Annotated in this window: 127 protein-coding genes, 1 tRNA gene and 1 riboswitch (1 of these 129 running past the window's edge); of the genes, 52 read left to right on the top strand and 76 right to left on the bottom strand. The window is 45.5% G+C overall.

Going from position 1 to position 115343, the window contains the following annotated elements; translation table 11 throughout:
- The first annotated feature begins 295 nt into the window (after positions 1-295).
- On the top strand, positions 296-481 hold the full coding sequence (locus QNI08_RS14460; RefSeq protein WP_285768125.1) for a hypothetical protein: 186 nt from the start codon (positions 296-298) through the stop codon (positions 479-481).
- Between the two features lie 31 nt (positions 482-512).
- On the opposite strand, the gene QNI08_RS14465 is transcribed toward QNI08_RS14460, so the two are convergent.
- Positions 513-1418: a DMT family transporter gene (locus tag QNI08_RS14465; protein WP_285768126.1), complete on the bottom strand. Its 906-nt coding sequence runs from the start codon at positions 1416-1418 to the stop codon at positions 513-515.
- A gap of 156 nt (positions 1419-1574) precedes the next feature.
- Between QNI08_RS14465 and QNI08_RS14470 the strand changes: the two genes are divergently transcribed.
- The 3 genes from QNI08_RS14470 (at position 1575) to QNI08_RS14480 (ending at position 3233) form a co-directional block, all read left to right on the top strand.
- Positions 1575-2282 (top strand): MgtC/SapB family protein, encoded by a 708-nt coding sequence (locus tag QNI08_RS14470; protein ID WP_285768127.1) that lies wholly within the window; start codon positions 1575-1577, stop codon positions 2280-2282.
- A 116-nt stretch (positions 2283-2398) separates the two neighbouring features.
- Positions 2399-2471 (top strand) — tRNA-Ala (locus QNI08_RS14475).
- 228 nt (positions 2472-2699) lie between these two features.
- Positions 2700-3233 carry a serine O-acetyltransferase gene (locus QNI08_RS14480; protein WP_285768128.1) on the top strand — a complete coding sequence of 178 codons (534 nt, stop codon included), beginning with the start codon at positions 2700-2702 and terminating at the stop codon, positions 3231-3233.
- A gap of 306 nt (positions 3234-3539) precedes the next feature.
- Here QNI08_RS14480 and QNI08_RS14485 read toward each other — a convergent pair whose 3' ends face one another.
- Together QNI08_RS14485 and QNI08_RS14490 are read right to left on the bottom strand one after the other, a co-directional pair.
- Positions 3540-4778 carry an aminotransferase-like domain-containing protein gene (locus QNI08_RS14485; RefSeq protein ID WP_285768356.1) on the bottom strand — a complete coding sequence of 413 codons (1239 nt, stop codon included), beginning with the start codon at positions 4776-4778 and terminating at the stop codon, positions 3540-3542.
- Positions 4779-4939: 161 nt separating this feature from the next.
- Entirely contained in the window at positions 4940-5335 is a 396-nt protein-coding gene (locus QNI08_RS14490) for a VOC family protein (RefSeq protein WP_285768129.1), read from the bottom strand.
- Positions 5336-5545: 210 nt separating this feature from the next.
- On the opposite strand from QNI08_RS14490, the gene QNI08_RS14495 reads away from it, so the two are divergent.
- Entirely contained in the window at positions 5546-5776 is a 231-nt protein-coding gene (locus QNI08_RS14495; RefSeq protein ID WP_285768130.1) for a helix-turn-helix domain-containing protein, read from the top strand.
- A 166-nt stretch (positions 5777-5942) separates the two neighbouring features.
- Here the strand turns inward: QNI08_RS14495 and QNI08_RS14500 are convergent, their stop codons facing one another.
- Positions 5943-6107, bottom strand: a complete 165-nt coding sequence (locus QNI08_RS14500; protein WP_285768131.1) for a hypothetical protein — start codon at positions 6105-6107, stop codon at positions 5943-5945.
- Between the two features lie 323 nt (positions 6108-6430).
- Between QNI08_RS14500 and QNI08_RS14505 the strand changes: the two genes are divergently transcribed.
- The 4 genes from QNI08_RS14505 to QNI08_RS14520 all read left to right on the top strand — a co-directional run bounded on the left by QNI08_RS14505 (position 6431) and on the right by QNI08_RS14520 (position 11935).
- Entirely contained in the window at positions 6431-7348 is a 918-nt protein-coding gene (locus QNI08_RS14505; RefSeq protein WP_285768132.1) for a proline dehydrogenase family protein, read from the top strand.
- 55 nt (positions 7349-7403) lie between these two features.
- Complete coding sequence (gene pruA / locus QNI08_RS14510; RefSeq protein ID WP_285768133.1) at positions 7404-8945, top strand: L-glutamate gamma-semialdehyde dehydrogenase; 1542 nt, start codon at positions 7404-7406, stop codon at positions 8943-8945.
- Between the two features lie 164 nt (positions 8946-9109).
- Entirely contained in the window at positions 9110-10582 is a 1473-nt protein-coding gene (putP, locus tag QNI08_RS14515; protein ID WP_285768134.1) for a sodium/proline symporter PutP, read from the top strand.
- 132 nt (positions 10583-10714) lie between these two features.
- Positions 10715-11935 carry a PucR family transcriptional regulator gene (locus QNI08_RS14520; RefSeq protein WP_285768135.1) on the top strand — a complete coding sequence of 407 codons (1221 nt, stop codon included), beginning with the start codon at positions 10715-10717 and terminating at the stop codon, positions 11933-11935.
- A 96-nt stretch (positions 11936-12031) separates the two neighbouring features.
- On the opposite strand, the gene QNI08_RS14525 is transcribed toward QNI08_RS14520, so the two are convergent.
- The 6 genes from QNI08_RS14525 to QNI08_RS14550 all read right to left on the bottom strand — a co-directional run bounded on the left by QNI08_RS14525 (position 12032) and on the right by QNI08_RS14550 (position 18573).
- Positions 12032-12739, bottom strand: coding sequence for an MBL fold metallo-hydrolase (locus tag QNI08_RS14525; protein ID WP_483313780.1), 708 nt, complete (start codon positions 12737-12739; stop codon positions 12032-12034).
- Between the two features lie 135 nt (positions 12740-12874).
- Positions 12875-14515, bottom strand: a complete 1641-nt coding sequence (locus QNI08_RS14530; protein WP_285768136.1) for a glycerol-3-phosphate dehydrogenase/oxidase — start codon at positions 14513-14515, stop codon at positions 12875-12877.
- Between the two features lie 411 nt (positions 14516-14926).
- Positions 14927-16417 carry a glycerol kinase GlpK gene (glpK, locus tag QNI08_RS14535; RefSeq protein WP_285768137.1) on the bottom strand — a complete coding sequence of 497 codons (1491 nt, stop codon included), beginning with the start codon at positions 16415-16417 and terminating at the stop codon, positions 14927-14929.
- Between the two features lie 20 nt (positions 16418-16437).
- Positions 16438-17262 carry an MIP/aquaporin family protein gene (locus tag QNI08_RS14540; RefSeq protein WP_285768138.1) on the bottom strand — a complete coding sequence of 275 codons (825 nt, stop codon included), beginning with the start codon at positions 17260-17262 and terminating at the stop codon, positions 16438-16440.
- Between the two features lie 219 nt (positions 17263-17481).
- Positions 17482-18024, bottom strand: a complete 543-nt coding sequence (locus QNI08_RS14545) for a glycerol-3-phosphate responsive antiterminator (protein WP_285768139.1) — start codon at positions 18022-18024, stop codon at positions 17482-17484.
- Positions 18025-18135: 111 nt separating this feature from the next.
- Positions 18136-18573, bottom strand: a complete 438-nt coding sequence (locus QNI08_RS14550) for a hypothetical protein (protein ID WP_285768140.1) — start codon at positions 18571-18573, stop codon at positions 18136-18138.
- Between the two features lie 182 nt (positions 18574-18755).
- Positions 18756-18856: riboswitch (SAM riboswitch) on the top strand.
- A gap of 83 nt (positions 18857-18939) precedes the next feature.
- On the opposite strand from QNI08_RS14550, the gene QNI08_RS14555 reads away from it, so the two are divergent.
- Positions 18940-20043 (top strand): 5-methyltetrahydropteroyltriglutamate--homocysteine S-methyltransferase, encoded by a 1104-nt coding sequence (locus tag QNI08_RS14555; RefSeq protein ID WP_285768141.1) that lies wholly within the window; start codon positions 18940-18942, stop codon positions 20041-20043.
- A gap of 21 nt (positions 20044-20064) precedes the next feature.
- On the opposite strand, the gene QNI08_RS14560 is transcribed toward QNI08_RS14555, so the two are convergent.
- The 5 genes from QNI08_RS14560 to QNI08_RS14580 all read right to left on the bottom strand — a co-directional run bounded on the left by QNI08_RS14560 (position 20065) and on the right by QNI08_RS14580 (position 25416).
- On the bottom strand, positions 20065-20619 hold the full coding sequence (locus QNI08_RS14560; protein WP_285768142.1) for a PadR family transcriptional regulator: 555 nt from the start codon (positions 20617-20619) through the stop codon (positions 20065-20067).
- Positions 20620-20659: 40 nt separating this feature from the next.
- Positions 20660-21829 (bottom strand): YhgE/Pip domain-containing protein, encoded by a 1170-nt coding sequence (locus tag QNI08_RS14565; protein WP_285768143.1) that lies wholly within the window; start codon positions 21827-21829, stop codon positions 20660-20662.
- 127 nt (positions 21830-21956) lie between these two features.
- Positions 21957-22460, bottom strand: a complete 504-nt coding sequence (locus QNI08_RS14570) for a hypothetical protein (RefSeq protein ID WP_285768144.1) — start codon at positions 22458-22460, stop codon at positions 21957-21959.
- A gap of 174 nt (positions 22461-22634) precedes the next feature.
- Positions 22635-23831, bottom strand: a complete 1197-nt coding sequence (locus QNI08_RS14575) for a CaiB/BaiF CoA transferase family protein (RefSeq protein ID WP_285768145.1) — start codon at positions 23829-23831, stop codon at positions 22635-22637.
- A 97-nt stretch (positions 23832-23928) separates the two neighbouring features.
- Positions 23929-25416, bottom strand: a complete 1488-nt coding sequence (locus tag QNI08_RS14580; RefSeq protein ID WP_285768146.1) for an amino acid permease — start codon at positions 25414-25416, stop codon at positions 23929-23931.
- Positions 25417-25879: 463 nt separating this feature from the next.
- On the opposite strand from QNI08_RS14580, the gene QNI08_RS14585 reads away from it, so the two are divergent.
- Together QNI08_RS14585 and QNI08_RS14590 are read left to right on the top strand one after the other, a co-directional pair.
- A complete protein-coding gene (locus QNI08_RS14585) occupies positions 25880-27508 on the top strand; it encodes a M4 family metallopeptidase (RefSeq protein ID WP_285768147.1) in 1629 nt (542 codons plus the stop codon).
- Positions 27509-27711: 203 nt separating this feature from the next.
- Positions 27712-28113 carry an SET domain-containing protein gene (locus tag QNI08_RS14590; RefSeq protein WP_061143936.1) on the top strand — a complete coding sequence of 134 codons (402 nt, stop codon included), beginning with the start codon at positions 27712-27714 and terminating at the stop codon, positions 28111-28113.
- Between the two features lie 76 nt (positions 28114-28189).
- Here the strand turns inward: QNI08_RS14590 and QNI08_RS14595 are convergent, their stop codons facing one another.
- Entirely contained in the window at positions 28190-28378 is a 189-nt protein-coding gene (locus tag QNI08_RS14595; protein WP_285768148.1) for a hypothetical protein, read from the bottom strand.
- 80 nt (positions 28379-28458) lie between these two features.
- Complete coding sequence (locus QNI08_RS14600; RefSeq protein WP_285768149.1) at positions 28459-29670, bottom strand: glycoside hydrolase family 3 N-terminal domain-containing protein; 1212 nt, start codon at positions 29668-29670, stop codon at positions 28459-28461.
- A 158-nt stretch (positions 29671-29828) separates the two neighbouring features.
- On the opposite strand from QNI08_RS14600, the gene QNI08_RS14605 reads away from it, so the two are divergent.
- On the top strand, positions 29829-30176 hold the full coding sequence (locus QNI08_RS14605; RefSeq protein ID WP_285768150.1) for a hypothetical protein: 348 nt from the start codon (positions 29829-29831) through the stop codon (positions 30174-30176).
- A gap of 77 nt (positions 30177-30253) precedes the next feature.
- Here the strand turns inward: QNI08_RS14605 and QNI08_RS14610 are convergent, their stop codons facing one another.
- Positions 30254-31036: a TrmB family transcriptional regulator gene (locus tag QNI08_RS14610; protein ID WP_285768151.1), complete on the bottom strand. Its 783-nt coding sequence runs from the start codon at positions 31034-31036 to the stop codon at positions 30254-30256.
- Positions 31037-31193: 157 nt separating this feature from the next.
- On the opposite strand from QNI08_RS14610, the gene QNI08_RS14615 reads away from it, so the two are divergent.
- Both QNI08_RS14615 and QNI08_RS14620 read left to right on the top strand, forming a co-directional pair.
- Complete coding sequence (locus tag QNI08_RS14615) at positions 31194-31964, top strand: TSUP family transporter (RefSeq protein ID WP_285768152.1); 771 nt, start codon at positions 31194-31196, stop codon at positions 31962-31964.
- A gap of 104 nt (positions 31965-32068) precedes the next feature.
- Positions 32069-33013, top strand: a complete 945-nt coding sequence (locus QNI08_RS14620; protein ID WP_285768153.1) for an oxidoreductase — start codon at positions 32069-32071, stop codon at positions 33011-33013.
- 48 nt (positions 33014-33061) lie between these two features.
- On the opposite strand, the gene QNI08_RS14625 is transcribed toward QNI08_RS14620, so the two are convergent.
- Entirely contained in the window at positions 33062-33502 is a 441-nt protein-coding gene (locus QNI08_RS14625) for a peptidylprolyl isomerase (RefSeq protein ID WP_285768154.1), read from the bottom strand.
- 160 nt (positions 33503-33662) lie between these two features.
- Here QNI08_RS14625 and QNI08_RS14630 point away from each other — a divergent pair, with 160 nt between their 5' ends.
- Positions 33663-34655: an acrylyl-CoA reductase family protein gene (locus tag QNI08_RS14630; RefSeq protein ID WP_285768155.1), complete on the top strand. Its 993-nt coding sequence runs from the start codon at positions 33663-33665 to the stop codon at positions 34653-34655.
- Between the two features lie 182 nt (positions 34656-34837).
- On the opposite strand, the gene QNI08_RS14635 is transcribed toward QNI08_RS14630, so the two are convergent.
- A complete protein-coding gene (locus QNI08_RS14635; RefSeq protein ID WP_285768156.1) occupies positions 34838-35266 on the bottom strand; it encodes a cell wall hydrolase in 429 nt (142 codons plus the stop codon).
- Positions 35267-35625: 359 nt separating this feature from the next.
- Complete coding sequence (locus QNI08_RS14640) at positions 35626-35895, bottom strand: DUF1292 domain-containing protein (protein ID WP_285768157.1); 270 nt, start codon at positions 35893-35895, stop codon at positions 35626-35628.
- 164 nt (positions 35896-36059) lie between these two features.
- Between QNI08_RS14640 and QNI08_RS14645 the strand changes: the two genes are divergently transcribed.
- Positions 36060-36473, top strand: a complete 414-nt coding sequence (locus QNI08_RS14645; RefSeq protein ID WP_285768158.1) for a VOC family protein — start codon at positions 36060-36062, stop codon at positions 36471-36473.
- A gap of 80 nt (positions 36474-36553) precedes the next feature.
- Here the strand turns inward: QNI08_RS14645 and rpsN are convergent, their stop codons facing one another.
- From rpsN to purT, 9 genes are all read right to left on the bottom strand, one after another.
- Entirely contained in the window at positions 36554-36823 is a 270-nt protein-coding gene (gene rpsN / locus QNI08_RS14650; RefSeq protein ID WP_285768159.1) for a 30S ribosomal protein S14, read from the bottom strand.
- A gap of 43 nt (positions 36824-36866) precedes the next feature.
- Entirely contained in the window at positions 36867-37016 is a 150-nt protein-coding gene (gene rpmG / locus QNI08_RS14655) for a 50S ribosomal protein L33 (RefSeq protein ID WP_053348792.1), read from the bottom strand.
- 27 nt (positions 37017-37043) lie between these two features.
- Positions 37044-38267: a GTP-binding protein gene (locus QNI08_RS14660; protein WP_285768160.1), complete on the bottom strand. Its 1224-nt coding sequence runs from the start codon at positions 38265-38267 to the stop codon at positions 37044-37046.
- Between the two features lie 191 nt (positions 38268-38458).
- Positions 38459-38839, bottom strand: a complete 381-nt coding sequence (locus QNI08_RS14665) for a nucleotide excision repair endonuclease (protein WP_285768358.1) — start codon at positions 38837-38839, stop codon at positions 38459-38461.
- Complete coding sequence (locus tag QNI08_RS14670; protein ID WP_285768161.1) at positions 38833-39033, bottom strand: hypothetical protein; 201 nt, start codon at positions 39031-39033, stop codon at positions 38833-38835. The genes QNI08_RS14665 and QNI08_RS14670 overlap by 7 nt, the downstream gene beginning before the upstream one ends.
- Before the next feature lie 30 nt (positions 39034-39063).
- On the bottom strand, positions 39064-39216 hold the full coding sequence (locus QNI08_RS14675; protein WP_081092541.1) for a YpzG family protein: 153 nt from the start codon (positions 39214-39216) through the stop codon (positions 39064-39066).
- Positions 39217-39321: 105 nt separating this feature from the next.
- Positions 39322-39966 (bottom strand): DUF4352 domain-containing protein, encoded by a 645-nt coding sequence (locus QNI08_RS14680; protein WP_285768162.1) that lies wholly within the window; start codon positions 39964-39966, stop codon positions 39322-39324.
- 25 nt (positions 39967-39991) lie between these two features.
- A complete protein-coding gene (locus QNI08_RS14685; protein WP_285768359.1) occupies positions 39992-41332 on the bottom strand; it encodes an alkaline phosphatase in 1341 nt (446 codons plus the stop codon).
- 265 nt (positions 41333-41597) lie between these two features.
- On the bottom strand, positions 41598-42755 hold the full coding sequence (gene purT / locus QNI08_RS14690; RefSeq protein ID WP_285768163.1) for a phosphoribosylglycinamide formyltransferase 2: 1158 nt from the start codon (positions 42753-42755) through the stop codon (positions 41598-41600).
- A gap of 342 nt (positions 42756-43097) precedes the next feature.
- Between purT and QNI08_RS14695 the strand changes: the two genes are divergently transcribed.
- Positions 43098-43352, top strand: coding sequence for a hypothetical protein (locus QNI08_RS14695; RefSeq protein ID WP_285768360.1), 255 nt, complete (start codon positions 43098-43100; stop codon positions 43350-43352).
- 412 nt (positions 43353-43764) lie between these two features.
- On the opposite strand, the gene QNI08_RS14700 is transcribed toward QNI08_RS14695, so the two are convergent.
- From QNI08_RS14700 to QNI08_RS14710, 3 genes are all read right to left on the bottom strand, one after another.
- Positions 43765-44958: a M14 family metallopeptidase gene (locus QNI08_RS14700; protein ID WP_285768164.1), complete on the bottom strand. Its 1194-nt coding sequence runs from the start codon at positions 44956-44958 to the stop codon at positions 43765-43767.
- Positions 44959-45105: 147 nt separating this feature from the next.
- Positions 45106-46560 (bottom strand): catalase KatA, encoded by a 1455-nt coding sequence (gene katA / locus QNI08_RS14705; RefSeq protein WP_285768165.1) that lies wholly within the window; start codon positions 46558-46560, stop codon positions 45106-45108.
- Positions 46561-46758: 198 nt separating this feature from the next.
- Positions 46759-46896: a hypothetical protein gene (locus QNI08_RS14710; protein ID WP_285768166.1), complete on the bottom strand. Its 138-nt coding sequence runs from the start codon at positions 46894-46896 to the stop codon at positions 46759-46761.
- A gap of 196 nt (positions 46897-47092) precedes the next feature.
- Between QNI08_RS14710 and QNI08_RS14715 the strand changes: the two genes are divergently transcribed.
- The 4 genes from QNI08_RS14715 to QNI08_RS14730 all read left to right on the top strand — a co-directional run bounded on the left by QNI08_RS14715 (position 47093) and on the right by QNI08_RS14730 (position 51553).
- Complete coding sequence (locus QNI08_RS14715; RefSeq protein ID WP_285768167.1) at positions 47093-47983, top strand: TetR/AcrR family transcriptional regulator; 891 nt, start codon at positions 47093-47095, stop codon at positions 47981-47983.
- 177 nt (positions 47984-48160) lie between these two features.
- Positions 48161-48508, top strand: a complete 348-nt coding sequence (locus QNI08_RS14720; protein ID WP_285768168.1) for a phage holin family protein — start codon at positions 48161-48163, stop codon at positions 48506-48508.
- Between the two features lie 205 nt (positions 48509-48713).
- On the top strand, positions 48714-49868 hold the full coding sequence (locus QNI08_RS14725; RefSeq protein ID WP_285768169.1) for an endonuclease: 1155 nt from the start codon (positions 48714-48716) through the stop codon (positions 49866-49868).
- A 317-nt stretch (positions 49869-50185) separates the two neighbouring features.
- Positions 50186-51553, top strand: coding sequence for an amino acid permease (locus QNI08_RS14730; protein ID WP_285768170.1), 1368 nt, complete (start codon positions 50186-50188; stop codon positions 51551-51553).
- Between the two features lie 46 nt (positions 51554-51599).
- On the opposite strand, the gene QNI08_RS14735 is transcribed toward QNI08_RS14730, so the two are convergent.
- The 5 genes from QNI08_RS14735 to QNI08_RS14755 all read right to left on the bottom strand — a co-directional run bounded on the left by QNI08_RS14735 (position 51600) and on the right by QNI08_RS14755 (position 58528).
- Positions 51600-52466: a DUF4349 domain-containing protein gene (locus tag QNI08_RS14735; protein WP_285768171.1), complete on the bottom strand. Its 867-nt coding sequence runs from the start codon at positions 52464-52466 to the stop codon at positions 51600-51602.
- Positions 52467-52622: 156 nt separating this feature from the next.
- The gene (locus QNI08_RS14740) at positions 52623-56438 is read right to left on the bottom strand and encodes a bifunctional 2',3'-cyclic-nucleotide 2'-phosphodiesterase/3'-nucleotidase (RefSeq protein WP_285768172.1); all 3816 of its coding nucleotides are present in this window, start codon (positions 56436-56438) and stop codon (positions 52623-52625) included.
- A gap of 227 nt (positions 56439-56665) precedes the next feature.
- On the bottom strand, positions 56666-57127 hold the full coding sequence (locus tag QNI08_RS14745) for a DinB family protein (protein ID WP_285768173.1): 462 nt from the start codon (positions 57125-57127) through the stop codon (positions 56666-56668).
- Between the two features lie 15 nt (positions 57128-57142).
- Complete coding sequence (locus tag QNI08_RS14750; RefSeq protein ID WP_352231224.1) at positions 57143-57976, bottom strand: GNAT family N-acetyltransferase; 834 nt, start codon at positions 57974-57976, stop codon at positions 57143-57145.
- 390 nt (positions 57977-58366) lie between these two features.
- Positions 58367-58528 (bottom strand): YvrJ family protein, encoded by a 162-nt coding sequence (locus QNI08_RS14755; RefSeq protein WP_081092540.1) that lies wholly within the window; start codon positions 58526-58528, stop codon positions 58367-58369.
- Positions 58529-58685: 157 nt separating this feature from the next.
- On the opposite strand from QNI08_RS14755, the gene QNI08_RS14760 reads away from it, so the two are divergent.
- Both QNI08_RS14760 and QNI08_RS14765 read left to right on the top strand, forming a co-directional pair.
- Positions 58686-59309 carry a sigma-70 family RNA polymerase sigma factor gene (locus QNI08_RS14760; RefSeq protein WP_285768174.1) on the top strand — a complete coding sequence of 208 codons (624 nt, stop codon included), beginning with the start codon at positions 58686-58688 and terminating at the stop codon, positions 59307-59309.
- Positions 59302-59520 (top strand): hypothetical protein, encoded by a 219-nt coding sequence (locus QNI08_RS14765; RefSeq protein ID WP_285768175.1) that lies wholly within the window; start codon positions 59302-59304, stop codon positions 59518-59520. Before QNI08_RS14760 ends, QNI08_RS14765 begins: the two co-directional genes overlap by 8 nt.
- A 51-nt stretch (positions 59521-59571) precedes the next feature.
- Here QNI08_RS14765 and QNI08_RS14770 read toward each other — a convergent pair whose 3' ends face one another.
- The 6 genes from QNI08_RS14770 to QNI08_RS14795 form a co-directional block, all read right to left on the bottom strand.
- Complete coding sequence (locus tag QNI08_RS14770) at positions 59572-61941, bottom strand: penicillin acylase family protein (RefSeq protein WP_285768176.1); 2370 nt, start codon at positions 61939-61941, stop codon at positions 59572-59574.
- A gap of 87 nt (positions 61942-62028) precedes the next feature.
- Positions 62029-62286 carry a hypothetical protein gene (locus QNI08_RS14775; RefSeq protein ID WP_285768177.1) on the bottom strand — a complete coding sequence of 86 codons (258 nt, stop codon included), beginning with the start codon at positions 62284-62286 and terminating at the stop codon, positions 62029-62031.
- A gap of 24 nt (positions 62287-62310) precedes the next feature.
- Entirely contained in the window at positions 62311-62517 is a 207-nt protein-coding gene (locus tag QNI08_RS14780; protein WP_285768178.1) for a hypothetical protein, read from the bottom strand.
- A gap of 60 nt (positions 62518-62577) precedes the next feature.
- On the bottom strand, positions 62578-62721 hold the full coding sequence (locus tag QNI08_RS14785; RefSeq protein ID WP_285768179.1) for a hypothetical protein: 144 nt from the start codon (positions 62719-62721) through the stop codon (positions 62578-62580).
- Positions 62722-62824: 103 nt separating this feature from the next.
- Positions 62825-63265, bottom strand: a complete 441-nt coding sequence (locus QNI08_RS14790) for a hypothetical protein (protein ID WP_285768180.1) — start codon at positions 63263-63265, stop codon at positions 62825-62827.
- Between the two features lie 74 nt (positions 63266-63339).
- Positions 63340-64203 (bottom strand): STAS domain-containing protein, encoded by an 864-nt coding sequence (locus QNI08_RS14795; protein ID WP_285768181.1) that lies wholly within the window; start codon positions 64201-64203, stop codon positions 63340-63342.
- A 145-nt stretch (positions 64204-64348) separates the two neighbouring features.
- Between QNI08_RS14795 and QNI08_RS14800 the strand changes: the two genes are divergently transcribed.
- Positions 64349-64492 carry a hypothetical protein gene (locus QNI08_RS14800; protein ID WP_285768182.1) on the top strand — a complete coding sequence of 48 codons (144 nt, stop codon included), beginning with the start codon at positions 64349-64351 and terminating at the stop codon, positions 64490-64492.
- Positions 64493-64539: 47 nt separating this feature from the next.
- Here QNI08_RS14800 and QNI08_RS14805 read toward each other — a convergent pair whose 3' ends face one another.
- The 4 genes from QNI08_RS14805 to QNI08_RS14820 all read right to left on the bottom strand — a co-directional run bounded on the left by QNI08_RS14805 (position 64540) and on the right by QNI08_RS14820 (position 68804).
- Positions 64540-64869 (bottom strand): hypothetical protein, encoded by a 330-nt coding sequence (locus QNI08_RS14805; protein WP_285768183.1) that lies wholly within the window; start codon positions 64867-64869, stop codon positions 64540-64542.
- Between the two features lie 79 nt (positions 64870-64948).
- The gene (locus tag QNI08_RS14810) at positions 64949-66148 is read right to left on the bottom strand and encodes an MFS transporter (RefSeq protein ID WP_285768184.1); all 1200 of its coding nucleotides are present in this window, start codon (positions 66146-66148) and stop codon (positions 64949-64951) included.
- Between the two features lie 160 nt (positions 66149-66308).
- Positions 66309-67622: an APC family permease gene (locus QNI08_RS14815; RefSeq protein WP_285768185.1), complete on the bottom strand. Its 1314-nt coding sequence runs from the start codon at positions 67620-67622 to the stop codon at positions 66309-66311.
- 354 nt (positions 67623-67976) lie between these two features.
- The gene (locus QNI08_RS14820; protein WP_269800031.1) at positions 67977-68804 is read right to left on the bottom strand and encodes an undecaprenyl-diphosphate phosphatase; all 828 of its coding nucleotides are present in this window, start codon (positions 68802-68804) and stop codon (positions 67977-67979) included.
- 151 nt (positions 68805-68955) lie between these two features.
- On the opposite strand from QNI08_RS14820, the gene QNI08_RS14825 reads away from it, so the two are divergent.
- Positions 68956-69699, top strand: a complete 744-nt coding sequence (locus tag QNI08_RS14825; RefSeq protein WP_285768186.1) for a glycerophosphodiester phosphodiesterase — start codon at positions 68956-68958, stop codon at positions 69697-69699.
- 60 nt (positions 69700-69759) lie between these two features.
- On the opposite strand, the gene QNI08_RS14830 is transcribed toward QNI08_RS14825, so the two are convergent.
- Positions 69760-69969 carry an alpha/beta-type small acid-soluble spore protein gene (locus QNI08_RS14830; protein ID WP_057912178.1) on the bottom strand — a complete coding sequence of 70 codons (210 nt, stop codon included), beginning with the start codon at positions 69967-69969 and terminating at the stop codon, positions 69760-69762.
- Positions 69970-70124: 155 nt separating this feature from the next.
- On the opposite strand from QNI08_RS14830, the gene QNI08_RS14835 reads away from it, so the two are divergent.
- Complete coding sequence (locus tag QNI08_RS14835; protein WP_285768187.1) at positions 70125-71411, top strand: glycoside hydrolase family 18 protein; 1287 nt, start codon at positions 70125-70127, stop codon at positions 71409-71411.
- Between the two features lie 230 nt (positions 71412-71641).
- A complete protein-coding gene (locus QNI08_RS14840; protein ID WP_285768188.1) occupies positions 71642-72634 on the top strand; it encodes an ion channel in 993 nt (330 codons plus the stop codon).
- Here the strand turns inward: QNI08_RS14840 and QNI08_RS14845 are convergent.
- The 4 genes from QNI08_RS14845 to QNI08_RS14860 form a co-directional block, all read right to left on the bottom strand.
- Entirely contained in the window at positions 72631-73035 is a 405-nt protein-coding gene (locus tag QNI08_RS14845) for a YugN-like family protein (protein WP_285768189.1), read from the bottom strand. The genes QNI08_RS14840 and QNI08_RS14845 overlap by 4 nt on opposite strands.
- 68 nt (positions 73036-73103) lie before the next feature.
- Positions 73104-73445, bottom strand: coding sequence for a hypothetical protein (locus QNI08_RS14850; protein ID WP_285768190.1), 342 nt, complete (start codon positions 73443-73445; stop codon positions 73104-73106).
- Between the two features lie 116 nt (positions 73446-73561).
- Positions 73562-74908 (bottom strand): glucose-6-phosphate isomerase, encoded by a 1347-nt coding sequence (locus QNI08_RS14855; protein ID WP_285768191.1) that lies wholly within the window; start codon positions 74906-74908, stop codon positions 73562-73564.
- Positions 74909-75059: 151 nt separating this feature from the next.
- Positions 75060-76223 (bottom strand): iron-containing alcohol dehydrogenase, encoded by a 1164-nt coding sequence (locus QNI08_RS14860; RefSeq protein ID WP_285768192.1) that lies wholly within the window; start codon positions 76221-76223, stop codon positions 75060-75062.
- A gap of 212 nt (positions 76224-76435) precedes the next feature.
- On the opposite strand from QNI08_RS14860, the gene QNI08_RS14865 reads away from it, so the two are divergent.
- Positions 76436-76669, top strand: coding sequence for a DUF378 domain-containing protein (locus QNI08_RS14865; protein WP_285768193.1), 234 nt, complete (start codon positions 76436-76438; stop codon positions 76667-76669).
- A 103-nt stretch (positions 76670-76772) separates the two neighbouring features.
- Here QNI08_RS14865 and yugI read toward each other — a convergent pair whose 3' ends face one another.
- The gene (gene yugI / locus QNI08_RS14870; RefSeq protein WP_061143894.1) at positions 76773-77177 is read right to left on the bottom strand and encodes a S1 domain-containing post-transcriptional regulator GSP13; all 405 of its coding nucleotides are present in this window, start codon (positions 77175-77177) and stop codon (positions 76773-76775) included.
- 365 nt (positions 77178-77542) lie between these two features.
- Between yugI and QNI08_RS14875 the strand changes: the two genes are divergently transcribed.
- Positions 77543-77896 carry a helix-turn-helix domain-containing protein gene (locus QNI08_RS14875; RefSeq protein ID WP_285768194.1) on the top strand — a complete coding sequence of 118 codons (354 nt, stop codon included), beginning with the start codon at positions 77543-77545 and terminating at the stop codon, positions 77894-77896.
- Between the two features lie 157 nt (positions 77897-78053).
- On the opposite strand, the gene QNI08_RS14880 is transcribed toward QNI08_RS14875, so the two are convergent.
- Both QNI08_RS14880 and QNI08_RS14885 read right to left on the bottom strand, forming a co-directional pair.
- A complete protein-coding gene (locus tag QNI08_RS14880; RefSeq protein ID WP_285768195.1) occupies positions 78054-79223 on the bottom strand; it encodes an aminotransferase in 1170 nt (389 codons plus the stop codon).
- Entirely contained in the window at positions 79220-79720 is a 501-nt protein-coding gene (locus tag QNI08_RS14885) for an Lrp/AsnC family transcriptional regulator (RefSeq protein WP_285768196.1), read from the bottom strand. The genes QNI08_RS14880 and QNI08_RS14885 overlap by 4 nt, the downstream gene beginning before the upstream one ends.
- A gap of 264 nt (positions 79721-79984) precedes the next feature.
- Here QNI08_RS14885 and QNI08_RS14890 point away from each other — a divergent pair, with 264 nt between their 5' ends.
- The gene (locus tag QNI08_RS14890; RefSeq protein WP_285768197.1) at positions 79985-80854 is read left to right on the top strand and encodes an alpha/beta fold hydrolase; all 870 of its coding nucleotides are present in this window, start codon (positions 79985-79987) and stop codon (positions 80852-80854) included.
- A gap of 50 nt (positions 80855-80904) precedes the next feature.
- Here QNI08_RS14890 and QNI08_RS14895 read toward each other — a convergent pair whose 3' ends face one another.
- Positions 80905-81165, bottom strand: a complete 261-nt coding sequence (locus QNI08_RS14895; RefSeq protein WP_285768198.1) for a DUF1871 family protein — start codon at positions 81163-81165, stop codon at positions 80905-80907.
- Positions 81166-81258: 93 nt separating this feature from the next.
- On the opposite strand from QNI08_RS14895, the gene QNI08_RS14900 reads away from it, so the two are divergent.
- The 5 genes from QNI08_RS14900 to QNI08_RS14920 all read left to right on the top strand — a co-directional run bounded on the left by QNI08_RS14900 (position 81259) and on the right by QNI08_RS14920 (position 86091).
- Positions 81259-82443 carry a MalY/PatB family protein gene (locus tag QNI08_RS14900; RefSeq protein ID WP_483313782.1) on the top strand — a complete coding sequence of 395 codons (1185 nt, stop codon included), beginning with the start codon at positions 81259-81261 and terminating at the stop codon, positions 82441-82443.
- 352 nt (positions 82444-82795) lie between these two features.
- Positions 82796-83779 (top strand): ABC transporter substrate-binding protein, encoded by a 984-nt coding sequence (locus QNI08_RS14905; protein ID WP_285768200.1) that lies wholly within the window; start codon positions 82796-82798, stop codon positions 83777-83779.
- A 26-nt stretch (positions 83780-83805) separates the two neighbouring features.
- A complete protein-coding gene (locus QNI08_RS14910) occupies positions 83806-84792 on the top strand; it encodes a FecCD family ABC transporter permease (RefSeq protein ID WP_285768201.1) in 987 nt (328 codons plus the stop codon).
- On the top strand, positions 84793-85593 hold the full coding sequence (locus QNI08_RS14915) for an ABC transporter ATP-binding protein (RefSeq protein ID WP_285768202.1): 801 nt from the start codon (positions 84793-84795) through the stop codon (positions 85591-85593). It begins immediately after the preceding gene.
- Positions 85594-86091 (top strand): HugZ family pyridoxamine 5'-phosphate oxidase, encoded by a 498-nt coding sequence (locus QNI08_RS14920; RefSeq protein WP_285768203.1) that lies wholly within the window; start codon positions 85594-85596, stop codon positions 86089-86091. It abuts the gene before it with no gap.
- 55 nt (positions 86092-86146) lie between these two features.
- On the opposite strand, the gene QNI08_RS14925 is transcribed toward QNI08_RS14920, so the two are convergent.
- The gene (locus tag QNI08_RS14925) at positions 86147-86902 is read right to left on the bottom strand and encodes a TraR/DksA C4-type zinc finger protein (protein WP_285768204.1); all 756 of its coding nucleotides are present in this window, start codon (positions 86900-86902) and stop codon (positions 86147-86149) included.
- Between the two features lie 145 nt (positions 86903-87047).
- Between QNI08_RS14925 and QNI08_RS14930 the strand changes: the two genes are divergently transcribed.
- On the top strand, positions 87048-87905 hold the full coding sequence (locus tag QNI08_RS14930) for a manganese catalase family protein (protein WP_285768205.1): 858 nt from the start codon (positions 87048-87050) through the stop codon (positions 87903-87905).
- 40 nt (positions 87906-87945) lie between these two features.
- Here the strand turns inward: QNI08_RS14930 and QNI08_RS14935 are convergent, their stop codons facing one another.
- The 4 genes from QNI08_RS14935 to QNI08_RS14950 form a co-directional block, all read right to left on the bottom strand.
- Positions 87946-88560: a PH domain-containing protein gene (locus QNI08_RS14935; protein ID WP_285768206.1), complete on the bottom strand. Its 615-nt coding sequence runs from the start codon at positions 88558-88560 to the stop codon at positions 87946-87948.
- A 43-nt stretch (positions 88561-88603) separates the two neighbouring features.
- The gene (locus QNI08_RS14940) at positions 88604-89080 is read right to left on the bottom strand and encodes a GNAT family N-acetyltransferase (protein ID WP_285768207.1); all 477 of its coding nucleotides are present in this window, start codon (positions 89078-89080) and stop codon (positions 88604-88606) included.
- 101 nt (positions 89081-89181) lie between these two features.
- Entirely contained in the window at positions 89182-89406 is a 225-nt protein-coding gene (locus QNI08_RS14945; RefSeq protein WP_285768208.1) for a hypothetical protein, read from the bottom strand.
- Positions 89407-89542: 136 nt separating this feature from the next.
- A complete protein-coding gene (locus QNI08_RS14950; protein WP_285768209.1) occupies positions 89543-90133 on the bottom strand; it encodes a peptidylprolyl isomerase in 591 nt (196 codons plus the stop codon).
- 175 nt (positions 90134-90308) lie between these two features.
- Here QNI08_RS14950 and kapB point away from each other — a divergent pair, with 175 nt between their 5' ends.
- Positions 90309-90695 carry a kinase-associated lipoprotein KapB gene (kapB, locus tag QNI08_RS14955; RefSeq protein WP_285768210.1) on the top strand — a complete coding sequence of 129 codons (387 nt, stop codon included), beginning with the start codon at positions 90309-90311 and terminating at the stop codon, positions 90693-90695.
- A gap of 40 nt (positions 90696-90735) precedes the next feature.
- On the opposite strand, the gene kapD is transcribed toward kapB, so the two are convergent.
- Entirely contained in the window at positions 90736-91359 is a 624-nt protein-coding gene (kapD, locus tag QNI08_RS14960; protein WP_285768211.1) for a 3'-5' exonuclease KapD, read from the bottom strand.
- Between the two features lie 261 nt (positions 91360-91620).
- On the opposite strand from kapD, the gene QNI08_RS14965 reads away from it, so the two are divergent.
- Positions 91621-93483, top strand: coding sequence for a transglycosylase domain-containing protein (locus QNI08_RS14965; RefSeq protein WP_285768212.1), 1863 nt, complete (start codon positions 91621-91623; stop codon positions 93481-93483).
- Positions 93484-93715: 232 nt separating this feature from the next.
- Complete coding sequence (locus tag QNI08_RS14970; RefSeq protein WP_285768213.1) at positions 93716-94453, top strand: hypothetical protein; 738 nt, start codon at positions 93716-93718, stop codon at positions 94451-94453.
- 85 nt (positions 94454-94538) lie between these two features.
- On the opposite strand, the gene QNI08_RS14975 is transcribed toward QNI08_RS14970, so the two are convergent.
- Entirely contained in the window at positions 94539-95096 is a 558-nt protein-coding gene (locus QNI08_RS14975; RefSeq protein WP_285768214.1) for a DUF5366 family protein, read from the bottom strand.
- Positions 95097-95417: 321 nt separating this feature from the next.
- On the opposite strand from QNI08_RS14975, the gene QNI08_RS14980 reads away from it, so the two are divergent.
- The 7 genes from QNI08_RS14980 to mnhG are packed head-to-tail and all read left to right on the top strand — an operon-like array spanning position 95418 to position 101146.
- Positions 95418-97823 carry a Na+/H+ antiporter subunit A gene (locus QNI08_RS14980; protein WP_285768215.1) on the top strand — a complete coding sequence of 802 codons (2406 nt, stop codon included), beginning with the start codon at positions 95418-95420 and terminating at the stop codon, positions 97821-97823.
- Entirely contained in the window at positions 97820-98242 is a 423-nt protein-coding gene (locus QNI08_RS14985) for a Na(+)/H(+) antiporter subunit B (protein WP_285768216.1), read from the top strand. Before QNI08_RS14980 ends, QNI08_RS14985 begins: the two co-directional genes overlap by 4 nt.
- The gene (locus QNI08_RS14990) at positions 98242-98583 is read left to right on the top strand and encodes a Na(+)/H(+) antiporter subunit C (protein ID WP_285768217.1); all 342 of its coding nucleotides are present in this window, start codon (positions 98242-98244) and stop codon (positions 98581-98583) included. Before QNI08_RS14985 ends, QNI08_RS14990 begins: the two co-directional genes overlap by 1 nt.
- Entirely contained in the window at positions 98576-100057 is a 1482-nt protein-coding gene (locus QNI08_RS14995; RefSeq protein WP_285768218.1) for a Na+/H+ antiporter subunit D, read from the top strand. The genes QNI08_RS14990 and QNI08_RS14995 overlap by 8 nt, the downstream gene beginning before the upstream one ends.
- Positions 100058-100063: 6 nt before the next feature.
- Positions 100064-100540, top strand: a complete 477-nt coding sequence (locus QNI08_RS15000; protein WP_285768219.1) for a Na+/H+ antiporter subunit E — start codon at positions 100064-100066, stop codon at positions 100538-100540.
- Positions 100540-100824 (top strand): Na(+)/H(+) antiporter subunit F1, encoded by a 285-nt coding sequence (locus QNI08_RS15005; RefSeq protein ID WP_285768220.1) that lies wholly within the window; start codon positions 100540-100542, stop codon positions 100822-100824. Before QNI08_RS15000 ends, QNI08_RS15005 begins: the two co-directional genes overlap by 1 nt.
- Complete coding sequence (gene mnhG, locus QNI08_RS15010) at positions 100808-101146, top strand: monovalent cation/H(+) antiporter subunit G (RefSeq protein WP_285768362.1); 339 nt, start codon at positions 100808-100810, stop codon at positions 101144-101146. The genes QNI08_RS15005 and mnhG overlap by 17 nt, the downstream gene beginning before the upstream one ends.
- Positions 101147-101221: 75 nt before the next feature.
- Here the strand turns inward: mnhG and QNI08_RS15015 are convergent, their stop codons facing one another.
- The 6 genes from QNI08_RS15015 to QNI08_RS15040 all read right to left on the bottom strand — a co-directional run bounded on the left by QNI08_RS15015 (position 101222) and on the right by QNI08_RS15040 (position 106065).
- Positions 101222-101941, bottom strand: coding sequence for an MOSC domain-containing protein (locus QNI08_RS15015; protein ID WP_285768221.1), 720 nt, complete (start codon positions 101939-101941; stop codon positions 101222-101224).
- Between the two features lie 80 nt (positions 101942-102021).
- The gene (locus tag QNI08_RS15020) at positions 102022-102414 is read right to left on the bottom strand and encodes a hotdog fold thioesterase (protein WP_285768222.1); all 393 of its coding nucleotides are present in this window, start codon (positions 102412-102414) and stop codon (positions 102022-102024) included.
- 134 nt (positions 102415-102548) lie between these two features.
- The gene (locus tag QNI08_RS15025) at positions 102549-103112 is read right to left on the bottom strand and encodes a 5' nucleotidase, NT5C type (RefSeq protein WP_285768223.1); all 564 of its coding nucleotides are present in this window, start codon (positions 103110-103112) and stop codon (positions 102549-102551) included.
- Between the two features lie 15 nt (positions 103113-103127).
- Entirely contained in the window at positions 103128-104222 is a 1095-nt protein-coding gene (locus QNI08_RS15030; RefSeq protein WP_285768224.1) for an FAD-dependent monooxygenase, read from the bottom strand.
- A 23-nt stretch (positions 104223-104245) separates the two neighbouring features.
- Complete coding sequence (gene ribD, locus QNI08_RS15035; RefSeq protein WP_285768225.1) at positions 104246-105343, bottom strand: bifunctional diaminohydroxyphosphoribosylaminopyrimidine deaminase/5-amino-6-(5-phosphoribosylamino)uracil reductase RibD; 1098 nt, start codon at positions 105341-105343, stop codon at positions 104246-104248.
- 14 nt (positions 105344-105357) lie between these two features.
- Positions 105358-106065 carry a GTP cyclohydrolase II gene (locus tag QNI08_RS15040; RefSeq protein ID WP_285768363.1) on the bottom strand — a complete coding sequence of 236 codons (708 nt, stop codon included), beginning with the start codon at positions 106063-106065 and terminating at the stop codon, positions 105358-105360.
- 287 nt (positions 106066-106352) lie between these two features.
- Between QNI08_RS15040 and QNI08_RS15045 the strand changes: the two genes are divergently transcribed.
- Positions 106353-106745: a YuzC family spore coat inner layer protein gene (locus QNI08_RS15045; protein ID WP_285768226.1), complete on the top strand. Its 393-nt coding sequence runs from the start codon at positions 106353-106355 to the stop codon at positions 106743-106745.
- Between the two features lie 55 nt (positions 106746-106800).
- Here QNI08_RS15045 and QNI08_RS15050 read toward each other — a convergent pair whose 3' ends face one another.
- Positions 106801-108300 (bottom strand): leucyl aminopeptidase, encoded by a 1500-nt coding sequence (locus tag QNI08_RS15050; RefSeq protein ID WP_285768227.1) that lies wholly within the window; start codon positions 108298-108300, stop codon positions 106801-106803.
- Positions 108301-108581: 281 nt separating this feature from the next.
- Here QNI08_RS15050 and QNI08_RS15055 point away from each other — a divergent pair, with 281 nt between their 5' ends.
- Positions 108582-109064, top strand: a complete 483-nt coding sequence (locus QNI08_RS15055; protein ID WP_285768228.1) for a divergent PAP2 family protein — start codon at positions 108582-108584, stop codon at positions 109062-109064.
- Positions 109065-109073: 9 nt separating this feature from the next.
- Positions 109074-109865, top strand: a complete 792-nt coding sequence (locus tag QNI08_RS15060; protein WP_285768229.1) for a cobalamin-binding protein — start codon at positions 109074-109076, stop codon at positions 109863-109865.
- Positions 109866-109930: 65 nt separating this feature from the next.
- On the opposite strand, the gene QNI08_RS15065 is transcribed toward QNI08_RS15060, so the two are convergent.
- From QNI08_RS15065 to QNI08_RS15080, 4 genes are all read right to left on the bottom strand, one after another.
- A complete protein-coding gene (locus QNI08_RS15065; protein ID WP_285768230.1) occupies positions 109931-110623 on the bottom strand; it encodes a 3D domain-containing protein in 693 nt (230 codons plus the stop codon).
- Positions 110624-110749: 126 nt separating this feature from the next.
- On the bottom strand, positions 110750-111067 hold the full coding sequence (locus QNI08_RS15070; RefSeq protein ID WP_285768231.1) for a YuiB family protein: 318 nt from the start codon (positions 111065-111067) through the stop codon (positions 110750-110752).
- A 108-nt stretch (positions 111068-111175) separates the two neighbouring features.
- On the bottom strand, positions 111176-111655 hold the full coding sequence (locus tag QNI08_RS15075; RefSeq protein ID WP_285768364.1) for an NUDIX domain-containing protein: 480 nt from the start codon (positions 111653-111655) through the stop codon (positions 111176-111178).
- Between the two features lie 118 nt (positions 111656-111773).
- Positions 111774-112991, bottom strand: a complete 1218-nt coding sequence (locus QNI08_RS15080) for an NAD(P)/FAD-dependent oxidoreductase (protein WP_285768232.1) — start codon at positions 112989-112991, stop codon at positions 111774-111776.
- Between the two features lie 398 nt (positions 112992-113389).
- Between QNI08_RS15080 and QNI08_RS15085 the strand changes: the two genes are divergently transcribed.
- Together QNI08_RS15085 and QNI08_RS15090 are read left to right on the top strand one after the other, a co-directional pair.
- Positions 113390-114382: an NAD(P)/FAD-dependent oxidoreductase gene (locus tag QNI08_RS15085; protein WP_285768233.1), complete on the top strand. Its 993-nt coding sequence runs from the start codon at positions 113390-113392 to the stop codon at positions 114380-114382.
- Positions 114383-114661: 279 nt separating this feature from the next.
- Entirely contained in the window at positions 114662-115303 is a 642-nt protein-coding gene (locus QNI08_RS15090; RefSeq protein WP_285768234.1) for an SDR family oxidoreductase, read from the top strand.
- Here QNI08_RS15090 and QNI08_RS15095 read toward each other — a convergent pair.
- Positions 115278-115343, bottom strand: partial view of a hypothetical protein gene (locus QNI08_RS15095; protein ID WP_285768235.1) — the 3' end only. 288 nt of this gene lie beyond the right edge of the window; only the last 66 of its 354 coding nucleotides appear in the window; its start codon lies beyond the right edge, outside the window — the gene reads right to left on this strand; its stop codon occupies positions 115278-115280. The two genes, QNI08_RS15090 and QNI08_RS15095, sit on opposite strands and share 26 nt — an antisense overlap.

The following is a 115343-nucleotide window of genomic DNA, read 5'->3' on the forward strand; positions in this document are numbered from 1 at the left end:
GTTGTCATTTCTCTCAGAAGCGACCTCTATAATGTAACATATTGCGTCACATTTCGTCAACATCTTTTTTTGTATTTTTTTCAACACCTTGTTAGCAGTTCGTGTTGCTGTCTTAGCGACAAGAAATAATATACCATGTACAAATTAGCTTTGCAATATACTTTTTAAACTTTTTTAAAAAAAAATGTTTTTTCTTATTTTTACCACATAAAGCCCTACAGTGCGCAAATCCAAGCATATTTCCAATCAAAGGAAAATAGACATATTAAAGATATCTTTTCCGTGAGGTGAAGCAATGAATCTAACATTATTCGGATTACTCGTTTCCTACAGCATGGCCCTATACTTATTCAGCACTGCTTTTTATGAAGCCATTAGGTTCAGCAGGGAACAAGGCAAGGTGAACGGGACAACGTTTTTATTCAGTTTCACTTTCGCATTGATTTTCATAAGGCTCACCTATTTGTTTCACCCTTATTAAATAAAGCAGTAAGTCGGTTCGACTTACTGCTTTATACGGAGACTGGCGATTCTTTAAGCACTTTGCTTTTCCTCTCGTCCCTTAGGAAAATCATTAAACCAGCCAAGATGATGGTCCCCCCGATAACCTGCGTCCAAAGGATCGGTTCATCCAATATGAAGTAAGCCAAAATCGTCGCTCCAACCGGTTCAAGTAGAATTCCCATCGAGATGGTGGAAGTGCTCAACCATTTTAATGACCAATTGAATAATGAATGTCCTAATAATGTAGGGAAAATGGCTAGCAGGATGAAATACATCCAATCCGCAGCAGGATATGGCGCAAGCGGCTCTCCCTTGAAGATCACATATAGGAACAAAGCGGCCGCACTAATCACATAGACGACAAAAGTATATGTTATAGAAGATATGCGTTTTCTAACATTTTGCCCGAATAGTAAATAACCGGTCACGAGCGCACATGCGATAAGTGAAAGAATGTCACCCCAAAGCGCCATGCCGCTGATTCTCAAATCTCCCCAGCTGATGACAAGACTGCCTGCAATCGCAATGACGCCGCTCAATATCGCCTTCATTGAAAATCTTTCTTTGAAAAAGAAGTACGCACCCACGAAAGCGAACAAGGGCTGCAGCGTGACCAGCACCGTGGAACTCGCGACCGACGTGTAATTGAGAGATTCGAACCATAAAATAAAATGAAAAGCCAGGAACACTCCTGACGCAATCGAATAAAGCCAGTCCTTTTTCTCGATGAATGCAAGCTCATGGCGGTATTTCATCAAGAAAACAGGCAGCATGATGAGAACGGTAAATAATAAACGGTAAAACGCTATGACACCCGATGGAGCAGTCGCCAATTTAACCAGGATGGCGGAAAACGAAACAGAAGCCACCCCAATCGCCAGCGCTGCATAGGGATTCAATTTTGGCATTTGCATACACATTCCTCCTTTCAGTTTGGAATCCCTCTCGATGAAGTATATTCTACTATGTTAAAATCATTGGAGTAAGCTTTTTTGAAAAAAGGGTACATGGTAACAGGTGGAAACAAATGATCTTTCTCTTCGATAATAGTTCGGAAGTGGTGAAACAGCATGGAATGGACATTCAATCCTCAATCAGAACTGCAAATCCTTATCAAATTAGGAATTTCGGCTCTCCTCGGACTCATTATCGGACTAGAGCGGGAAATGAAGCGGAAGCCCGTCGGCTTAAAAACTAGCCTGGTCATTTCCATCGTCAGCTGCCTGCTGACGATCGTTTCCATGGAATCCGCTTATAAGTTCCCGGGGAGTGACCACGTGAACATTACGATGGATCCTTTACGGCTGGCCGCCCAGATTGTTTCAGGCGTCGGCTTTATCGGGGCAGGCGTCATCCTCCGACGTGACAATAACAGCATATCCGGCTTAACGACCGCAGCCATCATTTGGGGAGCTGCCGGCATCGGGATTGCCGTTGGAGCAGGCTTCTTTCTTGAAGCGATAGCCGGTGTCATCCTATTGATCATCAGTGTGGAATTGGTTCCCGCAATCGTCACATGGCTCGGACCGATGAAATTGCGGCAAAAGGAAATCTTCCTGCAGCTGGTGGTACAAAACAAGGAAGACATCGAAATCGTGCTTAAAAAAATCAAAGACGAAAAGATATTCATCAAAAACCTTAGAATCAAGGATGTCGCAGAAGGCCATCACCTTTTGACACTCAAGGTTTTGGTCGACAATAAGGTCAGGACCTCGGAAGTCTATTACACCGTCTCCACCCTCAAGGAAATAGCCCGGGTAGAAATCGAAAATGCATAATCGCAAAAACCGTTTGGGTTCGCCTAAACGGTTTTTTACATCTTTTTTTAAAAAAACTCATTTTTCATATTGACTTTTTTTCAAATTCCGATAGAATAACTATTGTACCTTAACACGGGGCATTAGCTCAGCTGGGAGAGCGCTACGCTGGCAGCGTAGAGGTCAGCGGTTCGATCCCGCTATGCTCCATACTTGTAACTCTTAGATCTTTAGTGATTCTAAGAGTTTTTTATTTTAATTAAAATTAAAATAAATAAGTAATATAAAGGCGGCACTTAAATGGTGTCGTTTTTTCGTGGATACATAATCTAATTTTCATAGTAAGTTAATCCTATATATGATATTTTTATCTGATGTACTTAGGTTAATTTTTCTTAAAACACCACCATATAGAATTTCCACAACAAGGAGAAGGTAATGATAAAGTCGAAGAAGGATTATAGATTATATTTAAAAGAAGATTTAAAGGCACATAAGATAGCAAGGTGGAATTGGTACTTACGTTATCGTTTTCCTATTGTTCATTATCAAAGAACCCTAAGAAAAGTTGAATATAACATGAATTGCAAAAAGGGTATTTTAAATAAAATTTATCTAAAATGCCTTGAAGGTAGTTTGATAAACCAAGGAGTAAAACTAGGATTTTCAATCGGAAGAAATGTTTTTGGTCCAGGATTATGTTTGGCACATTGGGGAAGTATAGTAGTTCACAAGTCAACTGAAGTAGGGGAAAATTGCAAGATACACTCTGCAGTAAATATAGGAATTAAAAAAGGTAAGTGTCCTGTAATCGGAAATAATGTTTATATAGGTCCTGGTGCTAAATTATTTGGTGGAATAACAATTGGAGATAATGTAAAGATTGGTGCCAATGCTGTAGTAAACAAAGATGTTCCAAGTAATGTCACCGTTGTAGGAATACCAGCAAGAGTGGTTCCTGTAAAGCAGTAGAGTCATGATGAAAGTGTAGGCATCCATTCATTTGGGTCCTTTTTTTATTTATCTAAATTATTTTCACCTTAATAAGTACAATAGATACGAATATTTTGATTTCCCAAAACGGCTTTACTGTCTTAGTTCTTTGAGGGGATTTCCCCCCTCATCTTCAACTACTTCTATTCCAGACTTAATCCCCCATGCTCCAGCCCTATATATCAATAAGCTCCATTAATATACCGAACCAGAAACGGGGTTTACCTAAACCTTTTTCTCCCATTCCATCCCTCCATGACAAAGGAGTTCTATAAGCACGTCTGTTTAAGGAGCAGGCGCATTCGTATCTTTCATATCGCGATCAGGCAGTCCGTTAAAAAAAGGTGTGATAAGTTTCCCCAGTTTTTGAATTCCATCGATTATTTCTTCCTCATCGGCGTAGCTGAATGAGAGACGCAGAAACTCGGTTCCATCACTTTGATTCAAGAAAAAGTATTTCCCTGGAACATATGAAACACCCTCTATTAGAGCCTGCGGCAATAAATCAGACGTATCAACACCGGGAATCCTCACCCATACAAAATAACCGCCAGCTGGCGCAAGCCAGGAAACGGGCGCAGGAAGATATTGTTCCATTGCACCGATTAACGCGGCACATTTGGCACGATACAGTTCCTTTAGAAGAAGGAGACGCTTCTCGAAATGTGTATTTTCCAGGTATACAGCCATCGTACTTTGTGAAAAGGGATGATCTAGATCTTTTTTAAACCATTCCGACGCCTTAATGAACGCATGATCTCCTGCTATCCATCCAATCCTCATTCCAGGTGCAACCACCTTGGATAATGAACCAACGTGAAGCACTCGTCCACATTCATCAAATGATTTTATGGGCGGGGGAATTTCATCGAAGGATAACTCCCCGTATGCATCATCCTCGAGTATGAGGAAATCGAACTCGCTGGAAAGCTTCAATAAATGCTGCCGGCGCTCCGTGCTCATCGTCGTCCCGGTTGGATTTTGATAGGTTGGGATGGTATATAGAAAACGCGGGAGTGCCAGACCTTTACGTTTCCTTTCATCCAGCATTTCTTTCAATAGAGTTGTTTGGATTCCTTGGTCATCCATAGGTATGCTGATGATCTGCTTCGTATAGTTCTGAAAAATCTCTAAAGCCTCCATATAAGTGGGCGATTCCACTGCAACGACCGTTTGTTCGTCAAGGAGAATGCGGGCGATTAGATCGATCGCCTGACAAGCACCCGAAGTAATCAAAAGCTGCTCTTCCGAAACGATGATTCCGCGCTCAGCCAGCCTATTCAGGATTTGCTGTTTTAATTTCGTTATCCTTGGACTTCCTAGGTAATGGAGCGGCAAATCATGCTCTTCATCGAGGAGCCTTGCCACTGCCGCTTTTATTTCTTCGGCAGGAACTAGTTCTGGGTCAGGGTACCCTGAACTCAAGCGAATGCAGCCATCCGGCAATTTCGGCATCCATGCGCCGGGTGGATCATTCTTAAATGCAGCTTTACTATTATCAGAAAAAAAAGATTCAACATTCACTTTACCCATACACCCTTCCGTCAAGAACCTTGATTGGTTTCCGCAATTTCTTTGCCTTCATCTAAAATTATGTATCGGTGAAAAATAAAAGAAAGGCAGTCCATCCGCCTTCCTTCACCTTTTTGTAACCTCTTCGTGCCGTATTTCACCTATCATCGCATTCATTTTGCATTCGCATCTGGCTGATGAATGCCGAATACATTCCCTTCTGTATCCGTATAGTAGCCTTGCCATGCCATTCCGGGCAGTGCGTATTTAGGCAAGGATATCTTGCCGCCTCGCTCGATGATCTTGGCTTCCGTTACATCGTAATCCTCCACTCCCATTGTACATGCAAATGCATTCAGCGGTTGGTTTGTTTCCGGTGCAGCGCTTTGACGCTGCATCAAAGCCCCATTGACCCCTGGCTCACTGTCATTGCCAGTTACTGCCCCAAAATAAGGCATTCCCGCATATTCACTCCAATCTTGAAATGACCATCCGAATACCTCTCCATAAAACTTCTTTGCCCGTTCCATATCATCCACATGAATTTCGAAATGAACTAATCTTCCCATGTTTCCCTCCTGCTTTTTAGAAAATTGATAGGTTATCGATATCTTATTTATCATTATAATGGATATGTCATTTATTGCAATTATCTGATAAATATATTCAGTTCGTACTCCCCACCTCTTGAGGCATACCAAACATTTGCGAAACTATGTGTATATTTTTTCCAAAGTTTGACGAGACTGCTAGTAAATGAAATCTAGGAGGTTATCAATATGTTTCGATTCGGGAAAGGGAAGTCTCGCAGTAAGGTAGGCAAATTAATCGATAAGCACGGATATTCACAAGAGGATTTTGTAAATGTTTCCGGAATATCACGCAATACGATAAGCAGAATTTGCAGCGATCCGAAGTATGTGCCGTCGGCCGGGGTATTAAAGAAAATGATGAAGGCGATTCGGAGTCTGGATCCCCATGCAAAGTCGGACGATTATTTTAATATTTAAGGATAGGAGAAGCTCTGCCGTCCGGTCCCGCCATGCCCCGTAACGGAAAAAACCCTGAAATTCATTCTAGGGTTTTTTTTGCTCTTTCATCACATCAATAGCGCAGCGCATCTTCAAGCAGGTTTCCTTTGTCAGTTAGGGACAGGTGCTTATGTATCCGCTGCAGCTATTTTCGACTGAACAATTTCTTGATGAATTTGGACACAGGTGACACAATGGCTTCATGCAAATTCGAGAGGGCATAGCCGATCAGCCCCATCACTATCAAAACCAATATCAAGCCTACTATCAATCCGGATGTTTCTCTAAGTTCTTCAAAAACAGCATGCATTCCTTATCCTCCCCCGCTTGCCGATGCGACTTATTTTACTCTTCACCATTTGAAAGTACCCATTGTTAGTAAATAAGGTTCATTATAACGTATTGGATGAATATGGTCGAGCAGCCATTACCACCGGAACCATTCTGACGGTTCACCTCCATGGAACTCTGAACCTTTCCCTTCTTCCATCAAATCCCCCAAAATGAAAACCCTTTCTTTTGTCCAAAACCGACAATCAGGAGACAGAATTATTGGTTTTTTCGAACATTGTGAAAATTGCCGAAAAACCGTAAGCTTGATTCATGAATACATCTTCTTAGGGGGTGCGCTTTATGGAAGCCATTACAAGGGACTTTTTCTTATTTTTATCCAAAAATAGCATGCTTAATAATATTGCCAAAAAACGCGGAGGAAGTTTTGCTGCCGGAAAGATCATCGGGGGAACGGATTTCCAAAGTTCGATTAAATTCATTAAACAGCTTAACGATAGCGGCCTGTCGGTTACCGTCGACCATCTCGGGGAGTTTGTTGATTCGAAGGAAGTGACCCTGGAGCGGACGGCTGAATGCATCGAAACCATTGAAATGATCAGCAGGGAAAAACTCGATTCACAGGTTTCCCTAAAGATGACTTCCCTTGGACTCGATATCGATCATGCACTGGTCATCGAGAACATGACAAAGATCCTCGATACAGCTGAAAAGCATGGAGTCATGGTCACAATCGATATGGAGGATGAAGTCCGCTGTCAGGCAACCATCGATATTTTCAGGCAGTTCAAAGAAAAATACAACTGCATAAGTACTGTTCTGCAAGCATATTTATTCCGCACAGAGAAAGATTTGGAGGACCTTGGTCCATATAAGCCATTCCTGCGGCTCGTAAAGGGTGCCTACAAGGAATCTGCCGAAGTGGCATTTCCCGAGAAGAATGATGTCGATGAAAACTATAAAAAGTTGATCAAGCAAAGTCTGCTTAACGGCAATTACACAGCCATCGCTTCACACGATGACAAAATCATCGACTATACAAAAGAGCTGGCAAAAAAGCACAATATCCCAAATACGCAATTTGAATTTCAAATGCTTTATGGCATGAGAAGTAAAACCCAGCACGAACTAGTCAAGCAAGGTTACAAAATGCGCGTCTATGTACCGTACGGACTCGATTGGTATGGCTATTTCATGAGAAGGCTTGCTGAGAGACCGTCGAACATTTCCTTTGCTTTCAAAGGGATGGTCAGAAGCTAAACGATGCATCCGAGTCGCTGTAGTGAAAAAAATCCATGAAAAGGTGTGATGATCAATGATTTCATATAAACACGAACCATTTGTCGATTTTACAAACGAGGAAAACAAAAAAGCGTATGAAGCTGCCCTTCAAACTGTTGAAGGTTACTTAGGCCAGGACTACCCCCTATACATCGGCGCGGAAAAAGTGACGACTGACGACAAAATCGTTTCCTATAATCCAGCGGATAAAGAGGAAGTCATCGGCCGCGTATCAAAAGCGAACAAAGATCTTGCCGAAAAGGCCATGCAGGAAGCCGTTACAGCTTTTGAAAGCTGGAAAAAAGTGAAGCCGGAGATCCGCGCTGACGTATTATTCAAAGCCGCTGCCATCATTCGCAGACGGAAGCATGAATTCTCGGCATTATTGACAAAAGAAGCAGGTAAACCTTGGAATGAAGCGGATGCGGATACTGCGGAAGCGATCGATTTCCTTGAATTCTATGCTCGCCAAATGCTGACACTCAAAGATGGTGTGCCTGTTCAAAGCCGTCCGGGGGAATATAACCGTTATGATTACATCCCACTCGGGGTCGGCATCATCATTTCTCCTTGGAACTTCCCATTTGCCATCATGGCAGGTACAGCGGTAGCGGCTATCGTCACCGGTAACACCATTCTTTTGAAACCAGCTTCGACCACGCCAATCGTAGCAGCTAAATTCGTAGAAGTGATGCTTGAAGCAGGCCTTCCAGCAGGTGTATTGAATTTCGTACCAGGAAGCGGAGCGGAAGTCGGGGACTACCTAGTGGATCATCCAAAAACACGCTTCATTTCCTTCACTGGCTCACGTGATGTAGGTCTGCGCATTTATAAACGTGCTTCCGAGTTGAATGAAGGCCAAATTTGGCTGAAGCGCGTCATTGCTGAAATGGGCGGAAAAGATACAATTGTCGTCGACAAAGAGGCGGATCTGGAATTGGCCGCTCAATCGATTGTCAAATCGGCATTCGGCTTCGCCGGTCAAAAATGCTCTGCCTGCTCCCGTGCCGTGATCGTGGAAGATGTCTATGACCAGGTTTTGGATCGCGCTGTCGAGTTAACCAAGCAGCTGACTGTCGGGAATCCTACAGAAAATCATTTCATGGGACCGGTCATCGATCAGGCAGCCTTTGACAAAATCATGAGCTATGTTGAAATCGGTAAAGAAGAAGGACGCATTCTTGCTGGCGGAGAAGGAGATAGCTCAAAAGGCTACTTCGTTCAGCCGACGATCGTGGCAGATGTCGATCCGCAGGCAAGGCTGATGCAAGAGGAAATCTTCGGACCTGTCGTCGCGTTTGCCAAAGCGAAAGACTTTGACGAAGCTCTTGATATTGCCAACAACACGGAATACGGTTTAACTGGCGCCGTCATTACGACAAATCGCCTGAACATGGAAAAGGCTCGGGAAGAATTCCATGTGGGGAACCTGTATTTCAACCGTGGCTGTACAGGTGCCATCGTGGGCTACCAGCCATTCGGCGGCTTCAATATGTCAGGAACCGATTCAAAAGCAGGCGGACCGGACTACTTGCAGCTTCATATGCAAGCCAAAACAACGTCCGAAACGTTCTGATCCATATTTCAAAAAGCAATTGAAAAGGAAATGTCCTCGTATTGGTGATGTATCTTCAACTATATGATACAATACAAAACGATGTAAAACGGAGGAAGTGACAAATAGGTTGCTTCCTCTTTTTATAAAAAAAAATCATATTTCATCCTGAAGGGAGTCTTCCTATGATCGATTTTTCATTAATACTTTCCATTAGCATTTATATGGCGGGCATGCTGATTATCGGATATTTTGCCTACAAGAGAACCTCCAATCTAAATGACTACATGCTGGGAGACAGGGGACTTGGCGCCGCTGTCACTGCATTGAGCGCCGGTGCTGCCGATATGAGCGGCTGGCTTCTGATGGGTATGCCAGGCGCCATGTTCGCAACCGGACTCAGCTCGATTTGGATCGTAATCGGCCTGACGCTTGGTGCCTATGCAAACTGGTTATACGTGGCACCTAGATTGCGAACGTATACGGAAGTTGCCAATAATTCCATTACGATTCCCGCTTTCCTGGAAAATCGTTTTGGCGAAGGCTCGCGGATCCTAAGGCTCTTCTCGGCCTTGGTCATCCTGGTATTCTTTACCTTTTACGTTTCCTCCGGAATGGTATCCGGCGGAGTCTTATTCCAGAGCACATTCGGCCTTGATTACCATTCTGGTCTTTGGATCGTGACAGGCGTTGTCGTGGCTTATACTTTATTCGGAGGCTTCCTGGCGGTAAGCTGGACAGACTTCGTTCAAGGTATCATCATGGTCGTCGCCCTTGTACTTGTACCGATCGTTACCCTTTTCCATGTAGGCGGCATCGGACCTTCCATAGAAACACCGCGTTCCATTGATCCTGCCCTTTTAAATATTTTTACCGGAACGAGTCTTTTGGGAGTCATCTCATTATTTGCATGGGGATTAGGTTATTTCGGACAACCGCATATCATCGTCCGCTTTATGGCGATCAGCTCCGTTAAGGAAATAAAGAAAGCACGGGCCATCGGCATGAGCTGGATGATCTTTTCCACGGTCGGTGCGATGCTGACCGGATTCATCGGAATAACGTATTATTCCCAGAATGGTCTCAAGCTAGCTGATCCTGAAACGATTTTCATAGAGTTAGGGGAAATCCTTTTCCATCCTTTCATTACCGGCTTCTTGATCTCCGCGATCCTGGCAGCCGTCATGAGCACGATTTCCTCGCAGCTTTTGGTTACTGCCAGCTCTTTAACGGAGGATATATACAAAACCTTCTTCCGTCGTTCCGCTTCGGATAAAGAGCTTGTCTTCTTAGGAAGGCTTTCCGTTTTGATCATATCCATCATCGCGCTCATTCTCTCTTGGGAGAAGAATGACACGATTCTTGGACTTGTCGGTTATGCATGGGCTGGCTTCGGATCTTCATTCGGTCCGCTTGTTTTATTAAGCCTCTGCTGGAAACGCATGACAAAATGGGGCGCTTTAGCCGGGATGATCGTTGGTGCCCTGACCGTGATCTTCTGGTCGATGGCAGGCCTGTCCGATACGCTTTATGAAATGATCCCAGGCTTTGCCGCAAGCTTGATTGCCATCATCGTCGTCAGCCTGCTTACTGCTAAGCCATCTAAAGAAGTCGAACAGCAATTCGAGCAATTTGAAAGAGCATTGGAAGATAAATAAAACTCCTGTAAGGAACGTTTCATGAAAAAACTTTTTCATGGGCCGTTCCTTCTTTGCGCTTGCCCCTATACACATCATAGGTTTATCAGTATTATTAAGTGGTAATCCACTTCAAAAAACTGGGGGCCATATATGTCATTAGAAAAAATCCTTACTCTCACAAACATCAACGATATAACCGATATGGTCAGCACATACTTAAAAAAACCTGTCGTCATCGAAAATGAACAATTTTTATTGCTGGCATATAGTTCGTATTATATCGAGCACTTCGATCAGGCCAACCGGCAGACGATCTTCACAAAGCATTGGCCGATCCCCATACTGGAGAAATTCATGGATGAGGGCATTGTCGAGCAGCTTAAAACGGTGCAGCATCCGTTCAGGGTGAACCAAATCGAGGAAATCGGCTTAAACCCAAGAGTCGTTGTAAGCGCTGTCCATAAGGGCCAGGTTTTCGGGTTCATCTGGGTCCAGGAAACGGAAAGGATGCAGGATGCCGATTTGGACTTTTTACACGAGGTATCCCATCACATCGGCAAGCTCCTCTATCAAAAAAAGCAATTGAATCTGAAAAAAGACGAAGAAAAGAACGAGTTCTATCAAAAGGTCATCGACGAAGTCTATCAAACTGAAAACCAAATAAAATGGGAAGCCGCCAATATGGGCATCCTCATTCCGGAATCTTTCATCGTCAACGTCTTCACCATCGCTCAGTCCGATGCGGAGCAATTCGATGAATTGACGGATACAGTCAGCTTATTCGCCAATGCCTTGAATCATCTCTCCCATGTGTTCACAAGCCAGATGAAAATCATCGTCATCATCGGCAGCAATGGGAAAGGAAAAGGCTCGCTTGCCGAAAGTTCCCATGATTTCACGAATACGGTGCTCTCACAGTTCCATGATCATAAAATCTTCCCTGGAATCGGCAATGAGTATTCATCGATCCTTCAATTGCGGAAATCCTATCTCGAAGCACTGGAAGTGATCAACGCTGCGAAGTTCATCGGCCGCCCTGGTGAGCTTCCATATGAATATAGCAAGCTTGGAATTTTCCGTTACCTCGAAATGATCTCCAATCATCACATTAAAACGAATTATATCAACAAAGATTTACAGATTCTTCATATTAAGGACCAGGAAAGCCAAACAAAGCTCCTTCAGACCTTGGAGATTTATTTACTGAACAATTGCCGGATCAAGCCGACAGCTGAGCAGCTATTCATCCATACGAACACCTTGAAATATCGATTGAACCAAATTTCCGAACTCACATCCATCGATTTCGATGACTTACATTCAAGAATGCAGACATACATCGACTTACAGCTCATGAAGCAGAAAAAATAGAATAGGCATCCCCTTGCCTTGTTTCATGCTCAAAAACCCTTGCACACAAGGGTTTTTTTCATTCCTGTTTCGCATTGCCACCTGAAAGCTGGTTGATTATTGCTGAAGCCTTGTTTCCGCTTCCATGATTGCCCTGCTCATGGAGTTTTCCGGTCGCTCCAGCATCCTCCCATGACCAACGGCAAGTAAACTCGGATTATAATTCAGTATTTTCTTGGCACTTTCGAGGGCAATCCGCTTATCCCAGGTGGCAAGGGACGGGAACGGAAATAAAGGCTTGATTACACCATTCACCGCCGTTCCCCCTCTCGTTTGCAAGGCATCCCCTACAATCAGACCATGATTCCGGATGTCGATCAGCGAAATCGAGCCAGGGGTATGCCCAGGCGTAAGAATAACCTCCAATGAACCGATCCGGTCACCCTCCTCCAGTAAGGAGTCAGGCCTGGTTTGTATATTTTTTGGAATCCCGCCGCGAATCGGGGAATGTTCACTCTCCAGCAGCGCAGAATTGCCAGCAAGTAAAGCGGCTTCCCTGCTGGATATACTCACATGTATATCGGGCATCGATTGTTTTAGCCGATCCAGTGCACCGACATGATCATCATGCGCGTGGGTAATGATGATTCTTTTTATCGGCTTTCCAATGATCCGTGCCGCCTTCTCTATACCTTTGGCGCTGTAAGGCAAGGCTGCGTCAATCAGCGTTAGGCCATCCTCTTCTTCTACAAGATAACAATTCACAGGAAAAACACGCGGCATGAAGGATAATTGATAGATGGTACCCGCCTTGGTCATTTTCACCTTTGGAATAACCCCTCCCGCAGAACTTCTTTACCCATTAACTAATACGATCCGTCCCCTTATAATATTCCTCCAGTGAATTTAAACCAAAAAAACAAGATGCCCATCAAATCGCTGGCGTCTTGTTTTTCATGGTCACGATACTGTAATCGCACCGAGTATTTCCTGTTCCAATTGTTTTGTTCTTTCCTCTTTCGTTGCTTCGGACCATCCAAAATACCCTGCCATATAGTCGATCACGGCACTTTTATAGGTCTGGACCAAATTGATATCGAATAAAAGGGTCCCCGTCCTGCGGAAGAAGAAGTCGACCGGTGTTGCAGCCATTTCATGTTCCAGGGCGTATTTCAGCTGTACGAACAATTTTTTCGGAAGATTTGCTCCTCCGTCCTGATCGCTTTTAGCAATATCGAATAGTACAGGGGCATTGGACCCGTACATGGCCAATAGATCCTCGGAATCCTTGACAGTGAGCCCCGAAGCCACCCCTTCTTGGATATGCTGCTTGATATAAGCGGAAAAACTTCTTGATCCGCCGACATCGCCGCCGGAAATCGGCATGCCCTTCGTACTGCTGGCTGGGTACGCCTTAATGTGCGAAAGCTTCCCGGCCACAAGGTCGACCGTCGTTTTCGCCATTTTGCGATAACCGGTCAATTTTCCCCCTGCTATCGTAATCAGACCCGAATCCGACTCCCAAATTTCATCTTTCCTCGATATTTCGGAAGGATCCTTCCCTTCTTCAAGAATCAACGGGCGCACTCCGGCCCAGCTTGATTCGATATCCTTCTCGGAAATCTTCACCTGGGGAAACATATAGGCCATCGCCTTCAATAAGTAGGCGCGATCAGCGGATGTAACCGCAGGAACGGCAGGATCGCCCTCATAAAATGTATCCGTAGTCCCCACATAAGCCTTACCGGCTCTCGGGATGGCAAAGATCATCCGTCCATCGGGCGTATCAAAATAAATCGCCTGCTTCAAGGGGAATTTCGATTGATCGATGACCACATGAACACCCTTTGATAACTTCAGCGTTTTTCCCTTTTTGGATTGATCCTTTTCACGGATGGAATCGACCCACGGCCCCGCTGCATTAATGACTTTGTCTGCATATATTTCATACGCGGCCCCTGATAATAAATCGGCAACCCGAACACCAATCACCTTTCCGTTTTCATACAGCAATTCTTCCACTCTTGTATAATTGATTGGCGCTGCCCCTTTAGCCACAGCCGCCTTCATGACTTCAATCGTAAGCCGGGCATCATCTGTACGATATTCCACATAGTAGCCTCCGCCCTTCAAGCCCTCTTTCTTTACTAATGGCTCATGGGCAAGCGTTTCCTCGATCGAAAGCATTTTCCTGCGCTCGGCCTTTTTGACACCAGCCAGGAAATCATAGATGCGTAATCCGATGGAGGTACTGAATTTCCCAAAAGTGCCACCTTTGTGCATCGGCAGCAGCATCCATTCCGGCGTTGTCACATGGGGTCCATTTTCATAAACGATTTCACGCTCTTTTCCGACTTCAGCCACCATTTTTATTTCGAACTGCTTCAAATACCGCAATCCGCCATGGACAAGCTTCGTCGAACGGCTCGAAGTACCTGCAGCAAAATCCTGCATCTCCACCAACGCCACCTTCATGCCCCGCGCCGTCGCATCTAGGGCAATGCCTGCCCCGGTAATCCCCCCGCCAATCACCAAAACATCAAATTTATCTTTTTTCAGCAGCCCGATTGTCTCTTCCCGATATTTATTTGAAAACCTCATCCCTAACTCCTCCTTTAACAGCTTGTTTTACTACTATATTTAAACTTTAACTTGTTCATTTGTGCTCGCTTCTCATGAATTTGCGCTCGTTTACTCGCGAATTGCGCTGAACCTGGACGTTTATGCTCTTTTCTCGCCAGTTTGGGACGTTTTCTCGCCAATTCGGGCTCTTTTCTCGCGAATTTGCTGAGCTAGTGAGTTTTGATCCTTTATTTTGAGTAGGCCCTTCGTTCGGATGGTATAGATATTACTTTCCATAATCTGGCTTGGGGAACAAAAAAAGAGACCATAAATGCACATTATCGTCCTCACGATAACGCATTCATGGTCTCTCCTGTTCTCCGGCCGAGTTATTAACTTGATTTCAGTATACCATACTTGATTGGGTTTTAGAAGGAATTACCTCTTTTTTTATTTAAAGGCCATGGCGGCATGGACGGCTTTTTTCCAGCCGGCATACAGTTCTTCGCTTACTTGCTCTTTCATGGCTGGTTCGAAGGTTTTGTCCACCGCCCATTGCCGGGAGATTTCTTCTTGGTCCTTCCAGTAGCCAACAGCAAGTCCTGCTAGATAGGCGGCTCCCAGTGCCGTCGTTTCGTTTATCTCCGGTCTTTCGACAGGCACTTGCAGTAAATCGCTTTGGAATTGCATTAAGAAGTCATTTTTGACTGCCCCGCCGTCCACGCGCAATGTCTGGAGCTGTATGCCTGAATCGGCTTCCATGGCGTCCAGGACATCTTTTGTTTGATAGGCCAATGATTCGAGCGTGGCACGGATGAAATGTTCTTTGGAGGTGCCGCGTGTCAAACCGAAGACCGCTCCCCGCACCTCGCTGTCCCAATATGGTGTTCCGAGCCCGACGAATGCCGGCACTACATATACGCCATCCGTACTTTCGACTCGTTTCGCATAGGCCTCGCTGTCCTTGGCATCATTCAGCATCCTCAGTCCGTCACGCAACCATTGGATGGCTGATCCGGCTACGAATATGCTGCCTTCAAGGGCATATTCGACCTTCCCGTTCAATCCCCAGGCAAGGGTCGTCAATAAGCCATGTTCGGAGCTGACGGCCTTCGTTCCTGTATTCATGAGCATGAAGCAGCCTGTACCATAGGTGTTTTTGGCCATTCCTTCGCTGAAGCAGGCTTGGCCAAACATGGCTGCCTGCTGGTCACCGGCCGCACCTGCAATCGGAATCGATTGACCGAAGAAATGATACTCGACTGTACGTGCATATTCTTCGGATGAAGGCCTGACTTCCGGCAGCATCGATTTTGGAACGGTCAAGATCTCCAGCAATTCTTCATCCCATTTCAGTTCGTGGATATTGTACATCAATGTCCGGGAAGCATTGGAATAGTCCGTGACGTGAGCCTTGCCCCCTGAAAGCTTCCAGATCAGCCAAGTATCGATGGTCCCGAACAATAGCTCGCCTTCTTCCGCCCTTTGCCGTGCACCTTCGACATTATCGAGGATCCACTTCACTTTTGTACCGGAAAAATAGGCATCGATCAGCAATCCGGTCTTATCCCGGAATAGATCATTCAGTCCTTTTTCCTTCAATTCATCGCAGATTTCGCTTGTTTGCCTTGACTGCCAGACGATCGCATTATAAACAGGCACCCCTGTCTCCTTATCCCAGACGACTGCCGTTTCACGCTGATTGGTGATTCCGATGCCGGCAACTTGCTCTGGCTTGACACCCGATTCCGATAGCACACCGGCAATCACTGCCAGGATCGATCCCCAAATCTCATTGGCATTATGCTCGACCCAGCCTGGTTTCGGAAAATGCTGAGTGAATTCCTTTTGCGATGAATGGACGATTTCGCCCTTTTGGTTAAATAAAATGGCCCGGGAGCTTGTCGTTCCTTGATCTAAAGATAAAATATAGGTTTCCATAGTGAATGCCCTCCTTTTAATTAACTAGCAATATTCCTGCTTTCCATTTCATGCGCTTGCTTTTTTCCAAAAACATATGCTAGTGCCAATAGTATCACGCTTACTCCCAAAACAGACCAAAATCCTACTGTTATATCCCCCAAAAAGAAGGCTTTATAACAAACGGCACCAAGCGAGCCTCCAACGATCGGTCCAACGACCGGAATCCAAGAATAGCCCCAATTCGAGTTTCCTTTACCCGGTATCGGCAGCAAAAAGTGCGCGATGCGCGGTCCCAAATCTCGGGCCGGATTTATCGCATAGCCTGTCGTTCCCCCAAGGGACATCCCGATCACGACGATCAATAGGCCGACGGCAAACGGATTCAGGCCTTCCGTGAAGTTATTGGCCCCTATGAATAATAAGCCAAGGATCAGGATGAATGTCCCGATCATTTCACTCAATAGGTTTGAAAACGTGTGAGGGATGGCAGGCGCCGTGGCAAACACACCAAGCTTCGCGCCCGGATCCTCAGTAGCCTTCCAATGCGGTAAATAATGCAAGAATACTAGGGCCGCCCCCAGGATCGCTCCAATCATTTGAGCAGCGATATAAACGGGAACCTCATTCCAAGGGAATTTCCCAATGATGGCAAAGCCGATCGTGACCGCTGGGTTCAAATGCGCACTGCTTATCGTTCCCACTGCAAAAATGCCCATCGTGACCGCAAGTCCCCAGGCAATCGTAATAACGATCCACCCCGCATCTTTAGCATAGGAGCCCTTCAACGTTGAACCTGCCCCGATACCTGCACCGAATAAAATCAAAATCATGGTGCCTACCAATTCTCCCCAAAATGGTGTCATGTATAAAACCTCTCCCCTAATGAAATATAAATCTCTGGTAACAAAAAAAAGGAGATACACAGCAGAACCATCATCATAAAAATATGATTGGCTCTGTTGTGAATCTCCTAGTCTCCGTCACATATATTAACTTAATTTAAAATATACTAGGTTATGAAAACGCTGTCAAACCTTTTGTGAAAAACCAATCCATTATTTTGCATTTTTTCAATTTCATGTTTACACAATATCCCAGAGCTCGGTTTTGGAAGTGGTGATCGCCGAGGCGCCTGCATCAAGGGCATTCATGACTTCCTCCGAGGTCCGGATAAGGCCTCCTGCAAAAACCGGAGTCTGCAAGCGCTCCTTCACTTCTTTAATCATCCAAGGCATCGCCCCCGGCAATACCTCAATATAATCCGGCTTGGTTTTCTGCACCAGCTTATAGCTTTTCTCCAGCGCGTGTGAGTCTATTAAAAAAATCCGCTGGATGGCAATGACACCCTTTTGCTTCGCCTTCATGATGACGCTGGTCTTGGTGGAAATCAGCCCATAGGGATGATACTCCTGGCAAATGAATTCAGTCGCGTATTCATCACTTCTTATGCCATGGATCAAATCGACATGGTAAATCATTTTCTTATTATGCTGCTTTGCCATCCTGCTGACATTTTTCAGCTGCGAAATATGAAGATCAAGAAAAACACCTATTTCATAAGGACTTTTCAGGAATCTCTCGAAATCCTTCATGCTTGCCGAGGCAGGCAATATCTTCTGATCCACTCATTTTCCCCCTTATCTTCCGGAAAAACTTTTAGTAATTCAGTATATTTTATAGAACTTGATTTATCAAACACATTTTGTTCATGGCCTGGCTTGAATTGTATGTACCTGTCATAGGGAAAGGTTCATTTTCAACCCGCCATCGGCCAGCTCACATGATTTGATCTGTCCTACAGGGATATTCCTGACGATGTTCCAGGCATTCATATTCATTTTTATCCTCCTATTTTCGTATTCAAATATGGGCGGTCTGTTAAAAAGCTTTTGATTGATGAAGTTTTTATCGATCGGCTTCAATTCCAGCAATTCAAAGGTTATCGTTCTTTTTTCCACGGCGGCCGGCTTTAAGGCCATCCGGAATGATACTTGTTTCTTGAACATCATTTTTTTCACTTCAGTCGTTCCCCAAAGAGCGATATGCTTGGATGTAATCTCCACTTTAATATTGTCTTCCTGTAATTGACTTTTTAGCATTCTCTCCAGCATGGCTGCCGATAGGGTGATGGGTATCCCCTTCCCGAAAATAGCCGTTAAATCGAAACGCTCCATCCTGTTTCCCTCCCAGATATCACTGCTGCCGAACTAAGGAACATCGGTTATAGCATATGCCCGTTCGGATTTCTTGTTCATCGCCGGACCCTCTCAATAATCGGTATATTCTAAATTTTTCAGCTTCAGCCCTTGACCTTCGGAACAACTTTCTGTATAGTCGTAATTAATTTAATAGACAACTCTTATCCAGAGAGGTGGAGGGACTGGCCCTTTGATGCCTCAGCAACAGACTTTCGATGTACTGTGCTAATTCCAGAAGTGTAAAACTTGAAGATAAGAAGAGTACATAACCTTGTTGCCAAAACCTCTTCTTATCTTTAAGAAGAGGTTTTTCATTTTATAAAGGGAAAGAAGGAATGCAGCATGTCAATCACCTTAACAAAAGCACCATTCAGGGCGGATCATGTCGGAAGTTTATTAAGACCGGATCGCATCCATCTGGCCAGGAAGCAATTTAAGGAAGGCAGCCTTTCGGCTGAGAGACTACGTGAGGTTGAAACCGAAGAAATTAAACGGATCGTCGATAAGCAAATCGAAGTCGGCTTGGAGGTCGTGACCGACGGGGAATTCAGACGCACATGGTGGCACTTTGACTTCCTTGAGCATTTGAATGGAATTGAAGGATACGTAACTGAAAAAGGACTGACGTTCGATGGCGTCGAAACGGAGAGATATAACGTTCGCAATATCGGGAAGGTTTCATTCAACCCTGAGCATCCCTTCCTTAACGACTTTATTGAGTTGAACAAAATCGTTGACGGACGGGCCGTCGCCAAACAAACGATTCCCAGTCCCAATCAATTGTTTGCTGCCGGGGTTCATAATGAAGACGTCTACCCTGATATCGAGGATTATGCAAATGATATCATCAAAACCTACCAGGATGCTTTAAAAGCCTTTTATGACGCAGGTGTGCGTTACCTTCAACTGGATGATGTATACATTGCCAGACTTTCAGCTCCTGATTTCCAGTTCAAAGATGGAAAATATACGCGTGAGCAATTAATCGATTTGGCCCTGCGCGTCATCAATGGCTCATTGGAAGGCAAACCGGATGATTTGATCATCTCGACCCATCTATGCCGCGGAAACTACCAGTCGACTTGGGCATTCGAAGGCAGCTATTCCCGCATTGCCCCGACGTTATTGGCAAAAGAAAAAGTGGATGGATTCTTCCTCGAATATGACGATGACCGCTCTGGCGATTTCAAACCATTGGAATATATCCCAAATGGCGGAGCGAAGGTCGTACTTGGGGTCGTCACGTCCAAAACCGGAGAAATCGAAGACAAGGACGCGATCAAGGCGCGCATAAAAGAAGCCGCTCAGTTCGTTCCGCTCGATCAATTATGCTTAAGTCCGCAATGCGGCTTCGCTTCCACCCACCACGGCAACAAGCTTACCGAAGAACAGCAATGGCAAAAGCTGAAATTCATCGTCGAGGTAGCAAAAGAAGTGTGGGAATGATTCATCCCAAAAGGCCATCCCCTAATTAGGGGAATGGCCTTTTGCATTTTCTTTCAAGCGTGAAACGAGCTCCTGGAGCCATTCGGCTGTATGCTCCGCTCGGCTGTAAGAATGCTCCTTCATGAATGTATATCCCATATACCGATCTGGATCGACATCGATTGGCTGGTCAAAGCTTGAATACGTTTCCCAGGCCAATCGATGCTCTTCCATTTTTCGTTCCAGGATCTCGATCACTTTTTCGCTCTCCACGTGCTTGATATTCGTGAGTGCAATATACATATCCGTGATATGAGAGGCTTTTTCAAACGTTTGATAAACCCGCTCGATTAATTCCGTCCTGCCCTTTTCCGTAATTTGATAGACATGCTTATCCGGTCGATTTTCTTCCTTAATCGTTTCGACCGGCTCGATAAATCCATTGGCAGCCAGCTTGTCGAAATGATAATACAATTTGCTTTCGGTAATGCCGGTAAATTTATCAATAGGGATCGGTTCTGATAATCGCTTTTTCAACATATATGGATAGCTTTTTTCTTCTGCCAGGATACCCAGGATATAAATTTGGATCGACACGGTTAAAACTCCCCTTCAATCATCACATGTCTCCATTTTATCAAACTATGGCCTTCATTTCAGCTTCAAGCCGATCCGTCGCTTCCTTTTCCTTATGGCGGACTGCCACGATCAGGATATTGATGAACAACGCAACGGCCCCCACCATCAGCATCATTACATGTGCACGAATGGCATTGCCGCCGCCATACATGATCGCGAAGTCTGCTTGTATGGAATAATACATGGGAGAAATGTAGCTTAGCCATTGATATGGCGCATACATCATTTCCCTTGTGATGGCAGCACCGTTGGCGATGGTCTGCATAAGCAGGATCGGCATATTCAAAATCATGCCGCCTTCGCCAACCAACAGAATGAAAATCGATGTGAATTGCCAGCATGCATAATACCCGAGTGCATGATGTCCCCATAAAATGAAAAACGTTTCAAGACCATGTCCCTGTACAAGATATGTGATTCCAAGGCCCACTGCCGGTGCTGCGGCAGCGATCAGAAGCGCTGCAAGCTGCATGTAGCCGAATAGCTTCCATTTGCTCGCTTTCCCTTTGCTTTCATTGAACGCTGCACCTAATTGCATGGCGCCGATCATTGCTCCTACATAAGCTGCCATTGTTAAAAACATCGGCGCCATCCCATTATGCATTCCTGCTGGGATTTCGTTGATTTTCACCGTATTTGCACTAAATTGATGCTGCATCGCCAAAGCCGTTTCTTCCGCTTGTGCTTCAGGCACATTAAGATTCATCAATACCCCTTTCGCATATTGAGCTGAAAACTGTTCGTTTAACGTCGACTCTATTTCTTTTACAATGGAATCCATTGTAGACGTGACGATCGTGGGTCCTGCTTCATTGATTGTAAAATCGATGCTTGATGTCCCTTTACCACTCTCGACGTCCCGGGAGAAAGATTTCGGAATATGAACAACCAATTTCACGTCATTTTTATCCAAACGTTTTAATGCCTGTTCATTCGATAAATCCTGTTCCATCTCTTCAAAAGGAAGCTTATCCCCCAATTGGGCTGCGATCGTCGCGCCAATCTTGCCTGCATCATCATTAACGATCGCGACTGGCAATCGGTCGATATTGGCAGGCAGTGCCGAATAGCCAGGCATAAATGAGCCAAGCATCGCAATTTGATAAAAGATGCCCATGAAGATGGCTCCAATGGCTCCCTTTGTCTTTAAAAACTCTATGAATTTCAAAGCAATCATCCTATACTATATTTTTAGTACTTTAATTAAAGTACTTTTATTATTATAGATGTTTCTTTTTGAAATACAAGAAATAATTAAGCACAGCAAAAAAGAACGAGCAACAGCACGTCCCCTTTTACTTGCAGTTATCTTCATTTTCGATTTTCTTCATGAATATATCATCCGTCACCTTGTCCTCCAGTTTATTCCGTAAAGCCAATTCGGCAGCCTTCCCGTCACTGGGCGAACCGTCAGAAAAATACATCGGAAATAAAGAGAAAAACATTATATAGAAGGAGAAATAGATGAATTGGTACCATATTACCGAGCTTTCCAAAATATCCTGGTACACCAAACTATATACAGTAAGCATCGTGACTAAATTAAAAATCGAACCACCTAAATAAATGAGCATATTCGTCAATCGATTATCATGCTTCAATCCCTTGAACTCACATGCCCCATTCCAAAAATAATATTTCCGTACTTCCATATTCCAAAAGGAGAACAGCTTATTGCCGCAGCCTATCACGATTTTCTTTTCCACTCCTCCAAAGATCGTAACGAAGAAGATATGCCCGCTCAAATGAATCAGCGTAACGATGGGCATGATCAAGAAAAAGGAAAATAGAAATTTCACGATGTCATACAGACCAAAAATAATACATCCCCCCTAGAATCCTTTTACAGGAATTTGATACCCTTACCTGATTGCACATTAACTAGTAATTTTTCACAGTATGTAGAAAACATCAAAAAAAAAGACCATCAAGCTCCAGGAAATCCGGGGGAATGATGGCTTCCTATTCGTGCTTTAACGAGATTTTTGATTGGGGGCCGGAAGGAGTACATCATTGTTTTGTCCCTGCTCACGGCCTGCATGCTTATATTCAGGTGAGAAAACGGATGATTTGATCGGGCAGGCAATTTGCTTTTGCCGATTTCCCTGTCCATCAGGTACCTCCACGATCATCCCGCGCTGCTTCAACTGAGGATGATCGGCCGCCTCGGCAAAGGTCAGAACTGGTTCTGCGCAGGCATCGCGGTCAGCGAATATCTCCTGCCATTGCTGGAAATCCTTTGTCCGGAAGGCTTGTTGGATCGCTTTTTTAAAGGCAACGCCGCTCGCTTCATCATCGGCGATGCTCATTTCATGCAGCTCGGGTTTGCCGATCGCTTCGCATAAGGATTTTCTAAATGGTGCCTCCAAGCTTCCTATTGAAAAATACCGGCCATCTCTCGTTTCATAAAAGTCATAAAAAGACCCGCCATTCAACATCAATCCCTCCGGTTCTAGTTCAAGCCCGTGTTGGAAATGAAGCGGTGCGGATATCGCATTCAATGCAAAACTGCAATCTGTCATGCTAATGTCAAGGGCTTGACCAAGCCCGGTCCTGTCCCTGTAGGTGACCGCTGCTAATATCCCGATGACAGCATGCAGTGAGCCTCCCGCCAGGTCGGCTATCTGGGTTGCGTTTTTTGCGGGGCCCTGCTTTTTTGTACCCGAATAGCTTGCCAACCCGGCAATCGAAAGATAATTGATATCATGGCCCGCGCGATCTTTATAAGGACCGGTCTGCCCATATCCCGTGATTGAACAATAAATCACCTTCGGGTTGATCCGTTTCAATGCCTCATACCCAAGTCCTAAACGCTCCATGACACCTGGCCGGAATTGTTCGACGACGATATCGTATTCTCTCACCAGGTTCTTTACGGATTCGACGGACTCGGGCCGTTTTAAATCAAGGGCGATCGACTTCTTTGATCTGTTCAGGTATGGATCGACTCCCCACAGATCGCTCGCTGCCGGTCTTTTGACCTTCAGCACGTCCGCTCCCAAATCCGCCAGCATCAATGTGGCAAAAGGACCTGGCAGCAATGTTGAAAAATCCAAAACTTTTAAATGGGTCAATAAGGTCATCAGCCGTGCACATCCTTTTCTTCCGAATGGATACTTCGATTGGCTCACATTGCTCTTTCTATCTTCTTTAAAGTATATGTTCATCATATATCACAGCTGCCTATATTTGAATAAAATCCCAAAACCATACATAAAAAACCGGACAATTTTTTTTATTGTCCGGCATGTTTCACATTATGGCTGTTCAATCGTATTTTTTGTCAAAATCAAACTCCACTTCATCAAGCTTGACGAATTTCGTTTTCCTTACCAGTTTGTAACCGAACCACAAGCCAAGGAAAAGCGGGATTCCCAAGTAGGCAGCGACCACGCTGCCCCAATCGATGTGATCTGAAAAAAAGGCTTGGATGTTTTGCGACAGAATGACGATCAAGCCAATCAGTATCGCAAAAATGGGGCCTATCGGAAACCATAAGGCTTTATATGGCAATTGAGCCAATGAGTGTCCTTGAGAGATGTAGGCCTTTCTAAAACGGTAATGGCTGATGGAGATGCCAAGCCAAAAGATGAACCCGGTGATTCCAATGGCATTCATTAACCAGATGTACACCTTACCATCTCCGAATATGGAAGCTAAGAAGGCAAGCATGCCAATGGCACAGGTCAAAACCATCCCCGCAACCGGCACTCCGCGTTTATTCAGCTTGGAAAAGATGCGTGGTGCCTGTCCATCTTTCGCCATTGAATACAGCATCCGCGTCGAGGCATATAGACTGGAGTTACCTGCCGACAACACAGCCGTCAATATGACTGCATTCATCAGCGAAGCGGCAAAGGCGACCCCTGCCTTTTCGAAGATGAGCGTGAATGGGCTCACCATAACATTGTCCCCTTGTAAACTCGAGTTTGTATACGGGATGATCAATCCGATCACAAAGATTGCCAATACGTAAAAGAGAAGGATCCTCCAAAAAACGCTTTTGATCGCCTTCGGTATATTGCGGGCCGGGTCCTCGCTTTCACCTGCGGCAACACCGACGATTTCGGTGCCTTGAAAAGAAAATCCAGCTGCGATGAAGACGATGAAGACACCCATGAACCCACCAGGGAACGGCGCATCATCGATCGTGAAATTCTTGAAACCTACCGCTTCGCCACCCATAATACCGACAATCATCAAGATTCCAACGATGATGAAAATGACGATGGCCGTCACTTTTATGAACGAAAACCAATATTCCCCCTCGCCATATCCTTTAACGGACAAATAGTTCAACAGGAATATGAGCACGAGGAAGGATGAGCTCCACAACAAGGATGGGCTATCCGGGAACCAGAATTTCATGATCATCGTCGAAGCTGCCAGCTCCGCCGCTATCGTCATGGACCAATTAAACCAATACGTCCACCCCAGTGCAAACCCAAACGCCGGATCGACGAATTTCGAGCCATAGGTGCTGAACGAGCCGCTTGTCGGCATGAAGGCAGCCAGTTCACCCAGGCTGGTCATCACGAAGTAAACCATCGCCCCGACCAAGGCATAAGCAAGTAATGCACCGCCCGGCCCTGCCGTATGGATCGCTGCCCCGCTGCTAAGAAATAGCCCGGTGCCGATCGCCCCTCCAATCGAAATCATCGTCAAATGCCGGGACTTCAATCCGCGCTTCAGTTCCTGTCCTTCTTCTTGCTGCGGAGGATGTTGCAAGATGTCATTTTCATGCTTTGGTATCATAAGCTTTCATCCCTTTCTATATAAGCGCTTACATATATGGGGATATCCATTTAATAAATTTTCCTATTTCATGAATCATCAAATAGACCCAATTTACCTCTCGAATATTCCTTTTCTGAATATATATGCAATTTCCATGCCAAAATCAGCAAACCCGTCCCTCAACGTTTGCATAAAAATAAGCTCGGTTTAAGAATGAATTTTTTTGCACCTAACGCCATGATTCTTTGCACTTCATGCCATTTCTTTTTGCAGATCAAAAGCACGGGAATCTACTTTTCCCAGCTTTGTTTGGAGATTCCTCAAATATTACTAGAGGAATATCTAGAAATAATTTCGCTCTAAATAACCATTTTTCACCAATTTTATCCTTTAAATGTCATCTTTTTCGCCCTTTTTCACCATTTGATAATAAAATCAAATGATGCAAAAATAAGGTATTCTCATGAAGGAGTTGAGTGTTATGAAAGGTAAGGTATTTTTAGGAACTGCTTTATCCGTTGGTCTATTATTTTCTGCTTTTCCCCATCAAGAAGCTTTGGCGGCAAAAAATGTGTTGAGTGTCGAGAAATATAATAAGCACAAAGATTCGCTAGAATTCAAGTCTGGTAAGCTTACCGATCCATCGAAGCAAACCGCAGAAGATATCATTCTTACCTTTTTTGATAAAAACACAAAGTCTTACAAGCTAGAAAATCAAAAGGCGAAAGACTCCTTCCTTATCCAGAAAGAAAGCAAGGATGACCTTGGCAATACCGTCGTAAGATTGCAGCAAACCTATAAAGGCGTTCCTGTCTGGAATTCCACCCAAGCTGTATTGATCGATTCAAAAGGTGTATTGTCAGTCGTATCCGGTACGGTTGAAGCCAATTTGAATACCAAATTGGAGAAAAAGGCTAAAAAAGGCATCAGCAAAAAACAAGCCATTAAAATAGCTGAAAAGGATCTTGGGTTCACGCCTGCCTACGATAAAGCCCCGGAATCGGAGCTGTTTGTATATGCAAGCGGCGATAAGGCCGATTACGTTTACAAAGTCAATTTAAATTTCTTGAGTCCTGAACCTGGCAATCATAATTATTTCATTTCAGTCAAAACAGGTGAAATCCTGAATAAATACAATACCCTGGATGAAGTGACCGGAACCAATTCAGTCGGAACGGGCACAGGGGTCTTAAATAATACCGTATCACCACTGAACACGACCTTATCGAGCGGTAAATACTATTTACAGGACAATACTCGCGGCCAAGGCATCTTCACCTATAATGCCAATAACAAATCGAGCCTGCCTGGCACACTTATGTCCAATACGACTAACGCTTTCACGACATCCACTGATAAAGCGGCCGTGGATGCTCATTTTTATGCGGGCAAAACCTATGATTATTACAAGTCCACTTTTGGCCGGAACTCCTATGATGGATACGGGACAAGCCTGAAATCGACGGTCCATTATGGTTCAAAATACAATAATGCCTTCTGGGACGGCACGCAAATGGTGTACGGGGATGGAGACGGCACGACGTTCATCCCATTGTCCGGCGGCTTGGATGTCGTGGCTCATGAGCTTACTCATGCCGTGACTTCCAGTGAATCCAATTTGACGTATCAAAATGAATCAGGCGCATTGAATGAAGCCATTTCTGATATTTTTGGTACAGTTGTAGAATTCAAGACACAGAGCTCCAAAGCCGATTACCTGATTGGCGAAGACATTTACACGCCTAACGTTTCCGGCGATGCTCTCCGTTCGATGGCCAACCCGACATTGAATGGCGATCCTGACCACTATTCGAACCGTTATACGGGTTCGGCTGACAATGGCGGTGTTCATACGAATAGCGGAATCATCAACAAAGCGGCTTATTTGATTTCTGCAGGCGGCACCCATCATGGAGTGACCGTGTCAGGAATCGGCATTGATAAACTGGGGACGATCTTCTACCGGGCTAACACGACTTACCTAACTTCTTCGTCCACTTTCTCTCAAGCAAGGGCTGCAGTCGTACAAGCCGCTTCCGATTTATATGGTGCAACCAGCGCGGAAACGACCGCTGTCAAGAATGCCTTTACCGCAGTCGGCGTGAATTAATAGCTTCACCCGTTTGCTAAAACACCTCCGTATACGAGCGGGGGTGTTTTTCCGTCTGTGCTAGGAGCGCTTTTTCGGCTGAATGAATGAATAAGGTATAAGATAGAATATGATTAATTCCTTAAAATAGTTGCTTTTCTTCCTATTAACTGTCAAGCTAAGATAATCTCGACTATATTGAATAGAACAAGTAGGTGACGAACATGATTGAAGTTAAAACTTCCACACTCAGTGATGGTGAGTTCAATAGAGGCGTATTCGCAACGCAGGACATAAAAAAAGGTGAGCTTTTGCATGAGGCACCTGTCATCGCTTACCCAAACGAGGAGCATGTTTTCATAGAGAAAACCTTGCTGGCTGATTATGCATTCGAGTATGGCATCAACCATACCGCCATGCTTTTAGGCTACGGTATGCTGTTTAATCACTCTTATACACCCAATGCAACGTATGACATAAACTTTAAAAATCACACGTTCGATTTCTTTGCTTACACCGATATAAAAGCAGGAGAAGAAATCCTCATCAATTATAATGGTGAGGTCGATAATGAAGATCCGCTTTGGTTCAATAAAGAAAATGATGGTGAAGATGAAGCGGAATGACCACCCATGAAGGTGAGTTCAATTCAATCAAAAAAGCCCCGTCGAAGAACTTTTTCGACGGGGTTTTTTTTTACCCTTAATGGGCAGATGGATTACTTGATTTTGATTTTGTTATCGACTGGAGTTGGCTCTTGACCTTTTCAATCGTTTCTGGTGTAGCCAATGATTTGATTTGACTCATGGTTTTTTCACGGGTCTTCTTATTGCGCATTAAAAATGCGGCAGCTCCTATCACGACAGTTCCAATCATTTTGTTTGATGGCATTCGAGTTTCCTCCTTCATGTTAGTTATTATATAGCATTCCCCTTGCCAGCAAATTTAAACAAAAGCAGTTGAACTTTCCCTTATTCAGCCAATTTCAGGCTTTCGATATACTTTAGGCTCTCAGGACTTTTCACCACTTTTTCCGCTTGCCTTGGATCAACCCTTGTTCGGTTCATCGTGTGGAGCTTATATGTCAGGATCCTTTTCACGGATTGATCAATCCTCTCCATTGGAACCTTCCCTGTCTTTACAGCTTTAAGTAAGCCTTCATACACCTCAAGCTCATGGGCATATTCATGGCAGACAAGCAAGATATCGGCTCCGGCAAGGATTGCTTCCACACCCATATCTTCATAGGAATAATACTTGCTCACGGCCCCCATTTCCAAATCATCCGTAATCACAAGCCCCCCATAGTTAAGCTTGTTTCGCAGCAGGTCTTCTATGATGACCTTGGAGAGGCTTGCGGGTTTATCTTTATCATAGGCGGGATATTTGATGTGGGTCACCATCACGAAAAAGCTTTGATCGTCCATTTCACTTATAATTCTCTTGAACGGATATATATCCGAATTCTCGAGGTCGAGTTGGTTCGCTTCGACCGAGGATGTTTCGACATGGGGGTCGATATCACTGCGCCCGTTCCCTGGAAAGTGTTTCAATGCGCCCGTTACAGATGCATCATTCAAGCCTTCGATCGCTTTTTTCCCATAACGATAGGCCTTCTTTGGATCTTGTCCCGTTGAACGTTTGTCAGTGTCCGATAAATCAAGAACAGGGGCAAAATTAATATTGATTCCCATCGTGCTCAACTCATTCCCATTCAGTTTTGCCACCTTGTACATGTCTTCAGAAGTGGCATGCCGCCCAAGGTCCTGTTGCGCCGGGAGCGGCGATACGCTTTCCTTCATCCGGATGATGTCCCCTCCTTCCTGATCCACCGCCACCATGAGCGGAAGTGAATGGGAGCCCTGCCCTGCCGTCTGCTGAAGGGAATTCGATAACTTCGCCACTTGCTTTGGTGATTTCATATTGCGATCGAAATAAATGACGCCGCCTATATGGTTGTTTAGGATGAGCTCGGTCATTTCCTTGCTCTTTTCCGTTCCCTTGAAGCCGACCATCATTAGCTGACCGACTTTTTCTTCAAGCGTCATGCTTTTTAGCATTTTTTCTATTTGCTCATCTCCCGTAACGGCATCTGTTTCAGACTGATTTTTTTGAATGAACAGGATGGCCATGAACGAGAGGATCACGATCAAAAGCGCAACCATATACTTTTTTCCATTCATTGAATAACTCCTGTCTACATGTTTGGATTGTCTGCATACTCCTCATCATCATGTTCATAAACCGGCCATTCTATATCAAACTGTTGCTTTTTTTTGCATAAAAAGCATGAGCGGCGCACCATACTACTTACATACACTCACGCAAAGGAGATGCACCCATGGACCGAATCTTGAGGAGCTTAGCTGATACCTTCAGTCATGCAGTCGATTATGCAAAGGAAAAAATATATTCGATAACCGGTTCAACCTCTGTTACGATCGGGGAATTGAGCCAGCATATTATCACTCAGCCCGAAACCAAACGAATCAAGAAAAACCTGTTAGGAATCCCCTTCACTTTTTACCATTTGCAAAAAGAAAACGTTACATATTACCTGGAAATGAAAAACGCACAAATTTTACAGCTGGATGTACACGCACACGACCATGTTATTGTGTCGTATAGGTCGTATCGGGATAAATCAGACCTGCTGGCCGCAGTTAAATTTCCCAAAACCCTTTTATGAAAACAAACTAAAAAAAGCTGAGGCCCTCCGTCTTGGGGGGTATCAGCTTTTTTTATATTTGCTTCAGGCACTGTTCCCTATAGCGAGAAAAACCGCTGTCTCTCCTTCGAGATCCACTCCTCTGCATTCGCCGCCTCCTTTTTGACCAAGCGGTTTACGAGGATATCATGCCAGATGTAATTCTCAAGAAAATTAATATGTATCGGGTCATCCGTATAAAACGCAGTTTCTCTCGCTTCAGAGTCAGGACCGTAAATCGTCTCGCTGCCATCGATGGATAGAATGAACCATTTGTTTGCGCCGATATTGTCGACATAACTTGTTTGGCGATGAACGTCTATCCCTGACAATGGGGTTTCGACCTGAAAGGCAATGCCTTTCAGCGAACAATGCTCAGCTGCTTCTTTGAGCTCTCGCTCGAATTTGTCGTACATTTTGTCCCATAAGGAAACGATGACCCTTTTCTCGGCCTTCTGAATCAACGTGCGGCAAAAGGATAGGATATGTTCTTCTCCTTTTAGCGTCATGACCCGATTATCGGAAACGGGCCCGATCTTCTCGAATTGCTTGAGCGTATCGCTGATGGATTGGTACGTATTGTCCCACCTCGATCGCACGGATTCCAAGAACACATCGACCGGTAATGGAGAATATTGGACCGAATCATTGATCTCCTCTTTGATTACGACCCCCTCCTCCTGGAGTTTATTCAGGATTTCATAGATGCGCGCCCTTGGAATACCCGATTCCTTGCTAACTTGATAAGCACTTGTCGGCCCTTGGCGCACTAAAGAAACATACGCCTTTGCTTCATATTGACTGAAGCCGAGAGACTGGAGTTTTTCAATGATATCTTGCATAGTACCTCCTTCTTAGATGCAGTAAGTTATATCTATCATACCAAAATTTAAAAAGTGAACGGAACATTCGCCTTCATTTTCTTATTTACAGAAGGTGCGATATTAGTTACTATTTTAATAGTGACTAAACTCATCCTTAGATACGGAGGCTTCTGCAATGGAAGATATACAAATTTCGACACTCTTGCTGCTCATGTGCTTCGGTTTTCTTGCAGCATTCATTGATTCTGTAGTTGGCGGCGGCGGACTGATTTCCATTCCGGCATTATTATTTTCCGGTCTTTCCCCTTCTGCTGCGATTGCAACGAATAAGTTGGCAAGTTCCATGGGCTCTTTAACGAGCACGATTGCCTTCATCCGCTCAGGAAAGGTTGATTTCCGACTGGTTTCCAAGCTCTTCCCCCTTATTTTCATAGGCTCGCTTTTAGGTGCCTGGGTGGTTAATTTTGTGTCATCAGATGTGTTGAAACCGCTGATTTTGATACTTTTGATCGCCATCGCGATCTATACCTTTTTGAAAAAGGATTGGGGACAGACATCGACCTATGCTAAGCTCACACTGCAAAAGGCTGCATTATTTGCAGTCACCATTTTCGTTATTGGGTTTTATGATGGATTTTTAGGAGCGGGGACGGGATCGTTCATTTTATTTGCCTTTTTAATGATCGGTTTTGATTTTTTGCACTCAGCCGGGAACGCGAAGTTTTTAAACTTCGGCAGTAATCTGGCGGCACTGATCATGTTCATCTTTCTTGATGCCGTCAACTTTTCCTACGGGATACCGATGGGGATCTCGATGATTGCAGGCGCATTGGCAGGCTCCAAATTCGCCCTCAAGAAAGGCGTAGCCTACGTAAGAGTCTTGTTTATCGCAGTTACCATCATCTTGATCATAAAAAATGTAGTGGATTACGTTATGGGCCGTTGATGGGGACAGATTAAAATAAAATCGGAGGATCCGCCCGCACCATGTGACATACAGGAATTATTTGGGTATATGATAGTAAAGAATGTGTGGAAAGGTGTGGTTGGATGACTGGTAAGTGGAATGGCGAAGAAATGGCGGATGTATCGAAGAAAACCATCGTGATTACAGGTGCAAATAGCGGACTTGGCTTCGAGACGGCTTTTGCCCTGGCCGGCAAGGGGGCAGAAATCATCCTTGCCGTCCGGAATGCTTCAAGGGGAGAAAGGGCGGTCGATAGGATCTTCTCGGTCTACCCTAACGCGAATATACGGGTCATGCCGCTGGATCTAAGCGATCTATGCAGCATTCGGCATTTTGCAGATTCCTATAAGGAAAACTATGACTCCCTTTCTGTCCTGATCAATAACGCAGGCGTGATGATTCCGCCTTTCAGTAAGACCAAGGATGGCTTCGAGCTGCAATTCGGTACGAATCATCTCGGACATTTCGCTTTGACAGGACTCCTTCTTCCGTGTATTCTGTCTACGCCTAACTCACGGGTTGTCACATTGAGCAGTTTGGCTGCCATCAATGGAACGATCGACTTTGACAATCTAAACGGCGAAAATGGCTATAAGCCAATGAGGTACTACGGGCAAAGCAAGCTCGCCAACCTTCTCTTCGCCCGCGAACTGCAAAATAAATTCACCCAGCATGGTGCAAGCTCGATTAGTGTAGCCTGTCATCCCGGGCTTTCCCATACAAACCTCATGTCACGGGGATCTGGCAAACCGTTGAACCGATTCGTTCACTTCCTCTCAAAATCCATTACCCAACCGGCAAGCATGGGCGCACTTCCCACCCTGTATGCCGCAACGGAGCCTTCATTAACGGGCGGTGAATATATTGGACCAGATGGAAAGAAAAACAGGAAGGGCTATCCTAAGAAAGACGCTATCATCGATGCCTTATATAATGAAGCAATCTCGAAAAGATTATGGGACATTTCGGAAACCATGACTGAGGTCCACTATCCTTTCACTGAAAGCGTCACGCCGAGATCATCCTGATTCATGTAAAAAAAAGAGGGAGCACTATGCTCCCTCTTTTCACTGCCATCATTCAGCGTCAAACACTTCGACTTTTTCCATTTTGTCGCCATTTTTCATGGCTTTTGCCGTTTCAAGCCCGGAAGTCACTTTACCGAAAACTGTGTGAACACCGTTAAGATGCGGCTGTGGCTCATGCACGATGAAGAATTGGCTTGAGCCAGTGTCTTTTCCGGCATGTGCCATCGAAAAGCTGCCCGCCTCATGCTTGTGAGGGTTTCCAGCTGTTTCACATTTGATTTGTGTGCCGCTTCCGCCTGCACCAGTACCTGTTGGATCTCCGCCTTGGCTTACGAAACCAGGGATGACACGGTGAAAGACCACGCCATTGTAAAAGCCTGTATTCGCCAGGTTTTCGAAATTCGCCACTGTGTTCGGCGCTTCATTCGGGAAAAGGTCGAATTCTATCTTTTCTCCATTTTCCATAAGTATGTATCCTTTTTTAGCCATGTAAAACATCTCCTTTAATATGAACTGAATCAATTCTAATAGTACCATTTTTTGCACAAGAATGAAAAGCGGGCGCTGCTTATTTCGGACTGTCTCATTATACATTTCGACGTTTTTTCTTCTATAATGGGGAAGATGATGATAAAAGGGGGAACGAACCATGATACAGCGATTCGAAGCATTAGTCGTAAACAAGCAAGGCGAACGGTTTACCGTTAACACCCAGCAGCTAACACTTGATGACCTGCCGCAGGGTGAAGTGCTTATCCGTGTCCATTATTCTGGGGTGAACTATAAGGATAGCCTTGCCAGCATTCCGAATGGAAATATCGTCAGCACTTATCCGATCAGTCCAGGAATCGACATGGCAGGGGTCGTCGTCTCATCAGAGGATTCCCGATTCAAGGAAGGGGACGAGGTCATTGCCACCTCTTACGGAATCGGCGTCTCCCAATCAGGCGGCTACAGCCAATATGCCCGGGTACCGGCCGATTGGATCGTTCCGCTTCCTGATGGCCTCTCACTGAAAGAGGCCATGATTATCGGAACGGCTGGATTCACGGCAGCGTTATCGGTCCTGCGACTGGAAGAAAACAGGCTTGCCCCTGATCAAGGAAGCGTTCTTGTCACCGGGGCGACTGGCGGCGTGGGCAGCTTTGCCGTCTCGATCCTTTCCAATCTCGGTTATTCCGTGGAAGCAAGCACCGGAAAAGAATCCGAACATGGATATCTGAAGGAAATCGGAGCAACGACGATCGTATCCCGGGAAGAAGTATACGATGGCAAACTGCGCACACTCGGCAAACAAAAATGGAGCGGCGCGGTAGATCCAGTAGGCGGTGAACCGCTGGCGGCCGTCCTTAGCCAAATCAAGTATGGCGGCTCGGTAGCGGTAAGCGGATTGACCGCTGGCACCAGCCTTCCCGCCACCGTCTTCCCTTTCATTTTAAGAGGGGTTAACTTACTGGGAATCGACTCGGTCAATTGTCCGATGGAAACAAGATTGAAAGTCTGGCAGCGTCTTGCGACCAACTTTAAATTTGCACATCTGGAGCAGCTCATTCAGCAAGAAATCACACTTAAAGAATTGCCTGACGTCCTCCCGACCCTTTTAAAAGGGGAAGCAAGGGGCAGAACGATCGTAAAACTATAAACCAAAAAAAGTGACGCGGGCAAGCCCCCCGTCACTCTTTTTCACTGTAAGGATACATTCATTGCGAGCGCTGGGACCGATTATCGCTCGGTAGGAAGGTATTACTACTAACTCCCCGCGGGCAGCCCCTTATGTACATATCCACAAAAGAGGCCAAACCTAGATAAGGTTCAGCCTCATTTCTAAAAGGTATTATAAATATTTTCACATTCGTTGGCTGTTGGCTCATAGAAGCAGTGAAGCTTGAAGCGGCCAACCAGAGGCTGATTATACCAGGTTGGCGGGCAATCCCCTTCTGGTCTGAAATACCAGAGGCTAAATTTCGAGGGCCATAGCCTTTCACCGCTTACACTTCGGCGCGCAAGTCTTTTTTCCCTTTCCCGTGCCCGTTGGTAAAAGTACCCCTTTTGCACAGCCTCAAAGGCATGTTCCTGATAAATCATGTCCGGGATCGTCCTCAGCCCCTTGAAATCGGAGCAATTCGACCTGATCCGGTTGATTCCGACGTTTCCGATCATCAACATGCCTTGATCGCCTTCCCCCTCACCTTCAGCTCTAAGCAATCTCGCCAAAAGAGCAATGTCAGCATCAGTGTGTTTAACGACGGTCATCTCATCACCTCCACTTTTTTTATCCTATGCCCAGCAGATGGAAAGATGCGCCGATTTTAATAAAACCTTCATACGCCGTACACGCCCCATCAACAATACACTTATATACTAAAAGAAGGCTGGATGGCACGCGTGGCTATCATGGTATTTGGCGTAGGCGGGGCCAATGCATCTTGTACATAGAAAACGAAAACGGCACTGATCATGCCGTACCAAACTGTAGGCAAACTCAAGAATCATGGAGGGTGTTTATGGTTTTTTCCTCTGCGGGCAGTGCGCCTTTCTTTTAAGCAAACGAAAAAGGTTCCGGAATGAGATCATTCCGGAACCTTTTTCATGCCGCATCCTTGACTTGTCCATTATTCCTTGGCTTCAAAAGCAGCTTCAAACGCCGAGGATACCTTTTGGAATTCCTCGTCCGATTCGATATCGAACAGTTCGCCTTCGCCCTCGACCCTGAAGAAGAAGATATCGATGTCTTCCTCCGTATCTGCCTCAATATCTTCAAGCAAACCTACTGCCACATATTCCGTTCCTTCTACATCCAATGAGCCTAAAACTTCAACCTCATGAGCCTCATCATTGTCGTCAGTAAGAGTGAAAACTTCACCTTCCCGAATGTTACCCATATAACCATCTCTCCTCTCGTATCCATTCATAATGGATTGTTTCATAGTATATCGGCTATTCCCTTCAGAAACAAACTTTTGCCCTGAAAAAAGGGGAAATTTTTTTATAAAAAACAGTTAAAAAAAGGAGGCCGAAACCGAAATATTTTATATATTCAAATATTATGAGTTTCTACCATAAGGAGGATGTTTTCTTGTCCGCAAAAAGAATCGATCATATCGGAGTTGTCGTCAGAGATCTTGAAAAATCCATCATCTTTTATCAGGAAGTCCTGGATTTAAAATTAAAGGCGCGTGTTCCTCATACTAATGGAGTCATCCAATTGGCTTTCCTAGGCTACGAGGATTCAGATGAAACGGAAATCGAATTGATACAGGGCTATAGCAACACATTGCCTTCTGAGGCAACGATCCATCATTTTGCCATTACCGTGGATGATATCGAAAAAGAATATGCGCGAATCAAAACCTTGAATGTCGAGTTGATCGACGAGGAAATCGTCACCCTTCCAAATGGCTTCCGCTACTTCTACATATATGGGCCGGAAAAAGAGTGGATTGAATTTTTCCAAAGATGAAGCATGCTAAAAAAGCAGAGTCAGAAGACGTCTGCTTTTTTACCGTTCTCTTATGTCAGGACCAGCAAAGTCCTTCCCGCTTACCAGCTTGATTTTTTGACACCCGGCACCTGCCCTTTATGGGCAAGCTCCCGAAAAACGATACGTGACATATTGAATTTGCGCATATACCCACGGGGCCTTCCCGTTACTCCGCAGCGATTATGGATCCTTGTCGGCGAGGAGTCCCGGGGAAGCTTGGCCAAAGCAGCATACTCGCCTTTTTCCTTCAATTCCCTTCTGAGCTCCGCATACTTTTCAACCAATGCCAACTGCTTTTGTGCCTTTACGACCTTTGATTTTTTCGCCATGTTCTTATCTCCTTTTCACACTAAATTGACCTAAGGAAATTCATCATTTCGTTTCCCGATGAAGCGTATGTTTCTTTAGGCGCGGGCAATATTTCTTCAATTCAATCCGATCGGGATTATTTCGTTTATTCTTCGTTGTGATATAGTTGCGGTCCCCTGTTTCCGTACATGCTAGAGTTATATTCACTCTCATTTTCCTTTTCCTCCTTCCATTATTTCTTTAAAAGGCAGGCAGTGGATCTTCATATGACGACCAATCCTGCTGCATCTCAGCTTCCGTCAGTAAACAATCATCCAGTTCCGCCTCTATCACTTGCTGATTCATATCGATGCCGATTAACACAAGCTCGGTCTGGCGGTCACCATATACTTCATTCCACCGATCCAGTAATTCTGGAGATTCCTGCAATAGTTGTTGCTGCTCATGCCAAGGATGAGCAGCAATCCATTGACCCGCCCCTTGTATCGTTAGTGACGGTCCTGCTTGTGATAATAAGCCTGCGGTTTCATTTCTGGTTGCCAGCCAAATGAAACCTTTCGCTCGCACGACTTGCACCGGCCAATTTTCGAGCCAGGTCATCAAGCGGACAGGATGAAAGGGCACATTCCTTCTGTAAACGAAGGAGGCTATGCCATATTCCAGCGTTTCTGGAATGTGTTCTTCATTCAGTTCTTTTATCCAGCCCGCTCCTTGGCTTGCCTTTTCAAAGTCGAACAATCCGGTATTCAATATTTCCTTTAATGGTACCTTGGAATATTCCGTTTCGATGACTCTTGCATCCGCATTCATCTTATGAAGGATCGCTTTCAATTCCGCCACATCTTTTTCTCCCATTAAATCGGTTTTATTTAACAGGATCACATTGGCAAACTCGATTTGGTCGATCAATAAATCGACCACTTCCCTGACATCACCAGGATCTGCCGCCTGCTCCCGGTCCATAAGGTTCTCCCCGGAGGCAAAGTCCTTCCAGAAGTTCTGCCCATCCACGACCGTTACCATCGTATCGAGCCGGCAATATTCCGATAAATCAATGCCCACTTTTTCATCCACATAAGAGAAGGTTTGCGCTACCGGAACCGGTTCGCTGATCCCTGTCGATTCAATCACGATGTAATCCATATCACCTTGGTTTGCCAATTTCTCGACCTCGATCATTAAATCCTCACGAAGTGTACAGCAAATGCAGCCATTCTGCATTGCCACAAGTTTTTCATCCGTGCGGGTGAACCCTCCCCGTTTGATCATGGCGGCATCCATATTGATTTCACTCATATCATTAACGATGACGGCAACCTTCCGATCATTCCGCTTTTCAAGAATATGATTCAAAAGCGTCGTTTTTCCCGCCCCAAGGTATCCGCTCAAAACAGTAACGGGAATTTTCTTTTTCGCCAACCCTTTCCACTCCTTTCGGTGCTCATCTCCTCTAAACGAAATCATTACGATTTATAAGATAAAGAACCCTCCAACAGAAATCACCTCTCCATAATAAAACGTAATGATTACTATTTGCAAGTGTTTTTCATTTTTTTATCGTTTAAATTTGAACAACCCCTGCAGGAAGAAGGGAAATTTCGATATTTGCGCACACAAAAAAAGCTGAGTGCAAAGCGCAGCCAGCTTGTCTTTCCTCATTTATAAAACACTTTATCGACGTTGTATTTAGCACGAAGTGTGTTGATGATATATGTTTCGTAAATTTCGCGTTCCGTTGGGTCCTCGACGACAAGGATGTCAATTTTCTTCACTTCATTGCGGTGCTCCTTGATTGGGGAGACATTATCCTCGAAATGCTTTTTGACCCTTGGTCTTAGCTTACGAGCCTTTCCGACAAAAATCAGTTCATCGCGTTCATTGTAAAACAAGATGATGCCGCCTTTATCACGGGGAATCAAATGGAAATCGATGAATCCGTAAATCTCCGGAATGACTGGTTCGTCTCCCTCTATCACTTGTTTTCTTTGTTTAATGCTAATATCCGCTGCCGGGATTTCAATTTTTATCATTACAATTCACGTCCTCTATTTGTATAAGCTGACTTTAAACTCCCTTGCGGAGCATACAGCCCAATCGCTTTTTTCCTAAAGGTAAATGGTATCATAATTATGAACGAAAAGCCATGCATGCCAGTCAAGGCACGAGGTTGTTTGCCGTTTATTTCAAGCCCGCGGTATCCTTTCGGCTCAATAGAAAGAAGAAGACTCATTATGAGCCTCCTTCTCGGTCGAAATATCCATTACCACCTGTGAGCCTTTGCATTACTTCTTAGGATAATGTTTGTTTGCGATACTTCCGTATGGCCATTAACTTGGGATTTGGAACGCTTAGGTCTTGTCCAATTATGGTGAAACTTTTGAGAATGTGGATCTAAATGATCTTTATAACTCATTCTGCGTCACCCCATCATTAGGATTTGGATATTTCAGCAGTGATAAGAAACTCTATCACTTGCTCTAGTATTTGATTTCCGTCTAGTTTTCATACCCCATTTCCTTTAAAAAGCGAGCTCAACCGACTTTCCTTTTGCCAGGATCTTGCCATCCCCTGTAACCGCATCACTTGTCATCAAGGAAATCCCCCGCACATCCCCATTCCTTACAATGAAGCCAATGTCCCCGTTTTTTGTACCGTTTCCATCCAATTCGCCGTTAAGTTCCTCCAAATAGATGTCATCCTCCCATGGAAGATGTTCCCCCGTATTGGTCTCAAGAAAAGCAATGGGTGAGAACTTTATTTTTTCATCACTCTTGTTTTTGATTTCAACCTTCACTTTTACGATGTCGAAATCCTCCTCATGTGTATAGCCATGGAAAAAATCAATCATGCTGTAATCAGGGGTAACGTGCAGCACCTTCATCTCTTTGACCGTTACCTCGATTGGACCAACCTTGATGGCTTCATCCACTTTTTTATAGGCCTTCAATGCGGATTCGCCCTTTGCATCCGAGAATTTCTGGCCGATCTGGGTTAACTTCCTATCATCAGGCAGCTGTGGATTCGGAACATGGACATCCTTCTTCACCAGCGGCGCGCCCATTTCCTCCGTTTTTTCTTTAGCCGCCTTTTCTTCAAATGCAGGTTGGGTGTTAAGAGCCCCGAATGTGGTTAATATGAAAGCACCGATTATTAGTCTGTTCATGGATTCCCTCCCCGTATCCTTACGTTCATTTTTTCAATAAATCGAAGATGATCTTGGCATGATCCGTGTTATCGACCTGTCCGGCAAAACGTTCCTTATAAGGACCGTAGGCGTAGACAGGTACATCTTCACCCGTATGTCCTCCGGTGGTCCATGCTGTATTGGTCCTGTTATCGAATATCGCTTCTATGGCATTATCGATGTTTGTGACATTTTTCGTTTTGGCCGCTTCTGTTACCGAATTGATTTCTTCGCTCGTTAGCTTTAATTTTTTTTGATTGATGAATTGCTTTAAAGTCTTTTCGGCATCTGCCCCTTTTGCGATTGCATCCGCCATGAAGTCAGGGGTGCGTTCGGCCGCCTTGATCGGTTCTCCGTACCAGTTATAGATTCCTTTGGCACCGATCGAAAATCCGCCTGTCGAATGGTCTGCAGTTGCCACCACCAAGGTGTGTTTGTCTTTTTTCGCAAATTCTATCGCCGCTTTATATGCTTTTTCAAAGTCCTCCATTTCACTCATGGCGCCAACGATGTCATTATCATGTCCAGCCCAATCGACTTGGCTGCCCTCGACCATCAGGAAGAATCCCTTCTTATTTTTATCCAGGCGCTGAATTGCCGAATTGGTCATGTCCTTCAAAGAAGGCGTTTCACTGGGGCGGTCGATCATTTTCGGCAACCCTTCCGAAGCAAACAAACCTAGCACCTGCTCATTTTTATCCTTGAGCATTTGTTTCTTATCCGTCACATAACTATATCCGTCTTTTTTGAAGGCCTTCGCCAAATTGATGTCCGGGCGGACAAAATTGGATTTTCCGCCTCCTAAGAGAACGTCGATTTTATGCTTGCCCTTGATCAACTCTTTATAATAATCGTCGGCAATCGAATTCATGTTTTTCCGGCTTTCATCATGAGCGCCGAATGATGCCGGTGTCGCATGAGTGATTTCCGAGGTGGCGACCAATCCAGTCGCTTTTCCTTTTTGCTTTGCAGCTTCCAGGACGGTTTTGACTTCGGATTTATCATTATCCACCGCAATGGCAGCATTATAAGTCTTCACTCCTGAAGACATGGCCGTTGCGGCCGAAGCTGAATCCGTAATATTTTGTGCAGCATCCTCCGGATAGGTCATTTGCTGACCAACCAGGTATCGATCGAACTCTGTCCGTTCAGCCACCATCGTATGGGGATTGTTTTTCAAATACCTGTAAGCGGACGTATAGGAAACACCCATCCCATCACCTATCATGAAGATGACATTCCTAATTTCCGGCTCTTTTTTACCCTTGTCCCTTGCCGATGCAGATTCCGATGCCGACCAAGTTAAACTCCCAAACGTCAATGCCGAAGCCAATGTTAGCGGCATAATCTTTTTACTCCATGAACGATTCAAATGAATGACCTCCCTTTAATGTTTGACTATTTAACTACACTATAGAGGTCAAAGATGAACACAGTGTCAAGGGCTTGTAAAAATACGGCAGGATAATTGTGAAGGCAAGGTAAATGCATCCATTAACGTCATGAATCGCAGCCTTGTTTGATGAGGCAAAAAGAAGGCAGCAAAAAAGCTGAGGTGCCAAATTCATGCCATAAGAAAAGGCGCTCCATTCCAGGAGCGCCTTTCCCGCTTACTTCTCCACCTTCAAACATTCCAAAGCCATGGCCGCATTCTCCCTCGCTGTGTCGATTGTATCAGCGGATGACAGGGCGACCGCCACCCTTCTCCCCATTTTGGTAACTGGCTTCCCGAAGAGGCGCACCTCCGTATTCGGCATCGCCAATGCTTTTTCAACACCGGCTATCGAATATTCCGCTAACTCCTCTGACGCCTTTAAGGGACGGCTGGCACCTGGCGTGATCAAATTGATTTCTGGGATGGGGAATTCCAGAATCGCTCGTACATGCAGGGCAAATTCCGACAAATTCTGTGTCACTAACGTCACGAGCCCCGTATCATGCGGACGGGGAGATACTTCGCTGAAATAGACTTTATCTCCTGAAAGGAAAAGCTCGACCCCGAACAATCCGTATCCTCCAAGCTCGTCTGTAATGGCAAGGGCAATCCGCTTCGCTTCGTTCATCTGTGCTTCCGTCATATCATGCGGCTGCCACGATTCGATATAATCCCCGCCCTGCTGAATATGGCCGATGGGAGCACAATACATGGTTCCGTTTACGGCCCGGACCGTGAGCAACGTGATTTCTGAATCAAAACGGATGAATTCTTCAATGATCACTCGTCCATTTTGAACCCGTCCGCCTTCCATGGCGATTTTCCAGCACTCCTCTAAGTCAGCTTCTGTACGGCACACGCTTTGCCCTTTCCCTGAGGAGCTCATCAGCGGTTTTACGACATTTGGAAATCCTATTTCTTTGGCAGCCTGGACAAATTCTTCATATGAATCAGCGAATTTGTAGTCGGCAGTAGGAAGGTGCAAGGTTTCGGAAGCAAGTCTCCTGATTCCTTCACGATCCATCGTTAATTTTGCTGCCCTTGCTGAAGGAATGACTTTAAAGCCCTCGTCTTCCAATTCCACTAAAGCCGTTGTGGCGATGGCTTCGATTTCCGGTACGATCAGATCTGGTTGTTCCTTTACGACCACTTCCCTAAGCTGTGCAGCATCCAGCATATCGATGACATGACTGCGGTGGGCTACCTGCATGGCAGGGGCATGCTCATAACGGTCCACCGCAACCGTCTCCACCCCAAGACGCTGTGCCTCAAGCAAGATTTCTTTCCCCAATTCACCTGAGCCCAATAATAAAATCTTTTTGGATTTATACATTCAGCTTTTCCCCCTTCATTACGTAAAGATCATCATATACGAACTATAACATAAAAAATATATTTTTTATTCGTATTTTATATAAAAAGATGCCTGAAAAATGCCGTTGATCACTTATAAACAGTCAGGAAAAAATACCAACTTGACAACTAAGATTAATAGGTTTATCCTTTTTCATATAAGAAAAACTGATACGCTGACCAGTTCACTGGAGGCTCTCTATTCACTTCGAATGGGGGCCTTTTATTTTATAAAGGAAGGGGGGCACACACTATGCAGAAGGAGAGGCATAGCCACTTATCACCTGGGAAGGCATGGAGGAGGCATGGACGATTGGAGGAGATGGAGCACCTCAATCTGCCGGATAGAATGTTCTTCCATTGGTGCCAGCAGCAATATGCCTTGAATAGAGGGGTTTATAATACGATTGATAATTGGTTCCATGCCTATGGCATCATCGATATCCTGTACAGGCGCATCAACCTTTTAGCTTTTCTTGAATATGCTTCTGCCCCGGAGCAAGCGATCGGGCAGGCAAAGCCCATTAAATTTGGTAAAGGCGGGCTAACGAAAAAGCTCCAGGATTTCATGTCATAGTATTTCCGGTTCCAAGCTTTCCTGCGGATGAAAGCTTGGAATGTCGAAATTTGCATTACGAATACTTTTGAAAATGTAAGCGCTTTCTATTATAATGAATATAGGTTGGATGGCATGAGTGGCCGTCAAGGTATCTGGCGTAGGCGGGGCCGATACAGGCGCAAAAGAGGGCAAACTTCTTTGACGCAAAACGATTAGAGTATCTATCCTTCTAGGGCTGCAAGAACCTGGACCATCAATGGCGGATGAACGCCATTTTTTAGGCTTCATAGCGAATTTTTGCAATCGATAAGTAAAGCTTATCTTTACTTATTTTTTGCAGCAGCCCTCATCGTTTTAACATCCCTTAATCATAAGATAAAAAGCTCTTCCCCCATTGACAGGGAGCAGAGCGTTTTTGCATGTTCAACGTTTACATATACAAGCCCGCCAGGAAGATCCCCAGCGACTTTTGATAAATCTCATCGAACTGCGAGATAGGAAGCGGGTTGGTTCCTCTACCAAGCTCAACGGTGAACCCAGGCCTCCGCCAGTCCTGAATGTACCAATCCTTATACCCGGCGTAGCTATTGGCGGATTTGACAGGCTCATATCCACTTACCCTCGCAAACTCATTGACTATCGTTTCAGATTCAGGCGGCTCCATGTCTTCAAACCCCCAATAAATGACCTCTCCTTGCGTATGGAATGCGAGGACTCTCGCAAAATCACGCCTTCTCGTTAGATTTGCCATCGCAATCGCTTCTGGCTGTGTAAGCGGCCCCGTTCCCGAATAATTCGCCGGTCCTGGTTCATTCACCATATTGCGGGCTTGCTCCAATTCCCACTTGGCGGGGAATTGATCGTTCAGGTCGACGCCATTGATATTCGCTTTCCATCCGGAAAAGTCCTCGCTGCCATTATTCCAGCCCACGAGACGCGCTCTCATTGTCTCATCTGCCGGCGGGCCGTTTTGCACCAATTCCACTCCGTCCGGGTTCACCATCGGCACGATCGACAGAAGCGTCCGTTGGTAATATGGAAGCAGGGCAAGGCCGCGGATCTCCGTCTGATTCGTGATTGCCAATAGATAATCATTTAAGAAGGTCATGATCACAGGTGTCGTGATCCATTCATTCGCATGAAACGAACCATTATAATGGATTCGTTTATCCCCCTTCCCGATCAGTACTTCGGGGATATCCCTATTTAACACAGAATGGCCGATCGGGGATGTTTGAATGAAAGGGTAGATGGTTTTCAACCGGCCCATATCGGCAAGCAGCGCCTTATAGTCGTATTGCTGATTTCCTTGAATGAGCCTCCACGTAATCCTTAATGGAATATAAATCGTCTGGCCGACTTGCAGGGCATTCGGGTTGAGGGTAGGATTAACAACAAATAAGGCATCCAATGTAAGATTGCGTGTTTTGGCAATTGCCCATAAAGAATCCCCCTGCTTAATCTTATAAGCCGACGATGTGAAGCCGGGTATTTTGATTTGCTGTCCAATCATGAGGGCCTGTGGATCCGCTCCCCGGTTGGAATCTATGATCAGCTGGTAATTGACCTTGAATAATTGGCTGTAATACCACAAAGAGTCATTCTGCCGCACATAAACGTCCATACTGCACCTCCCCTTACCCATATATGTATGCTCATTTTGATTACTAATGCCCTAAAAGGCAGCCGTCCTGTCGCGAGTTGCCTGGTCGGCCCGAAAAAAAGTAAAGCAGGCATCCATGGATGCCTGCTTTACTTTTTATGGTTCGCTTTATGCTTCTTGCGGTACCGCCAAGCCTAGGCCTTCAGCGATGCGTGTTCCATATTCTGGATCGGCTTTGTAAAAATGACCGATTTGACGCAGCTTGATTTCTTCCAATTCGACAGGTTTCATTGCGCCAACAATCGTTTCCACGAGTCGAGTTTTCTCTTCGGCACTCAATAAACGGTATAAGTCGCCAGCCTGTGTGTAATGATCATCGGAGTTATGCCCAACCTGTGCAGCTTGCCCAGTCACCTCAAAAGGAGCGACTTTATTTTCCGCTGACTCCACAGGACCGCCAAAGCTATTCGGCTCATAATAAACGGAGCCCTTGCCATTGTCGTCTGCACGCATGAATCCGTCACGCTGGTAGTTGTTCGCCTCCACCTTTGGCCGATTTACCGGAAGCTGGTTGTGATTCGCGCCGACACGGTAACGATGAGCATCACCATAAGCAAAAAGACGTCCTTGAAGCATTTTGTCCGGGGAAGCTTCAATGCCTGGCACGAATGTTCCTGGTGAGAACGTGGCTTGCTCCACTTCGGCAAAGTAGTTTTCGGGATTGCGGTTCAATTCCATGCGGCCAAGCTCAATTAATGGATAATCTTTTTGCGACCATACCTTCGTAACATCGAATGGATCGAAACGGTATGTGTCCGCATCTTCCAAAGGCATGATTTGAACATATAGTTTCCATGCAGGGAAGTCTCCTTTTTCAATGGCATTGAAAAGGTCTTCCGTATGATAATCAGGGTTTTCCCCTGCTAGTTTTGCAGCTAGATTCACATCCAGGTTCTTGATGCCCTGTTCAGTTTTGAAGTGATATTTCACCCAAACGCCTTTTCCTTCCGCATTCACCCATTTGAATGTATGGCTGCCAAAGCCATGTGTATGACGGAGCGTAGCCGGAATGCCCCTGTCAGACATCAGGATCGTAACTTGGTGCAAGGATTCCGGAGAGTGTGACCAGAAATCCCAAACTGCCGTAGGATTCTTTAAATGCGTTCTAGGATCACGCTTTTGTGTATGGATGAAGTCAGGGAATTTGATCGCATCGCGAATGAAGAATACAGGCGTATTGTTCCCGACGATATCATAGTTTCCTTCTTCCGTGTAAAATTTAACGGCAAATCCACGCGGGTCACGAACTGTATCAGCGGAGCCCAGTTCACCTGCCACCGTTGAAAAACGGATGAACATTTCCGTTTTCTTGCCAACACCATTGAAGAGCTTGGCTTTCGTATACTGAGAAAGGTCGTTCGTCACTTCGAAAGTGCCGAATGCACCGGCACCTTTCGCATGAACGACACGTTCAGGTACACGCTCACGATTGAAGTGGGCCAGTTTTTCCAATAAGTGCACGTCTTGAATGAGTACCGGACCGCGTTGGCCAGCCGTGATTGAGTTTTGATTATCCCCGACTGGTGCGCCCCAGCTTGTAGTAAGGTTTTTCTTATTTGTCATAATTGAACCACCTTTTCATTATTATTTATATTTATAATGATAAAGCTTATCAAGAAAAAATCAATACTTATTTATAATAATTTTAATATAATAATCAATTCATTATTTTACCGATTGCATGTTCATCTATATTTATCATGGCAAGGAAATCATTGGGGCGAAATTTAAGCGATTCGATTAAGTTCCGTCAAAAAACCCCTAATAATGGTATACGACCATCCTCTTTATTAATCCTTCATGAAAACCGATTTTATCAATTCTCCATCCAATGGCATGGTAATCGAGAATTCGGGCTGATGGGTAACCTTCGATGGCGGCCTGAATGCCCACTTTCATTTTATACCAGACAATCCTTTTTGCCTGTGACTTTGTTCACAATGAATGTACCGGATGACTGCGGCACGACTTGCCCCAATTGAGCATAACCCTTATTTTACTAAGGGAAATCGGGAATATACCAGTTTGTATTCATCCGAAAAATAAGATACTATTACGTTAAAATGTCCGGCCAATAAGACTAAGGGTGATATAGATGAACGAGCGGAAACAACTTGTAGTTAAATATGCACACGAATTATTTATTGAAAAGGGGTATCAAGCAACCTCCATTCAGGATATTTTGGATTATAGCGGCATTTCGAAGGGAACCTTTTATAACTACTTTTCTTCTAAAAGTGAATTGCTTAAGGCCGTCTTCGTTTCCGCACAGGAAAAATTCGAAAAGGAGCGAAATGAATTGCTTATCGGGCAAAACCTTGCCGATATCGAAATATTCATCAAGCAATCCGAATTGCAAATCCACTCCAATAAGAGTAGTAAACTATTTACTTTATATGAAGAAATCCTGATTTCAAATGATACCGATCTGAAAAATTTCATTAAACATGTTAAATTCCAAAATATACATTGGCTCTCAAAACGGTTTCTCGAAATATTCGGTACCGAGAAAAAACCTTATACGCTGGACTGTGCCATCCTTTATTCAGGAATGATGCACCAAACGATTCATTTTAACGCCTTGGCTAAAGAACCTGATTTCAATCCTGGGGAAATCATCCGCTATTGTGTGGATAGGATCACAACCGTTTTCGAAGATGTGAGCCGTGTCAACGCACAGCTTTTGGAACCGGATGTCATCAAGCAATGGCTGCCTGAGCTTTTCAATACACAGCAGGATTTCCATACAGCACTCCTGGACTCTGCCAACGACCTAAAAAAGGCGATCTTCAAGCTTTGTCAGGATGATGAAGCAGAACGCGTAAAGAACCTGAAACTAATCCACTTTATCCAGGAAGAGTTTTTACAAAACGCCGATCCGCGCACCTTTCTCATCGAAAGTGCCCTGCTGTCTTTACATACAAACCCAAAGCTTAAGGATACGGCGGAATTAAGTGCATTCGAAACGATCGTTGCCAATAACTAAGCAATGCATCACCTTTGCTGACAAACGGAAGACTCCTGCCATGGGGTCTTTCGTTTGTCACAAATAACCGGCACCTTGCTCTCCTTTTTTTTATGACAATTCTGCAAACAACTACCTGAAATTCATTGGATTTTAGTATAATGACTAGTAGCAGAGTGACTTCAGGAGGAGTTTTTCATGAATATAATCATTCGTTTTCTATTAAACGGGGTAGTATTGCTCGTTATTGACTGGCTTCTCGACTCCATCACGATCAAATCTTACGGGACAGCCCTGCTGGCGGTTTTCATCTTATCAATCACGAACCTGCTGGTCAGACCCATATTACAGCTTATTACATTGCCGATTACCATCCTTACATTCGGATTGTTTTCGTTCATCATCAATGCCTTCACTTTCCAAATCACTTCCTACGTGGTCAGCGGCTTTGTCATACATTCCTTCTGGGGAGCTTTAATCGGATCGTTGCTTTTGAGTTTCATTCAAAGCCTGCTCATGAAAATCAATAAAAAAAACCGTCAGTAGGCTGCTGGCGGTTTTTTCGCGTCCGTGCCCTCCTGGCATGCTTCGATATTTCCCGGGCTATTTCCCTAAATTCCGCCACAACATCACTAGCTGTTTTCTCTCATTTTTGACAAACCGGAAGGAAAAACCGCCACCCATCCATAATCTTACATATACATGCCGCTTTCCCTGGAAATGGTCATGAATCGATTTATGGAGGAATAACATGTTCAGAAAACATGAACCAAGATTTACCCTATCGCTTTTGTTCGTGCTTGCTTTCCTGTTTCCCATTCTCACCTGCACCCCATCATTTGCCGCGGCTGGAGCTGGCTCTTCGTCCTCTCCTTATTCCGTGGCCCAGGCCATTTCCAAGCAAGACGGCACGACCAAGACGGTCTCGGGCTATGTGGTCGGCCAGCCCACTTCTGCCAATGTGGTCATTACGAGCGGCTATCCAAACGATTATGCCCTGGCATTAGCCGATAGCCCTTCGGAATCGAACATTGCCAATATGGTGTATATACAGGTTCCTGCCGCTTTTCGAGCTGACTTCGGGCTAAAATCGAAGCCCTCATTAAAAGGAAAAAAAGTAACGATCACAGGTGTGCTCGGTGCATATTTCAGCCATGCGGGGATAAAGGATGTAACTGCGATGATCTCAAGTGACCCTTCAGGCCCAGGTGCACCAGGAGTGGGCTCCTACTATGACCCTGCCATTGGAAAAACAGGTTCTTCGCTAAAAAGTGCACTGCATGAAATCATCGATGGCCATGATGAAGTGTCGTATGCCAATGTGTGGGACGCTTTACGGGAAACCGATGAGGACCCTAATAATGCCAATAACGTCATACTTTTATATACAGGCCGTTCTCAAGCAAAGACGGCAAATGGATCTGGCGTTAATGATTGGAATCGTGAGCATGTTTGGGCAAAATCGCATGGAAACTTCGGTACTGTGCTAGGGCCTGGAACCGATTTGCATCATCTTCGCCCGGCAGATGTTTTGGTCAATAGTACAAGAAACAACCTTGACTTCGATAATGGCGGTTCTGAACACTCGGAGGCGAGAGGGAATTATTATGACTCGGATTCATGGGAGCCGCGTGATAGCGTCAAGGGTGACGTTGCTAGAATGCTATTTTATATGGCGGTTCGTTATGAAGGAGATGACGGGGAAATAAATTTGGAGCTCAATAATCAAGTGAACAATGGCACTGCCCCGTATCATGGGAAATTGTCTGTCCTGCTGCAATGGAATGCCCAAGATCCCGTCGATGCCTTCGAGCGCAACCGAAATGAGGTCATCTATAATAAATATCAGCATAATCGCAATCCATTCATCGATCATCCGGAATGGGCCTCTGTCATCTGGCAATGAAGCTTTTTAAAACCCGTTCCTTGAAAAAGGAATGGGTCTTCATTTGCTAAGAATCAGAATTATATGAAAAATCACATAATTTAATTTTGTTTAAATAGCAATACATATGGATATTCATATATTTCATAGGATGAAATTAATGTAAATCCCTTTTATAGTAAGCGTTTTCATTTTTTTGCTTTACAATCTATCTATTAAAATATATTATTTAGTTGTAATATTATGTGAAAAATCAATAAATAATATGTAAGCAACTCTACTAGTGTTAAAATGCTAAATAGGGAAATTGAAATTCCAACAGAGAAAAGGGGAAAATTATGCAAAACTCCAAAGAATCTCAACTGCACAGAGGATTGGAAGAAAGACATATCGCATTGATGTCTCTTGGCGCAGCCATCGGTGTCGGTCTATTTCTCGGCTCGGCATCCGCCATTAAATTAGCAGGCCCTGCGATCATCATTTCCTATGCCATTGGCGGGCTCATGATTTATCTGATCATGCGGGCGCTGGGGGAAATGGCGATAAAAAATCCAGTTGCAGGCTCTTTTAGCCGCTATGCAAGCGAATTTGTCGGGCCTCTTGCCGGCTATATCACCGGCTGGAACTATTGGTTCGTATGGATAGCCACCTGTATGGCAGAAATCACGGCTGTCGGGATTTATATGCAATTCTGGTTCCCTGATACCCCGCAGTGGGCATGGGCTTTAGCCGCTCTAGCAATCATGACCACGATTAACTTTCTTGCCGTAAAGGCATACGGTGAATTGGAGTTTTGGTTCGCCCTCGTTAAAATTGTTACGATCATCCTCATGATCGTACTTGGCTTTGGAATGATCATCTTCGGATTGGGGAACGGCGGGATCGCGGTTGGATTCGGCAACCTTGTGGAACACGGCGGGTTTTTCCCAAATGGCATTTCAGGTGTCATGCTCTCTTTCCAAATGGTCATGTTCGCCTACTTGGGAATTGAAATGCTCGGTGTGACCGCCGGAGAAGTTAAAAACCCAGAGAAGTCTTTAAAAAGAGCCATTGATACGGTCTTTTATCGTATTTTACTTTTTTACGTCCTAGCTCTTACCGTCATTCTATCGATCACTCCTTGGGATCAAATGAATGGTAAGGACAGTCCCTTCGTGATGATGTTCGATAAGATCGGCATTCCGGGTGCAGCAGGGATCATTCAATTCGTCGTTCTGACTGCGGCCCTATCATCCTGTAACAGCGGTATCTTCAGTACCGGGAGAATGTTATTCAACCTGGCGCAGCAGGGTGAATCGCCTAAAAGCTTCGAGCGTACAACAAAGTCAGGCGTTCCTGGCGTAGCCATCATCGTTTCGGCTGTCGTGCTTCTATTCGGTGTCTACCTGAACTATATGGAAGCGGATAAGGTTTTCAGTTACGTTACAAGTGTCGCTACTTTTGGTGCACTTTGGACATGGGGAACCATCCTTATCACGCAAATCATCTCAAGGCGGAAAATGAGTCCGGGAGAAAAACAAGGCTTATCCTATAAGATGCCTCTTTTCCCATTCACGTCTTACCTAACTCTTGCTTTCCTGGTATTCGTCATGGTTATACTCGGCTTTTCGGCAGATACGCGAATCGCCCTGATTGTCGGTCCAATTTGGATCATCCTGCTCGTAGTCTTGTATTATGCGACCGGCCTTCATAAACGAAACAAATAACTGATAAAGAGGGTGTCCAACAAACTTGGTCACCCTCTTTTTACGCTTACTTTTCCCCTTTTCTTCTCATGTACCAGTGAATCAGCACGCCCACCCCTCCTACAATAACGAGGATAGGCAAGTTTCCGATGATGAATACGATGATTCCTGAACCGGCTTTAAGCAATAGATTCGCGCTTGTTGCCAGCTGTTTTTTCGTTCGTTCCCATGTATTCAATTCCTCATTATCGATGCCTGGGACAACGATGCGATCCTGAGACAACGTAATCGTAATCGTTGAATAGGAAGCTTGATTTTCAATATATTTCATTTGCCCGGTCAGCTGCTCTATTTCTTCTTGAACCGCGGCAAGATCGGATGATATCTTCAGCAGGTCTTCCGTCTTTTTGGCTTCCTGCATGAAAGCAAGCAGCCTCTCCTCTACGGTCTTCTTCGACTTCAGCCTTGCTTTTAGATCGACATATTGCTCCGTTACATCCTGTCCGGTCACATTCCTTCCGACCACCTTCGAGGCTTCACCTTCCCCAAATGCAAGAAAATCTTGAAAACGGTCTTCCGGCACTCGTACCGTTATCGTTCCTTCCAGCCTTTCTTCATTTTCCCGGTGTACAGTGGATTCGATGACATAGCCACCATATTCCTCTGCCTTTCCCTCAATCCTGAGCTGTGTTTTTTCCAGGTTCTTGACCTTCAATTCAAGCTGGGCTTGATGGATGACCTTCCTTTCATCAACGATTTCTTCTTTTCCCGCGTTGTTTTCAACCGGCGCCTTAGTATCGGAAAAGGAAGCGTCCATTTTACTGCTGGCCTTTTCATCTCCCGATTCGGACATTGACTCATCCTTTTGCTTGCTGCTGCAAGCCGCAAGCAAAAGGAGCAAGCTGAGTATGAGCATCATCGTTTTACGGTGCATCGTCACTCCTCCTTTTCTTACTAGTACCGACGAGAATGATGGAAAAAAGTTACACTACGTGCAGAGCTGTTTTTGCTTGAACGAAAAAACGGCGCCTTCGAGCTTTGCCCCCCAATGAAAGAGGCGCCCCAACGTATGCCGGAACGCCCTCTTTCATCAATTATTGAGATTCGTAATTCTTCCTTCTATTTCCGCTTTGATCCTTCCGCCTTTGAAGGTTTCTTTCACATAGGTAACGAAGGCTTCCAGATCTGCGTGTCCAAATACACGTTCTTTTCCTTTCAGGACGGTATAGTTATCGCCGCCGCTTGCCATGAAGTCATTGACGGTCACTGTGTAGGCTGCGTCATCCTGTATCGGAGTTCCGTCCGCCTTCTTCAATGAAGTGATACGTTCCTTGACCGGCTTGCTGAAGTCAGCTGTATAGCTCAACCCTGAAATTTGCAGCGTTTTTGGAGCTCCTTCCACGACCCATTGCTGCTGGAGCAATGTTTTCACTTCCGCTCCTGAAAGCTCAAGCTTAACCAAGACATTGCCGAACGGCTGGATTTTCGCCAAATCAGAATACGTGACTTCACCCTTTGGAATGTCGGCACGAATTCCGCCTGGATTCATGAATGCAAAATCGGAATCCAGATCGGCCTTCATCGAATCGGCAATCAAATTCCCAAGTGCCGTTTCCTGTGTATAGGCATTGGTCCTTAAAATCTTATCTTCCGTGGTCCCAAGCGGTGCCTTCAACTCTGGGAACATATCCAGATAATCATTGATGAATGTTGTCGTCCCTGCATCAGCCGTGATGCCATCCTGCGTGACCGTCACGATTTCAGCGGACTTTTTGACAATATCCTTAGTGGTTGGATCAATTTCCAAATCGACATCTTCGAAAGCCGTGCCATAGGAATAAGCTTGGACAATCAATTTATTATCGACATAATTGTTGACCTTGGCATGGTTATCACCGGCTAAGATCACATCGACTTCATCATCAACGGCTTTAGCTAGATCAGCCACTTCACCTGTAATGACCCCGTCTTTTTCAGTGCCTGGGTCATGTGAGATGATGACGATCGATTTGACGCCTTTTTCCTTCAATTCAGCAACCGCCTTATTCACGGCAGGGGCCTGTTCGATGAACTCCACATTCTTGATGCCATCGGGGCTGACCTTCTGAGGTGTCGCATTCGTGACCACTCCGATGAAGCCAATATCAACGCCGCCGACCTTTTTTATGACATAAGGGTCCAAAATGGGCTTTTTTGTATCTTTATATACAACATTGGCAACCACATATGGAAAATTCAATTTATCAAACACAACATCGGAGGTAGGTGACTTGCCGCCATTGATCTGGGCCATCAAGGTTTCCACCCCTTTATCGAACTCATGATTCCCGACGGTGCCGACATCGAATTTCATATCATTCAAAAATTGAAGCGTCGGTTTATCCTGGACCAACGAAGATACCGGGGAACTTGCCCCGACTGCATCGCCTGCCGATAGTAACAGGGTATTCGCAGGGTTTTGTGCCTTACGCTGCTTCAGATGCGCTGCCAAATAATCCGCACGCCCTTGCTTGATGCCGCCAAAATCGGAGGTCGTATCAAGCTGGCCGTGAAAATCATTTATCCCGAGCAATTGCACTTTGACATTTTCTTTTCCTAGATTGAACTTGTAAATACCGAAGCCTTTATCGTCCTTTTTCCCTGTATACGAGATCGGGCTGTTTTCATTTAAATAATCCGCCCCCTTTGGCGATGATGGGAACGTCACATTCACCTTGCCGGATATCGGGGCAATCGACCAGTTATTATCAGCGGTTGGATTGATTTCACCCGCTTGGGTGATGTAATCCATCAAGATTTGGCGATTTTCATCCGCAGAATCGACCACATACTCGCTTCCCTTCACTCCTGGGAAATTCCCCCCGCCTGAAGCGCGGTAGTTATTCGTCACGACGATGAAATCCTGGTTCGGATCGATTGGTTCACCGTTATATTTCAACTCGGCAATCCTGCTTGAATCCGACACCTTCGCTCCTTTTTCATCATAGCGCGGAGCCTTGGTGACATCAATTTGATAGGTCACCCCGTCGATGACGTCAAAATTATAGACGGCAAACTTTCCATTGAGCAATTCCTGCTCCTCCGTTTTGGCCGGATCGATCGTATTGTATTTCCCTGCCGACATCTCCAGCCATTCCTTAACGACGGAGCCTTTGACTTTAATGGCCTTTAATGTATTGTCATATAAATATAAATCACCGGCGCTGCGTATCGTCAGGCCGCCTTTTTTAATCTCGGTGAATTCCTCGACTCCATTGCGGCCCGCCTTGAAAGGAGCCCCTACAGAGAGGATAGGAAGATTACTGTATTCAGGTCGGTTGCTTTTGATGTATTTCTCTACGTACCATTTCTGGGCGCTGGTCACGACTTGGACGGAAGGGTCATCCTGTACAAGGGCGAAGTAGCTATGGATTGGTGCTGTAGTCGTTCCGATCGGTGTATTGACATATTTGATCGTACCTTCATGATCCTTTTTGACCGCTTTGACGACAGCCGGATCTTCAGCCGCTTTTTTCCCTGTCACCTTGTCGTTGATTGCGCGAGTTGATGAATCCGAATGGACGACTTTCCATTTTCCTTTAATGTTCTGGATATCAAGGTCGATGATGCCCAGATTACTGCCGCCATATCCCGCTTGAACGGCGGGGACACCATTTATGGTCCCTTTTTTATTATCGACACCTTTGAGGACCTTGCCTTGGCCATCCTTGAATAGACTGTCTAACGACGCTTCATCTTGTGCCGGGAAGACTTTATGTGTATGGGAGAACGTGATCGCATCGATACCGGATACCTTACTTAATGAATAGATGACATCCTCGGTATTCTTCGTGTCGCCATTGAATCCTGAATGTGTAAGCGCCACGATCACATCTGCACCCTTTTTCTTCATTTCGGGTACGTATTTATTTGCAGTCGCGACGATTTCTTTCGTAATGACCTTGCCTTCAAGGTTCGTCTTATCCCAATCCATGATTTGCGGCGGAGCGAATCCGATATAGCCTATCTTCACCGCTTTTTCCGTCCCATTGATATCTTTTACCTTTTTGGTGACGATTTTATAAGGCGTATATTTATTTTTATCATTTTTCGGATCTTTGTCTTTATCCTTTTTATAGATATTCGCATTGACATAAGGGAAGTTCGCATCGTTGATGGCTTCATCCAAATAAGATAAACCATAATTGAATTCGTGGTTGCCGAATGTGGCCATATCATAATCAAGCAGGTTCATCGCTTTATAGACGGGGTGGACCTCGCCCTTTTTCAGTGGCGCTAACTTCGCTTTGTACGTACCTAGCGGCGTGCCTTGAATAAGGTCGCCATTATCGACCAACACACTGTTTTTCACTTCTTTTCGTGCTTGCTTGATCAAGGTTGCCGTGCGGGAAAGACCGACCGATTCTGATGCGGCATCCTTATAATAATCATAGCCCATCAGATTCGTGTGTATATCGGTCGTTTCCATGATCCTCAATTCAAATGGAGCATCTGATACGGAGGTTGCCAGGCTATTTCCGAAGTTACTCGTGTTGCCGTTGTACTTGGAAACCACCGATACTTTGACCCAATAGCCCGATTGATACGAGTTGAAGTATGCTGAGAACTTTTGGGCCGATGTAATATCCGCCTCGATCGCTGACTGAGATATCACCTTCGTCCCATGCATCAGCTGAAAGACAACGCTTTCATTTCCTTTATTGCCTTTCTTCGGCGTAACGGTTACAGTCGCCTTGGTCCCTTTTACATAACTAACGGCAGGAGCCGATATGACAAATGGTTTCGCTGTTGGCTTTTTGGAAGTCTCTTTGGCCGATGTCTCCCCTGGCACGGCAAATGGAGCCGTAATCAAACTTACAGCAAGGACCGGGGCGAGCATTTTTTTAACTTGATTCTTGAACGACATACTTCACAACCCTTCTATTTTTGTAAAATGCTAGAATAATATACCATGATTTTGTCGAAAAAGCGTCACAATTTGCGGTAATGGTAAGAATTTTCGATAATCGGTACTATGTATCTATCCTTTTTTCAGGAATTTCGGAAAAAGCGGCTTCTTCAGATCGTCATCCGAGCCTTGCAAACTCAATAAACCGCAGGCAAAGCACTCCTGCGGTCTGTCTCGCTCTTTATCTATTCGATCCGATCGATCAAGCTTGCTGATACCGGTTCGATTCCGAGTTCCCTTGACCAAATGGACAACTGGCCGATATGATGGATTTCATGCGCGATCAGATGGTTCAATATTCTGTCTTTTTCATATAACCGGCCACCCGTCCATGCGGCCTCGACCAGCTCATTCCCTCCATCAAACGCAGGCGAGTTCAAATAACCCATCACTTCATGATGATAACGCTTGGATAATTCCTCCACCTCTTCGATTGTATGGTACTCTTCGAGCTTTATTTCGACATCCGCCTTCCCTTGTATGGCCCGGATCCAGCTGCATTCGACATCGATGATATGAGCCAGTGTCTTTAAAATCGTGCCCATCCCGCCTGTGCGCCGTCGGTTAAGCTCCTCAGCTGCTAAGGTCCGGCACCATTCAAACCACTCCTTTCGCACCTGCCAGTTATACGTGAATAATGCCAGCATTTCGCTCCCCCTTACTCACTTCAGCCCTTCATATTGGTAATAATCCTGACGTTGAATCGTTTGGAATCCGCAAGATTCATAGAGTTTCAAGGCATGTTCATTGGTTGCCTCGACCTCGAGAAAGATATCATACCCGAGCTGGGATTGTTCGGCTACGAGCTTTTTCAATACCTTTCTGCCAAGTCCCCTTCCCTGATATTCCGGGAGGATGGAGAATCCATAAATCCACGCTTCCCCGCCTGAATGGTCGACCCGGATTTTTCCCACCGCCCGGCCATCGCTTTCAATCATCATCGTTTTTAGCGTATCTTCGTGGAGGATGCGCTGATAATAATCCCTCGCCTCTTTTTCCGTAAAATGGAAACAATTGATATCCAGCAGTATCTCCGTCTCTTCATCCTTTCTCCGCGAGGGTCGGATGACGACATCGTCATATTCGCCCAGCTCCATTTGCGACCATTTCATTTGATACTCGGAAAAAGCAAGCGTGCATGGAAGCTGTTCCAAAAAAGCTTTTCCAGAAGGGGATTGCGCTGGTGCATTCAAAATGATCAGCTTATGCTCCCGCTGTCTGGCACTCTCGATCGCCTCATCCTTCAATTCCGTGAAGATTCCCTGTCTCCGGAAATCCGGGTGCACCATCCCGCACATCTCGATCTTGCTCCCGAATTCATAAAGACCCAGAAAGCCAACAAGCTTCCGTCCGTCATAATGAAAAAAATCATTTTTAAGGACACCATTCCGACTGCGGAGGGTCTCCCAGTTCAGCTTTAATGTAAAATCGCCCATTTCAGATTCTTCTTGAAGGATACGAATATCTTCCAGCTGTTTTTCTTTCAAGATTGTCACCCCTTTCCCATACTAACAGTTTATTACCAAAAAATAAGAAAAACAGCACCCCTTTTTGGAATGCTGCGAACTTTTCGTAAGTTTTATTAACATGTTGTTTTTTTAAAAGTATTTTCACTTTAATTCATAAAACAAAAATCGTACAAGAGGAGGATTTCATATCTAATTCCATGGGCGGATGAATTATTGTAGTAAAATGATTCCATTTGAGGATTATTTTTTACCTATTTTATGGTATATTCCAAATAATGGTTCGAGGTTTTTTATTTGATTTTGTAGGAGGGATATGGAAATCCATTTGACCCATTTCTTTATACCCGAATTTCGGATTCCTTTTTCATCGAAATCCGAAACTCGGTCTTCATCACCTAGCACTTGACGTCCTTTAGGTTATCGTTTCGTTTTATGAGCGGACTTTTTTAAGTTCTCTACGTCCGTTGTCAGTTCTTTTAATTGTTTACCGAAGCGGAAGAGCAAAAACATAGAAACGACGAATGGATAGCCAAATTCGCTAACTAATGACACCCACACAGTAGCATCCTCAATCATCATCCTCTTCACCCCTTTTCTTGTATCTGATATCTAAAGTGAAACTTGTTTTAAAAAAATCAATCTAGCACTATCGATTCATGGAAAAAAGAACAAACGTTCGTATATAATTGATTTATTCCCCTTGTCTATCACTTTATTAATTAAAGGAGGGATAACAATGAACCCAGTAACTTCTCATTTTTTTTCTCATTCATTGGAGTTTTTACAGCAGCAATACTCATCTTTCTTTGAGCAGCCGATCATTCACGTATTTTTACAAAACCCAGAGCATATGAAGATTCTCACCGAGACCCTTGACTCCCCTTCTTCTCACAACATATGTCATCTCAACGAGGCTTTCCAAATCTTCTATTACCGGGCTAAGGTATATAAATACATGTGCTCTTTGATCTATTTTTTCTCCGTTGATTTTGATAAAAGGGCACGGAAGCAGCGGGAACGCTATCGAATGGTGCTTGATGAGGCACCGGGCGATACCGGGCGGATGATCGATCGCATCGGCAATAATGACGTTCAGCTTGAAAAATTGGGTGAAACCAATGATCTCTCCTCACATATCACGGATGAAGAGATGATTAAGGCTTTGCAGAAGTTAACGGCCAAACAAAAGCTCGTACTGACGATGATCTTTTCTTATGGACTATCCAATAAGGAAATTGCCGCCTATTTCCATGAGTCACCCCAGAATATTTCCAGCATCCGCAAGCAAGCGCTCAAAAAACTCCGAAAGCACTATACGGATGAGGGATATAATAGAAAGGAGAAAAGCCATTGTGGATAGTAAACTTTCTAAAGAAGAGCTGATGAGTTTAATCAATTCACTGAATCCTAAAATAAAGAAATCATTAAAAAACACAAACTATCAAGACCGGAACGACCTTGAGCAAGAAATCAAATTGAAGATCATTGAATCGTATGAAAAAATCGCCGCAATCGAGGCACCTAATTTCGAGGAGTTCCTAGTCGAATTCCTGACGAAGCAAAAGCAATGAAAAACACCAAGTCCGGAACATTCCGGACTTGGTGTTTTTTCGCAAGGGTGATCATCGAGCCGGCTTCAAGGTCAGCCTGTCACCTTTTGGATCATTCATTACCGTTTGGTGGTACGTCCCTTCTGCCCAATCGTCAAGCTGATCGTGGTACCATTCGCTTTTGACATTTCCTGATTGGCCGGGTCCGACGAGGTGATAGGCCTTGCCCATATCGGATAGATCGATGACGAACCTCCAGGAGCCGCCATGATTGACGGTGCCATCTTCCAAAAATGCCGCTGCCTGAACGGTGACGCTGCTGCCGCCGACAGGCACCCCGCCGCCGCTGTTAAACAAGTAATTCAACGGGGTGACGCTCGATAATGGGTGGTTGAACCGTACCTGATGATAGTTTCCCCATTCCCAATCCGCTATATCATTCCCCTGTGTTTCTTCCAATTCCGTTAATGTCTGCTGCAGCGACTTGGCAAGCACCTGCTCCAGTCCGCCGCCCTCTTCGATCCAAGGGCCCGGCTTCCCGTCGAGGGCCCGCCGCAGCAGTTCGTCAATGGCCGAACGCCGTCCGTTAAAGAGATTGAGCGTTTCCTCCGGTATCTCTTCCGTAAGCAGGACATCCCCTATTTTTCGCATCCAGACATTAAAGATCATCGGTGCCGCTTCATCCGCGGAATCAATATGATTCCACTTCTTCAAGATCCTCAATGCTTCTGCTTCTTGCTTGCCCGACGAACCCTTCAATACCTCGATGAATGGAGGGGCAAACTCCTTGGCCTGCAGATTCAGCTGGTCCATCTGCAACGTTTGCATGTCCTCTGCCGTCAGCTTTTTATTGGCCTTTAAAAACTCCTGTATCCTCATCTGCCGGTACGGCTGGGCCCAGTTATTGCTGATGTGGTATGGGTAATCATCTGAGATGACTTTATTATTGGCGGTCGAAATGAACCCTTCCTTTGGATTGATCGTTTTTGGAAGTTCATCAAACGGGATGTAGCCCTTCCATTCATATTCATCCGTCCAGCCAGGAACGGGCAGCATGCTGTCTCCTTTTTTCCTGATCGGGATCTTCCCATTCGCCTTATAAGCAATGGTCCCATCACTGGAGGCAAAGACGAAATTCTGTGCCGGCGTTTCGAATTTCAATAGTGCCTTTTCGAAATCGTTCCAGTTTTCCGCTTTATTCATATTCAATACCGCTTCAAGCTCCGCGGACGGATCAAGTGCCGTCCACCTTAACGCCAGGACCGTATCTTTCCCGCTTTTGCCGGCAAACTCGGAGATGACGGGTCCATGACGGGTAACCGTCACTTCATAATCAAGTGTCTTACCGTCCTTCACCTTGATCGGCTCATCGACGATTTCAGCTTTTTCCCATTTATCCTTGAAGGCAAATTCCTCCTCGTTCTCCGGGTTCCTCTTCTCAATGAACAAATCCTGGACATCCGGCCCCGTATTGGTCACTCCCCACGCGATCTTTTCATTATGGCCGAGGATGATCCCCGGAATTCCGGCAAAAATCACGCCGCTCACATTGACTGTCGGTGCTTCCAAATGCATTTGATACCAAACCGATGGCGTAGCCAGCCCCAGGTGCGGATCATCGGCCAATAAAGGCTTGCCGGAATCGGTTTTGCTTCCCGACACGACCCAATTATTGCTGCCATTGAATTCATAAGGAACGACGGCCGAGGCGAAGCTTTTTTCAATATCCAGCTCCTCCTTACTGATGATATAAGGAGCACTCTTCGGATAATCCGGGAATAAATCATACGCCTTTTCCTTTGGAAAGGTTTGCAGCAAATACTGCCTGAAAGCCTGGTCCTCCCAGTTCCCGCCTAAATCAAAGGCCATATACTTTCCAATCGTCAGCGAATCGACGGCTGTCCACCTCTCTGGTTCATATCCGAGTAAAGTGAACTCGACCGGCCATTTTCCATTCTCCTTAAGCTCACCGATATAGAGATTGACCCCCTCGGCAAACACATCCAGCGCTTCCTTGCCCTCGCTTGAGTAGGCAGCATACGAGGCCTCTGCCGCTCGCCTCAACCCCAGCGTGCGGAAATACTTATCATTTTTCACCGTCTTCTCACCAATCACCTCGCTCAATCTTCCTGACGCCTGACGCCTGCTTAAATCCATTTGAAACAAACGATCTTGTGCCTGGATATACCCCTGAACTAAATACAAATCATGCTCATTCGCCGCCTGGATATGCGGAACCCCTCTCAAATCCCTCACCACCGTAACCGGTTTCAAAAGACCAGGCAGTGAAATTTCCCCCTTCGTTGCAGGCAGGGTCCGCGCAAGAAAGACATTTGCGGCAACAAGAACAGCCAGCAAAAGCACAATCAATATACCCAAACTCCATAACGCACGCCTTCGCCACTTCCATTTCGGCCTTTGCTGAGGTACGGCAATTTCCATAGACTCATCTCCCTCTCCCATTGAACACTCTCTTTCTTTCTACTTAAGATATTCAGCGCCTCCCGCCATCTTTCCTACCAACCTCCGTCAATTTTGCCAGTTTTCCGTGTAACTGCCGTTTTCGCTCGGTAAGGCTGCGAGTTTCGGCTGACTGCACACGAATTCGGAGCGGTTACTCGTGAATTTGGAGTGGTTACTCGCCAATTCCGGGCGTTTACTCGCCAATTCGGAGGGTTTACTCGCCAATTTCGAGCTTTTACTCGCCAATTCGGATGATTTACTCGCCAATTTCGGCCTTTTACTCGCCAATTGGGCGCGTTTGACTGAGGTTTGCTGATTCCTCAAATTTAGAGCGGTTGCTCACCCAATTTAGACGGTTTTCTCAAGAATTGGGCACGTTCGCGCGAGTTTCGGCTGTTTACACACGAATTCAGAGCGGATACTCGCCAATTCGGATGATTTACTCGCCAATTTCGGCCTTTTACTCGCCAATTCGGAGGGTTTACTCGCCAGTTTCGGCCTTTTACTCGCCAATTCGGATGATTTACTCGCCAGTTTCGGCCTTTTACTCGCCAATTGGGCGCGTTCTCTTGAGGTTTGCTGATTCCTCGAATTTAGAGCGGTTGCTCACCCAATTTAGACGGTTTTCTCACGAATTGGGCACGTTCGCGCGAGTTTCGGCTGTTTACTCGCCAATTCGGAGGGTTTACTCGCCAATTTCGAGCTTTTACTCGCCAATTCGGATGATTTACTCGCCAGTTTCGGCCTTTTACTCGCCAATTGGGCGCGTTCTCGATATTGAAGCTTTTTACTCGCGAGTGGAGCTTTCCTGCATTCTTGATGAACGTAAAAAGCACCGATACCCTGGTATCGGTGCTTTTGCTTAGCTATTTGCCAGTATGTATGCTATGACTTCATCTACGTCATCCGTGTAGAGGAGGGCTTTGTCAAAGTCATGGGCGGCCTTTGTTTCTGCTACCATGTATTCGATCGGGGAGAGGAAGCCGAAGATTCTTTTCCATTTATGGTTTTTTTCCAGTAGCTTTCTTTCCCTTTTTATATCTTCTGGTATGAGTTCGTTGATGATGAAACAAGGATCGGAGTATGCAGGATGCTGGAAGCGTTCATTCAGGCTTTGCAGTTTTTGGGTGTCCCATTCAACCCGGACGAGGTCCGATATGACCGATACATTTTGGATCGAGTCGCGGATGCGCTTGGATAATGCATCATATTCTTCATCCTCGAGTCCGTTGTCTGTCATGATTCCTATGCAGTACCATTTTTGGAATGGTTCATGCGGATCTTCATTCTTCTTGGTAAACATTCTTCAGCCACCTTCCTTTAGATTCGCGATTTCGAAGCTTTTTAAAAAAAGATACCCTGATAAGGATATCTCCATCATATTGGCTGAAGGGCCAGTCCTCTTTGCTTAAAGATGAATTCCATTGCCTTGGCGAACGATAGGAATGCTTTTACCTTATCGGCGAAATCGAGTTTGACGATCCGTTTAACCACATCAGGGGAGAAGCCGACAACGATCGTTTCCGTTCCCATTAGCGACAGTGCCCCTACCAATTGCTTAAGCAAGACAAGCAGATCGCCTTCCTTCGTAAACGTAATTCCGGAGAAATCAATAATCAGTACTTCCGCTTGCAGCTCCGCACATTTTTGCAGTATCCTCGATTGCATCGACTCCATTCTCCAGTCATCGATGCGTCCGATCATCGGGAATAGCAGCACATCCTTTAGTACGGTTTGGACGATTGGCGTCGCCAGTTCTTCCATGACTTCTTCGTTCTCTTTTATTTTCTGCAAGGAATCATTTGCCACCTTGGCCAGTTGTTTATAATGGTTGACATAACTTATGGCGATGCAGTGAATATATTGATCGAGAATGGAGTCGATGATCGAACTCGCCTTGAGCAATATTTCGATGGAGTAAAACCGGTTGCTTACCTCTTCTTCTATGAAGCTCCAGAAAAGATTGCGGAGCAGCTGGGCTTCCTCAATATTTTTATCCAAAGGGATCCCGATATCGACGATGCGCTTCCCGATTTCCATTCCTGCAGCTTTCATGTTGGCCAACGCTTCGTCCTTGCCATGAATTAGCGCATCAGCATGAATTTGGATAAGCTGCGACCTTACCTGTTTACTCGCAGCAAGGTCATAGAGGGAATCCTCTTCATCAAACAATTCAATATGCTCCACTAGAATGTATTTGAATTTTTCAATTTTTTCGCCGATCAATCTTAATTGTTCCATTTTGACCTCCCATACAGGGCTTTTATCACATTTTATCAAATTATTTATGGTTTGTGATATAAAATCCTTCTATTACCAATATGATAAGAGACGTTTACCCCATTCACAAACGGGGTATTATGCTATATGACTTGGAGGGATTGCCATGAAAAAGAATCAACAAGACTTTGAATCCGAAAATATGAGCGATTTAGTCGAACTCATTAACAGTAAAAATAACAGCCGCAGGATCTTGGATGTTTTACGGCGTAATAAAAAAGATAAAACGAAAACCAAAAATAAAAAATGAAAAAGCCCAGACCGTTTCGGCCTGGGTTTTTGCTTGGATGACTCAGCTTACCTTTTTCTCCGGATTTCTTTCACATGGTTGCCTTCAGTAGTAATGTAGACCGTTTCTCCGATTTTATAGGTTAAATACCGGTCACAATCAATTTCAAACGTTTTGCCATTATTGAATTTCATGGCACAATTGGAACCCTCTTCGGTTTTCGACACGGATATGACCTTGTTCGTCTTGAAACCTACCGCCTTGCCATCGGAGAAATGAGGATAGTACTTTTCAACGATCTCCACCTTTGCCAATCTGCCAGGACTTGTTAAGTATACGATGAACAAAATAGTTAATACGGCTATCAACCCAATGAGAATTACAGCTTTCCGATTCACTCTATCTATTACCCTCTTCTCTAATCAATCTATTCTTCCAAATCCTTTTTTCACTAGATTATATTCAGCAGCCGGAAATTCATGATATATTTTTCACCTTTTTAACCATAATGACACAAAAAGCAGCAAGGATGATAAGGATGGATACAGCCGAGATGACCCCGCCCCAACCGAACTTCATCAGGAATAATCCGCCTGATGCTCCCACGACACTGGATCCTGCATAATAAAACAGCAAATATAGGGAGGAAGCTTGTGCTTTTTCGCTTTTTTCGGCTAACCTTCCGATCCAGCTGCTTGCAATGGAGTGAGCTCCAAAAAAACCGAATGTGAACAGAGCAAGCCCCAGGATTTTCAGCAGCAGCGGTTCCGCTAAGGTCATTAGCGCCCCCATCAGCATGATGGCGATTCCGGAAAGGAGGACGCCCTTGCGGCCATATTGATCGGCAAGCCTTCCCATCCAAGTGGAGCTGAATGTCCCAACAAGATAAATGATGAAAATGAAGCCAATCAATGTCTGTGATAAATGATAGGGCGGTCCCATTAATGGTATACCCACAAAGTTATAAATGGTAACAAACGACCCCATTAATAGGAAAGCCATACTGAATAAGAGGACGAGCCTGCCATTCCTCAAGTTATGGATAAGCGAGGCTTTGATTCGCGATAATGACACTTGATTGCGAATGGCATGCTGGGAAGGGGGAAGCATCCACCAAAAGAACAGGCTGATGAGCAGGCTTAAAGCCCCAAGGCTGCCAATCGCTACATTCCATGAAAAATGGTCGGTCAGCACGCCGACAATCAGCCTTCCTGCCAGGCCGCCGATGCTCGAGCCGCTCACATATATCCCCATCACGTAGCCCAGGCTTTTCGGGTGGAATTCTTCATTGATATAAGCCATGGCAATGGCCGGGAAGCCGGCAAGCACTGCTCCTTGTATTGCCCGTATCGTAATCAGGATGTGCAGGTCATCCTGGATGAAGCTGACGCATATGGATAATATCGCAGATAACGTGAGCGCTGTCCCCATTATTTTTTTTCGATCGATATTTTCCGAGAAAAAGGAAACGAGCAATAAACAGATGGCAAGCGTCCCTGTCGCAAATGATAATGTCAAACTTGCCGTTGCAGGCGAGACGCCGAATTGCTTGGCGAATACCGGAATGACAGGCTGCGTACTATATAAATCGGCAAACGTTACAAAACTGCCAAGAAATAAAGCCAAGATTGTCATCTTGAATGATTTTCCAGCTGGCTCGATATAATTCACTTTCATTCAGACCCTTCGTGATTTAAACTTTCCCCCTATGTTAATACGAACGAGCACGGTTGTCTATTTTGCAACATTCATGAAGCTTGGGCTGGGCAAGCGTTTTCGCATCATGAAAAACCCCTTCACTGTAAGAAGTGAAGGGGTTTTTTCATCCATATTCCGTTCAGCCTCTCACACGCTCGCTTTTTTTAAGCAGCCAGTATACGGGCATGCCGATGACGAGGATGATTAACGAATACAAGGCATCCAGCGGCGTATCGATCAATGTGCTTGCCACAATATAGACGGCACCTGCAATCGCGACGATGGGAATGATCGGATAGAGCGGAACTTTATATGTTTTGGCATCCGGATCTCTCTTGCGCAGGATGAAGACCGCAAAGAAAGCCAATCCATAAAAACTGAAGACGGAGAAAATCGCCATATTCGTAAGTTTGTCAGGATTTGTCACAACCATCATGATGATCGAGATGATCACCTGTAAAATCGTCGCATTGATCGGCGTCTTGAACCTTGGCGATATTTTCCCGATTTGCTTATGCCCAGGCATCATTTTATCATGAGCCATCGCCAGGGTAATCCGCGGAAACGTGAGGAGCTTCCCGTTCAAGCAACCGAATATCGAAATCAAGATTCCGATTGCGATCAATTTCCCGCCCAATTCACCAAATAGCATCGTTGCTGCCACATTCGCAGCATTCGTGCCATGAGCGACGACACCCTCTGCCCCCAACACATGAAGCATGGCAAGGTTAACGGCCAAGTATGCGACCATGACCACGAGGATGCCTGTAATGATTGCGCGCGGTAATGTTTTTTGGGGATTCTTCATCTCTCCTGCCATGAAGCCGACGTTCATCCAGCCATCATACGCCCAAAGGGTAGCCAATATCGCTCCAGCCATACTGATTTTCATGGAACTTTCACTCGTTACATTGAAAACTGGCATATCACCTTGAGCCATGCCGAAAACGGCGATGAAAAGGATGGGGATCAGTTTGCCGACGGTCGATAAGGTTTGGATGATCCCGCCGTACTTCGTCCCAAGCAAGTTCATCGCAGCCAAGAAAACGATCGTTATGATTCCAATTGCCAGCGTGTAATCAGAGGATATATTGAAAATTCCAGACACCAATAACCCGAAATATAAACTGAGTGCACCCATGACAGCAGGTCCATATACCAACGTTTGCACCCAGCCGCAGAGGAAGCCCCAAACTTTTCCGTACACTTCTTCAAGGTAAACATATAAGCCACCCGTTTTAGGAATGCGCGTACTCACTTCAGCGATCGTCAAGCCGCTTGCCAGGGTAATGAGACCGCCTATCAACCAAGCTAATAACGCCATGGTTGAATTGCCGCTTAACTCAAGCACGTCACCAGGTTTCATGAAAATACCGGAACCGATGACCGTGCCGACTACTATTGATGTTCCGACCCAAAAGCCGATCGTTTTCTTCAACTGATCATTTCCCATTTTGTCCTCCCTGCGTGTACACTTGTATTTATTTTACACTAAAATTATATCATAAAAATTATATGAGAATAGTTTATGGAATAGTTTGAATTTTTTTACAAAAAGAAAGATACCTTGATATCACTGTGCTCAAAGCGTTTTTTTTCCGCAAATTTTTTTCCTATTTATGTTTGCAACTTCTCCAAAAACCGAATATTTTTTAATCCGTTAAAGAATTTCGAGTATTTAACGCAAATAAAAGCGAACTTAAAATTAATAATAAACTAAATCATTCGTTGTATATTTTCGGACGCAAAAAAACCCACCCCTATTAAACGGGGTGGATTCCTGAAGCTTTTCACGCTTTGAATCATATTACCAGATAATGAATAATAAGATCACTGCCAAAACGATCCGGTAGATGGCAAATGGCGTCAATTTCACTTTATTGATTAAAATCAAGAAAAAGCGGATGCAGAATAAAGCAAAGATGAAGGCACTGATGAAACCTGCAATGAAGAATGGCAGAACTTCAGGCGTGAAAGAATCCCAATACTTGACGACCTTCAACAGACTGGCACCTGCCATGATCGGCACGGCCATGATGAACGTGAAATCGGAAGCAGCCCGATAGCTCATCCCTAAAAGCACCCCGCCTGAAATCGTCGAACCTGAACGGGAAAACCCCGGCCATAATGACAGACATTGGATCAACCCGACTCCAAGTGCTTGCTTGTACGTGATCTGGTCAACCGTCTCGGCAGTAAGCTTCGGACGGAATTTATCCGCAGCGATCATCAGGAACGCGCCAAGGAATAACCCGATGATGACTGTCTTTATCGTAAATAAGTTATCATCGATGTAATCTTCGAATAAAAGACCAAAAACGCCCGCCGGCAGCAATCCGACGAATATCTGCAATAGATTGAGCCTAGGACCCTTCACAGCACTTGTATCTTTCAATTTCTTCAACCCAAGCAAGTCCATGAACCGGCCCCAGAAGAGCACGACGACAGCGAGTATCGAACCGAGCTGAATGACGACCTTGAAAGCATTGGCCACTTCACTCCCGAAGATATCGGTCGATTTCAGCCATAAATCATCGACGATGATCATATGCCCTGTAGACGACACAGGCGCAAATTCAGTTAATCCTTCTACAAGACCAAGGACAACTGCAACAAAAATTTCCCACATATTCATTTTATTCACCTCTTAATTCGAACACCTATTTATGGAAATACCATATGTATTTTACGCGTTGTTTAAAATATTGTCTATTAAACATTGCTGAAACATTTTGTGGGTAAGGGTATGATAGGTTCTAGATCAGTTTAAAGGGGATGTGATGATTTTGCAAAACATAAAAATTTTCGCCCATAGAGGCTCGAAGGGAACGCACCCGGAAAATACCATTGCCGCCTTCCAAAAGGCTGCCGAAACGGGAGCGGATGGGATCGAATTCGATGTCCATCTTAGCGCTGACGGGGAATTGGTCATCATCCATGATGAAACGCTCGACCGGACCACCTCCCTTACCGGGTATGTGAAGGAATATACGGCCCAACAGCTGAAAACGGGGGATGCCGGGGTCAAGTACGCCAAGGAATTCATCGGGGAGCGAATTCCTTTCCTGGGCGAAGTTTTCGACTGGGCCAAGGCTAATCGCTTATGGATGAACGTCGAAATCAAAACGGATAAACTGGCCTATGAAGGCATCGAACAGAAGATTATCGATTCGATCCGCCATCATAAGATGGAACATCGTGTGATCCTCTCCTCCTTTAACCATCAATCGATCGAAAAGGTGAAGCTGCTCGCTCCAGATCTTGAGCGAGCTCTATTGTTCGAGGAGCTTCCAGATAACCTGGAGCAAATCTTGCGTGATAAACAAGAATCCGGTTTTCATCCCGATAAAAACAGCCTGACGGAAGCGACCAATGAACTCGCGAAAACACTTGGATATAAAATCAGGCCGTGGGTCGCTAATGAGGAGGCCGATGTCATCAAGCTCGCCAAAATGGGCGTTGACGTGATCATGACGGATTATCCTGAAAGGGCGATAAAAACGGTAAAGTCCTTGGATTCGAACGGCTGAGCAAAGCGAAAGAGAAGGAGCCGATGCCCCTTCTCTTTCTTAGCCATGTTATTCAGTTAATTAGCGAGAATAGTTTGATCCGCCTAATTGTTGTTCAGCCATTTGAACCAAACGTTTCGTGATTTCTCCACCAACGGAACCGTTAGCGCGAGCAGTAGTGTCGGCACCTAGATTCACGCCAAATTCACTTGCGATTTCATATTTCATTTGTTGTAGAGCCTGCTCTGCGCCAGCTACTACTAGTTGATTGCTGCTGTTGTTGTTTGCCATGTGTTTTCACCTCCTACTAATATTAATTTGCATTTTGGACGTAAATTATTATTGCCAATTTATTGAAAATTCTTCATTCCAAAGCTCTTTATCATGATTTCCATTGGCTGCTCATAAACTGTTAGGAAACTTTCTTTCAGTAGGAGGGAAAAGCATTGCAAATACATGTGGTTAGGCCAGGCCAGACGTTATATGGCATCGCCCAGACATACAGCGTGACCGTCGATCGGCTCGTGGAATCGAATAAAATTCCTAACCCAAATAATCTTGTCTCGGGGCAGGCCCTTGTCATTCCGATCGTCGGCAGCTATTATTTCGTGCAGCCGGGAGATAGTCTCTATTCCATTTCCCAAAAGGTCGATGTCCCTTATCAAGAATTGGCCAATATAAACGGGCTTCCGGAAGGTCAATCCCTCTCCGTCGGATATCGGCTCTATATACCGGCGCGCAGGAAGCGGACAGCCGAATTCAATGGATATGTCGAGCCCAGGGGTACGACGGTCGCACCGGCCCTTGAAACGGCAGCCAGGGAAGCAGCGCCCTATTTGACCTACTTAGCTCCATTCAGCTTTCAGGCGCTTCGTGACGGCTCTTTAAAGGAGCCCTTGCTCAATAATTTCCCGGCCATCGCCAGAGAAAATAAAAACGTGCTGATGATGGTGATCACCAATCAGGAAAATGACCAATTCAGCGATGAGCTTGGACAAATCATCCTGACGAATACCTCCGTCCAAAACAAGTTCCTCAACAATATCGTCGCGACCGCAAAGAAATATGGATTCAGGGATATACATTTTGATTTTGAATATTTACGGCCGGCTGATAAAGAGGCCTATAATCAATTTCTCCGTAAAGCCAAGGAACGATTCAAGAAAGAAGGCTGGTTCATTTCCACGGCACTTGCGCCGAAAACCAGTGCGGATCAAAAAGGGCGCTGGTATGAGGCACATGATTATAAGGCACATGGAGAGATCGTCGACTTCGTGATCATTATGACGTATGAATGGGGATATAGCGGGGGGCCGGCCATGGCCGTGTCACCGATCGGACCCGTTCGTGATGTGCTGGAATATGCCATTACCGATATCCCATCCAACAAGATCCTGATGGGCCAGAATTTATATGGATACGATTGGACCCTGCCTTTCGTACAAGGATCGACGGCAAGGGCCGTAAGCCCTCAGCAGGCGATCCAGCTCGCTGCCGACAATGACGTTTCCATCGAATATGACGAAACCGCGCAGGCCCCTCACTTCAATTATACGGATATTGAGGATAGGCAGCATGAGGTCTGGTTCGAGGACGCCCGTTCGATCCAGGCAAAATTCGACTTGATTAAGGAATTGAATCTTAGGGGGATGAGTTATTGGAAACTAGGCTTATCCTTCCCGCAGAACTGGCTGCTTATCAGCGATAACTTCAACGTACGCAGAAGGGTGTGAACGCGGCTCAGCCTTTTTGGCAAGCATCAGGAATAATTCAGCATGACCGAGCATAATATTCCATATCGAGCACGAAGTCCAGGTTTGATTGGGATATGTGACTCAGACATAAAAGCCTTCCGGAGTTTGCCGGAAGGCTTTTTGCCGTGATTCAAAGTTTTCCGCCCTCCCCTTATGAGCCAAGTCTTTCTTGTCCATACTAAAAGGATCAGCTTAAGGGATGTGATAACATGATCAGAATCAACCCGTTCAATAATGCCGTGCCCAGAATTCCGCGTTTCATCCGATTACTTTCGATAATTGCCTTATTTTTATTTTCCTTCGGGCTATTGATTCACCTGGTCGAGCCCAAGCGGTTCCCGACCTTGCTTGATGGCATCTGGTGGGCCATCGTCACCATGTCAACGGTCGGCTATGGAGATTACACCCCGGTGACCAGCCTTGGCAAAATCATCGGCATCATCCTCATTTTATCGGGTGTAGGACTGATCACCTCTTATTTTGCACATATTGCAAAAATGTCCATTTCCACGGAACAGCTCTTCCTTACAGGAAGGAAAGACTTCTCAGGCGGAGGACATTTCATCATTGTGGGCTGGAATGGACGCTCCAAACGCATCATTCAAAATATCCATGACCGCATGCACCATCAATCCATTGTCCTGATCGACGATACGCTGCAAAAGCATCCGCTGCCAAGGACGAATATCCACTTCGTGCATGGAAAAGCGACATTGGATTCCGTTTTGAAGAAAGCGAATGTAACGCAGGCGATACGAGTTCTCATCACTGCCGATCTCAAGCAGGACGAGCTGCAAACGGACATGTTTTCGATCTTAACGCTGCTGGCCGTCAAGGGATTGAACCCCGATGTGTATTGCCTGGTCGAAATACTGACGCATGAACAAAAGGAAAATGCTTTGCGTGCTGGGGCGGACGGAATCGTCGAAACGAATAAATTCGCAAGTGAATTTATGCAGGAGTGCTTATCAAAGGGCATCTTCAGGGAAGCGGAAGAGCAAAATGAATGGGCCGGATTGAAAATCAGGCAGCTGCCGCTTCAAGAGGAATGGGCGGAAAGGACGTTCAAGCGGTTGGGAACGGAGCTGCTGGAGCGGGATATATTGCTGATTGGCATCCTATCAGGAGGCGAGACCGTAATCAAGCCCCCTGCCGATGCGATCGTCCATGGCAATGACATCCTGCTCATCATTGATGATTAATGTAATAACAGCTTTTCCAGATCACGGACAAGCGATTTTCCATAAGAGATATAGTTTTCCGGAAAGTCGGCATCCGGATCTTCAGGTTCGGCAAATTGGTTGAAGGAGGCCGAAAGATTTCCTATATTCCCTTCATCATCAATGCCGTCCTCATACTTATGGGATAACAAAAAGGGCTGTAAAAGCTCGACCATCGCGCCATCTTGATCGAGCGAACCATCAATGGCCTTGAACGGGACACGCAGGAATTGGTATCCGTCGCTGTCATCCATTTTATAATCGAAGGAGCCGTGGTCATAATCCCATCCACCGCCAATGACATAGCCTTCAGGTTTTAGCTTCGTCTCCAGATCGAATAAGCCGAATGTTTTCCCTTCCAACTCAGAAGTAATTTTGATCATAGTAAAAAACCTCTTTCGCTTTTTTCTATTAGCATAACCAAAAAGCGTTTAAAAAAACCGGAATGGTCTTATTCTTCGTTTGCTTGCGCATAGAGCAGCATGGCTGCATCACTGATTTCCAAGCGGTCCTCAAGCCTTTGCGACGTTTCCTCTCCCGTTGTTACCTCCTTGGATCCGACCCTTTGCAGTTGCTGAAGCTGCCTTTCGATTTGCTGCATTTCCCGCTGCAGCTGTTTGAGCCTCAGCTCCTTTTCTTTTGCATTGTCATCCGTTTGGTAAACCTGCCGGATATCTGCCTGCAGCTCCGTTCTCCGGTTCTCCAGCTCTTTGATTGCATATGCGAATCGCCTGCTCCAGCTTTCGAATAAGCGGAGCTTGCCGTTGATAAAATTTGCATACCTGTTCCCCACTTTCGTATTGCTCTTGATGAGTATCGGATATGACCATTAATTTTTCCTTAATGAACACAACAAAAAAAAGGGACCGAGCCAGGATGGGCGTGCATCCTGCTTGATCCCTTTTTTTGTTATAAGCGCTTCTCCAGCTCCGCTTTTTTCTCTTCAAAGCCAGGCTTGCCTAAAAGTGCAAACATGTTCACCTTGTATGCTTCCACACCAGGCTGGTCGAATGGGTTGACACCAAGCAGGTATCCGCTCATTGCACAGGCCTTTTCGAAGAAGTATACCAGGTAGCCAAACGTATACGCATCAAGCTTCGGAACCGTTACGATCAGGTTCGGAACGCCGCCGTCCGTATGGGCCAACAGCGTGCCCTCGAATGCTTTATTGTTGACGAATTGCACGGTTTCACCTGCAAGGTAATTCAGCCCATCCAGATCATTATCCGCTTCCTCGATCATGATTTCATGGCGGGCATTATCCACTTTAATGACCGTTTCAAAAAGATCGCGACGTCCTTCCTGAACGTATTGCCCTAAAGAATGCAGGTCTGTCGAAAAGTTGGCCGAAGACGGGAAAATCCCTTTCTGATCCTTGCCTTCACTCTCCCCGAATAATTGCTTCCACCACTCAGAGAAGTATTGAAGTCCAGGCTCATAGTTGATCAGCATTTCAATCGTTTTCCCTTTGTTGTAAAGGACATTTCGAACGGCGGCATATTGGTATGCCTGATTATCAGCTAGCTCGGAAGAACCGAAATCTTTTCTGGCACTTTCGGCACCTTCCATCATTTGATCGATGTCCGCCCCGCTTACTGCAATCGGAAGCAGGCCCACAGCCGTTAAAACCGAGTAGCGGCCGCCCACATCGTCGGGAATGACGAAAGTTTCGAAGCCTTCCTCCGTTGCCACTGTTTTTAATGCGCCCTTTTCTTTATCAGTGGTCGCATAAATCCTGCCTTTTGCTTCTTCGACGCCATATTTTTGTTCAAGCAGCTTCCGGAAGATCCGGAAAGCCAGGGCAGGTTCTGTTGTCGTACCTGATTTGGAGATGACATTGATCGAGAAATCCCTGTTTTCCAAGAGGTCCATCAGGTCCTGCATATATGTAGAGCTAATATTGTTACCTACAAATAGGATTTGCGGGGTTTTTCTTTTTTCAGAAGGCAATATGTTATAAAAACTGTGTTGAAGCATCTCAACCGCTGCACGGGCTCCCAAATATGATCCGCCGATGCCGATAACCAGCAGCACTTCCGAATCTTCCTTGATTTTGGCCGCAGCCTTTTTGATCCTAGAAAATTCTTCTTTATCATAGTTTGCAGGCAGGTCGATCCAGCCAAGAAAATCATTTCCTGCCCCAGTCTGTTCATGCAGGGAATGATGTGCCACTTTTACGGCATCCTGCAAATACGTTATTTCATGCTCGCCGAAAAACGGCAGGGCTTTTGAATAATCAAAACGAATATGGCCCATTCAAATTCCTCCTCCAATTGTAACTTTCCCTTTCACTTTATCTGATGTATTTCCCATAATCAAGAACTGGATAAAGTAATTGGTGAATTTTCCCGATTAATAAATCCGCATTCCCACCTCATGAAGGCGGGAACCGGAACATTTTGCTTGATTACAATGAAGCGCGTAAGATCGCCAGGACATCTTCACGATTCAGGATCTTGAATCGGCCGAAATCCCCTCTGCTCATCGCTTTATCGGCCATGACCTCCAGCTGTGAGTCGTCGATGTCATAATCGGAAAGCGTGGTCGGCGCCCCCAAGCTGCTCCAAAATGCGCGAAGCCTGTCAATCCCCTCAAGCGCCGCTTCTTCATCCGTTTTCCCTTCAGGATCGACACCGAACACCCGGACTGCAACCTGTTTGAACCGTGAGACGTTTTCATGGAGCACATGCTTCATCCAATTAGGGAACAGGATGGCCAATCCGCCGGCATGAGGAATGTCATATACCGCCGAAACGGCATGTTCGATATTATGTGTCGCCCAATCGCCGCTGTACCCGACTCCAAGCGAACCATTAAGGGCAATATGCCCGGCATACAGAATTGTAGCCCGATGCTCATAATTCTCGAGATCTTCCAGCAGTTTAGGCGCCGTTTCCATCACGGTCAATAACAGCGATTCACAGAAACGGTCCTGCAGCGGTGCATGCGTTTCGGGATGGAAGTACGTTTCGAACACATGTGACATCATATCGACCATTCCGTATACCGTTTGGTTTTCAGGAACGGAAAATGTGTTTTCCGGATCTAAAATGGAGAATTGCGGGAAAACCAATGGACTGCCCCAGCCGTATTTCTCTTTCGTTTCCCAGTTTGTAATGACAGATCCAGAATTTGCCTCGGAGCCCGTTGCAGCTAGCGTCAGCACCGTTCCAAACGGCAATGCCGCTTCGACTGGCGCCGTCTTGATGACAAGATCCCATGGGTTGCCGTCATATTTTGCACCTGCCGCGATTGCCTTTGTAGCATCAATGACGCTTCCGCCGCCGACGGCAAGAATAAAATCGATGTGATGCTGCTTACAAAGGTCCACACCCTTTTGAACGGTAGAGATGCGTGGATTCGGTTCGACCCCGGCAAGCTCGTGCACCTCGGCATCGATTTCTTCCAAGGCTTTGACCACTTTTTCATATAAGCCGTTTTTTTTGATGCTGCCTGACCCATATACAAGCAAAACTTTATTTCCATATGCCGGAATTTCGGATTTTATGCTTTCAAGCTGGTCTTTCCCGAAAATTACTTTTGTAGGATTTTTATACGTGTAATTCTCCATTGGATCTCTCTCCTTTTTATGGCACATCACCCTCTTTTGAGGCTTGGAATACGTCGGCCTGGGCAATGGCAAGTTTTATCTTTTCTTCATTATGACCAATGTGGCATATAAATACAAAAAATCCGTCCGGAACTTTTGTAAGGATGTATATTTACATGATGAAAAAGCATGATAAATAAAGAACGAACTTATTTTAAAAAGGAGGCTGTACAATGAGTGGAATACAAAGAACGGCACTTGTTCTTACAATAATCGGCGCGATCAATTGGGGATTGATAGGCTTTTTCCAATTTGACTTAGTCGCATCCATCTTCGGCGGGCAAGATGCCGCGTTGGCACGTATCATTTATGGACTGGTTGGAATTGCTGGTCTGGTCAATCTTGGTCTTCTCTTCAAACCAAGTCCTGAAATTTCCAGGGAGCCAGAAACAAAACCAACTCGCTGAAAAAGTGAGTAAATAAAAGCCGGGCCATGGATTATCCTGGCCCGGCTTTATTTCGGCAATCAAAAAAACCGGCTGATCAAAAGATCTGCCGGTTCAAGAAAAATTATTTCTTGATTAGGTCTTCGCGTTGAGATTGTTCGATCCACTCTTGAAGTTTGTCTTTCAACGTGTTGAAACCTTCAGTAGATTCGATGTGAGAAGTTGCTTTAACAGAAGCTTGGCGTTTTTTTGGCGCTTTTTTCGGAGCTTCAGTACGCTCTGGAGCCTCTTCTGTAGCCCGGATTGACAATCCGATTTTTCCAGCAGCTGAATCGATTGAAAGTACTTTCACTTTCACTTCATCGCCCACTTTTAAATGCTCATTGATATCTTTAACGAATCCGTGAGTAATTTCAGAGATATGAACTAAACCTTGAGTAGAATCATCTAAAGCAACAAAAGCACCGTATGGTTGAATACCAGTTACTTTACCAGTAACTACCGCACCAATTTCGAATTTTTCAGACATGGTAACACTCCTATTTTATATATATTTTTTCGGCTTTTCACGCAATAAAAAATTATATCACATAATTGGTAAATAATCAAAGTTAAGTATACCATACTTTTTGGGATTTTACTCATAAAAAATGTTTGTTTTTTGGAAATAATATTTAAATAAATAAAATCTTTATATATACCTTATCCTAATACGTTGCAATTAACCTTGGTTTCCTTTTCCACGACAGCAAAATTTCTATTTTTAGATTAAAATAGATCCCTTTCAAATGATTTTTTTCACAAAACTTACATATTCCTATCCATATTTGCAAGTTATAATATGGTAAAATAATGACATATAGAATTAATTACCATAAAAAGGAGTGCCTACCTATGTCTAATATCGCAAAGAATATCCGGCAATATCGAGAAGACCATAACCTCACACAGCAGGAACTGGCTTTGAAATTAAGAATCGGCACCAAAAAGATCGAAAAATATGAATCCGGTGAATCGGTACCAGACACTCAAACCATATTACGTCTATCCACGGTCCTTGATATTCCAGCCTCGGAATTTTTGAAGGATGCCCCAGCCGGAAATGCAGCGGCCATTGACGAGGATATCAAAAAGCTAATTGAAGAAATCGGCACCAAAAAGGCTGAACTCATCCTAAGGACAGCCAAGGATTTCAGTGAAGAACAAATTCTGAATGTTATGCATACTTTATATAATACACAAGCTTAATTTAAAAATAGGTCATGGTATGTGTATTTTTTTTCAACGTGCTGGATATACTATGATTAACACTTTCTATGTTAATCCATTAGATTAACTCTTTTTTTCTAATTCCCCCTATGGAAAGGGATCCGGCTGCGTAATGGCCGGATCCCTATTTTTTTACTTATTTACTATGGTTATCCATGAAACGTTCCATTCTCTTCAGCGCTTCCTGAAGCTGCTCCATGGAGGATGCATAGGAACAGCGGATGTGGCCTTCACCGCTCTGGCCGAACACATCTCCCGGAACGACCGCAACAAGTTCCTCCGTCAATAGTTTTTCGGCAAATTCCATCGAAGTCATCCCGGTTTTCTCGATGGAAGGGAAGGCATAAAACGCCCCGCCGGGATTATGGCACTCAAGCCCTATTTCATTGAATGATTTGACGATATAATTCCTTCTTCTCCGATAGCTGCGACGCATATCCTCCACGTCCTGCATTCCGTGCTTCAGGGCTTCCAAGGCAGCATGCTGCGCCATCGTCGGCGCACACATCATCGCATATTGATGAAGCTTGAGCATCGCTTCGGAAATTTCCTTAGGGGCACAAACGAAGCCGAGTCGCCATCCTGTCATCGCAAACCCTTTCGAGAATCCATTGATGACGATCGTCCGCTCAAACATGCCATCAATGGCGGCAAAAGAAGTGAAATGTTCATCATAAGCAAGCTCGGCATAAATTTCATCGGAAATGACCAGCAAGTCGTGCTTTTTGACGATATCAGCAAGCATCACCAATTCTTCCTGCCCAAGCTGCGTTCCGGTTGGATTATTCGGCGAACAGATTAAGACCGCCTTCGTTTTTGGCGTGATCGCCGCTTCGAGCTGCTCGGGAGTCAACTTGAAGTCATCGGCCTTCGAGGTCTGGACCGTGACAGGGACCCCTCCCGCCATCGTGACCAGCGGTGCATATGCCACGAAGCACGGTTCGACAACGATGACTTCCTCACCTGGATCCAAGATGGTCCTCAACGTGATATCAAGCGCCTGGCTTGCACCGACCGTGACGATGATTTGGTCCTCGGGCCGATATGAAACATGGAACTGCTTTTCCATATACCCACTGATTTCCGCCCTCAATTCATATAAACCGGCATTGGCGGTATAAGAGGTAAATCCCTCCTCCAGGGAGTTGATCGCCGCCTCCCTTACTGCCCATGATGTGACGAAGTCAGGTTCGCCCACACCAAGCGAGATGACACCCTCCAAATTGGCAGCCAGGTCAAAAAAGCGGCGGATGCCAGATGGTTTAAGCTCTGCAACCGTTCTTGAAACATAACTCGTTTTTATCATGGTGACACCACGATCCGCTTATCTTCTTCCGTTTGATCGAAAATCGTGCCATCATGCTTGTATTTTTTCATGATGAAATGCGTCGTCGTCGAAATAACGGAGTCGAGCGTCGAGAGTTTTTCGGAAACGAATTTAGCCACATCGTTCATTGAGCGGCCCTCGACAATCACTGAAAGATCATAGGCCCCCGACATTAAGTACACAGATTGCACTTCTTTGAATTTGTAGATCCGCTTTGCCACCTCATCGAAACCGACGCCTCGTTTTGGGGTGACCTTCACATCGATCATCGCCGTGACACCATGGTATTCGTCCACCTTTGCCCAGTTGATGACCGTTAAGTAACGGACGATGACACGCATTTCTTCTAATTTTTTCAATGTGATTTCAATGTCCGCTTCTGATAAATCAGTCATTTTAGCCAAATCCTTCATATCGATCCGGCTGTTATTTTCAATGATTCTCAAGACTTCCAATTCTTCTTCATTCAAGTGCATGGGAAAACCCCCTTTTGGTTTTTGGCTGGCAGATAGTCTCACGATTGATCTCATTAGGTTCCTATATGACAATAAAAATTAATAAGTCCTATTCTGTCAGGATAAACTTACACTATTATATCAAAATTGATTGGCGAGCTGTTATAGCATTTGTCATTTTTGCTGGGGATTATTACATTTACTGTTATGCAACAGCAGGACCATCCCTATTATTGTAAATCATGGGATTTTATACGCTGCCAATCGCGAGGAAAGAGGACCAATATGGAACGTCATACAATTATAGGCAGGGAACGGGTCGATAATATAGACATCTATTTTGAATATGACCGGATGGATGACTCCCTTCCGACCCTTGTACTGCTTCACGGCTTCTTATCATCCAGCTTCAGCTTCCGTAAACTGGTGCCCCACTTAATCAAGGAATTCAACGTGATTTCATTGGACCTCCCTCCGTTCGGGCAAAGCGGCAAAGATTATCGGTATACGTATTCCTTCCGGAACATCGCCAAATCCGTCGTCCATTTTTTAGCAGGGAAAAATATCGGTAAATTCAGCATCATCGGCCATTCAATGGGCGGGCAGGTTTCCCTGCAGCTCATCCAATCGCATCCAGATTTGGTTGAACATGCGATTCTCCTTGCCGGTTCAGGCTATTTGCCAAGCTATTCGGAAAAAATGAAGCTGGTCAGCTACCTGCCTTTCTTTTCATTCGGGATAAAGGGGTATCTCCAACGATCCGGCATCGAAAAAAACCTGAAAAATGTTGTCCATGACCCGTCCCTGATTGATGATGAAATGCGCCAGGGATATTTAAGGCCCTTCATGGAAAAGCATGATATATTCCGTGCACTGGGGAGGATGCTGCGGGATAAGGAAATAGATTTGCTAAAGGAAGAGCTTCATGATATCCAGATCCCCTGCCTCCTTGTATGGGGAAGACATGACCGTGTCGTGCCGTTGGAAATCGGCCAAAGGCTCCATGCCGACCTGCCCAACTCCGAGCTTGTTGTGCTTGAAGATACCGGTCATTTGCTTCCCGAGGAAAAGCCTGCGGAAATCTACCAATTAATCAAACGATTCCTCGGAACCTCCGCCCTTGACGTTGAACGTAAGGAACATGCTCACGAGTAGTGCGGCAAAAAAAAAAGCGTCCCTTAATTTTGGGACACCTTTTTTGACCTTTATATGGAACAGCTGGCATCATTTTTAATGATGAGCAGCTTCTGTGCAACTTCAAGGCATTTTTCGAATTCGATGGATTCATCGAACGCGAACTCGTAAATGGATTGTATTTTTCCCGCAAGCTCCCGTGGGCTATCGATATCCCGGATGGCTACGACTGTATCGGCAATTTCCGGCTCGTATAAGTCCCCTCCGATCCGGAAAGGGTCCCACTCTTGTAAAACGGCAACCAACGCTATATTCATTTGCTGTGTATCCATATAATCATCACCTGCTCGATATATTCAAAGAACATGATATCATAGTATCATACTGACTGCTTCTTAGCGAAAACGACAAAAATTTTTTCGGTGGTGGATATTTTGAATAAATCAATTTTTGAAGAACATTATGACAGGGAGAACACGGGATCCGTGAAATGGGATAAAAGCTCGCTTAAAACATTGTTTGGAAGCGAGGATGTACTGCCAATGTGGATAGCCGATATGGATTTCCCGGCTCCCGAAGGCATTCAAAAAGCGTTGGTCGAGCGCTTGAAACATCCTATTTTCGGTTATACCGCCCCTTCGGATACAGTTTTCACCGCGATTCAAGACTGGCTGAAAGATCGCCACTCCTGGAAAGTCGATAAGGAGTGGATCTCTTTCAGTTCCGGTATCGTTTCGGCCATCAGCACGACGATCCAAGCCTTTACGAATCCCGGTGATAAAATATTGCTGCAATCACCTGTTTATACGCCATTTTTTGATATGGTCAAAAGCAATGACCGGGAAGTGGTCAACAGTCCCCTCATCCTCGAGGAAGGGCGCTTTACGATCGATTTCACCGATTTTGAAGACAAGCTGAAAGACGGAGTGAAGCTATTCCTTTTTTGCAGCCCGCACAACCCGGGCGGACGTGTCTGGACGAAGGACGAACTGCTGCGAATCGGGGAACTTTGTGAAAAGTACGATGTCATCATAGTCAGTGATGAAATTCATGCTGACTTGTTCCTCACGGGATCGACGCATTACCCGATTGCCTCGCTTTCAAAAGAATTGGCAGCGATGACCGTGACGTTGATGGCCCCAAGCAAAACATTCAACATTGCCGGGATGCAGGCTTCATTCCTGATCACCAGCAACAAGGAGCTGCAGCTTTCATTGCAAAAGGTCCAAACGAAACTAGCTTTCCATGGTCTCAACATCCTGGCCCTGACAGCCATGGAAGCCGCCTATCGTGAAGGCTCGCAATGGTTGACCGAAATGATGGGCTACATTGAAGAAAATATCAAGCTGGCAGAGGAATTCATTGCTGCCGAAATTCCCGCCCTGCATGTGATGCATCCGGATGCTTCCTACCTCTTATGGATTGACTGCCGCGGCCTCGGATTAACCGATGCACAAATCAAGGAGCGGCTGATCTATCAAGGAAAGCTGGCATTGGAGCCTGGCTTAAAATATGGTCCGGGGGGAGAAGGCTTTGTCCGGATGAACATCGGCTGTTCACGCGCCACGCTGCTGGAGGGACTAAACCGGTTAAAACGAGCATTTTCATAAAATGCCCTGCTATGTGTTATAAAAGGGGTTCATGCAGAATCGATTGGAATGGAAGGCGCGGGGCTCCTGCGGGAAAAGCGTGCATAGGCGCCGAGAAGGCTCCCGGATTGCCCGCACAAAGCAAGTGCTCTCGTTGCAATCGAATGTTCCAATCGCCTACACCCATAAACATCTATAGACTGAGCCATTCTACATCGGTAGAGTGGCTTTTCTTATTCATTCAACGACCAATATGCACAGAGCGATTCCCCTCAAACGAAAATAGCTGTTGTAAACCTGCTGATTGTCTGGTATTCTTTCTAATTGATAATGATTATTATTATTAATTATAACGATGCGGAGGATTCAAACGATGAAAAAAAGGATATACGGAACGGTATTACTATCTGCATTATTCGTGTTGGGCGGTTGTGCCGAGGAAAAGGCAGAACCAGGTAAAACCAATGAAAAAGTAGTTGCAGAGCATGGAAGCGAAGCTGCAAAGGCGGCAAGTGATACAAATGCTTCAAGTAAAGACAAGGTGGAGGAATTAACCAAGCAATTTCCCTCGAAGCATCTTGAATCGATTGTAACGACTTCTGTTTCGATCGCGGAAATGCTGCAAATATTGGATGTGAAGCCAGTCGGGATCCCCACTTCCACTCATGAGCTGCCTAAAGGTTTCGAAAATGTAACCCAAATCGGTTCTCCCATTGAACCTGATGTAGAAAAGATCGTAAGCCTTAAGCCGGATATCGTAATCGGACCTGAATCAATCAAAGATAGCCTGGATAAGAAAATAAAGAATAGCAAGGTGGACACGGCTTACATTCCCACGGATTCTTATGAAGATCTAAAAGTATCGCTTGAAGTATTAGGGAAAGTATTACATAAGGAAGCCGAAGCGCAAGACTATATTGCACAATTGCAAGAGAAGGAAACAGCCGTATTGGATGGCGTCAAAGGCAAGGATTCATCAAAGGTCATGGTGTTATTCGGTTCAGGTGAGTCGTTTATGCTGATGAGCGAGAATACGTATGTAGGAAGCTTAGTGAAAAAATTAGGAGCTACGAATATTGTAAATGAAGTGTTGAAATCAACCGAGGCCTATGTACCGATGAATATGGAGGATGTCATTTCGGCTAACCCGGATGCCATACTTCTTGTTTCACACGGTGATCCAACTGCGGCATTGGAACAGTTTAAGGCCGATGTGAAAAAGAATGGCGCATGGGAGAAATTAAATGCCTTTAAAGAAGATCGTGTCCAAGCCCTTGACTACGAGATCTTTGGCTATGCATCCATTGAAAAAGCAACGACCGGCTTGGAGCAGCTAAGCGAGATTTTATATAAGTAATTGAATGCAGATGAGGGTTGGATTAAATGAAAGTAAAACCAAAGACAGGATTCAGGATAGGTGCCATACTCATTTTTCTGCTGATATTCATGATTTTATCAATTGGAATGGGCAGTGTGCATTTGTCACCTATGGAAACGATCAGGACCATTTTTGGCTCTGGTCAGGAAATGTCAGAAACGATTGTCTGGGATCTGCGAATTCCCAGGGTTTTGATCGCCATCTTAGTCGGGATCAATTTAGCCATATCCGGTGCCCTGCTACAGGCCGTCATGAGGAACCCTTTAGCGGATCCAGGCTTGACCGGCGTATCTAGCGGTGCGGCAGTGACAGTATTATTCATCCTTCTTCTATTCCCCGGCTTCGGCAAGTATATACCGCTCGCTGCGGTGGTGGGAGGGCTTGTAGCCGTTACCTTAGTCTACGCACTCGCCTGGAAGAAGAATGGTATATCGCCGATACGAATCATCCTTTCGGGCATTGCCGTTAATGCTGTTTTTGGCGGGATAACCGGCCTGCTGTCGATTCTTTACAGCGATCGCCTCCCTTCGGCCCTTCAATGGCTGAATGGAAGTTTGTCCGCAAAGGGCTTGGGAGATGTGAGCCTCCTCTTCCCTTACTCACTCATTGGCTGGATTGCCGCATTGTTTTGCATCCGTCCGGCAAACATTTTGAACCTGGGTGAAAATGTAGCGGTGAACTTAGGGGAAAATACGAATCGGATTCGAATCGCCCTTTCTCTCATCGCTGTTTATTTAGCAGCCATTTCCGTATCCATCGTTGGGTTGCTCGGTTTTGTCGGACTTATCGTCCCACATATGTCGAGATTTTTAGTCGGGTCCAATTACCGTCGCTTATTGCCGATGAGCATGGTCTTGGGGGCACTCGTTTTATTGGTGGCCGATACGATCGGCCGTTCCCTATTCTCCCCGTTGGACATTCCGGCAGGGATTGTAATGGCGATGGTTGGAGGACCTTACTTTTTATATCTAATGAGAGCGGGTGACATATAAATGCTGAAGGCTCAATCATTGGATGCAGGCTATGATCATAAGAAAATATTAAATGATTTTAAGATCGACGTTTCAAAAGGGGAAATCGTATCGATCATTGGCCCGAATGGCTCGGGAAAGTCAACAGCGCTAAAAGCGATGTCGAGAATGATTCCTGTTCAGGGCGGAAAGGTTTTTTTAGATGGCAAGGATCTGCATTCTTTGAAAAAGAAAACCATCTCGCAAATGATGAGCGTTTTACTTCAAGCGAATGAACCGCCGTCGGATATCACGGTTGAGGAATTGGTGAAATACGGACGTACGCCCCACAAGAAATGGTATGAGCGTACCAATGATGAAGACTTGAGCATCGTCGGGTGGGCCATTGAAAAAACGGGATTAACACCTTTAAAGGACCGCCTCGTATCCTCGCTATCCGGCGGGGAAGGACAGCGTGCCTGGATTGCGATGTCCTTGGCGCAGCGGCCGAAAGTATTGCTGCTTGATGAACCGACGACTTACCTAGACATCGCCCATCAGCTTCAACTGCTTGAGCTTGTCCATACCGTCAATCGCGATTTGGGAATGACGGTCGTGATGGTGCTTCACGATTTAAACCAAGCAAGTATTTACAGCGATAAAATATGTGTCCTTTCAAAAGGAACCATCGTGAAATATGGAACATCGGAAGAGGTCATGACGAAAGAGACGATTCGCAGTGTCTATGGAGTGGAGTGTGAAATCGATTCGCATTATCAGCATAGGAAGCCACGAATTAATTTAGTGGGCATTTCCAACCACACGCTAACAGGAGGAGAGTAAATGGCAAAATCAATCGATATTCCCGCAAAAAAGGAGCAATATCTGCGATTTCTAAAGAAGTGTAACACGATGGTGATCAGCTCCAAGGATGCCTTTGGAGAACCTTTCATTAGCTATGCCCCCTTCGTTCAACATGAAGGGAAATTTTATATTTATATCAGCAAGATTTCCGACCATTATCAATTTATTGAAGCGAATGAACGGATCAGCATCATGCTGCTTGAAGATGAGCAAAGTTCCACTAATTTATTCGCACTGGAGCGGGTCCGCTTTCAATGTACCGCTGAAAACATCGGAAACGACGGTCACGAGGTCATATTTTCCAAGTTCTCAGAAAACCATGGTGCGCCGATGATGGGGGTTTTAAGAGGGCTGGATCTATCCCTATTTGAACTCACGCCAAAAGATGGACGATATGTAATTGGTTTCGGCCAAGCATTTTCCGTCGATTTGCCAGCAGATAAATTCGAGCATGTCGTAGTCGATAAAAATAAATGAAAACCGCATGAAAAAGGAGAGCGCCTCCCAGCTGCTCTCCCTTTTTCCTTTGCGCTTATTCTTTATCCTCCTCCACATAAGGATCATGCTCATAACGAGGCAGGTCCCCAAAGGAGGTCTGGATATTTTCTTCAAAAAGCTCTTCCTTCAATTCTTCATACTGGGAATTCGGGTATACCGTTATTTCCTTCCCGTATATATCGACACCTACGAAATTTTCATAATCCTCGACATACCCGATGTTTTCTTCGGAATCGATGTACATATCTTCGTAATCATCTGGCGGATAAGCGAAATCGGAAGGCGTTTCAGATGTTCCGAAGGAGGCCACTTCCTGCCAGGAGTCCTCGGCATCGAAGGCGACCGATTCATTTCGTTCCTCGTTATCGAATTTACCGAAGGACGGCCCCAGCACTTCTTCCTCGATTGGACGATTGTGGGAGGTTTCCCGTGATGGGGTATGCTCGACACAAAATGTGGTGGTAGGGATGGCATTCAAGCGTTCAAGGGGGATTTCCCTCGAACAAACCTCGCATTTTCCATACTCCCCTGCCTGGATGGCGGTAAGGGCCCTATCGATATCACTTATTTCATCGCGATAATGCTCCGTAAGCGCCAAATCCTTTTCCCGTTCGTATAATTCGGTTCCTTGATCGCCAGGATGATTATCATAACTCGATAATTCGCCGGTCGAATCGTGCATGCTCCTTCTTAAATCGAAGTCGCCCGAATCATTCAACCGCTCTTTCAGCTCCTGCTTCGTTTGCTGCAATTGCTGTTGAAAGCCTTTTAGCTGCTGATTGGAAAGCATGTGCAACATCCTTTCAAAATTGTTCTTCCTCTAGTATTTCTCTCTTCACGCCTTTCCATAAAGGTATTTTTTTCCTCAGGAATAAAAGGAGGCAAATAACAAAAGCTAACGGAGAAATTCATTTACACTCCAAGGAGGCCTTTCATTGTATTTCTATAAAGAAGATTTAATCAATATGATCGTTCCTGATAAACCTGATCCAAGTGCGGCCAAAGTTCTTCAGGAGGCACTCGGAGGACAATTCGGCGAAATGAGGACGATGATGCAATATTCATTCCAAAGTGCCAACTTCCGCGGCAAAGCAAAACAATATCGTGATTTGATCCGTGGTGTATTCTTGGAGGAATTGAGCCATGTTGAACTTGTCCAATCGACGATCAACCAGCTGCTGAATGATGCAGGCGGCAACATGCCGGGAAATTCCGGTATCGATGGTGCCCCATTGGACGATGTCATCAAGGGCGGCGCTAACCCGCATCATTTCATCATGGGAGCCAAGGCGTCACTGCCCGTCGATGCAGGGGGTAATCCTTGGACTGGCTCATATGTTTACGATCATGGCAATATCGTGGCAAACCTGTTGAATAATGTCGTTCTTGAATCGACTGGGGTTTTGCAAAAATCGAGGATTTATGAAATGAGCTCCAATAAATCATTGCGTGAAACGATCGCCTTTTTGATGGTACGGGACAATGCCCACCAAAACGCTTTTGCCAAGGCTTTGGAAACACTAGGGGTCAGCTGGGGGAAGATCTTCCCTGTACCGAATTATGATTTGAACAAATATCCTGAATGTCGCAAATATGTGGATTTAGGCTATCATAATGCCCAATTCAACTTCAGGCTCGACCAAACCCGGATCAGTGAGGTCTTCCAAGGTGAAACACCGAGCCGGAATGGCGGGCAGCTTACCGTCACGGAGCCTCCAAATGGTTATCCCGTTCCGGAAATGCCAGACATGCCGAATGAGCACAGCCCTGGTTTGTATGACTTGAACAATTAAAAAAAGAAGGCGGACACATGGGATTGTGTTCGCCTTCCTTTTAATTATTGATATATTTTTCAAAAACAAATCCGAAATCTTTCACATGGTACTTTTTCCGGCTGTCCATCAACCATTCAAACGCTGCAGCATTGATTTCCTTAAAGCTTGCCGCCATTTGATTTCCTTCGGTCCGAACCTGGTTCAAGGTCGAAGAAGCAAAATTTACGCTTTGCTGCGCAAATTGCAGGGCATATTCGTTCTCATGGCAGATTTCCGATATTTTTACGAGTGATTTGAACAAATCCTTCAGTTCTTCAATGAATTTTTTGTGGACATCGATGGAAAAGGTCCTTGCACCGATCGAAAATTTGATTTCCGCATCCAAATCCACGGTACCCGCCGTCTCAAGAGTCGCATTGGAAATAGTATGCTGGCTGTAGCTGTACCTCATGAGCGTGCGCTTCTTGCTGATCGCGCTTGTCCCATCCAAATGGATGAAAGCTTGATTCGTGAAGCAATATTCATCCGTTTTCGATTTGATCAGGAAGTAAATTTTTTCCCCGTCTTCGTGCATGATATAATCATCCGCATCGACCTTGTCATAATCCGCAGGACTTATCACACTTCCGATATCACTTAAACCAAGGGCATCAGCTGCTATTTTCTTGAACATTTCCCCATTCCCCCCATCTGAATTCCAGGTGTATTACACCCTTTTAAATGTTTTTCTCGAGTATGATTTCATCTCGGATCGGGATGCCATCTCTGCTGTAAAAAGGAATTTCGGGCTTGATTTCCCGTGATCGTACCACTGCATTTGGGACGATTTCCGAAATGACATACCCACGCTTTTGAAAAAACTTCAAGGCCTGTAAATTATCGTTCGTCGTAATCGCTTTAATGGTATGGCAATTTTTCTCCTTAGCGATATTCTCCATCACATAAAGCAACGATGAGCCCACACCTTGATTCTCATGCACACTATTCAAAGAAATGATCTGGCAGACTTGATCGGTTACCTTGTACGTGCCCAATCCCGAGATTTCCTCAGCCTCATCCATCACCCCGAAACCCTCAAGTTCCGCATAATGAAATAAGCCCCTTGAAAAAACGACTTGGCTCGTCTCCCAGTGGTGAATGAAAAACCGCTTAACCGTATCTGCCGCAATCATCCTTTTCGCTACGATTTGCATAACAACTTACGCCCCCAAAATTTCTATCTCTATGATTTATAGTATAAATTGCTTATGCTGATAAGGGAACTTTTTATTGTTCATTCTAATTTTATCCTAGTTCAAGTGAGCCTGTCATCCTTTAAACGCTGGTTCCTTTTCGTCACTTCATCCTCGAATTTCTTCGTCTTCATCTCTTCTTTTTTTGAATATCTGATAATGGCCCTCATCGTAAAAACGGCGGCAACCAAAAAGATGAAACAAGTGATGCCAGCCGGGATATACTCAGACTTGTCTTCCGGAAAATAAAGGAACAAACCTAGTAAAGCATGGTTGGGAAAATCCATCCGATACATCCTCCTTGATTAGAGATATGAGCTGCTTCGTTCCCATTATATCAATTTCCAGAACAATCCACTAGTGGGTGGAATCGGCTAAAACCGCAAAAAAGCGAGAGGCACTCGGCCCCTCACCTTTTGTACATTATAAAATGGTGATTCCTTTAATGACTACATCCACGGCTGGCTTGTCCCCTGCTACGGTTTCCACGTCAGCAATCGCATCCACGACGTCCATGCCCTCGATGACTTGTCCAAAAACGGAATGCTTATGGTCAAGCCATGGAGTGCCGCCTTTTTCCATATATGCACTGATGATTTCCTCAGGATAACCGGCTTGCTTCATTTGCTCACCCATCCTGCTGTCCACGTGCTGTGCTTGTACGACGAAAAATTGGCTGCCGTTCGTTCCCGGTCCTGCATTTGCCATGGAAAGCGCTCCGCGCAAATTGAATAATTGCATCGAGAACTCGTCCTCGAATGGAGCTCCCCAAATGCTTTCTCCACCCATTCCAGTCCCTGTCGGATCTCCGCCTTGCAGCATGAAATCCTTGATGACACGGTGGAAAATGATTCCTTCGTAATAACCGTTCTCAGCATGTGTCAGGAAATTCTCCACTGTCTTCGGAGCAAGCTCAGGAAATAGCTTGATTTTAATATCGCCAAGCGTCGTTTGCATGATGACCGCTTTTTCATTTTCCAATACTTCACTTGTCAATTGCGGAAAGTTTGTCATGTGTCATACCTCTTTCTTTTTTTTATAAAATGGCCTGCAGCTCCATTTTCATCTTCATTTGTACACTTTACACGATTTTATATAAAAAAGCATCTTTGCCAAATTGAACAAATTCGCTGTGAAAAACCGTTGTTCTTATGTATCATGAAGGAAGTTAAAGAAAGGTGGTAGGGAAATGTCAGAACAGGATTTTCAAATCGGCGATAAGGTTACCGCGATTTATAAAACGGGAAAATACATCGGGGAAGTCACCGATATCAGGCCTGCTGCATATCTTGTTAAAGTGTTGGCTGTGATGAAGCATCCCATGCAGGGCGATCTTCATAACCCGAAGCAAACCGAAGTGTCCATGTTCCATCAACGGCGCGCCCTTGCATTCAGGGAGCAAACCAACGTGCCTAAGAATATGGTCAGGATCTTTGATGGGGAAATTCCTGAATATAAGGAATCCTTAAGGGAAGCTGTTGCTAAAATGAAGCAAACCTTAAGTGAAGCCGATACGGAGTGGAATGAAAAAAGCTTGCAGCTCCTTGAGGACCTAGCGGCCGATTATTTCAAATGAAGCATGATAAAAGCCAAATCAGTAGTAGATGATTTGGCTTTTATAACGCTAAATGATTCAGTACCTTCGATAAATCAATGCGATCGCCAATCGTGGTCGGTTCATGATTTTGCATATAGCTCTTATCCTTCTCCACCAGCTTGAAGATATTATAAGTCGTGATGGCGTCATCAAGCGCCCTATGATGCTTGCCTGTCCCTTCCTTACCATAGGCCTGTACAGCCTTCCAAAGCCCGGTTTGGTTTTGATCCCCAAAAAAGCGTTTGTACTCCAAGCAAAGATCCGTCTGTTTTCCGGAAAAGGGGAAGCTCAATCCTGATTTCTGGCAGTTCTGACGGAGAACCTTCATGTCCATATTACCCCATGTCACGATCGTCGTTGGATGCTGCTCATCTATCTTCCTCAATAACGAAACCAGCTCTTCAAATGAAATGCCCCGGTCCACCTGGTCTTGGGTTATATTCAAGAATTTCTTGCACCTTCCCGTTAGGGCTGGAAATTTCATTGGATTAACAAATGATGAAAATTGCTCCTGAATCGTCTCATTGATGACGGTGACCAAGCCCACCTCAATGATTTCCGGATAAAATCCCACCGGATTCGCTTTCCCCTCCGGCATCGTAAATTCAAAATCTATGAATACATATTGCTGTTGTTCGTCCATTTTTATGACCCCCTTCTTATTCCTGACATTTGCTTATAAACATAAATTGGTTTTTTTCTCATGAGAATATTATAACAGAAGATTTAGAAAGTTCTTCATTGGATTGGAATGTCCTGCCCTTCAGCACAGCCCTAAATTCCCCAAAAGCCTTTATAGTCTTCCTTAATTGGATTATGATGGATGAATGAACCAAAAGTACCACTCCACTACTTATCTTGTCCCAAGAACTTACTAAAAATATATTAGTTAGGAAGTTGAACTATGCGCACGTATCTAGGCTATATCACGATTTTCTTGTTAGTTCCTGTTTTGATCTTATTCATCTTTCTATCCTACCAAGAATGGTCATCAGCCCAATCGCCCTATCATGTGCTCGATGATCGCATTCCCATCGATTCGATTGAATTGGCCCAGACAAGTTACATGACGGCCGCAAATGGAAAAGTGATCAGCGAAATTTCCGATGTCGGAAAAAGAACTTACCTTAAGCTTGAGGATATCCCTCTATTCCTGGAAAACTTATTCATCGTTTCCGAAGATCAAAAATTCTATGAACATGGCGGCGTTGACCTGTCGGGCATCAGCAGGGCACTTCTCATCAATTCCCAAAACGATACGATTGAACAAGGCGGCAGCACCATCACCCAGCAGCTAGCCAGGAATGTTTTCCTGACTCATGACAGGACATATAACCGGAAACTTAGCGAACTTCTTTATGCCTATCAATTGGAGCGGAAAAAATCCAAATCGGAAATCATGGAGCTGTATTTGAATGCCATCTATTTCAGTAATGGCGCCTATGGAATCGAAGCCGCTTCCCAGTTTTACTTCAGTAAATCGACCCGGGAGTTGTCCAAGGCTGAGCTGGCCTTCTTGGCCGCGATCCCTAATAATCCGGAACACTATAATCCCCTTAAACATTTTGATGCAACGAAAAAGCGACAAGAGAGGTTGCTGAAACAAATGGCAGCCGAAGGCGATTTGGAACAGATGGAGTATGAGCGTCTCATCAAAAGTTCGGTTAGATTGAACTTGTCCACCTCGATCGAGCTGTATCCCGATTACGTGACGTATGTTCATCAGGAATTGAAAACGCTGGTGGCTTCCTCTGAAGGTTTATCGAAGCCTTTACAAAGTCCGGATGAAGCTGTACGTCAAAAGGCGGAAGCCGAGCTCAATAAGAAGGTAGAAAAGCTTTTACATTCCGGCGTAACCATCCATACCGCACTCGATACGAACCTGCAAACCCAGTCCAAGACTGCCCTGCAATCTCAAATCGGTGATAATGATATCGAAGGAGCGATAGTGGTTATACAGCATCATACGCACGAGCTTGTCTCTTTGATTGGGGGAAAAGATTATAAAATAAATTCTTTCAATCGTTCATACCAAAGCTACAGGCAGCCGGGGTCGGCCATCAAGCCATTGCTCGATTATGCTCCCTACCTTGAGGAAACCGGCGCTAGCATCAATCAGCTTGTAAGCGGGGGGAGCTATTGCAGCAATAGCTATTGCCCGAAGAATTATAGCGGTGACAGCTATGGGATGGTCACGTTAAAAAACGCGTTCGCCCAATCCTATAACACACCCGCGATAAGACTGTTTGAAAAGACGGGCATAAAAAAGAGCTTTCAATATCTCGATGCCTTCAACTTTAAAAAAATCACCATGAAGGATCACCATATCAGTTCGGCCATTGGCGGCTTCGAATACGGCATGAGTCCGCTCGAATTGACGAATGCCTACACGTCCTTCAACGACGGAAACTACCAGCCAGCTCGGGCAATCACGGACGTCACGGACAAAGAAGGAAAAATCCTTTACAGCTGGAGGGATAAATCCAAGGTGGTATGGAGCAAAAGCACCGTAAGCAAGATGAGGAAGCTCCTCCATGAGGTAACCATTACCGGTACGGGCCGCAAAGCCTTCTTTCCTACCGAATATGCCGGCGGCAAAACCGGTACGACCAATGATGTAAAAGACATGTGGTTTGTCGGCCTGACCGCAAACTACACGACAGGCGTATGGATCGGCAAGGACAAGCCAGCCAGCCTTCAATCCGTTTATTCCCGCTCACCGCATTTGCTGATCTGGAAAGACATCAGCCAAACGGCCGAGCAATAAAGATACATCAAGGTCCAATAACGACAAAACAAAAGCCAAATCCATCCGTACCATGGGTTTGGCTTGTTAGCTGACCCCTGCTTATAAGAGAATGAAAGGAAACTCACGTATCTTTCTTTTTTCCATAAGCTAAAGCGGGGTGATGAATGTGGTGTTGCGGAATCAAATGGATGATACTTCTTATCATCAAAGGTTTTTTCGACCATCTTGTTTGCCAGCTTTAAATTTACGAATGTCAGATTGGAAATTCTTTCAACCATATTATGACAAAACCCACGACCAAATCCAGTTGCCTGTAAAATTGACTAAAGCCCCTGAAGATACTCTTCTCAACTATTTCAGCATTCTGCGTGAAGCCGAAAACATTGCCGGACGAAGCTGCGGAACCATCGGCAATGCCCGACTTCCCTTTCCGATCGCCTTCAATTTCCTATCGGAGGAATATCAAAAAAAGGTAACCTATGAAAAATACGTACATTCTTTTTCCGGGATAGGACATACGAGTTTGATCAAGCTATGCCGAGTGCCAGATGTAGCATCAGGAATAAAGTTTTTTTATGAAACTGAAACGATTGAAGCATTTGAAGGTAAGAATATCGAGTATTTCGGTTATTCTTACGGATTTATCCATCTTGTTCACGAACATGCTGGATATCGAATCTCGGATGTAGAGCATGTTACGGAGGATTTCCTCTGCGCACCATACCATGGCTGGGATCAGGATGGCGAAACCATTATCGACGTGAAATACGGAAATTGGTGCAAACTGCTCAAAAAAAGATATCCCACGATCCAAAAGGGTTATGTGAAACATATTTTCTTTAACGGTAACGATGGCGCCGATTATTATTTTATATTCCTTACACTTACAAACGGAACTGACATAGAATTAGCCCAATTCCGTAAAAAAGGCAATGAAACCTGGAAACAAGTGAATATGAAGCCTGAAGAAGAATGTATAACGGACTAAAGGGGTTTCATATGGAGCGAAATGAAACGGCAGTGCGAGACTCCTGCCAAAAAGAAGATGCCGCAATGGCACCTTCTTTTTTGGGTTAGATGGGCAGGCTTGCAATCACGCTGTTGTAAAGCTTCAAGCCGGCAAAGGAGACAATCGAAATCAAAGCGGTCCAAACGAAAACCGGAAAGAAAACCAATCCGATCAACCCCGATAAATTGAGGCTCGGGCTCAATTTATTGACGAAATAAATCAAGGCCACGACATTCGTTGCGAGGAAGATCGCTCCCAGCCCGATGATGAATTGGACACTGAACAAGGAACATGCAGCGCCAATGACATAGATGACCGAGCCCCTTCTTACGCTATTCAAGGCTTTCCCTTCCGAATCCTTGGAAAAGAATAACAAGGATAGCTCCATTACAGTGTCGGAGATCAATTTCAATGCGGCAAAAACCATAAAGAACAAAAGCAGCAAAACGATCAGCAGTGCCAGCTTGATGCCCGTTTCAGAAAAGAACTCCAGCATCCCTTGGTAAATTCCCAGATTCCCGAATAACTTGAGCATTTGCATTTCCCCATATATTGCGAAGGATAGGCTGAATAATAAGATTGATATGATTGGAAAGTAGCTTAGTAAATAGGTATTTTTCATGTTTTCTCCATCCATGCTTCTTTTATCCTATATTATGCTAGATAAACCACGATTTCACAATGGATACTATGCTAAATCCCCGGAATTAAATCATTGAAATAATTTTTTTCAAAGCGATGCCAGCCCCTTTTCTACCTATATATAAATCTTGATTTTATTGGACAACCCCTGTTCCTAAAGCCATGCAAACCCCCAATAATTACGATATACTTTTAAGCGGGACAATAAATGCATCAGCAACGAGGATATCCTTTTTCGTCTAACATGGCGTACATAAAAGCATAATAAGGGCGAATGACTTCGTTAAAAAGGGGGGAGTTTATGTCTTTGCTTCATCTTGCAGTACTATCACCGTTTTTATTGGCTCTTATCGTACCGGTCTTATACAAACTATTTCGACAAATCCATACAGGTTGGTTTGTACTCCTATTACCGATTCTTCTTTTCAGCTATTTTTCAAGGTTCATCCCCTTGACCAAACAGGGTGATGTCATAAGGGAAAGAGCTGACTGGATCCCTTCTCTCGGTATCCATATCGATTTCTATGTTGATGGATTAGGGCTTCTGTTCGCCTTGCTCATTACCGGAATAGGTTGTCTCGTCATTTTTTATTCGATTTTCTACTTATCAAAAGAAAAAGAAAAGCTGAATCAATTTTACGTCTTCCTTTTGCTCTTCATGGGGGCCATGCTTGGCGTCGTCCTTTCGGATAATCTGATCGTTCTTTATTCATTTTGGGAATTCACCAGTTTATCCTCCTTCTTATTGATTGGATACTGGAATGAAAGGGAGCGTTCACGTTACGGAGCACAAAAATCCCTGCTGATCACCGTGCTTGGAGGTCTATGCCTGCTTGGGGGCATCATTCTCCTTTCTGTCATGGGCAATACCTTCAGCATACGTGAATTGATAGCACAAAGTGGACAGCTCATGGATCAAGCGCTCTTCACTCCTGCACTATTGCTCGTCCTGCTCGGTGCCTTCACTAAATCGGCACAGTTCCCGTTCCATATCTGGCTTCCCGATGCGATGGAGGCTCCGACACCCGTCAGCGCCTACCTCCATTCGGCCACGATGGTCAAAGCAGGGATATATTTAGTCGCTCGGCTGAGCCCTGTTTTTGCCGAATCCGGAACATGGCTTTGGCTCGTTTCACTTACCGGATTGATCACCCTTTTCTGGGGCTCGTTCTCGGCAATCAAGCAGACCGATTTAAAAGGCATTCTCGCCTTTTCCACCGTCAGTCAGCTCGGCTTGATCATGTCGCTGCTGGGTCTGGGTGCGGCAGCCCTCCATTATGATTCGATGGGGGAAAATATCTACTTGGCAGCCACCGTTGCAGCTGTATTCCATTTAATTAATCATGCAACCTTCAAAGGCAGCCTGTTCATGGTTGCGGGCATCATCGATCATGAAACCGGAACCCGTGACATCAAAAGGCTTGGCGGCTTGATGCAGGTGATGCCGATCACCTTCACAGTGGCTATCATCGGCGCTTTTTCAATGGCAGGCCTCCCGCCATTCAATGGCTTCTTGAGTAAGGAAATGTTCTTGGCCAGCATGGTGAATGTATTGGAGCTGGATATCTTCAATCTGGATACATGGGGAATGCTGTTCCCCGTCATTGCCTGGGTTGCGAGTGTGTTCACATTCATTTATAGCATGATTGTCGTGCTTAAACCGTTTACTGGCAAACTGCAGTTAAGCCTGTTGGAAAGGAAGCCCCACGAGGCACCGATCGGGATGTTGGTTTCGCCCATCATCCTTGCCTCGTTGGTCGTCATTTTCGGCCTTTTTCCAAATCTGCTTTCCACTTCGATCATTAAACCTGCAGTTGCTGGCATACAGCCGGGCTTTGCGCTTGACGATTTCCCTGTCCATATTGCCATATGGCATGGGTTCACACCTGAATTGTGGATGACGATCGGCATCATCGCCGTCGGGCTCATATTATACCTTTTTTTCCAAAAGCGGCAAAAGCCGCTGCTGCTGCTTCCTGATCACCTGTCCTTGAATGCGGTTTATGACGCCAGCTTAAGGGAGCTTGAACGATCGTCGTCCTTCGTGATGAAATGGTTGATGACAGGCTCACTTCGGACATACCTGCTGTCGATTTTCTCATTCTTCATTGTTTCATTGGGCTTTACGATTTATTGGAAAAATGCCTTTGCATTGGATACCGGTCATTTCGCCCCGGTCGGTTTTTACGAGCTGCTATTGGCAATCGTCATCGTGGTCGCAGCGATCGCGATTTTGTTTGCCAAGTCACGGTTAACCTCGATCATCATCTTGGGAGCGGCCGGTTATGCGATTTCCCTGTTTTTCGTCTTGCTGCGGGCTCCCGATTTGGCATTGACGCAATTAGTCATCGAGACCATTTCCGTATCGCTGTTTTTACTTTGCTTCTTCCACCTGCCATTGATGGCGAGCAGAAAGGAAGAACGGATGTCATTCAAGCTGAATAACGCCGTGATCTCCATTGGTGTAGGCGTCATCGTCACTTTGATTGCCCTATCGGCACACAGCAATAAGTTATTTGATAGCATCTCAAGCTATTACCTTGAAAACGCGTATAAGGAGGCAGGCGGGAAAAACGTCGTAAATGTCATTCTCGTCGACTTCCGCGGACTGGATACGATGTTTGAAATCAGTGTCCTATCCATCGCAGCGCTCGGGATTTTCGCAATGATCAAATTGCGTCTGACAAGGAGGAAAGCTAAATCATGAAGCAAAACGACCTGATTCTTCAAACGGTTACAAAGGTCGCCGCCTTCGTAATCCTGCTTTTTTCGGCGGCCATCTTCCTGGGCGGGCATTATTCGCCAGGCGGCGGGTTTGTCGGAGGCTTGATGACTTCAGCAGCCATCGTCCTGCTGCTGCTCGCCTTCGATTTAAAGACCGTCACCGCGATCCTGCCGATTGATTATAAGTACATGATCGGTGCTGGCTTGCTCATATCAAGCCTGACGGTTGCCGGCGGGCTGTTGTTCGGAGTACCGCTGATGACCCATGCTTACCGTTACGTCGATTTGCCGCTCCTTGGGCATATCTCCCTGCATACGGCGGTGCTTTTTGATCTCGGTGTTTACCTTGTGGTTGTTGGTGTCACGATGACCATTATTCAAACGATAGGGGAGAGTGAATAATGGAACTATTACTGGCCATTGTCATTGGAATTTTATTCATGAGCGCGACCTACTTGATGCTTTCTAAGAGCATTTTACGAATTATAATCGGTACGGGGCTGCTCAGTCACGGTGCCCATCTTTTGATTTTGACGATGGGCGGTTTAAAAGCGGGCTCCGTTCCATTGCTGAGTGATGAAGCAGCATCCTATGTCGATCCGCTTCCGCAAGCACTTATCTTAACGGCGATCGTCATCAGCTTCGGGGTGACGTCCTTCCTGCTGGTGCTGGCTTACCGGGCCTACCAGGAGCTCGGAACGGATGATATGGAAGAAATGAGAGGTACGAAAACGAATGAGTAACCTATCCTTTCTGCCAGTTTTATGGCCGCTTTTCACAGGCATCATTCTCATTTTCATGGCAAAAAAAATTAAGCTTCAACGATGGATTTCAGTGTTTTCCTCACTTATTGGAATCGCGCTATCCAGCTTTCTTGTATTCTCGGTGCATTCCCAAGGAATCTTGACTTTAGGTGTCGGCAGCTGGGAGGCACCTTTCGGGATCGTGATCGTCGCAGACATGCTTGCTTCACTGCTTGTCCTGACGACGAATATCATCGGGCTGGCCATCTTGCTTCATTCGTTCCACTCGATTGGCGCAGAACGTGAAGCAAACTATTATTATCCTGTTTTTCAGTTTTTGCTGATTGGCGTGAATGGCTCCTTCCTTACCGGCGATCTTTTTAATCTATTCGTCTTCTTCGAAGTGATGCTGATGGCTTCTTATGTGCTGCTGGTACTGGGCGGGACGAAAATCCAGCTGAGGGAATCGTTGAAGTATATCATCGTCAACGTGCTCTCCTCGTCCTTTTTCGTCATCATGGTCGCGTATCTCTATTCAATACTGGGAACGTTGAATATGGCGCAGATCAGCCAAAGGATTGCAGAGGTGAACCAGCCTGCCATCCTTACGGTAATAGCCATCGGTTTCTTGATCGTGTTCGGTTTGAAAGGCGCCATTTTCCCGCTCTTTCAATGGCTGCCTGGGTCTTATTATGCTCCGCCGATCCCTGTGATGGCATTATTCGGGGCTTTGCTGACCAAGGTCGGCATTTACTCGATTTTCCGTACCTATACCCTGATGTTTTATCATGACCAAGACTTCACCCATGCCATTTTGGCGTGGCTTGCCATCTTGACCATCCTCATCGGCGCCATTGGGGCACTAGCCTATTGGGATGTAAAGAAAATCATCATTTACAACATCATCATCGCCGTCGGAGTCATCATTTTCGGCATATCCGTGATGAATGAACAGGGATTAACCGGGTCGATTTTATACATCATCCACGACATGCTGATCAAGGCCGCCCTCTTCCTGTTGATCGGCATCATGATCAAAATCAGTTGCTCGGATGATTTAAGGAATATGGGCGGCTTAATCAAGCCGTATCCGGCCCTTGCCTGGACCTTTTTCATAGCTGCCCTCTCCTTGGCGGGAATCCCGCCGTTCAGCGGCTTTGCCGGCAAGCTGCTCATCCTCCAAGGAGCGGCCCAAAAAGGCGACTACCTCGGAATGGCCGTTGTCTTGCTATCAAGCTTGATCGTTCTGTATTCCGTGATGAAAATCTTCATGTACGGCTTCTGGGGAACACCTAAGGCTGATTACCGCCTGCATGGTGCTGCGGTTCATAAAATGCTGATCCCGGCGGTGATCCTTGTTGCCATTTCCATCTTATTTGGAGTCGGAACGGAATCGATGTACCCTTTCGTTTCCCAAGCTGCAGACACATTATTGAATCCTGACATTTATATCAAAGCGGTTTTAAAGGAGTAATGCCTGATGTCATTCCAAATTTTACTGAATGTGATCCTTGCTGTTACCTGGATGTTCTTAAAAAATGAGTTTGATGGGAGCACCTTCATCATCGGGTATGTATTGGGGCTTTGCATCATGTTCGTCTTCCGCCGTTTTTTCAAGGACCGCTTCTATCTGAATCGGGTGATCGCCGTCTTCCGCTTGCTGCTCCTATTCGCAAGGGAGCTCATCTCTTCCAACATCAGCGTCCTCAAGATCGTATTGAAGCCGAAGCTGGATATGAGGCCGGGCATCTTCGCCTTCGAAACCGTGCTGAGGAAGGATTGGGAAATAACGGTCCTCTCGAATTTGATCACCCTGACACCCGGGACGCTTGTTGTTGACATATCCGCAGATAATCGGATCCTTTATATCCATGCGATGGATATTGCCGACAAAGCCGATGCCGTACACAGTATAAAGCATACGTTTGAAAAGGCGATCATGGAGGTGAGCAAATAATGTTCGATTTTGTCCTGAAAATAGCCTTGCTTGGTGCATCCGTTTCCATGATTGGCTTCCTCTACCGCTTGATCAAAGGACCTTCCGTACCGGATCGGGTCATCGCCCTCGACGCAATGGGAATCAATCTGATCGCAATCGTGGCGCTAGCCTCGATCGTCATGGACACAGGTGCGTATCTGGAAGCCATTCTGCTGCTCGGAATCCTATCCTTCATCGGCACGGTCGCTTTCGCCAAATTCCTCGAGAAAGGAGAGATCATTGAAGATGACCGCAATCGTTGAAATCCTATCCGCCCTCTTTCTTTTAATGGGTGTGTTTCTCTTTTTGGTCTCAGCTTTCGGCATCATCCGCTTGCCTGATGTTTATACAAGGAATCATGCTGCCTCAAAAAGCTCGACGCTTGGAATCCTGTTCATCCTGATTGGCACCTTGTTATACTTTTTCCATGAACACGGCCATGTCGATTTCCGGATCGTGCTCGCCATCCTCTTCATTTTCATGACAAGTCCTGTGGCTGGGCATTTGATCAATCGCTCGGCCTATCATTCAGGTGTCAAAATGTGGGATCGAAGTGTCCAGGATGACTTGAAAAAGGGCAGGTGATATTCTTATCGAATGAAGAAAGGCTGCCCTGTGCACAGGGGCAGCCTTTCTGGTTTTCATGATTGAAATGCAGTGTCAATCCGTTAAAAACACTGGATCGCCCAACCTGATTTCACCTGTTCGCACGACGGAGGCATAGACGCCAAAATGATTGTTCCTTTCCTTGACGACCGTTTTTAACAGGGAGGGATCCTTGTGGGAATCCACGGGGTCGACCGTAATGATCATGCAGCGTTCGCAATGCCTTTTGATTTCCAATTCAACATCATTGCCGATTACAAGCCTTTTTCCGAACCAACGTTCTTCCAGGAAGGGGATCTTGTCCACTAAAGACAGCACCAAATTGTGCCTGAATCTCCTCCCATCCGCTTCGTTCCCCCAAAGCTTCGTCAATTCACCAATGGAGGCATCGCTCACAAGCAATATATTCTCTTCTTCAATCGCCCCGAAGGGAATGTGCGATGGAGGATATACGACGGCTTCTGCCTCCCGCTTCAGCAAAAGTGCCATTTCCTCCCGAAAGCCTTCCTCTCCCCATGTCAGCAAATTTCCCTTCGGTGTCTTGACTTTCAATTCAGGATAGGCATTCAAATTTTCCTCACCGGAAAAGAAAGCTTGATAGCGAACCATTTCAGGAACCTGGGTTATCGTGATGAATTTCCCCTGCTTGTCCTTAAAGGCATGACTGCGATCTCCATATAACCCATAATCCATCACCTTCGTCTTCTTTACCCGTTCACCAGCAAATGATTTTACCGGATGCCGGGTGATTTCCTGTATAGAACCGACAAGCATATCAAAACTCCTTTGCAACCATTTGTATACCCATTGTATCCGTCGCCCCGTTATCAAATCCGGGCAGGTTTACCCTTCCCTCACTTCGGCAGGTCAATGATCGCTAACGTACAGCGGGAAATGCAGATAAGCCGATCCTCTTCATCCCGGATCTTCACGTCCCAAACCATCGTAGTCCTCCCGCGATGGATGATGTTCCCGATCGCAGTAACGACACCAGAGCGCACGCCCCTTACATGATTGGCATTGATTTCAAGTCCGACCACAGCCTGTTTCGTCCGATCGACAAGCTGCATCCCCCCGGCGCTTGCAACGGATTCCGCAAGTGCAACGGATGCTCCCCCATGCAATAACCCATATGGCTGCCTCGTTCGTTCATCCACTGGCATCGTGGCTATGATTTTACCCTCACCGTATTCTTTCATTTCAATTCCGAGCGTGCCTATCAATGAATTTTCCATATTGATGTCCATTTCGATCCCCCCACTTTTTTTATAAAATTCGCTTCAGGTAAATCATATCATTTATAGTCCCAAATATGAATGGCCATTCATATTTGGGACTATAAAAAAAGATGACTCGAATCGATCAAGTCATCCTCATCCGCTCATTTGGTGATCAGTTCCTTCAATTCAAGCCAGCTTGCAAGTCTCGGCATATCCAATTCCCTGTTATAGGAATTGTCGATAGCATACACCTTCGTCGGTATATCCAATAAGGTTTCGAGGACGGCCGGTTTATCATCGAAATAATAATCAAGCTCCATATGATTGATCGTATCGATTTTTTCATGATCCTTCATCCCGCAAAAAAAATGGTCATCCTTAACCGGAAAGCCGTTTTCGATCATCCATTTTTTCGTCCGTTCACCATGCTCGGGCTTCCTGGCGGTGATGTAGTAAATCTCATGTCCGTCTGCTTCAAGCTCCCGCAGCGTCTCGACTGCACCCTCGAACGCCGGACAAGTTGTATAATACACTTCCTCGGCAAGACTATTCCACATCTTGCCGCCCGCCTCCTTATCAAGCCCGAATGCTTCATGGATTTCCAATGTTTTTAAAGCTTTGAATACTTCCAGGTCTATGTTTTTATTAAGCTTTTCATTGTATAGATGGAACGCAAATTCCCTCAAATTGATCAGCGTATCATCAATATCGAACCCAAATTTCATATCATTCACTCCTATTCAAACATAAGCGGCAAACTGAGAGGCGAAGGATAGCTCCTTATCCACTTGAATCGCCTGCAATCGTTCAATTTCCGCCTTTCTTTTCGGTTCAGCGATTTTCAGTCCATGGAATTCAGCATCTCCTTGCATGATGCATTCCTGGATAAGGCCGGCCAATAAATCGGCATCCTTCATCGCGCAATTCAGCCCGAACGCTCCTGTAGGTGTCATCGTGTGGGCCGCGTCGCCCATTAATGCAACTCCATCCTTGGTCCACGTTTCGCAATAGCTGCTGTGGACGTCCAATAATATGAAATCATTCCATGAACGGATATTTTCCCGCGCACTTTTGATCAATTCAGGAAACGCCAGCAGCAATTTTTCGATGAATGGCTCGAATGGCTGCTTCCGCAATCGGGAAAAGGAGCCCTGCTCTATATTCCAGCCAATTTGGATCGAACCTCCTGCCTGGGTGAAGAGGGCGACCTGGGAATCATCGACCAGGGCCATCTTGATTGAAGGCTGCCATCCCTTTGGCGCAGGGATTTTTGCCCATAATAAATCATAGCCATGATTTTTGATCACGGCTTTTATCCCCGCTTTTTTGCGGATCGTGGAAAAACGGCCATCCGCCCCGATGATCAATGGACTTTCGACGATCATGTCCAACCCGTCTTTTCTGACCTTGACGCCCGTAAACCGGCCCCATTCATTCTGGATCAAATCCGTCACCGGGCTATTGAGCATCAATTGGAAGGTGTCCAGCTTTTTCGCTTCATCCAAGATGGCTGTAAGCAGGTGGTTTTGAGGGACATGTATCCCGACATGCTCAGCAGGCATTTCAGGAAAAATCCGTTTAAATAAGCGGCCGCCATTCCAATACTCGATCTGGTCCATCCTCAGCAAGCCGCGCTTTTCCACGCTCTCGAACAAGCCATGCTTTTTAAGGATGTCCTCTCCTTCCTCGTTCAGGAACTCCCCCCTGAACTCCCTTGCCACTCCGGAATGCCTTTCAAGCAGGATGACCGATATGCCCCGTTTGGCCAAAAGGCAGGCCAACAGCGCTCCCCCTGGCCCGCCTCCGACTATGCATACATCTGTTTTAACCACCATGATTCTTCACCTGTTATCTATTATTATTTAGGATAAGCGGTGATGCGGATATCCTCTCCGAACGTGTCCACGCCAGAGAAGGCAACATCCAGCGCTTCATCCATCGTATCTGCATCCACTCCAGTGAACGGCGTCAGTGAGTTTCGGCCGCCCAATAGTTTAGGAGCTACATAAATCAAGAACTTATCGATGAGCCCAGCCCTTAGGAAAGAGGCATTGACTTCACTCCCGCCTTCCAGCAAAACATCCGTAATTCCCTTATTATACAGTTTTGCCATCAGTGCGCTCAAATCAAGGCCTTCCTCATTTTTTGCGACAAAAATGAGGTCCACCCCTTTTTCACTTAAAAGTGCCATTTTGTCCTTAGGTGCCTGTTCATGCGTAACAATTATCGTTTTGGCTTCTGCCGTGGTTTCAACAACATTGGCCGCCAAGGGCACGCGCAATTCACTGTCCAAAATGATCCGGATCGGATTTTTGCCTCCAGGTTCCGGCAGTCTTGTCGTCAATGATGGATCATCGGCCAGTACAGTCCCGATGCCGACGAGGATGGCATCAACCTCATTACGGAGCACATGGACGGAATGACGGGATTCTTCACCGGTTATCCATTTCGAATGCCCTGTATGTGTGGCAAGCTTTCCATCGAGCGTCATCGCATATTTCGAGATGACGAATGGACGATTCTTCGTCATATTATGGATAAAGCGTTCATTCAGTCTTTGCGCTTCTTTCTCCAATACGCCAACTTCCACTTGGATGCCTGCATCCCTCAGGATCGCTATTCCCCGTCCTGCAACCTCAGGGTTAGGATCTTGCGTAGCCACCACGACCCGATGGACGCCCGATTCCTTGACTAAATTTGCACAAGGAGGAGTCTTTCCATAATGGGAACACGGCTCAAGCGTTACGTATAGGGTGGCACCCTCTGCGTACTCACCAGCCATTTTGAACGCATGGACTTCAGCATGCGGCTCGCCCGCCTTCCGATGGATTCCGGTTCCGGCAATCACGCCGTCCTTGACGATGACTGCCCCGACCACTGGATTCGGATTGGTCTTTCCTTTGGCACTGGCTGCTAGATCTAGTGCCAGCTTCATGTAATATTGATCATCATTCATACGTTAAGCTCTCCTTATACGATAAAAGTTGGCTTTTGCAGGGGAATATGTCCAGACTTCTTAACCTTTGTGTCCAAATAAAAGCTATTATCTTCCGTTAGCCCGCCCCAAAGCGGGATATGATTTTTTGCCGCGAGCCCATGCTTCTTCAGGGCATCCAGTTTCTTCGGGTTATTCGTAATTAATGTCACCGGATTCGCGCGCAATTCACGTAATACGCGAATTGCCCCTTCGTAGGAACGAGTATCGTCTTCAAACCCTAATGCCTGGTTCGCCTCGACCGTGTCATAGCCTTCCTGCTGAAGCAAATAAGCAAGGGACTTGGAGAATAGGCCGATTCCTCTTCCTTCATGGTCAGCAAGGTAAAAAATGGCGCCGCAGCCATGTTCGGCAATCATCTTCATCGATTGGTGGAGCTGATAGCCGCAATCACATCGTTTACTGCCAAAAATATCACCTGTATGGCAGATGCTATGCATCCGGACAAGTGCATTCTCGGACTCTTTAAAATCACCAAATACCAATACGGAGGACTGTTGTCCAAAAGCCAGGTTGGCACCGGATAGCGATTCAAGCACCGCTTCCTTGTTATTATCCGCGCCATCCAGCTCAAGCCATGTATACCATTGGAAAACGGCGGAGAAATCCCCTTGCTCCACAGGGAGATTGACGGGACCCACCAAGCATATATCTGCTTTTCCAGGGGTTTTCACGATCTTCATTTTATCTATTAAAATGCTTTTTGTTTGTTCGTTTATTTTCACGATAACATCACCTATTTTTTAATTTATAGTGTGTATACTCCTTACTTTAGGTAAGTAAGTATATTACTATCCACTATACCTGTCAATGAAGCAGTTTACAAATAATAGTGTGTCTTTTAATTAAATTTTCAAGAAGGTTTCCTGGAAAAAGTGAGCGGCTATCATATCGCATGACCCTCTTACATAGTTTAACGTATAAAGAAAACCGGTCTACTGACATACTTCGAGGAAAGGCAGGAATCTTTTTGGAAGATCACCCTTATTTCCCCTTCAAGAATTTATATCCGCCTCCGGCCAAGTCCTGCAATATGAATCATGAGCTGGCAGGGAGCATGCGCCCCTTTTCTGCGACCAATCCCGATTTGTTGGTTAAGTCGGCAAAGGCCTCGCAGTCCTTATTGATTGATGTCCAAAAAGTCATGAATACCCTAGCGTCTTCCAAGCCCTTCGCGAACGGGTTGATGAATGCTGCGCAATCATCGGAAAAGAACCTCGTGACGGAAATGATCCGGAAGATCGGCCTTAAAAACCAGCCTGATATCATGTATAACCCCGATGGGATCCGCTTTGATTTCCATCCGATTACAGGGGATGATAATTGCCATATCATCATCAGCCTGAAATGGAGAGATATATGAAGGCTGTATTTATTTTCAAAAAAACCGAAGCCCACTTCCGGCTTCGGTTTTTTGTTCATTTCGTTTCAAAGGTTTCTACCAATAATGCAAGCGTCCTGGCCATGACACCCGTCGCCCCGGCCGTGCATAATGCTGAACTGCTGGACGTTGTCGATGTCCCGGCAATATCCAGATGGACCCATGGAGTCTCTTCGGCGAATTCGCCGATGAAGGCCCCGCCCATGATCGCATGTCCTGCCCCGCCTGGCGAGTTGTTCAAATCGGCTATCTTGCTATTGCGCACCCGCTCTTTGTCCTTTTCGGTAATCGGCAGCCGCCACATTGGCTCTCCAGCCTCCTCCGATGCCTTTTGGACTTGCTCATAGAATTCAACATCATTGGTCATCGCACCTGTCATATCCATGCCCAACGCCGTTATGACACCCCCGGTTAACGTCGCTACATCAATCAGGTATTCTGCACCATGATGTTTAGCGTAGGTCATGGCATCTGCCAATACGAGCCGACCTTCGGCATCAGTATTCAAGACCTCGATCGTTTTCCCGCTCATGGCAGTGATCACATCATCCGGCTTGAAAGCCTCGCCGCTGATCATATTATCCGTCGAAGGAATGACGGCCACGACATTTTGCTCCGGTCCCAATTCGCCGATAATTTCCATAGCACCCAAAACGGCTGCAGCACCGCCCATATCGGTTTTCATCCCAACGATGCCTGCCTTGGTTTTCAATGAGTACCCGCCCGTATCGAAGGTGATGCCCTTACCTACCAAGCCGATAACATCTTTCCACTCCTCTTTCCCCTGATACCTCAAGACAATCATTTTCGGCGGTTCGACCGAACCTTGATTGACGGCAAGGAGTGCTCCCATTCCAAGCTTGAGCATATCCTCCTTCTCAAGGATCTCCACTTCAAAGCCATAGCGTTCACCCAACGCGGATGAATACTCCGCCAAATCCGTGGAGGTCAGCAGATTCCCGGGTGTGTTGACCAATGTCCTTGCGGAGTTCGTCGCCCTTCCAAAAATTCTGCCTACATGAAGTGCCGCCCCTACCTCGTCACTATCGGCATCACTATAAACCGTAATCGCTTCGATGTTTTTTTCGACCTGGTTCGATTTCTGCTTGTATCCGGCAAATTTATAAGAAGCGAGTTCGAACGCCTCCGAGCAAGCATGTGCAGCATCGAGGACGTCCAGGTTTTCAGTCGTGAATGTATCCAGGGCGATCGACAGCGTCGTCAGCTTGGATTCCGAAATCGTTTTACGCGCTTTACCGAGCGCTTCACGGAGCGTTTCGAAAGTAAGCTCTTTTTCCTTGCCCAGGCCGACAAACACCAACCTCTTCGCGCCTAACTTGCCTAATGTATGTATTTTAACCACTGATTTTTTCTTCGAAGAGATTTCTCCAGCTTTCACCAACTCCGTCAGCTGTCCGTCCAATCGTTCATCGGCTTCCTTCCCAATGCCCGAAAACTTGATCGGTCTGTCAAACACACCCAGGACCAGGCACTCATCGATCATATCTATATTCAAGGAATCTTTAACTGTGAACATATGCTATCTCCTCCATTCGATTACCTTCATTATAACGAAATCTTCTAAAGTTTTCGATAAATGGATTTGAAATCAATATTATTAAGGATATTGTTTAGAAAAGGTGACTTTAGAGTAATAGTATAAGAAAGATCAATTTTATCCCATAACCGGCAGGGAATCGCCAGGATTTGATGGAACTAATACTAAGCGCCCGAAAAATCCGCTCATGCGAGGCAGGATTTCTTACTACCCATCCATGGTTTCAACGTTACTCATAATCAGAAAGAAGGCTGATACTTTTGGAATTATTTCTCAACTTCCCTTTGATTGCAGCATTGATTGCCATTTTCTTTGCTCAATTCATCAAGGTGCCCATCCATTACATCGCTTTTCGCAAAGTGAACTGGGCACTTATCAACTCGACGGGCGGGATGCCCAGCTCCCACTCCGCAGCCGTGTCAGCTCTCACTGTTGCAGTAGGGATCGAAACAGGCATGGATTCACCTATATTCGCGGTTGCCGCAATCTTTGCCGTCATCACGATGTTCGATGCGACAGGCGTAAGGAGGCAGGCAGGAGAGCAGGCTGCCGTCTTGAATCAACTCGTTACGGATTTCAATACATTTGTCGAGCAAGCAAAAAATTGGCAAAAAAAAGAAGAAAAGCAGAAGCAGCAACAATTAAAGGAACTGTTGGGCCATAAGCCAATCGAGGTATTTTTCGGAGCCTTGACCGGTGTCTTCATTGCACTTGTGCTTCACTTCTTCATTTTTCAAGGGTAGGTGATACAGTTGAAAATAATCTCGCTTTGCCCCAGCAATACGGAACTTTGCACATATCTAGGAATCGAAGATCAGCTGATTGCCATCGACGACTACTCCGACTGGCCCGAGTCCATCCAGCACCTTCCAAAAGTCGGGCCGGATTTATCGATCGATATCGACCATGTGGAATCATTGAAACCTGATTTAATATTGGCTTCATTAAGTGTACCCGGCATGGAAAAGAATATTGAGGCATTAAAAAAACGGAACCTTCCCCATATCATCTTCAATCCGCAATCCCTTGAAGATATCGCCAGGGATTTGCTTACCTTGGGGGAGGCGACGGACCATCGAAATGAAGCGGAAAAACAGGCTGCCAAATTCAGAAGCACCATCCTTCGCTATCAAGACGCCGCCGATAAAATCGAAACGAAGCCATCCCTTTATTGGGAGTGGTGGCCCAACCCCTTATTCAGTCCGGGCGGGGTCAATTGGTTATCCGAAATCAGCCGTCTGGCGGGAGGATATAACCTTTTTGAAGAAGTTGACCTTGCAAGCATCCAAATCACTTCCGAAGAGGTCATCGAAAAGGACCCCGACCACATTTGCTTGGCATGGGTCGGGGTTCCTTTACGCAAAGTGAACCCGGGGCTTGTCAAGAAACGGACGGGGTGGAACGATATGAAGGCAGTAAGCAACAACAATATCCACATCATGGAAGAACCCTTATTCTGCCGTCCATCCCCGCGTTTATTGGATGGACTGTCCAAGCTGGCCAGGACCCTGCATCCTAACGCCTTCAATCACATAAAGATATGACATGATGAAAAGGCTGCCCCTTCTTAAGGGCAGCCTAATGCTGTGGGGAAACCATTTAAGCATGATTAAAACGCAAAGGATGATACATGCTTTTTCAACGCCTGTTCGTCCATTTTATGCTTGAATACCTGCCTGTTCTTCGCTTCATTCAGCTTGCTCAGCTGTTCCTCAGACAATGCGCCGGTCCCTTTTTGCACAACATAAACCTCAAGGGTTTTCTTGCCCCAGTTATCATACACATCCTGTACCGTTTCATAATAGAGGTCAAGGTGATTGCCCTTGATCGCTCCCCCCTTGTCGGCTACCACTCCATAGCCATAGCCAGGAATCCAGAGAATGGTTCCGAGCGGGAAGACGGCCAGGTCCGCGGCGATGGTGGAGAACACATCCCGTTTCACCTTCACTCCGGAATAGGTAATGCCATAGGAAGGGCTTTCCGGGTTTTTTCCGGTTGATTCATAGCCGGCTGTATACCCTGTAGCGAGCACTTCATGCTTAGGATACTTCAAAAGCTCGATGCCTTCCTCTATTGTCACCGGTCCATCACTGCTGGAAGCAGATGCCACTAATGTTGCCGTATGCTCCCCCGTATGGATGGTTTTGTATTCAAGCCCGAGCAATCGATGCTGTTTCATCGTCTCTTCGTATGGGTCAGTCTCAAGTTCAGCCCCAAAAACATGATTCAAGGTCGAGTCGATGGCCAAGATAAATAATATGATAATAGCAACCCTCAAAAATAATGCCTTACATATCTTCATATGTATTCCTTCCACTCCTCTCACAAGGATATTAGTTCCCTTTCCAGAGAGAAAGTATTCATAAACCGGCAAAACAACCTTTTTTCCAAACAAAAAAGGACCGTCCATGAAGACGATCCTCTTCGATCAAAACATTTGATATCCTTTTTTCCTTAACGTTTTAATGACCACACCAGCCAAAACGGCGCCAAGCAGCCCGCTTGATAATATGATGATGTCTGCCGAGTGCAAGGATGTAAGGCTCGTCCCAAGGCTTGAAAAGGACATTCCCGGGTTTCGGAAATATTCGATCAGCTTCGTTTCATTGACAATGACGATGAAGACGATCGGAAACAAAATGACCATGATCCATGATGAACGAAAAAGCATATTGAGCAAAAAGCCAATTCCGAAAAACAGTATGAAAAATAAGAGTATTGAGATAATTAAAACGGGCAATGGCATATGATTCTTGACCCTCCTTAAAAGCGACACCTTTAGTTTACTGAAAAAATAATTGCCCCGTCAACGACTTGATTCCAAATAATTCCGAGTGGAATATATTTACCCAATTCACATGAATAATTTATACGCTGTATAACCAAAATGATCGCCAGGGTTCAATCCATCAAGCATCTTTTGCATCCTTTCCTTTTTGAAAGCCAATAGCTGCTCCAATAGCAACGACTGCTTGCCCTCCTGCATCAGCAAATCAGGCTCATAAAATCTGGCTTCAAACAATTCATCCAATTGAGCGGTGACCTCGAAGCTGAGCGGTTTAAGTAAGAATACCAGCATATTATCACTGATTTCCCCTTTGATGACCCCGCTTCTCACGCCTATCATGCCTTCGATTTCCGCATGAATGCCCGTTTCCTCGAACACTTCCCTTACAACGGCCTCATCAACGGTTTCATCATTTTTGACAAACCCTGCAGGGAGCGACCATTGCCCTTTCAACCCGCCATACCTTTTGTTCACGACAAGCCATTCGCCTTTGTCGGATACTACCAGGCCAGACACTGCCAGCCAAACGTTTTTGCACCGTTCCACCAAGCTCCACATCTCCTATCATCTTTTTAAGCAAACTACTATTATTCAGCATCCATCGCTGCCGATAAAAAGCCATTCAGAGACGATCCCCAAATGGCCTTAGTTTATAGACAAAAAATCAAAGAATGTTGAACTTGCCTTTTTTTGCGACAAGGGAAGGACCGCCGATCATTAACAACGCCCTGTTATCGACCATTTTCTTCAAGAAGGATGCGGTCTTTCCAGTGACCTTCTTACCGAACACGACGCCAATTGCATTGTCATCGCCAAGTGAACAGACCGTTCCTTTATTCTCGAAAGTGAACGTGTCAAGGTCATTTTCATTACGGACCAGCTTAGTCAGGTTCTTCGCGATGACCTCACCCTGCTGCATGGCGATTTGGGCAGTAGGCGGATAGGGACGGTTGATTTCTTCATTGATGATCAGCGCACAATCACCAACGATGAAGATATCGTCATGCCCAGGGGCCCGCATATCTAGATTCACTTTAATTCGCCCGCGCATGGCTTCGAATCCGGAAGCCTCGATCACGGAGTTACCGCGGACGCCAGCTGCCCAAACCACGGTACCCGCCTTGATCTCCTCCACTTCTTCTCCCCCTTTTGATACGATGATGCCTTCAGGCGTCGCCCCCTTGATGGGAGTGCCGATTTTGAATTCCACGCCCTTTTTTTCAAGATATGAAACGGCATAGTCCACCAGCTCCGGATCGAAGCCGGGAAGGACGGCCGGGGCGGCCTCCACACAGTACATGCGGACCTTTTGGAAATCAATATCGTATTCTTTGCATAGATCGGGGACACGGTTTGCCAATTCGCCAAGAAACTCGATTCCGGTAAATCCGGCTCCCCCGACAACGATGGTCAAGCGGTCCTCATTCTTTTCTGCCTCGGAACTGTAAGTAGCGAATTGCAATTGGATATGATCACGGATTTCACGTGCAGTATTCACGTTGGAGATGGAGAAGGCATACTCCTTCAGCCCTTTGATTCCGAATGTTTCCGATTCTGGACCAAGCCCGATCACAAGATAATCATAAGATACTTCACCGTTTTCAAGAATGACCTTTTTGCGATCCGTCTTCACTTCCAAAACGGAAGCCTGGATGAATTTCACTTTGCTGCCGTTAATGACACTTTTAATCGGATAGCGGACACGATCATGATGAAGCGTCCCGGCAGATGCTTCATGCAGCCATGTAGTCTCATAGTGATAATCATTTTTGTTGACCAATACGATTTCTGCTTCATTCTGTCCCAGTGCCTTTTGCAAACGAGTAACGGTCATCAACCCGCCATAACCCGCACCTAACACAACGATAGTTGGCTTTTTCAAAGGAATCCGTCCACCTTTACGATTTTTTCTTGTGCTGCTTCCCATACCTGCAATCTATTTTCTATCTTATTAACCTCCATTATAAAAAGCACCCTTATGCATATGTGACCCATTTCACGTAACACTTCATATTTGTAATAAATGAACTATAAGTAAATATTAGTCTTTTTCGATAATTTTTTCAAGTAAGAACCTGGTCGTTTCCTCTCTGTTAAAAGCCCATTTACAGGGATTTTTCACCGGTATTTCATACACTTAAAACGAGTGCCAAGACTGCTGTTGAAGTGCAGCGGGATAATAGTCGAAACTTTCTAACTTTTTTCTCGTTTTTTCAAAGTTCATCTATGGTAAAATAAGAGAATATATTTCAGCAAACCTAGTATATCGGAGGGATAAAGTTGGAAGTTAACGAAAAGGTTTATGATATCACCATCATTGGCGGAGGTCCGGTTGGATTATTCACCGCATTTTACGGCGGCATGAGGCAGGCATCGGTAAAAATCATCGAAAGCCTCCCACAATTAGGCGGGCAATTATCTGCCCTTTATCCTGAGAAATACATTTATGATATCGCTGGTTTCCCTAAAGTGCGCGCACAGGAGCTAGTGAATAACCTGAAAGAACAAATGGCAAAGTTCGAACAGACCATTGTCCTCGAGCAAGCCGTGCAAGAAGTGGAAAAACAAGCAGACGGGGTCTTCAAGTTAACGACTGATAAAGAAATCCATTATTCCAAGACCATCATCATCACAGCTGGCAATGGTGCATTCCAACCACGCCGCATTGAAATAGATGAGGCAAGAGCATATGAAAGCAGCAACCTTCACTATTTCATCGACGATCTCAACCATTTCACAGGCAAGAAGGTTGCCGTTTTCGGAGGCGGTGATTCCGCTGTGGATTGGGCGCTCATGCTGGAGCCAATCGCCGAAAAGGTGAGCATCATCCATAGAAGGGATAAATTCCGTGCCCACGAGCATAGCGTGGAAAACCTTAAAAATTCAAAGGTAGACATCCTGACTCCATACATACCGGCAGATCTGATCGGCACTGAAGGACGGATCCACACAGTTGCCATCAAGGATCCCAAGGGCGAAGATACAGAAACCCTTGATGTGGATGCAGTCATCGTCAATTACGGCTTCGTATCCTCCCTCGGTCCGATCAAAAATTGGGGACTGGATATCCAGCGGAACAGCATCTTGGTCAACTCCAAAATGGAAACGAATATCCCCGGCATATATGCTGCTGGCGACATCGCAACCTATGACGGCAAAGTTAAATTGATTGCGAGCGGCTTCGGCGAAGCCCCCACTGCGGTCAATCACGCCAAGCAATATATCGATCCAAAAGCAAAGGTCCAGCCTATGCATAGCTCCTCGATGTTCTAATAAACCTATCACGGCAAAAAGGTTCCGGAATGATCTCCCTTCCGGAACCTTTTTTCTGGGATTCAGAGAATGTTTTGGGAATGATCCATTCAGAGTGAAACGGCTTCCAAACTCCCTGTTCGTTCAGCACCTCTCCCCCCTATATCCGGCATGTTATCCCCAATTACAGCCATGTGGATAACATTTTCCATTCTTGCCGTTAGTTGTCCACATGTGCTTAACCTCTAAATTCAAAGGGTAAAGAAGAGGAGAAGATTCAGAAAGGAGATCGAATACACTATGAATATTTTAATTGCAGGAGCTAATGGGGCGACCGGAAGGATGATCATTAAAGAATTATCAACAAATCCGGAAATGAATGTTTACGGAATGATCAGGAATGAAGATCAAGCTCAAACGATAAAAGAACTCGGCGGACATCCCATCCTTGCCGATTTAGAGGGAAATGTGGACAAAGCAGTGGATAACATGGAAGCGATCATCTTCGCGGCAGGCTCGGGACCAAAAACGGGACCGGATAAGACGACGGCTGTGGATAAGCTCGGAGCGATTAAACTCGTTGATGCCGCCAAGAAGAACGGAATCGATCGCTTTGTGATGCTGAGCTCAGTCGGCTCTGATAATCCAGGACAAGCTCAAGGCAGCATGCGTCACTATCTTGAAGCAAAGCACGATGCCGATGAACATTTAAAAGCAAGCGGACTGACTTACACCATTGTCCGCCCAGTTGCTTTGACCAATGACCAAGCTTTAGGCAAAATCCTTGCAGCACGAAAAGTGGACCATACCGACAAATCCATTCCAAGAGCCGATGTCGCCTCCGTTCTGGCCCAATCCGTCACAGAGGAAAGTACGTTCAATAAGACATTCGAGATTTTAAGCGGTGACCTGCCAATCAGGGAAGCATTGAAAGATAGTTAAGGTCAAAATTAAGCAGGGTATAGTGATCAACAGGGGACAA

Origin of the sequence: Peribacillus folii (assembly GCF_030271255.1) — a bacterium.
GTDB lineage: Bacteria > Bacillota > Bacilli > Bacillales > DSM-1321 > Peribacillus.

Coding starts and splice junctions, on each gene's coding strand:
- QNI08_RS15030 (WP_285768224.1), bottom strand. CDS start 104,222: ATGGTGGTTAAAACAGATGTATGCATAGTCGGAGGCGGGCCAGGGGGA.
- QNI08_RS14660 (WP_285768160.1), bottom strand. CDS start 38,267: ATGATTTCGTTTAGAGGAGATGAGCACCGAAAGGAGTGGAAAGGGTTG.
- ribD (WP_285768225.1), bottom strand. CDS start 105,343: ATGAATGATGATCAATATTACATGAAGCTGGCACTAGATCTAGCAGCC.
- QNI08_RS14875 (WP_285768194.1), top strand. CDS start 77,543: ATGTCTAATATCGCAAAGAATATCCGGCAATATCGAGAAGACCATAAC.
- rpmG (WP_053348792.1), bottom strand. CDS start 37,016: ATGAGAGTGAATATAACTCTAGCATGTACGGAAACAGGGGACCGCAAC.
- QNI08_RS14925 (WP_285768204.1), bottom strand. CDS start 86,902: ATGCTTTCCAATCAGCAGCTAAAAGGCTTTCAACAGCAATTGCAGCAA.
- putP (WP_285768134.1), top strand. CDS start 9,110: ATGATCGATTTTTCATTAATACTTTCCATTAGCATTTATATGGCGGGC.
- QNI08_RS14905 (WP_285768200.1), top strand. CDS start 82,796: ATGAAAAAAAGGATATACGGAACGGTATTACTATCTGCATTATTCGTG.
- QNI08_RS14675 (WP_081092541.1), bottom strand. CDS start 39,216: ATGAGTTATAAAGATCATTTAGATCCACATTCTCAAAAGTTTCACCAT.
- QNI08_RS14610 (WP_285768151.1), bottom strand. CDS start 31,036: ATGCAAGATATCATTGAAAAACTCCAGTCTCTCGGCTTCAGTCAATAT.
- QNI08_RS14615 (WP_285768152.1), top strand. CDS start 31,194: ATGGAAGATATACAAATTTCGACACTCTTGCTGCTCATGTGCTTCGGT.
- QNI08_RS14595 (WP_285768148.1), bottom strand. CDS start 28,378: ATGCCATCAAACAAAATGATTGGAACTGTCGTGATAGGAGCTGCCGCA.
- QNI08_RS14625 (WP_285768154.1), bottom strand. CDS start 33,502: ATGGCTAAAAAAGGATACATACTTATGGAAAATGGAGAAAAGATAGAA.
- QNI08_RS15070 (WP_285768231.1), bottom strand. CDS start 111,067: ATGCCATTGCCCGTTTTAATTATCTCAATACTCTTATTTTTCATACTG.
- QNI08_RS14915 (WP_285768202.1), top strand. CDS start 84,793: ATGCTGAAGGCTCAATCATTGGATGCAGGCTATGATCATAAGAAAATA.
- QNI08_RS14755 (WP_081092540.1), bottom strand. CDS start 58,528: ATGATGATTGAGGATGCTACTGTGTGGGTGTCATTAGTTAGCGAATTT.
- QNI08_RS14985 (WP_285768216.1), top strand. CDS start 97,820: ATGAAGCAAAACGACCTGATTCTTCAAACGGTTACAAAGGTCGCCGCC.
- QNI08_RS14995 (WP_285768218.1), top strand. CDS start 98,576: ATGAGTAACCTATCCTTTCTGCCAGTTTTATGGCCGCTTTTCACAGGC.
- QNI08_RS14840 (WP_285768188.1), top strand. CDS start 71,642: ATGATCAGAATCAACCCGTTCAATAATGCCGTGCCCAGAATTCCGCGT.
- QNI08_RS14910 (WP_285768201.1), top strand. CDS start 83,806: ATGAAAGTAAAACCAAAGACAGGATTCAGGATAGGTGCCATACTCATT.
- QNI08_RS14935 (WP_285768206.1), bottom strand. CDS start 88,560: ATGTTCAAGAAAATAGCAGCTGATGCCCTTGGTTTAAGTGATATCGGA.
- QNI08_RS14810 (WP_285768184.1), bottom strand. CDS start 66,148: ATGAAAGTGAATTATATCGAGCCAGCTGGAAAATCATTCAAGATGACA.
- QNI08_RS14620 (WP_285768153.1), top strand. CDS start 32,069: ATGACTGGTAAGTGGAATGGCGAAGAAATGGCGGATGTATCGAAGAAA.
- QNI08_RS14605 (WP_285768150.1), top strand. CDS start 29,829: ATGGACCGAATCTTGAGGAGCTTAGCTGATACCTTCAGTCATGCAGTC.
- QNI08_RS15050 (WP_285768227.1), bottom strand. CDS start 108,300: ATGTTCACAGTTAAAGATTCCTTGAATATAGATATGATCGATGAGTGC.
- QNI08_RS14530 (WP_285768136.1), bottom strand. CDS start 14,515: ATGAGGTTTTCAAATAAATATCGGGAAGAGACAATCGGGCTGCTGAAA.
- QNI08_RS14845 (WP_285768189.1), bottom strand. CDS start 73,035: ATGATCAAAATTACTTCTGAGTTGGAAGGGAAAACATTCGGCTTATTC.
- QNI08_RS15025 (WP_285768223.1), bottom strand. CDS start 103,112: ATGAAATTTGGGTTCGATATTGATGATACGCTGATCAATTTGAGGGAA.
- QNI08_RS14885 (WP_285768196.1), bottom strand. CDS start 79,720: ATGCACTTGAATGAAGAAGAATTGGAAGTCTTGAGAATCATTGAAAAT.
- QNI08_RS14735 (WP_285768171.1), bottom strand. CDS start 52,466: ATGCACCGTAAAACGATGATGCTCATACTCAGCTTGCTCCTTTTGCTT.
- QNI08_RS14640 (WP_285768157.1), bottom strand. CDS start 35,895: ATGGGTAACATTCGGGAAGGTGAAGTTTTCACTCTTACTGACGACAAT.
- rpsN (WP_285768159.1), bottom strand. CDS start 36,823: ATGGCGAAAAAATCAAAGGTCGTAAAGGCACAAAAGCAGTTGGCATTG.
- QNI08_RS14480 (WP_285768128.1), top strand. CDS start 2,700: ATGATAAAGTCGAAGAAGGATTATAGATTATATTTAAAAGAAGATTTA.
- QNI08_RS14865 (WP_285768193.1), top strand. CDS start 76,436: ATGAGTGGAATACAAAGAACGGCACTTGTTCTTACAATAATCGGCGCG.
- QNI08_RS14965 (WP_285768212.1), top strand. CDS start 91,621: ATGCGCACGTATCTAGGCTATATCACGATTTTCTTGTTAGTTCCTGTT.
- QNI08_RS15015 (WP_285768221.1), bottom strand. CDS start 101,941: ATGCTTGTCGGTTCTATACAGGAAATCACCCGGCATCCGGTAAAATCA.
- QNI08_RS14940 (WP_285768207.1), bottom strand. CDS start 89,080: ATGCAAATCGTAGCGAAAAGGATGATTGCGGCAGATACGGTTAAGCGG.
- QNI08_RS14820 (WP_269800031.1), bottom strand. CDS start 68,804: ATGAATATGTGGGAAATTTTTGTTGCAGTTGTCCTTGGTCTTGTAGAA.
- QNI08_RS15040 (WP_285768363.1), bottom strand. CDS start 106,065: ATGAAGATCGTGAAAACCCCTGGAAAAGCAGATATATGCTTGGTGGGT.
- QNI08_RS15065 (WP_285768230.1), bottom strand. CDS start 110,623: ATGAAGATATGTAAGGCATTATTTTTGAGGGTTGCTATTATCATATTA.
- QNI08_RS14680 (WP_285768162.1), bottom strand. CDS start 39,966: ATGAACAGACTAATAATCGGTGCTTTCATATTAACCACATTCGGGGCT.
- QNI08_RS14950 (WP_285768209.1), bottom strand. CDS start 90,133: ATGACAAACTTTCCGCAATTGACAAGTGAAGTATTGGAAAATGAAAAA.
- QNI08_RS14770 (WP_285768176.1), bottom strand. CDS start 61,941: ATGGAAATTGCCGTACCTCAGCAAAGGCCGAAATGGAAGTGGCGAAGG.
- QNI08_RS14745 (WP_285768173.1), bottom strand. CDS start 57,127: ATGCTGGCATTATTCACGTATAACTGGCAGGTGCGAAAGGAGTGGTTT.
- QNI08_RS14725 (WP_285768169.1), top strand. CDS start 48,714: ATGTTCAGAAAACATGAACCAAGATTTACCCTATCGCTTTTGTTCGTG.
- QNI08_RS14815 (WP_285768185.1), bottom strand. CDS start 67,622: ATGGGAAATGATCAGTTGAAGAAAACGATCGGCTTTTGGGTCGGAACA.
- QNI08_RS14470 (WP_285768127.1), top strand. CDS start 1,575: ATGGAATGGACATTCAATCCTCAATCAGAACTGCAAATCCTTATCAAA.
- QNI08_RS14645 (WP_285768158.1), top strand. CDS start 36,060: ATGAGTTTCTACCATAAGGAGGATGTTTTCTTGTCCGCAAAAAGAATC.
- QNI08_RS14980 (WP_285768215.1), top strand. CDS start 95,418: ATGTCTTTGCTTCATCTTGCAGTACTATCACCGTTTTTATTGGCTCTT.
- mnhG (WP_285768362.1), top strand. CDS start 100,808: ATGACCGCAATCGTTGAAATCCTATCCGCCCTCTTTCTTTTAATGGGT.
- QNI08_RS14695 (WP_285768360.1), top strand. CDS start 43,098: ATGGAGCACCTCAATCTGCCGGATAGAATGTTCTTCCATTGGTGCCAG.
- QNI08_RS14920 (WP_285768203.1), top strand. CDS start 85,594: ATGGCAAAATCAATCGATATTCCCGCAAAAAAGGAGCAATATCTGCGA.
- QNI08_RS14795 (WP_285768181.1), bottom strand. CDS start 64,203: ATGGAACAATTAAGATTGATCGGCGAAAAAATTGAAAAATTCAAATAC.
- QNI08_RS14730 (WP_285768170.1), top strand. CDS start 50,186: ATGCAAAACTCCAAAGAATCTCAACTGCACAGAGGATTGGAAGAAAGA.
- QNI08_RS14855 (WP_285768191.1), bottom strand. CDS start 74,908: ATGGGCCATATTCGTTTTGATTATTCAAAAGCCCTGCCGTTTTTCGGC.
- QNI08_RS14630 (WP_285768155.1), top strand. CDS start 33,663: ATGATACAGCGATTCGAAGCATTAGTCGTAAACAAGCAAGGCGAACGG.
- QNI08_RS14800 (WP_285768182.1), top strand. CDS start 64,349: ATGAAAAAGAATCAACAAGACTTTGAATCCGAAAATATGAGCGATTTA.
- QNI08_RS14635 (WP_285768156.1), bottom strand. CDS start 35,266: ATGACCGTCGTTAAACACACTGATGCTGACATTGCTCTTTTGGCGAGA.
- QNI08_RS14505 (WP_285768132.1), top strand. CDS start 6,431: ATGGAAGCCATTACAAGGGACTTTTTCTTATTTTTATCCAAAAATAGC.
- QNI08_RS14575 (WP_285768145.1), bottom strand. CDS start 23,831: ATGATGAACATATACTTTAAAGAAGATAGAAAGAGCAATGTGAGCCAA.
- QNI08_RS14895 (WP_285768198.1), bottom strand. CDS start 81,165: ATGGATACACAGCAAATGAATATAGCGTTGGTTGCCGTTTTACAAGAG.
- QNI08_RS14990 (WP_285768217.1), top strand. CDS start 98,242: ATGGAACTATTACTGGCCATTGTCATTGGAATTTTATTCATGAGCGCG.
- QNI08_RS14685 (WP_285768359.1), bottom strand. CDS start 41,332: ATGCCGCTAACATTGGCTTCGGCATTGACGTTTGGGAGTTTAACTTGG.
- QNI08_RS14975 (WP_285768214.1), bottom strand. CDS start 95,096: ATGAAAAATACCTATTTACTAAGCTACTTTCCAATCATATCAATCTTA.
- purT (WP_285768163.1), bottom strand. CDS start 42,755: ATGTATAAATCCAAAAAGATTTTATTATTGGGCTCAGGTGAATTGGGG.
- QNI08_RS15005 (WP_285768220.1), top strand. CDS start 100,540: ATGTTCGATTTTGTCCTGAAAATAGCCTTGCTTGGTGCATCCGTTTCC.
- QNI08_RS14465 (WP_285768126.1), bottom strand. CDS start 1,418: ATGCAAATGCCAAAATTGAATCCCTATGCAGCGCTGGCGATTGGGGTG.
- katA (WP_285768165.1), bottom strand. CDS start 46,560: ATGACAAATAAGAAAAACCTTACTACAAGCTGGGGCGCACCAGTCGGG.
- QNI08_RS14740 (WP_285768172.1), bottom strand. CDS start 56,438: ATGTCGTTCAAGAATCAAGTTAAAAAAATGCTCGCCCCGGTCCTTGCT.
- QNI08_RS14830 (WP_057912178.1), bottom strand. CDS start 69,969: ATGGCAAACAACAACAGCAGCAATCAACTAGTAGTAGCTGGCGCAGAG.
- QNI08_RS14890 (WP_285768197.1), top strand. CDS start 79,985: ATGGAACGTCATACAATTATAGGCAGGGAACGGGTCGATAATATAGAC.
- QNI08_RS14590 (WP_061143936.1), top strand. CDS start 27,712: ATGATTGAAGTTAAAACTTCCACACTCAGTGATGGTGAGTTCAATAGA.
- QNI08_RS14600 (WP_285768149.1), bottom strand. CDS start 29,670: ATGAATGGAAAAAAGTATATGGTTGCGCTTTTGATCGTGATCCTCTCG.
- QNI08_RS14970 (WP_285768213.1), top strand. CDS start 93,716: ATGTCAGATTGGAAATTCTTTCAACCATATTATGACAAAACCCACGAC.
- QNI08_RS15000 (WP_285768219.1), top strand. CDS start 100,064: ATGTCATTCCAAATTTTACTGAATGTGATCCTTGCTGTTACCTGGATG.
- QNI08_RS14550 (WP_285768140.1), bottom strand. CDS start 18,573: ATGGAGCGTTTCGATTTAACGGCTATTTTCGGGAAGGGGATACCCATC.
- QNI08_RS14555 (WP_285768141.1), top strand. CDS start 18,940: ATGTCAATCACCTTAACAAAAGCACCATTCAGGGCGGATCATGTCGGA.
- QNI08_RS14790 (WP_285768180.1), bottom strand. CDS start 63,265: ATGTTTACCAAGAAGAATGAAGATCCGCATGAACCATTCCAAAAATGG.
- QNI08_RS15090 (WP_285768234.1), top strand. CDS start 114,662: ATGAATATTTTAATTGCAGGAGCTAATGGGGCGACCGGAAGGATGATC.
- QNI08_RS14720 (WP_285768168.1), top strand. CDS start 48,161: ATGAATATAATCATTCGTTTTCTATTAAACGGGGTAGTATTGCTCGTT.
- glpK (WP_285768137.1), bottom strand. CDS start 16,417: ATGGAAACCTATATTTTATCTTTAGATCAAGGAACGACAAGCTCCCGG.
- QNI08_RS14500 (WP_285768131.1), bottom strand. CDS start 6,107: ATGCATGCTGTTTTTGAAGAACTTAGAGAAACATCCGGATTGATAGTA.
- QNI08_RS14880 (WP_285768195.1), bottom strand. CDS start 79,223: ATGATAAAAACGAGTTATGTTTCAAGAACGGTTGCAGAGCTTAAACCA.
- QNI08_RS14860 (WP_285768192.1), bottom strand. CDS start 76,223: ATGGAGAATTACACGTATAAAAATCCTACAAAAGTAATTTTCGGGAAA.
- QNI08_RS14700 (WP_285768164.1), bottom strand. CDS start 44,958: ATGGACGTTTATGTGCGGCAGAATGACTCTTTGTGGTATTACAGCCAA.
- QNI08_RS14715 (WP_285768167.1), top strand. CDS start 47,093: ATGAACGAGCGGAAACAACTTGTAGTTAAATATGCACACGAATTATTT.
- QNI08_RS14760 (WP_285768174.1), top strand. CDS start 58,686: ATGAACCCAGTAACTTCTCATTTTTTTTCTCATTCATTGGAGTTTTTA.
- QNI08_RS14670 (WP_285768161.1), bottom strand. CDS start 39,033: ATGAGTCTTCTTCTTTCTATTGAGCCGAAAGGATACCGCGGGCTTGAA.
- QNI08_RS14460 (WP_285768125.1), top strand. CDS start 296: ATGAATCTAACATTATTCGGATTACTCGTTTCCTACAGCATGGCCCTA.
- QNI08_RS14580 (WP_285768146.1), bottom strand. CDS start 25,416: ATGATACCAAAGCATGAAAATGACATCTTGCAACATCCTCCGCAGCAA.
- kapB (WP_285768210.1), top strand. CDS start 90,309: ATGTCAGAACAGGATTTTCAAATCGGCGATAAGGTTACCGCGATTTAT.
- QNI08_RS14520 (WP_285768135.1), top strand. CDS start 10,715: ATGTCATTAGAAAAAATCCTTACTCTCACAAACATCAACGATATAACC.
- QNI08_RS14710 (WP_285768166.1), bottom strand. CDS start 46,896: ATGAAAGTGGGCATTCAGGCCGCCATCGAAGGTTACCCATCAGCCCGA.
- QNI08_RS15020 (WP_285768222.1), bottom strand. CDS start 102,414: ATGGACATCAATATGGAAAATTCATTGATAGGCACGCTCGGAATTGAA.
- QNI08_RS14540 (WP_285768138.1), bottom strand. CDS start 17,262: ATGACACCATTTTGGGGAGAATTGGTAGGCACCATGATTTTGATTTTA.
- QNI08_RS14495 (WP_285768130.1), top strand. CDS start 5,546: ATGTTTCGATTCGGGAAAGGGAAGTCTCGCAGTAAGGTAGGCAAATTA.
- yugI (WP_061143894.1), bottom strand. CDS start 77,177: ATGTCTGAAAAATTCGAAATTGGTGCGGTAGTTACTGGTAAAGTAACT.
- QNI08_RS14585 (WP_285768147.1), top strand. CDS start 25,880: ATGAAAGGTAAGGTATTTTTAGGAACTGCTTTATCCGTTGGTCTATTA.
- QNI08_RS14490 (WP_285768129.1), bottom strand. CDS start 5,335: ATGGGAAGATTAGTTCATTTCGAAATTCATGTGGATGATATGGAACGG.
- pruA (WP_285768133.1), top strand. CDS start 7,404: ATGATTTCATATAAACACGAACCATTTGTCGATTTTACAAACGAGGAA.
- QNI08_RS14945 (WP_285768208.1), bottom strand. CDS start 89,406: ATGGATTTTCCCAACCATGCTTTACTAGGTTTGTTCCTTTATTTTCCG.
- kapD (WP_285768211.1), bottom strand. CDS start 91,359: ATGGACGAACAACAGCAATATGTATTCATAGATTTTGAATTTACGATG.